Consider the following 115,343-nt stretch of genomic DNA (forward strand, 5'->3'; position numbering starts at 1 on the left):
GAGTGGGATTGGTTGTGCTCAGTTGGAGATTGGTCCGCTGTGAAACCGCTTTCGCGAGCAAGCCCGCTCCCACAATTGGATTGGGTGCAATCACTTAGAGATTGGTCGGCTGTCAGGCCGCCATCGCCAGCAGACTGGCTCCTACAGTGGGATTGGTTGTGCTCAGTTGGAGATTGGTCGGCTGTGAAACCGCTTTCGCGAGCAAGCCCGCTCCCACAATTGGATTGGGTGCAATCAGTTAGAGATTGGTCTGCTGTCAGGCCGCCATCGCCAGCAGGCTGGCTCCTATAGTGGGATTGGTTGTGCTCAGTTGGAGATTGGTTGGCTGTGAAACCGCTTTCGTGAGCAAGCCCGCTCCCACAATTGGATTGGGTGCAATCAGTTAGAGATTGGTCGGCTATCAGGCCGCCATCGCCAGCAGGCTGGCTCCTAGAGTGGGATTGGTTGTGCTCAGTTGGAGATTGGTCCGCTGTGAAACCGCTTTCGCGAGCAAGCCCGCTCCCACAATTGGATTGGGTGCAATCACTTAGAGATTGGTCGGCTGTCAGGCCGCCATCGCTGGCAAGCCAGCTCCCACAGTTTTGATTTGTGTGTGCCCCATGCGGCGCAGCCGCCCCACTCAAAACAATGAGCGCAAGCTCGAGTACCGCTCTTGATCTTGATCCACGGGCGACGTCGGAAGGCTGAGTGGAGGGATTGATCCGGGGGTGGGAGCGCAGCGACCGTTTGGCGCAGCCAAACACAGCGAGAGGAGGTGCAGCGAAGCAAACCGGAGGCGCTGCGCCCGGATCAATCCCGCAGCGAAGGAACCCCGAGCCCCAGCGAGCGGGCCGAACGTAGGAGCAAGCCTTTTGGGTTACCTTTTCGGCGTTTGGAAAAGGTGACTCGCCGTAAGGGCGAAACCCTAAGTAGCCGTTACCAAAAAAACGGATATGTACCCAAAAAACCAAGAACCTGGTCGGCCCAAAGGCCGCCAAGACAAACAGCCCCCAAAAGAAAGCCCCAAGGCCTACACCTCAGGGGCTCCAGACAACCCAGCTCAGCGCTTAATGATGCTCACGCGTCGCACGGAATTTCACATCCGGCCACCGCTCTTCCATCAACGCCAGGTTAACCCGCGTCGGCGCGAGGTAGGTCAGGTGCCCACCGCCATCCAGTGCCAGGTTCTCCACAGCCTTGTTGGAAAATTCCTCAAGCTTCTTCTTGTCGCTGCATTCAATCCAGCGCGCGGAATACACAGTGATCGGCTCATACGAGCACTCAACCTTGTATTCCTCCTTCAAACGACTGGCGACCACATCAAACTGCAGCACACCCACGGCGCCAAGAATGATGTCGTTGCTGCGCTCCGGGAAGAACACCTGAGTCGCGCCCTCTTCAGCCAACTGCTGCAGACCCTGACGCAATTGCTTGGACTTCAGCGGATCACGCAGACGCACACGACGGAACAGCTCCGGGGCGAAGTGCGGAATACCGGTGAAACCGAGGACTTCACCTTCGCTGAAGGTGTCGCCGATCTGGATCGTACCGTGGTTGTGCAGACCGATGATGTCGCCGGCGTACGCCTCTTCCAGCTGTTCACGCTCGGAGGAGAAAAACGTCAGGGCGTCGCCGATGCGCACGTCCTTGCCGGTACGCACGTGGCGCATCTTCATGCCTTTCTCGTACTTGCCGGAGCAAATACGCATGAAGGCGATGCGGTCGCGGTGCTTCGGGTCCATGTTCGCCTGGATCTTGAAGATGAAGCCCGAGAACTTCTCTTCCACCGGCTCCACGGTACGTTCGTTGGCGACACGGGCCAGCGGACGCGGGGCCCAGTCAACGACGGCGTCGAGCACGTGATCGACCCCGAAGTTGCCCAGTGCGGTACCGAAGAACACCGGGGTCAGTTGACCGTCGAGGAACTCCTGCTGGTTGAACTCGTGGCAGGCGCCCTGCACCAGTTCCAGCTGTTCGAGGAAGCGATCGTACTCGTCGCCCAGGTGCGCGCGCGCCTCGTCGGAATCGAGCTTCTCGATGATCTTGGTTTCAGTGCGTTCGTGACCGTGACCGGCGGTGTAGACAATGATGTAGTCATCGGCCAGGTGGTACACGCCCTTGAAGTCGCGATAGCAACCGATCGGCCAGGTGATCGGCGCTGCCTTGATCTTCAGAACAGCTTCGATTTCGTCGAGCAGTTCGATCGGGTCGCGGATGTCACGGTCGAGTTTGTTGATGAAGCTGACGATCGGCGTGTCACGCAGACGGCAGACATCAATCAGGGCGATGGTGCGTGGCTCGACACCTTTACCGCCGTCGAGAACCATCAATGCCGAGTCGACCGCCGTCAGGGTGCGGTAGGTGTCTTCGGAGAAGTCTTCGTGGCCCGGGGTGTCGAGCAGGTTGATCATGTGTTCGCGATACGGGAACTGCATGACCGACGTGGTAATGGAAATACCCCGCTGCTTCTCCATCTCCATCCAGTCGGATGTCGCATGGCGATCGGATTTACGGGATTTCACCGTACCGGCCACCGCAATCGCCTTGCCCATCAACAGGAGCTTTTCGGTGATCGTGGTTTTACCGGCATCGGGGTGGGAAATAATGGCGAAAGTGCGGCGTTTCGCGACTTCGGCGGCCTGGTTGGTCATGGGAAATCGCCTGGCGGTGATTCAAAAAAGGGCGGCGAGTATAGCTTAAAAAGTGATCGCCAGACCACCGTCCCTCGGCCCCGCAAAACCCTGTAGGAGCTGCCGCAGGCTGCGATCTTTTGATCTGGCTTTTAAAAACAAAATCAAAAGATCGCAGCCTTCGGCAGCTCCAACAGGTGGCCAAACAGTGTCTAACGTGGGAACCTTTTAAAGCACGGAGACGTCCATCCCCTGTTACGACATTTCGTCAGGGGCTGAAAAATCAGCAAGTTAGCCTGACGAGGCTGCGCTCATGGCTCGCTTTCAGACCGCTTTTTGCCGGTGCTGAGGGAGCTGCTTCTCGCGAACGTTTTTCCCGGCAGCCAAGGCTTGGCATGCCACACGGGAGAGCGTTCGCCGACTACAAGAAAAGGAGTCCGCCTGTGGCTATCCGCTATGGCAAAGGGCTGATGGGAGGTGCGGTGGTTATCGCGCTCCTGGCCCTGCTGGTTCACTGGATCGGCATCAACACGATCGAACACTACCGCGACGATTTGTTGTTTTACCTGCAAGCTCATCTGATTCTCGTCCTCGCTTCAATGCTGGCCGCCCTGGTCGTGGGCATCCCCGCCGGTATCTTTCTCAGTCGCCCGACCATGGTCGGCCGCGCTGAACGCTTCATGCAGATCTTCAATATCGGCAACACCGTGCCACCGCTGGCTGTACTGGCGATTGCCCTGGGGATTCTCGGCATCGGCAGTGGCCCGGCGATCTTCGCTTTGTTCCTCGCTTCCCTGTTGCCGATCGTGCGCAACACCTACGAAGGCCTGAAAAACGTCCAGGGTTCGTTGAAAGAAGCCGCCGTCGGCATCGGCATGACCCCGCGCCAGGTGCTGTGGAAAGTCGAATTGCCCAACGCCGTGCCGATCATCATCGGTGGCGTGCGCGTGGCACTGGCGATCAACGTCGGCACCGCGCCGCTGGCTTTCCTGATCGGCGCCAACAGCCTCGGCAGCCTGATCTTCCCTGGCATCGCCCTGAACAATCAGCCGCAACTGCTGCTCGGCGCCGCGTGCACCGCGCTGCTGGCCCTGCTGCTCGATGGCGTGGTCACCCTCGCCAGCCGTCTCTGGCTGGAACGCGGTTTGCGCCCGTCTTAAGGCTCTTGCGAAGGAATATTTATGAAACGATTTAGCTTGATCTTAGGCTGCATCATGCTGTTCGCAGGATTTGCCCAGGCGGCGGAAAAACCGCTCATTCGCCTCGGCGCCCGGGTGTTCACCGAGCAGACCCTGCTCGCGGAAATCACCGCGCAATACCTGCGCAGCAAAGGCTACGACGCGCAGATCACCGGCGGACTGGGCAGTAACCTCGCCCGTAGCGCTCACGAAAGCGGACAACTGGACATGCTCTGGGAATACACCGGCGTGTCGCTGGTGGCCTACAACCATGTCACCGAAAAACTCGACAGCGAACAGTCCTACGCCCGGGTCAAAGAACTCGACGCGAAAAAAGGCCTGGTCTGGCTGACCCCGTCGAAATTCAGCAACACCTACGCCCTCGCCCTGCCGAAAAAAGTCGCCGAGGAGTATCCACAGATCAACACCATCAGCGACCTGAACAAGGTGCTGCGCGATGAGGCCAAGACCAATCACCTGGTGGCGCTGGACACCGAGTTCGCCAACCGCTCCGACGGTCTGGACGGCATGGTCAAGCTCTACGACATGAACCTGACCCGCAAGAACATCCGCCAGATGGACGCGGGACTGGTCTACACCGCGCTGCGCAACGGCCAGGTGTTTGCCGGTCTGGTCTACACCACCGACGGCCGCCTGAATGCGTTCGGCCTGAAACTGCTGGAAGACGACAAACATTACTTCCCCGACTACACCGCCGCGCCGGTGGTGCGTCAGGCCTACCTCGATGCGCACCCGCAACTGGCCGAGCAACTCAAGCCGCTGGCGCAACTGTTCGACGACGAAACCATGCGCCAGCTCAACGCGCGGGTCGACGTCGATCACGAAAGCCCATCGAAAGTCGCCGCGGACTTCCTGCGCCAGCATCCACTCAACTAAGGAGGAAAAGTCATGGAATTTCTGAACGCCTTTTCCCACCTCGACTGGCAGCAGGTGATGCACCTGACCTGGCAGCACATCACTCTGGTCGGCATTGCGGTGACGCTGGCGATTTTCATCGGTGTGCCGCTGGGCATTCTGATGACGCGTTTTCCGAGCCTCGCAGGCCCCTTGCAGGCCAGCGCAACGGTGCTGCTGACGGTGCCGTCGATTGCGCTGTTCGGTTTGCTGCTGCCGTTCTACTCCAGGTTCGGCCAGGGCCTCGGGCCGATGCCGGCTATCACCGCGGTGTTCCTTTATTCACTGCTGCCGATCATGCGCAACACCTACCTCGCCCTGACCGGCGTCGAACCGGGTATCCGTGAAGCTGCACGCGGCATCGGCATGACCTTCGGCCAGCGCCTGCGCATGGTCGAGTTGCCGATTGCGGTGCCAGTGATCCTCGCCGGCGTGCGCACCGCCGTGGTGATGAACATCGGTGTGATGACCATCGCCGCGACCATCGGCGCCGGTGGCCTCGGTGTGCTGATCCTCGCCTCCATCAGCCGCAGCGACATGTCGATGCTGATCGTCGGCGCGCTGCTGGTCAGTCTTCTGGCGATCTTCGCCGACCTTCTCCTGCAGTGGCTGCAACGTACGCTGACTCCAAAAGGACTCCTCAAATGATCGAACTTCAAAACCTCAGCAAGACCTTCCAGAGCAACGGCAAAGATGTCAAAGCCGTGGACTCGGTGAGCCTGACCGTCAATGAAGGCGAAATCTGTGTGTTCCTCGGGCCATCGGGTTGCGGCAAAAGCACCACGCTGAAAATGATCAACCGCCTGATCAAGCCGACCTCGGGCAAGATCCTGATCAACGGCGAAGACACCACCGACCTCGACGAAGTGACACTGCGCCGCAACATCGGTTACGTGATTCAGCAGATCGGTCTGTTCCCGAACATGACCATCGAAGAGAACATCGTCGTGGTGCCGAAACTGCTCGGCTGGGACAAACAGAAATGCCACGACCGCGCTCGCGAGCTGATGAGCATGATCAAGCTTGAGCCCAAGCAGTATCTGCATCGCTATCCGCGTGAACTGTCCGGCGGCCAGCAGCAGCGCATCGGTGTGATCCGCGCACTGGCGGCGGATGCGCCGCTGTTGCTGATGGACGAGCCGTTTGGTGCGGTCGACCCGATCAACCGCGAGATGATCCAGAACGAGTTCTTCGAGATGCAGCGGGCGCTGAACAAGACCGTGATCATGGTCAGCCACGACATCGACGAAGCGATCAAGCTCGGTGACAAGATTGCGATCTTCCGCGCCGGCAAACTGCTGCAGATCGATCACCCGGACACCCTGCTCGCGCATCCGGCAGACGACTTTGTCAGCAACTTTGTCGGCCAGGACAGCACCCTCAAACGCCTGCTGCTGGTGAAGGCTGAAGACGCAGCGGACAACGCGCCCTCGGTCAGCCCCGAAACCTCGGTGGCTGATGCGCTGGAGTTGATGGACGAGCATGACCGCCGCTATGTGGTGGTCACGTGTGCCGAGAACAAGGCGCTGGGTTACGTGCGTCGTCGCGACCTGCATCGCCAGACCGGCACCTGCGGGCAGTATCTGCGCGAGTTCAACGCCACGGCGGCGTACGACGAACATTTGCGCATCCTGTTGTCGCGCATGTACGAGTTCAATCGTTCGTGGCTGCCGGTGATGGATGCCGAGCGGGTGTTCCTCGGTGAAGTAACGCAGGAGTCGATTGCGGCTTACTTGAGCTCGGGTCGTTCACGCGGGATGAAGACCAGTATCGTCTCGCCGGCTGAGGCTGTAATCGCGTAAAAACTACAAACCTGTGGGAGCGGGCTTGCTCGCGAATGCGTAATGGCCGTCGGCGGTGATGTCGGCTGTGAAAATGTCTTCGCGAGCAAGCCCGCTCCCACAGGATTTGTGCAATTTCCCGATGATTCGCAGGGCGGAAAAGAATCTCAACAGCTGCGTTCACAGAACCGCTACAAACACCCGCTCCCAAACGGCCAAAATCCCCCTCACACCCGCCTCTCGCCGCCAACGTCGCCGATGTTGCGCCGATCACACTTCCCCGCTAATTAGCCGATAAAAGCGGCGAACGTGCAGATATTTTTAACACATGAAAATTCCCGGGGAACATCTGTCCGTCATCTCGGTCGGCTACAAAGAGTGATATTCGCGACGCACGTCAGAAGCGTGCAAAAACGCGACATTTTTAGTTGATCTCAGGCCCCTCACGCCCTAAAGTTCGCGCCGAACGTCCATGCTGGAAACGATCCATCCGGCTCAAGTACTGACGACGAGACAGCAAGGCCAAGGGCAAAAACGCCCGTGGCCTTTTTGCTTTCGGCGACATGCCTTGGGAAGTAGGCGAACCAAAGTGGGGATACGGAGGGCGTTCATTTGCACCCATTGTTTTTACGAGTTTGCCCATAGGAGCTCCCAGCATGTCGATCCAGGTCGAAGACTATTTCGCGCGCGAAACCTTTCAGAAAATGAAGGCGTTCGCCGACAAACAGGAAACCCCGTTCGTGGTGATCGACACCGCGATGATCAGCCAGGCCTATGACGACCTGCGCGCCGGTTTCGAATTCGCCAAGGTCTACTACGCGGTCAAGGCCAACCCGGCTGTCGAGATCATCGACCTGCTCAAAGAGAAAGGTTCGAGCTTCGACATCGCCTCCATCTATGAGCTGGACAAAGTGCTGAGCCGTGGCGTCAGCCCGGATCAGATCAGCTACGGCAACACCATCAAGAAATCCAAGGACATCCGCTACTTCTACGAGAAGGGCGTGCGCCTGTTCGCCACCGACTCCGAAGCCGACCTGCGTAACATTGCCAAGGCCGCACCGGGTTCGAAAGTCTATGTGCGCATCCTGACTGAAGGCTCGACCACCGCTGACTGGCCGCTGTCGCGCAAGTTCGGTTGCCAGACCGACATGGCCATGGACCTGCTGATCCTCGCCCGCGACCTGGGCCTGGTGCCGTACGGCATCTCGTTCCACGTCGGCTCGCAACAGCGCGACATCAGCGTCTGGGACGCAGCGATCGCCAAGGTCAAAGTGATCTTCGAGCGTCTGAAAGAAGAAGACGGCATCCACTTGAAGCTGATCAACATGGGCGGCGGCTTCCCGGCCAACTACATCACCCGCACCAACAGCCTGGAAACCTACGCCGAAGAGATCATCCGCTTCCTGAAGGAAGACTTCGGTGATGACCTGCCGGAAATCATTCTGGAGCCGGGCCGTTCGTTGATCGCCAACGCCGGTATTCTGGTCAGCGAAGTGGTGCTGGTCGCGCGTAAATCCCGCACCGCCGTCGAGCGTTGGGTGTATACCGATGTGGGCAAGTTCTCCGGCCTGATCGAAACCATGGACGAAGCGATCAAGTTCCCGATCTGGACCGAGAAGAAAGGCGAGATGGAAGAAGTGGTCATCGCCGGCCCGACCTGCGACAGCGCCGACATCATGTACGAGAACTACAAGTACGGTCTGCCGCTGAACCTGGCGATTGGTGATCGTCTGTACTGGTTGTCGACCGGTGCGTACACCACCAGTTACAGCGCCGTCGAATTCAATGGCTTCCCGCCGCTGAAATCGTTTTACGTGTAAGCGCTGAAGCCATAATGCAAAAAGCCCATGACGTGTCATGGGCTTTTTTGTATGTCGATGCAATCCATTGTGGGAGCGGGCTTGCTCGCGAATGCGGTGGGCCAGTGCGGATGGTGATGACTGACACAACGCCTTCGCGAGCAAGCCCGCTCCCACTGGGGTTATGCAGTGCGGTTTAACTCATCGGCGCGAAGCTGATATCTGGATGCCATCCCCCGGATTCCGGGATCTGTCGCACTTAACAGTGCCTGACTCGCCACCCGCAGAAAATTCAGATTGCCGCCGGCCAAAGCTTTCTCAAGCCAATCGACCGCCTCATCAATCCGCCCCTCGTCCGCCAAAACTGCAGCAAAACTGAACTGCCCACGAAAATCCCCAGCCTCGGCCGAACGTCGATACCAATCGCGCGCTGCCACAGGATCCGCCGGGCACGCCTGCCCTTCTTCCAGATAGCGCCCCAGCAGATTCATCGATTTCGCATGGCCCAATTCAGCCGCGCGCCGATACAGCGCCAACGCCTGTTGATGATCCACCGCCACACCCCGCCCGGTGGCGAGCAGATTGGCGAGGTTGTACATCGCCCAATCCAGTCCGGCTTGCGCCGCGATCCGATAGTGCTGTGCGGCAATCGCCGCATCTGCCGAACACCCCCAGCCATGCTCATGACAACGCCCGAGCATGTTGCGCGCCATCAAATGCCCGCGCCCGGCGGCGATGCCGAACCAGCGCAGCGCCAGCGGCTGATCCTGCGCGATACCCTGTCCATCCAGAAGAATCTGTCCAAGCAACGCCTGCGCTTCAACTTCGCCCTCACCCGCCGCGAGCAAAATCGCTTGCGCGGCACGGGCCGGACTTTCGCCGAGCATGGCGCCAAGTTGTTCGCCGCTGAGGATTTCCTCGCGACGCAGCAGGAAACTCATACCTCGACCCAGCGCCGCAACAGGTTGTGATACGTACCGGTGAGGCGGATCAGCGAAGGATGATCAGGCATGTCTTGAGTCAGTTGCTGAATCGCCCCGTCCATCTCGAACAACAACGCGCGCTGACTGTCTTCGCGCACCAGACTTTGCGTCCAGAAGAACGACGCATAACGCGCCCCCCGCGTGACCGCGTTGACCTTGTGCAGGCTGGTTCCGGGATAGAGCACCATGTCGCCGGCGGGCAGTTTCACCCGTTGCGTGCCGAAGGTGTCCTGAATCTCCAACTCGCCGCCGTCGTAATCCTCGGGTTCGCTGAAAAACAGTGTGGCCGACAGATCGGTGCGCACCCGTTCAATGCTGCCTTTGGGCTGGCGCACGGCGTTGTCGATGTGAAAGTCGAAACTGCCGCCCGCCGTGTAGCAGTTGAGTAACGGCGGGAATACTTTGTGCGGCAGCGCGGCCGACATGAACAGCGGATTTTTCCACAGCCGTTCGAGCATCGCTGCGCCGATTTCCTTGGCCAGTGGGTGGCCTTCAGGCAATTGCAGATTGTGCTTGGCCTTGGCCGACTGGTAGCCGGCGGTGATCTTGCCATCAGCCCAATCCGCCTGCTCCAGCGCCTCGCGGATACGCTGCACTTCTTCTTTGGCGAACAGGCCGGGGATGTGCAGCAGCATGGTGATCGTACCTGATGGTAAAGGGGTGCCAATGGTATTGATTCTTATTGGCTGTGTAAAACCCGCACGACGGATGAATCGGCAAAAACCGTAAGGTTAAATTGTAAAGAATGTAAATTCGTCGCGAATAACAATGTTTCGCAATTGATACGAATACCTGTTTACCCTATATTCCGCGACCTCAAATCCTTGGGGAGGGGAATAAAAATGTCACGTCAACAGGTTCAATTGCCGGTCAGTTCACCACGTCTGCTCGCGTCGGCCATTGGTGTCGCCATCACCGCCGGCTCCGCTGGCCAGATGGTCTTCGCCGCGGAAAAGACCGATAGCAAAGCCTCTGGCAATGCCATCGCCCTGGATGCCACCGCCATCACCGGCGAAGCGCAGGACTCGACGTCCTACCAGGTCGAAAAAGCCTCCTCGCCCAAGTACACCGCGCCGCTGGTCGACACGCCGCGCTCGGTCACCGTCATCCCGCAACAAGTGCTCAAAGACACCGGCGCCCTGAACATGCAGGACGCGCTGCGCACCGTACCGGGCATCACCTTCGGTGCCGGTGAAGGTGGCAACCCGCAGGGCGATCGTCCGTTCATTCGTGGTTTCGACGCCCAAGGCGACACCTACCTCGACGGCGTGCGCGACACCGGTTCGCAGAGTCGCGAAATCTTTGCCGTGGAAAACATCGAAGTCAGCAAGGGCCCGAACTCGGCCATCGGCGGTCGTGGCGCGGCCGGCGGCAGCATCAACCTGGTGAGCAAGAAAGCGCACCTGGGCAACTCGTTCGACGGTGGTTTCACCTGGGGCTCCGACCAGACCCAGCGTTACACCCTGGACGGCAACTACCAGTTCAGCGACACCGCTGCCGGCCGCCTGAACCTGATGAGCCACGAGAGCAATGTCGCCGGTCGCGACAAGGTCGACTACGATCGCTGGGGTATCGCGCCATCCCTGGCGTTTGGCCTGGGCACCGACACCCGCGTCAACCTCGACTACTACCATCTGGAAAGTAACGACACCCCGGACTCGGGCATTCCTTACACCATTCCAAAGGCCGGTTCGGCGGCACGCACCAAGTCCAACCCGGACAAGCCGTACGCCGGTGGTGATCACAGCAACTTCTACGGTCTGGATCGCGACTTCCGCAAGGGCCGCACCGACACCGCGACCTTCGCCATCGAGCATGACCTGAGCGACTCGCTGACCATCAAGAACACCCTGCGCCACGGCACCAGCATGCAGGATTACATCCTGACTCAGCCGGACGACAGCAAGGGCAACGTCAACAATGGCAGCGTCTGGCGTCGTGCCAACACGCGGGTGAGCAACACCGAGACCACCACCAACCAGACAGACCTGTTCGGCAATTTCTACGTCGCCGGTTTCAAAAACAGCTTTTCCACCGGTGTCGAATACACCCGCGAGGAAGGCCAGAAGTCCTCGTACAACGTCAACACCGACACCACGCCGCGCACCACTAACGTGGCAGCAAGCAGCAACTGCACCCCGTCGATGATCGGCGCGTCCAGCGGCTACAACTGCACCTCGCTGTCGAACCCGACCCCGAACGATCCGTGGAACGGCGCGATCTCGCGCAACTACGCCGGCACCGACACCAAGGCCAATACCTACGCGCTGTATGCGTTCGACACCCTGGAGTTGTCCGAGCAGTGGCTGGTGAACATGGGCCTGCGTTACGACCACTTCGACACCGATTACAAGACCTACAACAACGCCGGCACCACCACCTCCAAGGGTGATGACACCAGCGAATTCGTCACCGGTCAGTTCGGCGTGGTCTACAAACCGGCACCGAACGGCAGCATCTACGCCTCCTACGCGACCTCCGCGACGCCACCTGGCAACACCCTCGGTGAAGGCCAGGAAGGCAACCCGCTGGGCGGCACCCCGGATCGCAATGGCAACCTGCTCAAGAGCGACATGGAGCCGGAAACCACCAAGAACTACGAAATCGGCACCAAGTGGGATCTGTTGAACGATCGCCTGTCGCTGACCGCTGACGTGTTCCGCACCGAGAAAGAAAACGCTCGCGTGCAAGTCGACACCACCTCCTACGAGAACGCCGGCAAGACCCGCGTGCAGGGTATCGAGCTGTCGGCCAGCGGCAAGATCACTGACAAGTGGCAAGTGTTCGCCGGCTACGCCTACATGGACAGCGAACAGGTGGACGGCGGTGACCTGCCAGCCAACAAAATCAACAACGGTAACGAGTTGCCCAACACGCCGAAAAACAGCGCCAGCCTGTGGACCACTTATCAGGTCACACCGAAGCTGACCCTCGGTGGCGGCGCGTTCTACGTCGACGACGTCTACGGCAGCGTAGCGAACACCACGATGGTCGATTCCTATGTACGTTACGACGCGATGGCCGCCTACAAGCTGAGCAAGAACGTCGACCTGCAACTCAACGTGCAGAACCTGACCAATGAAACCTACTACGACAAAGCCTTCTCGACCCACTTCGCCAACCAGGCGGCGGGCCGTACGGCACTGTTGAGCACCAACTTCCACTTCTGATTGATGCGGTAAATGTGGGAGCGGGCTTGCTCGCGAAGGCGATGTGTCAGTGAAATAGATATCGACTGACACGACGCATTCGCGAGCAAGCCCCCTCCCACAGTTAATGCAATCAGCAGATCCGGCCCCGTTCATTAGATTGAACGGGGCCTTTGTGCGTAATCAAAGAAGCTCTCGACAACCCACGGCATAATGCGCGCCGTGATGACAAATTTTCGAACGGACAAGGCGAGCGACGTGTTGAAGAAAACCCTTTTCCAGTTGCACTGGTTTTTCGGCATCACTGCCGGGCTGGTGCTGGCCCTGATGGGCATTACCGGTGCCGCCTATTCGTTCCAGGACGAAATCCTGCGGGCGCTGAACCCGTCGGTGTTGCAGGTGGAAAAACAGGTCGCTGGCGTCCTGCCTCCAGTCGAGCTGGTGGAACACATCGAAGCGACTTCCGGCAAGAAAGTCGCGATGCTCTGGGTCGAGACCGACAGCGGCAACGCCGCACGCGTCTACTTCACCCCGCCCAAAGGCGAACGTCGTGGCGAGATGCGCTACTTCGACCCGTACACCGGCGAGTTCATGGGCGACGCGGTTGGCCAGGACTTCTTCGGCCTGATGCTGCAACTGCACCGCTTTCTCGCCATGGGCGACACCGGGCGCAACATCACCGGCGCCTGCACCCTGATTCTGCTGTTCTTCTGCCTCTCCGGGCTGTACCTGCGCTGGCCGCGCCAGTGGAACAGCTGGCGCGTGTGGCTGACCCTCGACTGGAAGAAAAAGGGCCGCAGCTTCAACTGGGATCTGCACTCGGTGGCCGGCACCTGGTGCCTGCTGGTGTACCTGCTGCTGGCGTTGACCGGGTTGTCCTGGTCGTACGAGTGGTACAACAAAGGCCTGACCCGACTGCTTTCCGACGCGCCGCAAAACGAGCGCGTGCGCGGTGGTCGCGGGCCAGCGCCGGAGGGCCCGGCACCCACCGCCGACTACGCCGCGATGTGGAGCAGCATCTACAGCGCCGCCGGCCCGGGCCTGTCGGCCTACAACATCCGCATGCCGCCAGTGGCCGGGCAACCGGCGACCGTGTTCTATCTGCTCGACAGCTCGCCGCATGATCGCGCACTGAATCAGATCACCCTCGACCCGGTCACGGGCATCGTCAAACGTGTCGACCGCTACGCCGACAAGAGCTTCAAGGCGCAGCTGTTGACCAGCATTTACGCGCTGCACGTCGGCAGCTATTTCGGTCTGGTCGGACGAATCATTGTCACCCTCGCCGCCGTGTGCATGCCGCTGTTTTTCATCACCGGGTGGCTGCTGTATCTGGATCGCCGGCGCAAGAAAAAACAGATTCAGGACGCGCGCAAAGGTCTTCAGGCACCGGCCGCTGATGCACCGGCATGGCTGGTGGGTTTCGCCAGCCAAAGCGGTTTTGCCGAACAACTGGCGTGGCAGACCGCCGGACAATTGCAGGCCGCCGGGTTGCCGGTGAAGGTGCAGCCGCTGGCGAACGTCAGCGCGCAGGATCTGCGTGAGTCGAATAACGCGCTGTTCGTGGTCAGCACGTTCGGCGACGGCGAAGCACCGGACAGCGCCCGCGGTTTCGAGCGCAAAGTGCTGAGCAACGCCGCCAGCTTCGACGGCCTGAACTATGCGGTGCTGGGCCTCGGCGACCGCCAGTACCAGAATTTCTGCGGTTTCGCCCGACGCCTGCATCAGTGGCTCGGCGAGCACGGCGGCAAGACCCTGTTCGCCCCGGTCGAAGTCGACAGCGGCGACCCCTACGCCCTGCGTCACTGGCAAACCCAGCTCGGACAGTTGACCGGGCAGGCGCCGGTCGACACCTGGCAAGCGCCGAGCTACGACAACTGGACGCTGGTCAGCCGCGAACTGATGAACCCCGACAGCAGCGGCGCGCCGGTTTACCTGTTGGGCCTGAAGGCACCGAGCACCAGCAGCTGGCTGGCCGGCGACCTCGTGGAAGTGCTGCCGCGCAACTGCCCGTGGGCCATCGAACATTTCCTCGACGGCCTCGGCATTCGTGGCGAAACCACGGTGAAGGTCAACGGCCTCGAAGAGCCACTGGAAATCGCCCTCGCCAGCCGCCAGTTGCCCGAGCATCGCGCGCATCTGGTCGGCCTGCATGCACAAGCGCTGGTGGATGCGATGGTGCCGCTGGCCATGCGCGAATACTCGATCGCCTCGATTGCCGCCGACGGCGTGCTGGAACTGATCGTGCGTCAGGAACAACACAGCGACGGCAGCCTGGGCATCGGCTCCGGCTGGCTGACCGAGCATGCGCCCGTGGGCGGCAGCATCAGCCTGCGCGTGCGGCGCAACAGTGGCTTCCACTTGCCGAACGAAGCGGTGCCGATGATTCTGCTGGGCAACGGCACCGGCCTCGCCGGTCTGCGCAGTCTGCTCAAAGCACGCATCGCCGACGGTCAGCAGCGTCACTGGCTGCTGTTCGGTGAGCGCAATCGTCAGCACGACTTCCTTTGCCGTGCAGAGCTGGAAGAGTGGTTGATCAATGGCGATCTGGCGCGACTCGATCTGGCGTTTTCGCGGGATCAGGCGCAAAAGATTTACGTCCAGGATCGCCTGCGCGAATCTGCTGACGAGCTGAAAAAGTGGCTGGCTGACGGCGCAGTGATCTACATCTGCGGCAGCCTGCAGGGCATGGCCGCCGGCGTCGATCAGGCACTCAACGACATCCTCGGCACCGCCGAAGTCGAACGTCTGATCGAACAGGGCCGCTATCGCCGCGACGTGTACTGACACCCATCATTACCCGGTGGGAGCGGGCTTGTTCGCGAAGGCGCCGTGCCAGTCGATATCCAATTCGCTGACACACCCTCTTCGCGAGCAAGCCCGCTCCCACAGGTTCTGCAGCGTCTAGACGGGCTGCAATTTCTGCTCGAAAACCGCTACCCCATTCAAATCCCGCAACACCACGCTCATCTCCCCGCTCTGCCCTTCGATGTTCACCTCGCCAAAAAACTGAAACCCGGCAAACGGTGAAGCGTTCTGCGTCGGTGGGGCCTTCTGGAACACCACTTCCGGGCCGAAGGTCTTGTCCAGTGGATTAGGGCCGAAACTCCCGGCATTCAGCGGCCCGGCGACAAATTCCCAGAACGGTTCGAAATCCTGAAACGCCGCGCGATCCGGGTGGTAGTGATGCGCTGCGCAGTAATGCACGTCCGCCGTCAGGAACACGAAATTGCGTACCTGTTGCGCCCGCAGGAAACCCAGCAACTCGGCGACTTCCAGCTCACGTCCCTGCGCCGGGCCGGGATCACCGTTGGCCACGGCCTCCCAGCGCGCCACGCCCGGGCTGACTTCACCGTCGGGCACGCCGAGGCCGATCGGCATGTCGGCGGCGATCACCTTCCACTGTGCCTTGGAGTGCTTCAAGCCACGCTTGAGCCAGTCCAGTTGCTCACGCCCCAAAAACGGTTTGGCCGCGCCGAGGTTGTCGTCGTTGGCGCCGCGATAACTGCGCATGTCGAGCACGAACACATCGAGCATCGGCCCGTAACCGAGCTTGCGATAAATCCGTCCGCCGCCATCGGCCGCCTGCAGGCGCATCGGCGAATACTCCAGCCAGGCCTTGCGCGCGCGGCCGACCAGGGTGTGGATATCTTTTTCCTGATAACGTTCGTCGAGCTGCTTGCCCGGCGACCAGTTGTTGACCACTTCGTGGTCGTCCCACTGCCAGATCTGCGGTACTTCGGCGTTGAAGCGGCGGATGTTTTCGTCCATCAGGTTGTAGCGGTAGTTGCCGCGATAATCGTCAAGGGTCTGGGCGACTTTGCTCTTGGCTTCGGTGGTGAGGTTGCGCCAGATCCGCCCACCCTCGGTGGTCAGTTGCGCCGGCACCGGGCCGTCAGCGTAGATGGTGTCGCCGCTGTGGATAAAGAAGTCCGGCAGGCGCAGGCGCATGGATTCGTAGATGCGCATGCCGCCGATGTCCGGGTTGATGCCAAAGCCCTGGCCGACGGTGTCGCCGCTCCAGACGAAGCGGATGTTGCGCCGCGCTTTCGGAGTGCTGCGCAAATGGCCGAGCCACGGCTCGCTGGCGACGCCGGATTGTGCGTCCTTGAAATACACCCGATAGAAAATCGCCTGATCGGCGGGAAGCCCGGTGAGTTCGACCCGGGCGGTGAAGTCGGTGCGCGCATCGGCCAGTGGCGAGACTACACGGCGCGGGTGGCGAAACTGACTGCGGGTGTCCCACTCGACCACCATCCGCGCCGGACGGTCGCTGCGGCTCCAGATCATCGCGCGGTCACCTTGCAGGTCGCCGGACTGCACGCCGTCGGTGAGTTGCGGCCGATCCTTGACCGACGCGATCACCGCCGGCGCCAGCCCCGGCATCAGCAGCCCGGCACCGACAACCTGCATGACCCGTCGACGCCCCGGATTGAAATCGCTCATGCTGTTCTCCCTGGAAAAAGGAAAACTTAAGCACGGGATGATGAATCCGGCATGACAGCACATCCCCCCTGTGGGAGCGGGCTTGCTCGCGAAAGCGGTGTATCAGTTAAAGAAATATCGACTGACACGACGCCTTCGCGAGCAAGCCCGCTCCCACAGGGGTATTGCAGTGTCAGGCTTTGGCGGGTTCCAGCGCCAACTCAACAGCTTCCGGGCGCTTGACCGTCGCATAGACAACAGCAGTCAACAGACTCCCCGCGACAATCGCCAGCAGATACAGCAACGCATGATTGATCGCATTGGGGATCGCCAGCACAAACAAGCCACCGTGCGGCGCCATCAGTTTGCAGCCGAAGTACATCGACAACGCGCCGGTCAACGCACCACCGGCGATGCTCGCCGGAATCACCCGCAGCGGGTCTTTCGCGGCAAACGGAATCGCCCCTTCGGAGATGAAACACAGCCCCAGCACCAGCGCCGCTTTACCGGCCTCGCGCTCGGTCTGGGCGAACTTGCGGCGGGCGATGAACGTGGCGATGCCCAGCCCGATTGGCGGGACCATGCCGGCAGCCATGGTCGCGGCCATCGGTGCATAACTCTGCGAAGCCAGCAGCCCCACCGAGAAGGCATACGCGGCTTTGTTGATCGGCCCGCCGAGGTCGACGCACATCATGCCGCCGAGCAACACGCCGAGCAGAATCGCGTTGGTGGTGCCCATGCTGTCGAGAAAATGCGTCAGTGCCGCAAGCATCCCCGCGACCGGTTTACCGACCACGTAGATCATCACCAGACCGGTGATCAGGCTAGCGAACAACGGAATGATCAGAATCGGTTTCAGCGCTTCGAGGCTCTGCGGCAATGCCACATAACGACTGATGGCCTTGGCCGCATAACCGGCGATAAACCCGGCGACGATCCCGCCGATAAACCCTGCCCCCAGCGTGCTGGCGAGCAAGCCACCAATCATCCCCGGCGCCAGGCCCGGGCGGTCGGCGATCGAGTAGGCGATGTAACCGGCGAGCAGCGGCACCATCAGCTTGAACGCGGTTTCGCCGCCGATCTGCATCAGCGCTGCCGCCAGCGTGCCTTCTTCCTTGAACGCGGTGATGCCGAAGACGAACGACAGCGCGATCATCAGCCCACCGGCCACCACCATCGGCAGCATGAACGAAACACCGGTCAGCAGGTGTTTGTAGACCCCGGTTTTCTCTTGCTTGGCCGGCGCCTTGCCGTCGCTCGCAGCGCTCTCAACCTGAGCTTCGGCGAGGGCTTTTTTCAGTGTCGCTTCGGATTGCTTCAAGGCAATCCCGGTGCCGCAACGATAGATTTTCTTGCCGGCGAAACGCTCGGTGGCGACTTCGATGTCGGCCGCCAGCAACACCACGTCAGCCTCGGCAATCGCCGTTGCGCTGAGCGGGGTTTTCGCGCCGACCGAGCCTTGGGTTTCGACGTGCAGTTCATAGCCCAGGCGCTTGGCGGTTTGCTGCAACGCTTCGGCGGCCATGAAGGTGTGGGCGACGCCGGTCGGGCACGCGGTGATCGCGACGATGCGCGGCGCACGTTGCGCAGCGGCAACCGGGACGGCTTCGCTGGCGACGTAAATTTCGGCCTCTTCGGCACCGCGACGCAGCACCGCTTCGACATCCTGCAGCGCTTGCGCCGGGGCGATGCGGAACACGCGCTTGCCGACAAAACGCGTCATGTCGATGTCGCCGGTGACCACCAGCAACACCCACTCCGCCGCTTCAATGGTGGCGGCCGACAATTCGCGCTCCGGGTGCGCCGCATCGACCACTTCAACGCTGGTGCTCCAGCCCTGACGCTGAGCCGCCGCATCGAGCAGGCGGGCGCACAGCACACTGGTGACCATGCCGTTCGGGCAGGCCGTGACAATGGCTAGTTTCATGACAAACCCTCTTATTGTTCTGTCAGGGGACGCACGCGTACGCCCTGTTCGAGCTGCGCCAGTTGCGCCGAATCGTTGATGCCGAAACCGATCTGCGTCACCGCCATCGCAGCAATCGCCGTGGCCGTGCGCAGGGTCTGCTCGGGAGTATCGGCACTGAGCAAACCGTGGAGCATGCCGGCCAGCAGCGAATCGCCGGCCCCCACCGTACTGGCGACCGTGACCTTAGGCGGCGTGGCATGCAGCGCCGAGCCGACACTGAACCAGTTCACACCGTCAGCGCCGTGGGAAATCACCACGTGCTCGATACCCTTGGCGTGCAGGCACGCCGCTGCCTGCGCTTCGGCCGCGTGCGAAACCACATCGCAATCGAGCGCATCGGCGAGTTCTTCGGTGTTCGGCTTGATCAGCCACGGGCGCGCTTCAATGGCCGCGCGCAAGGCTTCGCCACTGCTGTCGAGGGCGACTTTCAGGCCGAGACCGTTCAGGCGTTCGATCAACTCGCGCAACCACTGCGCGCTGACGCCGCGCGGCAGACTGCCGGCGACCACCACCGCGTCATGCCCCGGGGCGATCTGCAGCAGACGCTCAAGCAGCGCCTGCTGCGCCGCCGCGTCGACCACCGGCCCTGGGCCGTTAATGTCGGTGATGCGCCCGTCGTGCTCGGCGACCTTGATGTTGCTGCGCGTCTCCCCCGGCACACGGAGGAACCCGTCGACAAAGCCGCGCTTGGCGAACAGGGTTTCGAAGGCTTGCAGATTGTCTTCGCCGAGAAAGCCGCTGACCGTCAGTTGATGCCCGAGGTCTGCGAGTACCTGGGCGACGTTCACGCCTTTGCCGGCGGCGTGGGTGTGCATCTCGTCGCTGCGGTTGACCTGACCGGCCTCCAGGCGTGACAGCTCGACCGTGAGGTCCAGCGCCGGGTTGAGGGTCAGGGTGAGAATCTTGGCCATTACAGGGCCTCCACTAATGCACGCACTTCGTTCGCGCTGCCCACGGTCAGGGCTTGTTGAGCAAGGGTTTGCGCCTGGGTCAGGCTGAGTTCGCGGATGCGCGCCTTGACCTCGGCGATGCTGCGACCGGACACGCTCAGCTCATCGACGCCAAGGCCGACCAGCACCGGCACCGCCAGCGGATCCGCCGCCAGTTCGCCGCAGACACCGACCCATTTGCCATGGGCATGCGCGGCACGCACGGTGATGTCGATCAGTTGCAGCACCGCCGGGTGCAGGCCGTCAGCCTGGGCCGAAAGCGTCGGATGACCACGGTCGATGGCCAGGGTGTATTGCGTCAGGTCGTTGGTACCGACGCTGAAGAAGTCGACTTCCTTGGCCAATACCGGCGCCAGCAAGGCCGCTGACGGTACTTCGATCATGATCCCCAGTTGCAGATCAGCGACCGGGATTTCCAGGCGCAGGCGTTCGGTCATGTCGCGGGCCTGACGCCACTCTTCAACGCTGCCGACCATCGGGAACATGATCCGCAGCGGACGGTTGTCCGCCGAACGCAGCAAGGCGCGCAATTGCGCTTCCATGATCTGCGGACGCTGCAAGGTCAGGCGAATGCCGCGCACACCGAGGAACGGGTTTTCCTCCTTGGCGATCGGCCAATACGGCAGCGGTTTGTCGCCGCCGACATCAAGGGTGCGCACCACCAGCGGCCGCCCGGCGAGGCCGTCGAGAACGCGCCGGTATTCGGCCTCTTGAGTGGCTTCGTCTGGCGCTTGCGGGTGGGCCATGAAAATCAGTTCGGTGCGCAGCAGACCGATGCCCTCGGCGCCCTGCTCGACCGCAGCGCTAACCCCGGCGCTTTCACCGATGTTGGCGAACACTTCCACGGCATGACCGTCAGTGGTGTGCGCCGGTTGATGACGTTGTTCGGCGGCGGCCTTGAGGCGCTGCTCGCGGGTGTCGCGTTCTTCGGCGGCACGTTGCAGGGTCGCGGCATCGGCGTCGACGTGCAGGCGACCGCGCTGGCCGTCGAGCAGCAACGGCGTGCCCGGTTCCAACAGCAACACCGCAGCGCCCGCCCCCACCAGCGCAGGAATTCCGAGAGCACGGGCGACGATTGCACTGTGCGCGGTGGCGCCGCCGCGAGCGGTGAGAATCCCCGCTACCCGCGCCGGATCGAGTCGCGCGACGTCCGACGGGCCGACTTCATCCATCACCAGAATGTACGGTTGTTCAGGCTCGTTCGGCGTCTGCACGCCACAGAGTTGCGCCAGCACCCGGCGGCCGATGTCCCGCAGATCAGCCGCCCGCTCAGCGAGCAACGCGTCCTGCAGCGATTCCTGTTGTTTGGCCGCCGCTTCGATCACCGCCATCCACGCTGCTTCGGCGCTTTCACCTTGCTTGAGGCGGGTGTCGACTTCGTCGGTCAGCTCCGGGTCGTCGAGCATTTCCTGGTGGGTGATAAAGATCTCGCGGATGGCCTTGGCCTTGCTGCGTTCGATCAGGCCCTGAATGTCACTGCGCACATCGCTCAGCGCTTGCTTGAGGCGCTCGCGTTCAATGCCGGCGGACTCGCCGCGCAACGGGTAATCGATCGCCTGCTGCACCTGAATGTGCGCCGGGCCGATAGCAATACCCGGCGCGGCAGGGATCGCCTGCAACTGCGCGCCGGACGCCGGGGCGACCAGCACTTCGGCGATATCAGCGATGACTTCGCGTTGCTGGCTCACGGCCGGCAGCGGTTCGACTTCTTCACCGAGGCCTTCTTCGATAGCGGCCAGCAATGCAGGCAAGGCGTCAGCGGCGATGCCCGGTTCGGCGATCAACTCCAGTACCTGACCGCGACGGGCGCCGAGGCTCAGCAGTTTGCTCAGGCTTTTTACCGACACGGCACTGTCCGCGCTGTCGACGATGCGCACGCGGATTTCGCCGTCAAAACTCTTCGCCAGTTGCGCAAGGATCTTCGCCGGACGTGCATGCAGACCGTGGGCGTTAGCCAGGGCAATGCGCGCGCTCGGCCAGTCGGCCGGCAGTTCGCCGCCGAGCACTTCGAGGACTTTGCGGCTGCTGGTGGCGCGGCCCAGTTCATGGCCACGGCCTTCGATGAGTAATGCGCACAGGCGCTCAAGCAGTGCCTGATGCGCCTCGCCGAGACTCGCCAGACAAAACAGACCGCTCAGTGGCTGGCCGAGGTAACGCATCGGTTTGTCCGGGGTGACGAAGGCCAGGCCCGGGCGCTTCACGGTTTGCTCGCTGTGCAGCCACCACAGGCCATCACCCAGCGGCAGCGCTTCGACTTGTTGCAGCACACCGGCAAAACCGTTGCTCACACAATCGGCCTGCCGCAGCAGTCGTGCGCCACGCCAGACCAGTTCTTCGAAATCGTCAGCCGACACGCCGAGGCCGATCATCTGCGCATCCAGCGCCAGTTCCTGTGGCGCGCCTTGCAGCAGTTTCAGCAGCGCTTCCGGCGAGCTGGCGCGGCGCAGGGCCTGGCCCAGATCGGTCTCGCCGAGGGCGCGGGTCAGCAGTTGCAGCAGGCGCAGGTGTTCGTCAGATTTGGCGGCGATGCCGATCGCCAGATAAACGATCTGACCATCGCCCCAATCCACGCCCTCGGGAAACTGCATTAGGCGCACGCCGGTGGCGAATACCTGATCGCGGGTCTCGGGCGTACCGTGGGGGATGGCGATACCTTGGCCGAGAAAGGTCGAGCCCTGGGCTTCCCGGGCCTGCAAGCCGGCGAGGTAGCCATCGGCGACCAGGCCATCGGCCACCAGATGATTGGCGAGTAATTGCAGGGCGGCGGGTTTATCCACAGCCGATTGGCCCATGGATATCTGCTCTATAGTGAGCTCGAGCATGCGATCTCCTTTTTGGCACATGGATGCGCCAGGATATTGTTTTGAATGGTCACAGCTTAGGCGCTGGTCAGCCTGCTTTTCAGCGGCAGTTTTGGCGGTTTCACGGCAGAACCGGCCAAAGGCGTCTAAAACGTAGAAAATACGCTTGCTGAAACGTTTAATCTAGATTGATCGGCACGTTACTCGATAATGTCTCATCCTTGAAGTCCAACTTGTCGGATGCGCTGCGACAATAGTCGTCTGCCCGAATCGGGTAGGATTGGCGAAAATGTGGCGGCAAGCTCGAAAAAACAAGGAAATCCCGGGTTGAAACTCAGTGATATCGCGCGGTTGGCCGGAGTGTCCGTGACCACCGCCAGCTACGTCATCAACGGCAAGGCCGAACAGCAACGCATCAGCAACGCCACGGTCGAGCGGGTGCGTGCGGTCGTCGAACAGCACGGCTTCACCCCCAATCCACAAGCGGCCGGGTTGCGCAGTCGGCACACCCGCACGTTGGGCTTTATTCTGCCGGATCTGGAAAACCCCAGTTACGCGCGGATCGCCAAACTGCTCGAGCAAGGCGCGCGGGCACGGGGTTATCAGTTACTGATTGCGAGTTCCGACGATGCGCCGGACAGCGAGCGCCAGTTGCTGCAACTGTTCAAGGCGCGCCGCTGCGATGCGCTGATCGTCGCCAGTTGCCTGCCGGCCGGTGACGACAGCTATCGCCAGTTGCAGGCCAAGGGTCTGCCGATCATCGCCATCGACCGGGTCATGGAACCCGAGCACTTCTGCTCGGTGATCAGTGACGACCGCGAAGCCAGCCTGCACCTGACCCAGAGCCTGCTCGACCCGCAGCCGAAACAGATCGTGCTGCTCGGCGCGCGTCCGGAGCTGAGCATCAGTCAGGAACGTGCTGCCGGCTTCAAGCAGGCACTGGTCGACTTCAAAGGCGAAGTGCTGATCGAGCACGCCGAGTCCTTCAGCCGCGAATGCGGCAAGCAACTGATGGAAGAACTCCTGCAGCGTCTGGGGCATTTGCCGGATGCGCTGGTGACCACGTCCTACGTGCTGCTGCAGGGCGTGTTCGATGCGCTGCATGACTTCCCGCTCAAATCCCGTCCGCTGCGCCTGGGCACCTTCGGTGACACGCAGTTGCTCGACTTCCTGCCGCTGCCGGTCAACGCCATGGCCCAGCAGCACCAGTTGATCGCCGACAAAGCGCTGGAACTGGCGCTGGCCGCCGTCGAGCAATCGCAATACAAGCCTGGCGTGCAGGCCATCGCGCGGACCTTCAAGCAGCGCATTCACCGGGACTGAGCCGTGGAGCTGATCGACAGCCACACCCATCTCGACTTCCCCGACTTCGACGCCGATCGCTCAGCGTTGCTCGCCGAAAGCCGCGCCCTCGGGGTGCGGCGGATGGTGGTGCTGGGGGTTTATCAGGGCAATTGGCAGCGGGTGTGGGATCTGGTGCAGAGCGATGCCGACTTGTACGCGGCATTCGGTCTGCATCCGGTGTACCTCGATCAGCATCAACCCGAAGATCTACACGCACTCGGCGACTGGCTGACGCGGCTGCGCGGCCATCGACAGTTGTGCGCAGTGGGCGAGATCGGTCTGGATTACTTCATCGAGACCCTCGACCGCGAACGCCAGCAGGCGCTGTTCGAGGCGCAGCTGCAACTGGCGGCAGATTTCGAACTGCCGGCGTTGATCCACGTCCGCCGCAGCCACGCGGCGGTGATCGCCACGCTCAAACGCTTCAAGCTCAAACGCGCCGGGATCATCCACGCCTTCGCCGGTAGCCGCGAAGAAGCACGCGAATACATCAAGCTCGGTTTCAAACTGGGGCTGGGTGGTGCGCCGACCTGGCCACAGGCGTTGCGCATGCATCGGGTGCTGGCAGAGTTGCCGCTGGACTCGATCGTGCTCGAAACCGATTCTCCGGACATGGCGCCGGCGATGTATCCAGGTGTGCGCAACACTCCCGCGCACCTGCCGGCGATTTGCGAGGCGTTGGCCCAGCTGATGAATATCAGCCCACAACAACTGGCTGCCGCCAGTACCGCCAACAGTTGTGAAATCTTCGGTTGGTAATCCATACCCCCTGTGGGAGCGGGCTTGCTCGCGAAAGCGGCGTGCCAGTCGGCATAGTCGTTGACTGATACACCGCTTTCGCGAGCAAGCCCGCTCCCACATTTCGATCTGCGGGTGTCAGACCCGGAACGCGCTGATCAGCTGCTTGAGTTCCACCACCTGCGCCGACAGTGCCCGGCTGGCGTCCTCGGTCTGGTGCGCCCCTTGGGCCGTGCGCTCGCCGGCGCGGTTGATCTCGACGATGTTCTGGTCGATGTCATGGGCCACGGCGGTCTGTTGCTCCACGGCAGCAGCGATCTGCTGGTTCTGATCAACGATCATGCCTACCGCGCCGAGGATGTTTTCCAGCGCCTGCTGGACCTTTTCCGACTGCCCGACCGTGCCGTTGGCCATCTGATGGCTGACACCCATGGCTTTCACCGCCGCGCCGACGCCGCCATGCAGTTTGGCGATCATCTGCTCGATTTCTTCGGTCGATTGTTGGGTGCGTTTGGCCAAGGTGCGCACTTCATCCGCCACCACCGCAAATCCTCGGCCCTGCTCGCCGGCGCGAGCCGCTTCGATGGCAGCGTTGAGCGCCAGCAGGTTGGTCTGCTCGGCAATGCTCTTGATCACTTCCAGCACGCGGCTGATCGACTGGCTGTCGCTGGCCAACTGGTTGATCACCAGCACCGATTGATCGATCTCGCTGGCCAGCGCGGTAATGCTGCCCTGCTGCGCCTCGACCAGCCCGCGACCGCTAATGGTCTCATCGTTGACGCTGTGCGCGCTGCTCACCGCTGCCGCCGCGCTGCGTGCAACTTCCAGCGAGGTCGCCGACATCTGGTTCATCGCCGTCGCCACTTGCTCTATCTGCGTGCGCTGCCCGGCCACTGCCTGATTGCTTTGCGCAGACACGGTTTCCACCTGCCCGGCCTGGCGCTCGACCTCAGCCACGGTCTGCCCGACCCGCTCGATCAGGTCGTGGATTTTCCTCACGGTGCCGTTGAACACCTCCCCCAGCTCACCCAATTCATCGCGGCTGTTGGCCTTGAAATTGACCGTCATATCGCCAGCCGCGACCTTGTCCATCATCGCGCCCAGGCGCTTGAGCGTGGTGCGGGTCGAGGCGTAGAAACCACCGTAGAGATAGAAAATCAGCACGAACACCACCGCCAGCGCCACCGCCTGCAACACCATGTGCGTGCGGTTTTGCGCCAGGCGCTGCTGCAATTGGGTATCGAGGAATTTCAGCGTCGCGTCGTTGAGTTGATAGGTCGTGTCCATCAGCGCGGTGACCTGGTCATAGAACGCCTGCCACGGGGTATCGAGGGTCTCGGCCATCACGACTTTCGCTTCAAACAGTTCACTGGTCTGTTTGAGCGAAGCCTTGCTGCTGTCGGCCGGCGCGCTGAGGCTGGCGCGCGCGGCTTTGCTGGAGTCGAGGGCGTCCTGCAATTTCAACGCGTATTCGGCCTGGAGCTTTTCGATCTGCGCCAGCAACTCGTCGAAACGGCTGCTCGACGAACTGTTGAGAAAGCCTTGCCCCAACGAATACGAACCGATGGCCCGACCCTCGCCCAAGGTCTGAGTCACGGCCGGGGTGATATGGGTGAGCAGCTCGCTGAGCTGGCGGATGTCGCTCTGGTTGTCGCGGCTAAGACCGGCCTGACTGGTGACGATCTGGCTGAAGATCTGCGCGTTGCCGAGCAGCTTGCCGATCATCGCGCTTTTGCTTTGCAGGGAGCTTTCCGCCTGCTGGGCCTTGAACGCGCTGATCATTTCATCGCGTTTGCCGTCGAACAGTTTGATCTGCTCGGGAGCGTCGGTCATCGCTTGCAGACCTTGCAGACGCGCCAGCACGGTTTGCTCCAGGCTGCTGATCTGCGCTTCGAGGTTGTCGGCTTTGCCGGACTGACCGAGGGTGACGTTGATCTGCACCAGATTGTTCAGCGTCTCCAGGTCCCGGCGCAGGCTCAGGCTGCTACCCAGCAGATCGAGGCTCTGCAATTCGATCCGGGTGCCCTGGAATTCGCGATAGGAATCGCGCACCAGATAGAAATTGGTCACCAGCATCGGCACCAGGAACAGCACGCTGATCAGGCTGAACTTCATGCCGAAGCTCAGACGGTTCATCAGCGAGACGGCGGGATAGAGCAAGCTCTTCACTGGAAGTCTCCCTTGGTTTTTCTTGTTTTTATTGGCAGGCGCAGGGCGACAGCAGATAGCCACTATCGGGCGCTGTCTCTGTATAGCTCAAATCGGCGGGAGGTTTTGTAACTTAAGGTTAACGGCTATCTGGGGCAGATCGCTCACCTTGTGGCGAGGGAGCTTGCTCCCGCTCGGCTGCGCAGCAGACGCAAATCGCTTGGACGCGTCGTTTATGATGAACAGCGAGGGCGGCTTCGCCACCCAGCGGGAGCAAGCTCCCTCGCCACAATGAATTTCACCGAGGGTTCAGTGGATCAGCACTGTCCACAAGGCAAACCCGGCATACCACAGCACCGCCGCGCGCAGCAGCAGTTCCCACAGGCAATCGAGGGTGTTGATGCCTTCAGGCCCGACCACCGGCGGCGGGATCTCAGCGGCTGCCAGCCCGACCTTGTTGATCAGTTGCGCGGCGCTGATGTTCCAGTTCAGCAGCTCATGCAACATCACCCGGCTGACCGCGACGAAGTTGCCGACCAGTGCAAGGCTGGCAGCCAGCAGGCGCACCGGCAACCAGTCAAAAGCGTGACGTAACTGGCCGGCACGTTCGGCGAGCGCCGGGTTCTGGCTGTTTTCTTCAGCCAATGCCAGCAAGCGATAAGCCAGCGCCGCCACTGGACCGAGCACGAAGTACCAGAAAATCACCGCGAAAAAGCTCTGATAGGCCTGCCACAACAGGTGACCCTGAACCCGGTCCAGCAACTGCTCGCCGCTGTCGGCGCAGATGTTCAGATCACGCTTGGCCACATGCGCTGCCGCTTGCAGGTCTTCACGACGCCAGGCGTCACGAAACGGCCCGAGGCCGCCGAGCAGATCACCGCGCCCCAAAGCGTAAATCACCACCAGCAAATGCACCGGCAAGGCCAGCAAACCGTACGCCACGGGCTCCAGCACCAGCAGCAACAGGCCGAGCAGTGCCACCGGCAGCAACACCAGAATCGTCAGCACCAGCCATGGTCGCTGGGCCAGGCGCGCGCTGGTTTCGAGTTTGTGCAGTTCGCGGATCCATCCGCCATCGCGTTGAACCCGATGGCGCAGGGCCGAGAACTTCTCGATCCACACCGCCAGCAGTAACACCAGAAAACTCATTGTCCTTCCTCTTGTACCAGGGCTGCGCGGTAACGCGCCCAGTCGAATGCCGGGCCAGGATCGGTCTTGCGCCCGGGTGCGATGTCGCTGTGCCCGCAGATGCGGGCGCCGGTGATGGCCGGAAATGCTGTTTGCAGCTGACGCGTCAGCGTGATCAACGCCTGATACTGCGCATCGGTAAAGGGCAGATCATCAGTGCCTTCGAGCTCGATGCCCACGGAAAAATCGTTACAGGTTTCCCGGCCTTCGAACATCGACACGCCCGCATGCCACGCCCGCTCAAGACAGGAGACAAACTGGGTGACCTTGCCGTCACGTTCGATCAGAAAATGCGCCGAGACGCGCAGGTCGGCGATCCCTGCAAAATAGGGATGCTCGGTGACATCCAGACGATTCTGGAAAAATTCCTGCACCTTGCCCGTGGCGAACTGCGCCGGCGGCAGGCTGATGTTGTGGATCACCAACAGGGAAATTTCGCCCGCCGGGCGTTCATTGAAGTTGGGCGATGGGCAGACCTGCACCCCGTGACACCACCCGCTAGCGGGATCCAACTGCATACCGATTCCTTCAACGCCGACTGTGTTGGCGCCCAGTATGCCGTGATCGGCCCCCGGCGCGCGATCACTTGCCGCGATTGAGTCGCCGCAGATTGCCGAGCACCGACTCCAGCGCCCGGTCGAACAGCAAGGTGTCATCCAGTGCCCGCACCGCGCCACGGCGGAACTCAAGGGCCAGGTCGACGCGGCTGCGCTCCAGCACTTTCATCCCGGTACGGTCGACAAACACGTATTTGCCGGTGGCTTCGATGATCGCTGCCAGCTTGCAGCGCAGGCTGTGCTCGTCGTCTTCCTGGAACGCGACCCAACTGCCCAGGCGCAGTTGCTCCAACTGACGCAGCCCCGGGTCGTCATGCGCCAGGCCGCTGGCATTCAGGCCGATCGCGCCCTCATCAGCGCTGCGCAGGGTAATGTGCTGCGACACCTCCACCAACGCCGGCGCATCGGCCGGCGGCTGCTCGGTTGAGGGTTCAAGCACCCGCACATGCAGCGCTTCCAGCTCGCTGAAAAATTCGCTGGTAGCGAACGGATCGAACGCCGAGCTGCTCAGGCCATCACGCAATGATTTGAGCAAACCGGGCACCAGCGCCAGCAACTGCAGACCGGCGTCCGCCTCGTCGTGACGCTGCACGCTCCAGATCAATTGCTCCATGGTCTGCACATCGGCCTGCCACTCAGCGCAGTGGTCGCCATGTTTGAGGCAGGTCAGCAGCAGCACTTTGCTCCACGCATCACGCACAAACGTCACCACCGACGGCGGCAGGACTTTACCCAGCAAGGCTTGATTCAGCACCTGCTCGACTCGTTGCCGCGCCAGTTCGGTTTTCGCCCGCCCTTCTTCGGCATCGCGCAAACGCTGCTCCAGCAATTCGCTGCGCCGCCGCTCGTCACTGGTGAACGCCAGGAAATCGGCGAGCAGCTCGGAGAAAATCGCCGGGTCGTCGACGAAGTCGCTCAACAGGCGCTGCACCACTTGTTCGATGCGCAGATACAGGCTGTCGCGCGCTTCGCCATTGCAGTCGCCCCAACCCATGGCGGCATCGGCGATTTCATTGAGCAGCCGCCGCGCCGGGTGGCTGCTGCGGCTGAAGAAACTCTTATCGAGCACCGCCACCTTGAGCATCGGGATCTGCAATCGAGCGATCAATGCCTTGAGCGAATCCGGCAGGTTACGGTCCTCGAGGATGCAGTCGAAGACCATGGCGATCAGGTTGATCACGTCTTCATCCGCGCCGTCGACAATGCGCGATTTGCCGCTTCTGACGCTGACCCGCGTCAGCAACTGCTCAAGCTGATTGCGCAGATCGAAATCGTCCTGCGCCGCCAGCGCCGGCACATACTGCTGCAAGTGTGAAAGCAGGCGCAGCAGATCGCGGGTGCTAATCGGTAGCGCCGCCGCACTCGGCTCCAGGGTCGGCGCGACGCTGCCGCGCACGTGCAGCAGCAGTTCCTGCAACGCGGCGAAGACTTCCTGCACGCCTTCGTCGGCGGGCGCGGTTTCTTCACTTTCTTCGCTGCTGATGCTTGCTGCCGCACGCTCGATTGCGCGGCGTGCAGGTGCCGGTTTCAACTCGGGCAACACGCCGGTGGCGACCAGCAATTGATTGGCTTCGGCATACAACTGCTCGGTATCGGCCAGCACATAGCGTTCGAACAGCTTGAGCAGGATCAGCTTGACCTTGATCTCCACGCCCAGGTTACGTCCGGCCTGCAGAAAGAACTCGCAGAGCATCGCCGGGCCGAGCGGGTTGTGCTGGTTATCGAAATCCTTGCCCAGCAACACGTTGAGTCGCGCGGTCAGCTGATCGAGAGCGAAGCCGTCGCGCTTGAGCACCCGGCCGACCATGGTTTCGACTGCCACACTGCGCTCCATGTCATCGGTACGCGGTGCCGAATCCTCGAATATCAGCGCGCCGGGCAATGTGGGAGGTACGGCGCCGTATTGAATCAGCGCGACAAAGGCTTCGAAGAATTGCTCGAGAAAACCCCGTTCGATGTTTTTGCGCTTGAGACGCAGATCGCGCATGGCTTCGAAAAAGATGTTCTGTTCGACATCGTTGCGCGCCCGGTCGGCCATTTCGAACAGGGTGTCGTCGGCGTTATCGAACAATTCCTGCAAGCCGTGGCGCAGTTGCTGGGCAGCCTTGTCGCGAACCTGAAGCAGAATCACAGGCAGGCGGGCGAGCGGCGAGTGATTCGCCTGATCGGTAGCGGCCTTGTGCAAAGGCACTACATTCCCGTCGTTGTGCATCCAAGCCTCCTGAAACGGTGATTCCACTGGGCAGTTAGCGCGCAATTTCCTGTGGGAGCGGGCTTGCTCGCGAAAGCGGTGTGTCGTTCGCCAAAACTGTCACTGACAAACCGCTTTCGCGAGCAAGCCCGATCCAACATCGGCGTCAAAGCCATGACGTCAAATGCAAGGCGGATTATCTTGCAAAACTTGTCCCCGGCGCTATAGCCGTCAGGGTTTCCCCTATGCCCGCGACACCTTCCAGTGACCACGAAAAACGGCGCTTTGCTCACAGAAAATCGACCAGTTGCAGTCAGGCACGCGCGTTCTCGCCTTGGGTTGGCTCCTGCCATGCCCCTATAATCGGCGCACTTAGTTTGTGGAGCCCGTTATGCCGAATCTACGTCTCGCCGATTTGACCGCCGAAATCGAAGCCAACGTGCGCCGTGCGTTGCTCGAAGACGTCGGCAGCGGCGACATCACCGCGCAACTGATCCCGGCCGAACGTCTGGCCAAAGCCACCATCATCACTCGCGACGACGCGGTTATCTGCGGCACGGCGTGGGTCGACACGGTGTTTCGCCAGCTCGATCCACGCGTCGCGGTGCACTGGCAGGTACGGGACGGCGAACGAGTCAAACCCAATCAGCCGTTGTTTCATCTGGAAGGCCCGGCCCGTTCGTTGCTGACTGGCGAACGCAGTGCGCTGAACTTCCTGCAACTGCTGTCCGGCGTGGCGACGCGCGCGCAGTACCTGGCGGACTTCGTGGCGCAGACCCAGGTCAAGCTGCTGGATACCCGCAAGACCCTGCCGGGCCTGCGTCTGGCGCAGAAATACGCGGTGACCTGCGGCGGTTGCCACAACCACCGCATCGGCCTCTACGACGCGTTCCTGATCAAGGAAAACCACATCGCCGCCAGCGGTGGCATCGCGCAGGCCATCGCCGCCGCGCACAAGATCGCGCCGGGCAAACCGGTGGAAGTCGAAGTGGAGAGCCTGGAAGAACTGAAGGAGGCGCTGACTGCCGGCGCCGACATCATCATGCTCGACGAACTGAGCCTGGATGACATGCGCGAAGCCGTGCGCCTGAATGGCGGCAAGGCCAAACTGGAGGCCAGCGGCGGTATCAACGAAAGCACGCTGCTGCCGATCGCCGAGACTGGAGTGGATTACATCTCGATCGGTGCGATGACCAAGGATGTGAAAGCGGTAGACCTGTCGATGCGCCTCAGCCTCTGAGGCCGTCACGCAATAAAAAACGCCAGCCCGATTGAGGCTGGCGTTTTTTTTCAGACCACCAGATTGTTCATCTCGCAGTACTCGTCCCACTCGACGCCCAACACTTCGGCCGCCTCTTTGTGCAGCTCCAGGCGCTTGGCCTCAAACTCTTCAGGGGTGCTGGTGTACTTGAGCGTCAGCTCCCACGGCTGCAAGCCCTGAGATTCGGCTTCGTCCTCGAATGCCCACTGGATCTGGTCTTTCTGATCATCAGGACTCAGGTCCTTGATCTCTTCTTTCAGGTCCGGGACGTCCTGAATGTATTTTTCCAGCGCTAGTGCGTGACGTTGCTCTTGAGTTAATTCGGTCATGGCGTTCTCGCTGATCGTAAGAATGGAGGATGGATCTGGATCATCAAGGATCTCTCTGACGCGGATTGTCCGGCCTTCGGAACCATTCGGGATCATCTGAAAACTGCTAAGCGATGCTCATGCAGGCACCGAATATAGGACGTTTGCATGACGAATTACACGGCTCTTTACATCTCTCGCACAAAAACTTTGACCTGGGAGACATAAATCGCGGGATTGCGCGAGGGGATGGTGCCCGAGACAGGAATCGAACCTGCGACCTTCGCGTTACGAGTGCGCTGCTCTACCGGCTGAGCTACACGGGCGGTGGGCTAAACCTAGCACCGGTCTCGGGCTGCGGCAAATTTGAGCGTGTTTCTGCTGATTATCACTTGTGGCGAGGGAGCTTGCTCCCGCTGGGTTGCGGAGCGACCCCAGGCTTTCTGAGGCTGATGTTTTTTTACGACTGCTGCGCAGCCGAGCGGGAGCAAGCTCCCTCGCCACAAATGCGTTTATGGCAGACAAAAAAATGCCCCGCCGTTTTCACGGCGGGGCATTTTTATTGCGCTAAGGCTGTGGGGTGATTAAACGCCCGAAGCCTTGGCCGCTGCCACGTCTTTGATGGACAGCTTGATACGGCCGCGGTTGTCCACGTCCAGTACCAGCACTTCCACTTCCTGGCCTTCTTTCAGGATGTCGGTGACTTTCTCTACGCGAGCGTCGCTCAGCATCGAGATGTGTACCAGACCGTCCTTGCCCGGCAGGATGTTGACGAATGCGCCGAAGTCGACGATGCGCTCAACCTTGCCGACGTAGATCTTGCCGATCTCGGCTTCTGCAGTGATGCTCAGAACGCGCTGACGAGCAGCTTCTGCGGCATCCTTGGTTTCGCCAAAGATCTTGATCGAACCGTCGTCTTCGATGTCGATCGAAGCCTTGGTTTCTTCGCAGATCGCACGGATGGTCGCGCCACCTTTACCGATAACGTCACGGATCTTGTCGGTGTCGATCTTCATCGCGATCATGGTCGGAGCGTTGGCCGACAGTTCGGTACGCGACTGGCCAATGATCTGGTTCATCTGGCCGAGGATGTTCAGGCGCGCTTCCAGGGCTTGGCCCAGAGCGATTTCCATGATCTCTTCGGTGATGCCCTTGATCTTGATGTCCATCTGCAGCGCAGTAACGCCTTTGGCGGTACCGGCTACTTTGAAGTCCATGTCGCCCAGGTGGTCTTCGTCACCGAGGATGTCGGTCAGGACGGCGAACTTCTCGCCTTCTTTAACCAGACCCATGGCGATACCGGCAACCGGTGCCTTCATTGGAACACCAGCGTCCATCAGGGCCAGGGAAGCGCCGCAAACGGAAGCCATCGAGCTCGAACCGTTGGATTCGGTGATTTCCGAAACCACACGGATGGTGTACGGGAACACGTCAGCGGCCGGCAGCATGGCCGAAACCGAACGACGGGCCAGACGGCCGTGACCGATTTCACGACGACCAGCGCCACCCATGCGACCACACTCGCCCACCGAGAACGGAGGGAAGTTGTAGTGCAGCATGAACGGGTCTTTTTTCTCGCCTTCCAGGGTGTCCAGCAGCTGTGCGTCGCGGGCAGTACCCAGGGTCGCAACGACCAGAGCCTGGGTTTCGCCACGGGTGAACAGCGCCGAACCGTGAGTCTTCGGCAGAACGCCGACTTCGATGTTCAGCGGACGTACGGTGCGGGTGTCGCGACCGTCGATACGTGGCTTGCCGTTAACGATGTTTTCGCGAACGGTGCGGTATTCGATTTCGCCGAAAGCGGCTTTGACGTCAGCAGCCGAAGGCTGGCCTTCTTCGCCGGACAGCTTGGCAACGACCTGGTCTTTCAGTTCGCCCAGACGTGCGTAGCGGTCAGCCTTGACAGTGATGGTGTAAGCCTGGGAGATCGCTTCGCCGAACTCGGCACGGATCGCGCCCAGCAGTTCGGTGGCTTCTGGAGCAGGAGCCCAGGTCCAGGTTGGCTTGGCAGCTTCAGCGGCCAGTTCTTTGACGGCGTTGATCACCACCTGGAACTCGTCGTGAGCAAACAGTACCGCGCCCAGCATCTGGTCTTCGGTCAGCTCTTTGGCTTCCGATTCAACCATCAGTACGGCGTCGGAAGTACCGGCAACGACCATGTCCAGGCTCGAAGCAGCTTGCTGCTCGTAGGTCGGGTTCAGCAGGTAGCCGGTGCTTTCGTGGAACGCTACACGGGCGGCGCCGATCGGGCCGTCGAAAGGAATGCCCGAGATGGCCAGGGCAGCCGAGGTACCGATCATCGCAGCGATGTCCGGATCGGTCTTCTTGCTGGTGGAAACGACGGTGCAGACAACCTGCACTTCGTTCATGAAACCTTCCGGGAACAGCGGACGGATCGGACGGTCGATCAGTCGGGAAGTCAGGGTTTCTTTCTCGGAAGGACGGCCTTCACGCTTGAAGAAACCGCCAGGGATCTTACCGGCAGCGTAAGTCTTTTCCTGGTAGTGAACGGACAGAGGGAAGAAGCCCTTGCCTGGATCGGCTTGCTTGGCACCGACTACGGTCACCAATACGCTGACGTCGTCGTCAACGGTGACCAATACTGCGCCGGAGGCCTGACGGGCGATACGGCCAGTCTCGAGGGTAACGGTCGACTGACCGAACTGGAATTTTTTGATTACCGGGTTCACGGTGTCCTACCTTCTTTGTGGCTCTTGGGGGAACTGGTTTCTTGCGAAATTCTTGGGCAATGTCGGGAATCGGCCCGCTGACTGTCCGGGTAAAACGGTAGTGCAGATAAAACTTGAGGCTGGGAGCCTGCCAGCCACCAGCGGAAAACCGCTGATGCCTGACAGACAACCAACCTCATAGCGCAATCGCTGATTAGCGACGCAGACCCAGGCGGCCGATCAGAGCGCTGTAACGGCTCAGATCTTTGCCTTTCAGGTAGTCCAGCAGCTTGCGACGCTGGTTTACCATGCGGATCAGACCACGACGGGAGTGGTGGTCTTTACCGTTGGCCTTGAAGTGACCTTGCAGTTTGTTGATGTTGGCGGTCAGCAGTGCAACTTGCACTTCTGGCGAACCAGTATCACCAACAGCTTGCTGGTAGTCGGCAACGATTTGAGCTTTTTCTTGAACGTCGAGAGCCATGAGGCAATCCTTTTATCAGGAAACTGTTTCAAAAACAGTTTCAACAGGCCAGGGACAAATCCCTGTATCTATAAATGAGTAGTGACCGTGCCTGTTGACAGCCACACTCGCCGGCCTGCTGTTACACAGACCGGTTTCCGGTCATTCTGACCGAATCAGTCGACGCGGCGCGATGCGCCCGTCTTCGCTCACTTCACCGATACCGATGAAGCGACCATTGTGATCCTGTACCCGTACCATGCCGAACTTCGGAGCATCCGGGGCGCGTACCGGCTGGCCGTTGAGCCAGTAGAACGCACTCGCTTCGGAGAAGTGCAGCAGCGGCCAATCCTGCAAACCGCTGTCCGATGGCATCAGGAAGCGGTCGACCGCTTCGTTGCCGCCTTCGGCATGTACCGCTTCCAGCTCTTCGAGGGTCACGGTCTGCGCCAGGGTGAAAGGCCCGGCCTGGGTACGACGCAGTTCCGCGACGTACGCACCACAACCGAGTTGCTCACCGATATCCTCCACCAAGGTGCGAATATAGGTGCCCTTGCTGCAATCCACCGCAAGACGCGCAGTATCGCCTTCGAAGGCCAGCAATTCCAAGCGCGCAATAGTAACAGAACGCGGTTCGCGCTCCACTACTTCGCCTGCACGGGCCAGCTTGTACAGCGGCTGACCGTCACGCTTGAGTGCCGAGTACATCGGCGGTATCTGACTGATTTGCCCACGAAATTTCGGCAGAACCGCCTCGACATCGGCGCGACCAACGGTCACCGGACGCTCCTGCAAAACCTCACCCTCGGCGTCCGCCGTGGTGGTGGTCTTGCCCAGTTGCGCGAGGGTTTCGTAACCCTTGTCGGAATCGAGCAGGTATTGCGAGAACTTCGTTGCCTCGCCAAAGCACAGCGGCAATACACCGGTGGCCAACGGGTCGAGACTGCCGGTGTGACCGGCTTTCTCGGCGTTGAGCAACCAGCGAACCTTCTGCAACGCGGCGTTGGAGGTGAACCCCAGCGGCTTGTCGAGCAGGATGATACCGCTGACGTTACGACGGATACGTTTGACCTGAGCCACCGAATTACTCCTTGGTGTCTTCAGGTGCAGCGGCCAGGTGCTGATTGTCCTCAGCCACGGCACGCTCGATCAGGGCCGACAGGTGCGCGCCACGCACGACGCTTTCGTCGTAGTGGAAATGCAATTGCGGCACGCTGCGCAGCTTCATTTCACGGGCCAGTTGCATGCGCAGGAAACCTGCGGCAGCGTTGAGCACCTTGATGCTTTGCGCGATGTCTTCGGCGTTGTCCTGCCCCATCACGGTGATGAAGATCTTCGCGTGACCAACGTCACGGCTGACTTCCACAGCAGTAATGGTGACCAGGCCGACGCGCGGGTCTTTGACTTCACGACGGATCAGTTGGGCCAGCTCACGCTGCATCTGATCGCCGATACGTTGGGTACGGCTGTATTCTTTTGCCATGATTTTGTTACCTGTTACTGCCCCACGGTGAAACCCGCAAGGTCTGAAAGCGGCAAACGCCCGGCCTGACAAAAGCCAGACCGGGCGTTGCGTTTAGAGTCCTGACGCCGTGGCGCGCATCTGCATGCGGCGGCCCGGCGTGGCCCTTGAAGTGCGCGAGTCAGAGGCTGCGAGCAACCTGAACCTTCTCGAAGACTTCGATCTTGTCACCGACTTTGACGTCGTTGTAGCTCTTCACGCCGATACCGCATTCCATGCCGGCACGTACTTCGGAAGCGTCATCCTTGAAGCGGCGCAGGGATTCCAGCTCGCCTTCGAAGATAACGATGTCTTCACGCAGTACACGGATCGGACGGTTACGGAACACAACACCTTCGATCACCATGCAACCGGCGATCGCGCCAAACTTCGGCGAACGGAACACGTCGCGCACTTCGGCCACGCCCAGGATGTTCTCGCGAACATCGCTGCCGAGCATGCCGGTCAGGGCTTTCTTGACGTCTTCGATGATGTCGTAGATCACGTTGTAGTAACGCATGTCCAGACCTTCCTGCTCGACGATCTTCCGTGCGCCAGCATCGGCACGCACGTTGAAGCCGAACAGTACAGCGTTGGAAGCCAGTGCCAGGTTAGCGTCGGATTCGGTGATACCACCGACACCGCCACCGACCACGCGCACTTGCACTTCGTCGTTGCCCAGGCCGTTCAGAGCGCCCTGCAAAGCTTCCAGCGAACCACGGACGTCGGATTTGAGGACGATGTTGAGCGTCTTCTTCTCTTCCTGGCCCATGTTTTCGAAGATGTTTTCCAGCTTGCCGGCGTGAGCGCGAGCCAGTTTGACTTCGCGGAACTTGCCTTGACGGAACAGAGCCACTTCACGGGCTTTCTTCTCGTCGGCAACCACGCTCATCTCGTCGCCAGCGTCCGGCGTACCGTCAAGACCCAGGATCTCGACCGGAATGGCCGGACCTGCTTCCTTGATCGGCTTGCCGTTCTCGTCGAGCATGGCGCGCACGCGGCCATAGTTCGAGCCGACCAGCACCATGTCGCCTTGACGCAGCGTACCGTCCTGAACCAGCACGGTGGCCACCGGGCCACGGCCCTTGTCCAGACGCGATTCAACGACAACACCACGGCCAGGAGCCGATGGAGTAGCAGTCAGTTCGAGCACTTCGGCCTGCAGCAGAACGGCTTCAAGCAGTTCGTCAACGCCGGTACCCATTTTCGCCGAAACCGGTACGAATGGAGTGTCGCCGCCCCACTCTTCGGAAGTCACGCCGTGAACCGACAGTTCGCTGCGGATGCGATCGAGGTCAGCACCTGGCTTGTCGATCTTGTTCACTGCAACCACCAGAGGAACGCCAGCCGCCTGAGCGTGCTGAACAGCCTCGATGGTTTGCGGCATCACGCCGTCGTCCGCCGCAACCACCAGGATCACGATGTCGGTCGCCTTGGCACCACGGGCACGCATTGCGGTAAACGCAGCGTGACCCGGGGTGTCGAGGAACGTCACCATGCCACGGTCGGTTTCAACGTGGTAGGCGCCGATGTGCTGGGTAATGCCGCCAGCTTCGCCCGCTGCCACCTTGGCACGACGGATGTAGTCGAGCAGGGAAGTCTTACCGTGGTCAACGTGGCCCATTACGGTCACGACTGGCGCACGGGAAACTGCCTCACCTTCAAACTTCAGGGACTCGGCCAGGGAATCTTCCAGGGCGGTGTCGCTGACCAGGGTCACTTTGTGGCCCAGTTCTTCAGCTACCAGTTGAGCAGTTTCCTGATCGAGTACCTGGTTGATGGTCGCTGGAGTGCCCAGTTTGAACATGAACTTGATGATTTCAGCAGCCTTGACCGACATCTGCTGAGCGAGATCGCCAACAGTGATGGTCTCGCCGATCTTCACTTCACGCACGACAGGACCGGTAGGGTTCTGGAAACCGTGAGCGTTGCGTTTTTTCAGCTTGGCCTTGCCGCGACCACCACGACGGAAGCCATCGCTTTCTTCGTCGGTAGTGCGTGGCGCCACACGTGGAGCCGGCGCTTTTTCTTTGACCGATGCGCGATGCGGAGCGTTTTTGCGCTCGCCATCGCCACCACCGCCGCGACGATTGTTATCGTCGGCACGTGGCTTGTCCGGACGGCGCTGTTCGTCACGCTTGCGAGTGTCGGCAGCTGGCGCAGCAGCAACCGGCGCGGCGTCGCGCACAGGTTCAGCGACTGGCGCAGGTGCTGCAACAGCTTCGGCAGGAGCGGACGGCGCAGCAGCAGGCTGGCGACGCGCTTCTTCTTCAGCGCGCTGCTTGGCTTCTTCTTCAGCCTTCTGACGGGCAGCATTTTCTACTGCGCGACGCTCTTCCAGTTCACGCTTGCGCTCGGCTTCGATTTCTTCCGGGCTACGCTGTACGAAAACTTTCTTTTTGCGAACTTCAACGCTGATGCTCTTGCTACCAGCCACACGCAGGGTGCTGGTGGTTTTACGCTGCAGCGTGATCTTGCGTGGTTCTTCCACTTTCGCCTTGTGGCTGCTCTTCAAGTGAGTCAGCAGGGATTGCTTCTCACTGTCAGTCACATTTTCTTCGGCGGCGGTGTGCGGCAGACCTGCCTCACGCATCTGCTGCAACAGGCGCTCTACCGGTGTTTTGACCTCATCGGCCAGTTGTTTCACCGTGACTTGCGTCATGCACTTCTCTCCTCAGGCCGCGCCTAATTACTCGAACCAGTGGGCTCGGGCGGCCATGATCAACTTGCCGGCACGATCATCGTCAATGCCGTCGATGTCGAGCAGGTCGTCAATAGACTGCTCGGCCAGGTCTTCGCGGGTAATTACGCCGCGCACCGCCAGTTCCATCGCCAAATCCTTGTCCATACCCTCAAGCGAGAGCAGGTCTTCGGCCGGATGGGCGTCTGCCAGCTTTTCCTCAGTAGCGATGGCTTTGGTCAACAAACGATCCTTGGCACGAGCGCGAAGCTCGTTGACGATATCTTCGTCAAAGCCGTCGATGTTGAGCATTTCTTCCAACGGTACGTAGGCAATCTCTTCCAGGCTGGTGAAGCCTTCATCTACCAGCACCTGAGCCAGTTCTTCGTCGACTTCCAGCTCGTCGATGAAGTTGCGCAGGATGTCGCCGGTTTCTGCTTGCTGCTTAGCCTGGATGTCCGATTCGGTCATCACGTTCAGGGTCCAGCCAGTCAACTGGCTCGCCAGACGCACGTTCTGACCACCTCGACCGATGGCCTGAGCCAGATTGTCTGCGCCAACGGCGATGTCCATTGCATGGGCATCTTCGTCAACGATAATGGCCGCCACTTCTGCCGGCGACATGGCATTGATCACGAACTGCGCCGGGTTATCGTCCCACAGGACGATATCGACACGCTCGCCACCCAACTCGCCCGACACGGCCTGGACGCGCGAACCGCGCATACCGATGCACGCGCCCTGCGGGTCGATGCGTTTGTCCTTGGAACGGACAGCGATCTTGGCACGCGAACCCGGATCACGGGACGCCGCCATGACTTCGATCAGGCCTTCAGCGATTTCCGGCACTTCGATACGGAACAGCTCGATCAGCATTTCCGGCGCGGTACGCGACAGGATCAGCTGCGGGCCGCGGTTCTCGGTGCGGATTTCCTTGAGCAGTGCACGCAGACGCACACCGACACGGAAGGTTTCGCGAGAAATAATGTCTTCACGGGCCAGCAACGCTTCAGCGTTGTTGCCCAGATCGACGATCACGTTGTCGCGGGTGACTTTCTTCACGGTGCCGGAGATGATTTCTCCCAGGCGCTCGCGATAGGCGTCGACCACTTGAGCGCGCTCGGCTTCACGCACTTTCTGCACAATGACCTGTTTGGCGGTCTGTGCAGCAATGCGGCCGAACTCGATGGATTCGATCTTTTCTTCGACGACGTCGCCGACCTTGGCACCCGGGTGCGTTTCGGCAACCTTGCTTGGCCAGGTTTCGATCGCAGGATCGTCGAGATCGTTCTCTTCGACGACTGTCCAGCGACGGAAAGTCTCATAGGAACCGGTGTGGCGGTTAATTTCCACACGCAGGTCAACTTCGTCTTCAAAACGCTTTTTGGTAGCAGTGGCCAGAGCCAGCTCCAGCGCTTCAAAAATCACGCTTGCCGGTACGCCCTTTTCATTGGATACCGACTCAACAACCAGCAGTACTTCTTTGCTCATCGTACGCCTCGCCTTTCGCAAGCCATTGGATCCGCGGGATCCGCGTCTCAGTCAAAACTGGGAATAATGTTGGCCTTGTCGATCATATCGATCGGCAACAGGAATTCATGGTCTTCTACCTGCACCACGACATCCTGTTCTTCTACACCGCGCAGAAGGCCCTGAAAGTTGCGTCGACCTTCAAAAGGCGAGCGCAGCTTGATCTTCACTTGTTCACCGGCAAATTTTGCAAACTGCTCAAGAGTGAACAGTGGGCGTTCCATGCCAGGCGAGGAAACTTCGAGGGTGTATTCAACGGAGATCGGATCTTCAACATCCAGGACACCGCTGATCTGACGGCTGACAATGGCGCAATCGTCCACCAGCACGCCACCCTCTTTATCGATATAAACACGCAACATCGAGTGACGACCTTGAGCCGAAAACTCGATACCCCAGCATTCATAGCCTAGGGCCACGACCACCGGGGCCAACAAGGCCTGCAACTCTTCTAGCTTGCTCGACACCTGAACCCCCTCGTGCATGTAAATGCATGCGCTGCAAAATAAAAAAATGGGCGAAACGCCCATCCTTGAAACGCCGTCGAACATCGGCGTAGAAAGTGTCCAGCTAACAAAAAGCCCCTGAAAAGGGGCTCCTTAAACTGGTTGCGGGGGCCGGATTTGAACCGACGACCTTCGGGTTATGAGCCCGACGAGCTACCAGACTGCTCCACCCCGCGACAAAGCTGGGGCGGAAGTATACGACCGATCCCTTATAGGGTCAATGTAACCTTCCACCTGCAAGAAAGCCCGCAACAGCGGGCTCTCCTGACTAATTGGTACCGAGAAGGGGACTCGAACCCCTACACCCTATGGGCACAACCACCTCAAGGTTGCGTGTCTACCAATTCCACCACCTCGGCAAAACTACGTTTGAAACCCTTCTTACTTCTGCTCTTGAGCTGGAGGTACGTCAGTCGCTGGAGTAGCCGACTTTTGCTCTTGAAGCACCGGGACATCATCAGAAGCCGGTTGTTGTTGCTTAGGCACTTCCAACACTGCTGGATCTGGCAAACCTGCTTGAGTCAGCTGATGAGCCTTCTCTTTAGCAAAGTAACCTAACCCCAAGCTGGTTATGAAGAAACCGGCGGCAAGTATAGCAGTAAACTTACTAAGAAAGGTAGAGGAACCTTGGCTTCCGAACACAGTATTTGAAGCACCTGCTCCGAAAGACGCGCCAGCGTCCGCACCTTTACCCTGCTGCAGCAAAACCAGAGCAACTACGCCCAATGCACCCAGCAGATGAAAAACGACTACGACTGTTTCCAGCATTTTTTCAGTTTCCCGCGGCGCGACAAATCGCACCGAACTCATCTGCATTCAGGGAAGCTCCACCAATGAGCCCCCCATCGATATCCGGCATGCCGAACAGTTCGGCCGCATTGGCCGCCTTCACGCTGCCGCCGTATAGAAGCCGCACACCTCGTGCGACTTCAGAATTCTCTGCCGCCAATTGCTCGCGGATGGCTTTGTGCACATCCTGAGCCTGTTGCGGCGTTGCAGTCAGCCCGGTACCAATGGCCCAGACAGGCTCGTAAGCAATGACTGCCTTGGCAAAGGCACCTACACCCAGCTCCTCGATGATGCTGCCCAGCTGACGCCCGACAACTTCAAGAGTTTTTCCGGCTTCGCGCTGCTCGAGGGTTTCCCCTACACACAACACCGGAATCAAGCCACATGCCTGTGCCGCTGCGAACTTGCGATTCAGCATCCCGTCTCGCTCGCCCATTATCTGGCGGCGTTCGGAGTGCCCGACAAGTACCAGGGAACAACCTGCATCCACCAACTGACTCGGTGCAATTTCACCGGTCAATGCACCTTGCATGGATTCCACCGCAGAATTCTGCGCACCGACCGAAATCGATTTACCTTTCAAGCCATCAATCACTTGATTGATATGCAAGCAAGGCGGGAATACCGCGACATCAACACCGCTTGGCAAGGCCAGATGACGAAGGCCGTTTATCAGCTCAGCGACGCTGGCGCGGGTACCGTGCATCTTCCAGTTACCAGCTACCATAGGGCGACGCATGCTGTACCTCGTCGGTCAAAGTGGGCGCAGATGTTACCCAACACAATCATGGCTGGCAAGCCGTATCAGGCAGAAACTTCACTTACCAGTTTTGCCAGTTCTTCGGCGTAGCTGCGAACCTGAGCTTCATCCTCGCCTTCGACCATCACACGCACCAACGGCTCTGTACCGGACTTGCGCAGAAGCACCCGACCACGACCGGCCATTGCCTGGGTTACACGCGCACTGGCTTCCTTGACAGCAGGATGCTCCAGCGGGCTTTCGCCACCGCCGAAACGCACGTTGATCAACACCTGAGGACACTTACGCAAAGCCTGACGCGTTTGCGCAAGACCTTCATTGCGCGCTCTCAATGCCATCAGCACCTGCAGCGCAGCAATGATCGCATCACCGGTGGTGGTGTGATTGAAGCAGACGATATGCCCCGAGTTTTCACCACCTACCAGCCAGTTGCGCTCCAGCAGCTCGGCGATCACATAACGGTCACCGACATTGGCACGAATGAATGGAATCGAGAGCTCTGCCAGAGCGAGCTCCAAACCGAGGTTGCTCATCAGGGTACCGACTACACCACCCTGCAACTTGCCACGCTCGTGCAGGTCGCGGGCAATAATGAACAGCAATTCGTCGCCATCGACGATGGCACCCGTGTGATCGACCATCAGCACCCGATCACCATCACCGTCAAAGGCGATACCCAGATCAGCGTGCTCCGCCAGAACAGCGGCCTGCAGCTGCCCCATATGAGTCGAACCGCAGTTGTCATTGATATTCAGACCATTAGGCTGGGCCGACAGGACAACCACTTCAGCACCCAACTCACGGAACACACTCGGAGCAACCTTGTAGGTCGCACCGTGTGCACAGTCGATCACGATCTTCATACCGGAAAAACTGGTACCGGTCGGCACACTGCTTTTGCAGAATTCGATGTAACGACCGGAAGCGTCGTTAATGCGCGAGACTTTGCCGATCTTGCTCGACTCAACCACTGTCATAGGGGCGTCGAGCAATTCTTCGATCATCAGCTCCAGCTCATCAGGCAGCTTGGTGCCCTTGCCGGAGAAGAACTTGATGCCGTTATCGTCGTGCGGGTTGTGCGAAGCACTGATCACGATCCCGGCCTCAGCCTGGAACGTGCGCGACAGATAGGCAATCGCCGGCGTTGGCATCGGACCGAGCAGCATCACGTCCGCACCAGCCGAGGTCAGGCCTGCTTCAAGCGCCGATTCGAACATGTAGCCAGAGATGCGCGTGTCCTTGCCGACCAGCACCTTGCAGGCGCCCATCTTGCGAAAGGCCATACCTGCCGCCCAGCCGAGCTTGAGCATGAAGTCCGGAGTGATCGGATATTCACCGACGCGACCACGAATACCGTCAGTACCAAAGTATTTCTTGCTCATAAGTGCTCCATCATTCTTATTCGGCTGATTCCACGGCTGCGAGCATACGCACCACATCTACCGTTTCCGCCACATCATGGACGCGCAATATACGCGCTCCGTTAATCGATGCCAGTGCCGCGAGAGCCAGACCGCCATGCAGACGCTCGCCCACGGGGCGGTTCAAAGCCTGGCCAATCATGCTTTTGCGCGAGACGCCGACCAACAGCGGACGCCCCAGCACATGCAGGGCTTGCATGTGCTTGAACAAACTCAAGTTGTGCTGCAGAGTTTTCGCGAAACCGAAACCGGGATCAAGAATGATCCGCTCGGCAGGAATACCCGCCGCCGCACATTGAGCCATGCGCTCTGCCAGAAACTCACCCACTTCCCGGGTAACGTCCTGATAATGCGGATTGTCCTGCATGTCACCCGGCTCGCCGAGCATGTGCATCAGGCAGACCGGCAACCCGGTGGCCGCAGCCGCATCCAGCGCGCCATCGCGGCGCAGCGAGCGCACATCATTGATCAACCCGGCACCCAGGCGCGCCGTTTCGCGCATCACCGCAGGTGTCGAAGTATCAACCGAGATGACCACATCCAGCTCGCGATTGATCAGCTCCACGACCGGAGCTACGCGCTCCAGCTCCTCCAGCGGCGAAACCGCTCGAGCGCCAGGCCGGGTCGATTCACCGCCGACATCGATCAGCGTCGCACCAGCAGCCACCATGGCTTCGGCGTGACGCAAGGCCACGTCGAGCTGGTTGTACCGGCCGCCGTCGGAAAAGGAATCGGGAGTGACATTGAGAATGCCCATGACGTGCGTCCGGGCCAAATCAAGAACCCGGTTGCCGCAAGGCAACCGGGTCAGGGACTGTACAGAAGTCATTTCAAACCTTAAACGTCAGCAGCCGGACCGCCGATCGGTGTTTCCGGACGCTCATCCTGGATCACCGGAGGCGGAGGCGTACCCGTGCCACCAGTCCAGTCACGCGGCTCACGAGGCGTTCGACCAGCCATGATGTCATCGATCTGCTCGGCATCGATGGTTTCGTACTTCATCAGAGCATCAGCCATGGCATCGAGCTTGTCACGGTTGTCCGTGAGGATCTGCTTGGCCGTGCCGTAGCACTGATCAATGATGCTGCGCACTTCGGAGTCGATCAGCTTGGCTGTCTCACCGGAGAAGCTTGCGGCCTGACCGCCACCACCGCGACCGAGGAACACTTCGCCCTCTTCTTCCGCGTACATCAGCGGACCGAGTTTTTCCGACAGGCCCCACTTGGTCACCATGTTCCGCGCAATCTGACTGGCACGCATGATGTCGTTGGACGCGCCGGTGGTCACACCATCGAAACCGAGGGTCATTTCTTCGGCGATACGGCCACCGTACAGCGAGCAGATCTGACTGATCAGCGCACGCTTGGACAGACTGTAGCGATCCTCTTCCGGCAGGAACATGGTCACACCCAGCGCACGACCACGCGGAATGATCGAGACCTTGTAGACTGGATCATGCTCAGGCACGACGCGACCGACGATGGCGTGGCCCGCTTCGTGATAAGCGGTGTTCTGCTTCTCTTTCTCGGACATGACCATGGATTTGCGCTCGGCGCCCATCATGATCTTGTCCTTGGCCAGTTCGAACTCTTTCATTTCAACGATGCGCTTGCCGCTACGTGCAGCGAACAGCGACGCTTCGTTGACAAGATTGGCCAAGTCGGCACCGGAGAAGCCCGGGGTACCACGTGCGATAACGGCCGGAGCAACGTCGTCACCCATTGGCACCTTGCGCATGTGAACCTTGAGGATCTGCTCGCGACCACGGATGTCCGGCAGGCCTACAACTACCTGACGGTCGAAACGGCCCGGACGCAACAGCGCAGGGTCGAGAACATCAGGGCGGTTGGTGGCAGCGATCACAATGATGCCGTCATTCATTTCAAAGCCGTCCATCTCCACCAGCAACTGGTTGAGAGTCTGCTCACGCTCGTCGTGACCGCCGCCCATGCCGGCGCCACGGTGGCGACCGACGGCGTCGATTTCGTCGATGAAGATGATGCACGGGGCGTGCTTCTTTGCCTGCTCGAACATGTCGCGAACGCGGCTTGCACCAACACCCACGAACATTTCAACGAAATCGGAGCCGGAGATGGTGAAGAACGGCACCTTCGCTTCGCCGGCAATCGCCTTGGCCAGCAAGGTTTTACCGGTACCCGGAGGACCGACCATTAATACGCCGCGAGGAATACGGCCACCCAGGCGCTGGAACTTGCCCGGATCACGCAGGAACTCAACCAGCTCGCCGACTTCTTCCTTGGCTTCGTCGCAACCGGCAACGTCAGCCAAAGTGGTTTTCACCTGATCTTCGGAGAGCAGGCGTGCCTTGCTCTTGCCGAAGCTCATTGGCCCGCCCTTGCCGCCGGCACCGCCCTGCATCTGGCGCATGAAGAACATGAACACCGCGATGATCACCAGGATCGGGAAGCTGGCCACCAGGAGCTGAGTCCAGATGCTTTGCTGTTCAGGCTGCTTGCCTTCAACCACAACGTGATTGTCGACCAGGTCGCCGATCAGGCCGTTGTCCTGGATCGCCGGGCGAATGGTCTTGAAGCTGTCGCCATCGTTGCGCTTGCCGGTAATCACATAGCCATCAACAGCTACGCGCTCGACCTTGCCATCCTTGACCTGCTGGATGAAGTCGGAATAGTTGAGGGTCTGCGGCTCGTTAGGGCTGGAGAAGTTGTTCATCACCGTCACGAGGACTGCCGCGATGATCAACCACAGGATCAGATTCTTTGCCATATCGTTCAATTAACTACCCTCTGAAGCAAGCTCCGCTACTGGCGCGCGCTTCGCATGATATTCACCGGCCTAACTTACTACATTACCTACAACTCTGGCAGGCGCCGTCTGTAACCCTTTGTGAAACACTTTCTACACAATATTCGCTTATGCACGCAGGGCAAAATACGAAAAACCTATCGCCCCGCCAAAAAACCTCGTTTTACTCGTTACCACCGCGGTAACCCCAGGCCAGCATATATTGCTCGCGGGAGCTGCCACGGGAAGAATCCGGCTTGATCATCTGGATCTTGTCGAATTTCTTGCGAGCATCCTTCAGGTAAACATCAAACCCTTCGCCCTGAAAAATCTTGATCACGAAATTGCCACCCGGTTTGAGTATCCGTTCCGCCAGATCAAGCGCCAGTTCGCATAGGAACATGGCTTTCGGCATATCCACTTCAGGCGTACCACTCATATTGGGGGCCATATCGGAAATCACAAGGTCCACCTGCGAATTACCCACAGCCTCAAGAATCCGCGCAAGCACTTCATCCTCGGTGAAGTCACCCTGGATGAATGTCACGTCCGGAATGCTGTCCATTTCCAGAATGTCCGAAGCGATCAGACGCCCCTGACCACCAATCAGCCGGCTAGTAACCTGCGACCACCCGCCGGGCGCCGCGCCCAGGTCGACAACGCTCATGCCGGAACGGATCAGCTTGTATTTCTCCTGGATCTCCAGAAGCTTGTAACTCGCACGCGAGCGGTAGCCATCCTTCTGCGCCTGCTTCACATAAGGATCGTTGACATGTCGTTTCAGCCAACCAAGGCTTGTCTTGGAACGCGCCATTGGGCACCTCGATGATTAGGGTCGTGATTAATTGGGCGGATCCACGAACCCTCGGGTAAAATGGCCGCCATTTTACAGAATCCAGACGAAAGGGTCAGATTATGCCGCTCACTCCAGAGCAGAAGAAACAGTACAAATCCATTGGCCACCACCTGAAACCGGTTTTGACGGTGGCGGACAACGGTCTGACTGAAGGTGTATTAGCCGAACTTGAACGCGCCCTGGCGGATCACGAGCTGATCAAGATCAAGCTCAACATCCTCGATCGCGAGTCGCGCCTGGCGCACATTGCAGAGCTGTGCAAGGTCGGCAAGGCTGACCTGGTTCAGGTCATCGGCAAGATGGCACTGGTTTATCGCAAGAACTTCAGCGTCAACAAGCAGCTGTCGAACGTTCATCGCTTCAAGTGATGAAAGGGGTCAGGGGTGTGCTTCGCGCACCCTGCCACTCCATCCCGGCAGCGGCTGCAACACCAGCACCACACCGGAGAAGCCCAACACCAGAAAACTGAATTCCTGCCAGCGCTGCGCTTGCGGCCAGCCGACACGCACTGCGACAAACATCGCACATGCATACAACGCCATCAGCAACACCTGCCCGCGAAAATCCCGCCATAAACTGCCAAGGCCATCGGCCTGTACCAGCACCAAAGCCTGAAAAATCACGCATGCCGCGGCAAAACCCGCCACCGGCACTTCGAATGCATCGGCAACTTCATCGATCAGCAACGGCGCCAGGCCAATCTTGCCCAACACCGGTCGCAAACCAAGATGAATCAACCAGAAGCCGCCGACCCACAACATCTGGGTCAGCTGCCAAAGCATGGCGCCCGCACGTAGCGGGCGCCTGCCTTCAGATGTGACGGACTTCGACAATCTCGTACTCGATAACGCCGCTTGGCGTTTTCACGGCAACCACATCACCCTCTTCCTTGCCGATCAAGGCACGGGCCAATGGTGAGCCGACCGAAATCTTGCCGAGTTTGAAGTCAGCCTCATCCTCACCCACGATGTGGTAAGTGACGCTCTCATCAGTCTCGACGTTGGCGATTTCGACGGTAGTACCGAAGATCACTTTGCCGGTGTGCGGGATGGTCGTGACGTCGATGATGACCTGATTCTGAATCCGGCCTTCGATGTCACGGATCCGCGCCTCGACCATGCCTTGCTGTTCGCGCGCGGCATGGTACTCAGCGTTTTCCTTCAGGTCACCCAACTCACGGGCCGTACCAATGTCCTGGCTGAGCTTCGGACGAACGACCTTGGTCAGATGAGCGTGTTCTTCTTCCAGGGCTTTCGCGCCCTGGACGGTCATTGGATATTTGATCATGCCTTCAATCCTGCGTGTAGATCCTGCAAGCGGCGCACGGTCTTCTCGGGACCGAACTTCAGCGCTTCACAGATAGCTTCGCCCGCAGCAATGGTGGTGGTGCAGTAGATCTTGTGCTGCAGGGCATTACGACGAATGGAGTAGGAATCAGCGATCGACTGACGGCCTTCGGTGGTGTTGATGATCAGGGTGACTTCGTCATTCTTGATCATGTCGACCACGTGCGGACGACCCTCGGTCACCTTGTTCACACGGCGCACTTTCAGGCCTGCGGCTTCGATCAGCTTGGCAGTACCGGCAGTGGCGACCACTTCGAAGCCCAAGTTGATCAGATCACGGGCCACGCCTGCAACCAGCGGCTTGTCATCGTCACGCACGCTGATGAACGCGGTACCGCCGGTCGGCAGCACTTCGCTGGCGCCCATCTGGGCCTTGGCGAATGCTTCACCGAAGGTGTCGCCGACGCCCATCACTTCACCGGTGGACTTCATCTCTGGGCCGAGGATCGGGTCAACGCCAGGGAATTTGGCGAACGGGAACACGGCCTCTTTCACGCTGTAGAAGTTCGGGATGATTTCCTTGGTGAAGCCGATTTCCTTCAGGGTCTTACCGGCCATCACGCGAGCAGCGATCATTGCCAGGGAAACACCGATGCACTTGGACACGAACGGTACGGTACGGGAAGCGCGCGGGTTGACTTCGATGACGTAGATGTCTTCGCCCTGCAGCGCCAGTTGCACGTTCATCAGACCTACAACGCCCAGCTCCAGAGCCATTTTCTTGACCTGTTCGCGCATCTCGTCCTGGATGTGCGCCGGCAGCGAGTACGGCGGCAGCGAGCATGCGGAGTCACCGGAGTGAACGCCCGCCTGTTCGATGTGCTGCATGATCGCGCCGATCACCACGTCTTTGCCGTCGCAGACCGCATCCACGTCCATCTCGATGGCGCAGTTGAGGAAGTGGTCGAGCAGCACCGGGCTGTCGTTGGACACTTGCACCGCATCACGCAGGTAGCGCTTGAGTTCGTCTTCCTTGTAAACGATTTCCATCGCGCGGCCGCCCAGTACGTAGGACGGGCGCACCACCAGCGGATAACCGATTTTCGCGGCAGCGCGAACAGCTTCGTCCTCGCTGCGCACGGTGGCGTTTGGCGGCTGACGCAGGTTCAGGCGCTCGACCATTTGCTGGAAGCGCTCACGGTCTTCGGCGCGGTCGATGGCGTCAGGGCTGGTACCGATGATTGGCACGCCAGCGGCTTCCAGGGCACGCGCCAGTTTCAGCGGAGTCTGCCCGCCGTATTGGACGATCACGCCTTTTGGCTTCTCGACGCGGCAGATTTCCAGTACGTCTTCCAGGGTTACCGGCTCAAAGTACAGACGGTCGGAAGTGTCGTAGTCGGTGGAAACGGTTTCCGGGTTGCAGTTGACCATGATGGTTTCGTAGCCGTCTTCGCGCAGTGCGAGGGCGGCGTGTACGCAGCAGTAGTCGAACTCGATGCCCTGGCCGATTCGGTTCGGACCGCCACCCAGAATCATGATCTTGTCGCGACCGGACGGTGCGGCTTCGCACTCTTCCTCGTATGTCGAGTACAGATAAGCAGTGTCGGTGGCGAACTCGGCAGCGCAGGTGTCAACACGCTTGTAAACCGGGAACACTTCCAGTTTTTGACGGTGAGTACGCAGGTTCTTCTCGGTCACACCCAGCAGCTTGGCCAAACGCTGATCAGAGAAGCCTTTGCGCTTGAGCTTGAACATCAGGTCGCGGTCGATGGCGGACAGACCGAGGGTCTTGACCTTCTCTTCTTCCTTGATCAGATCTTCGATCTGCACCAGGAACCACGGGTCGATCATGTTCATGCCGAAGATGTCTTCGACGGTCAGACCAGCACGGAACGCGTCCGCCACGTACCAGATACGCTCGGCGCCCGGCACGGTCAGTTCGCGCTTGAGGATGCTCATGCTTTCCGGGTTGCTCAGGTCGAGCTTCTCGTCCAGACCACAAACGCCGACTTCCAGACCGCGCAGGGCTTTCTGCAGGGATTCCTGGAAAGTACGGCCGATGGCCATGACTTCACCCACCGACTTCATCTGGGTGGTCAAGCGTGCGTCAGCCTTGGCGAATTTCTCGAAGGCGAAACGAGGCAGCTTGGTCACAACGTAGTCGATCGACGGCTCGAAGGACGCCGGAGTCTTGCCGCCAGTGATGTCGTTCGACAGTTCGTCGAGGGTGTAGCCCACAGCCAGCTTGGCCGCGACTTTGGCGATCGGGAAACCGGTGGCTTTCGAAGCCAGTGCCGAGGAACGCGATACACGCGGGTTCATCTCGATCACGACCATGCGGCCGGTGTCCGGGCAGATACCGAACTGCACGTTCGAACCGCCGGTCTCGACGCCGATCTCGCGCAGTACCGCCAGCGAGGCGTTACGCAGGATCTGGTATTCCTTGTCGGTCAGGGTCTGTGCCGGAGCAACGGTGATCGAGTCACCGGTGTGCACGCCCATCGGGTCGAAGTTCTCGATCGAGCAGACGATGATGCAGTTGTCCTTTTTGTCGCGGACAACTTCCATCTCATATTCTTTCCAGCCGATCAGCGATTCGTCGATCAGCAGCTCTTTGGTCGGCGACAGGTCCAGACCGCGGGCGCAGATTTCTTCGAACTCTTCACGGTTGTACGCGATACCGCCACCGGTGCCGCCCATGGTGAAGGACGGACGGATGATGCACGGGAAACCCAGACGCTCGAGGACGGCGTTGGCTTCTTCCATGCTGTGGGCGATACCGGAACGCGGGCATTCCAGACCGATGGATTTCATGGCCTTGTCGAAACGCGAGCGGTCTTCAGCCTTGTCGATGGTGTCGGCGTTGGCGCCGATCATTTCCACGCCGAACTTTTCCAGAACGCCTTCGCGCTCCAGATCCAGGGCGCAGTTCAGTGCAGTCTGGCCGCCCATGGTTGGCAGCACTGCATCCGGACGCTCTTTTTCGATGATCTTGGCCACGGTCTGCCATTTGATCGGCTCGATGTACGTGGCGTCAGCCATGTCCGGGTCGGTCATGATGGTGGCCGGGTTGGAGTTCACCAGGATGACGCGGTAACCCTCTTCGCGCAGGGCTTTGCAGGCCTGGGCGCCGGAGTAGTCGAATTCGCAGGCCTGGCCGATAACGATCGGGCCAGCGCCGAGAATCAGGATGCTTTTAATGTCTGTACGTTTTGGCATGGGTTTGTCACTCAAATCCGCAGGTCAGTCGGCAAGCCGTCTTGATCGATTTCTGAAGCCCTGAGGGGCGCCACCGGTGTCGGGGCCGCCCTCGAGGGCTTCTCGCTACAGTCTCAAGGCGAACGCTTAGCGTCGCTTGGCCATCTCGTTGATGAAGCGGTCGAACAGGGGCGCCACATCGTTCGGGCCCGGGCTCGCTTCAGGGTGGCCCTGGAAGCTGAACGCGCTCTTGTCGGTGCGCTCGATGCCTTGCAGGGTGCCGTCGAACAGCGATTTGTGGATCGCACGCACGTTGGCCGGCAGGGTCGCTTCGTCAACCGCGAAACCGTGGTTCTGGCTGGTGATCATTACGACGCCAGTGTCCAGATCCTGTACCGGGTGGTTGGCACCGTGGTGGCCGTGACCCATTTTCAGGGTCTTGGCGCCGGAGGCCAGAGCCAGCAGCTGGTGACCGAGGCAGATACCGAAGACCGGAATTTCGGTTTCCAGCACTTCCTTGATCGCCTTGATCGCGTAGTCGCAAGGCTCGGGGTCACCAGGGCCGTTGGACAGGAACACGCCGTCCGGCTTGAGTGCCAGCACGTCGGCAGCCGGGGTTTGCGCCGGCACCACGGTGACGCGGCAGCCGCGCTCGACCAGCATGCGCAGAATGTTCAGTTTGACGCCGTAGTCGTAGGCAACCACGTGATATGGCAGCTCGGACGCTTCGATGGTCGCGTGACTGTCGGTCTTCAAGTCCCAGACACTGGAGCGCCATTCGTACTTTTCCTTGGTGCTGACGACTTTCGCCAGATCCATGCCCTTCAGGCCCGGGAAGCCTTGCGCGGCAGCGATTGCAGCTTCTTCGGAGATGTTGTCGCCGGCCATGATGCAGCCGTTCTGTGCGCCTTTTTCACGCAGGATACGGGTCAGGCGACGGGTGTCGATACCAGCGATTGCCACAACGTTGTTGGCTTTCAGGTAGTCGGACAGGGACATCGTGTTACGCCAGTTGCTCGCTACCAGCGGCAGGTCACGGATGACCAGGCCAGCGGACCATACGCGGTCGGACTCGGCATCTTCCGGCGTGGTGCCGGTGTTGCCGATGTGCGGGTAAGTCAGGGTAACGATCTGTTGGGCGTAGGAAGGATCGGTAAGGATTTCCTGATAGCCGGTCATTGCGGTGTTGAACACCACCTCACCAACGGTTTGACCGTCGGCTCCAATGGCTTCGCCGCGAAAAATGCTGCCATCAGCAAGGGCGAGTATGGCTGGCTTAGTCAAGAAGACCTCCCGTAAATAACGCATGAAAGGGCAATCGCAGGTTGTAAAAAAGCGGAGTGACGTATGGACACGTCACCCCGCTTCTTCACTGAATTATTCTGCGCGCTTTTAGTGGACACACTAAAGCTGTAGCTTACAGAAAAAGGCTTTTTTGGTCCACCGCTAAAGAGCCTAAAAGGCCGGAGAATGCGACAGGGCGTCGCGCGGCGTAGAAAAACCAGCGCAAACCGGGCGTTTGCGCTGGGTAAAAGCAGTCAATCAATGCAGCTCGAGCACGTCCTGCATGTCATACAGACCCGGCTCGCGAGCATCCAGCCACAACGCCGCACGCACTGCGCCCTTGGCGAATGTCATGCGACTGGAAGCCTTATGCGTGATCTCCAGGCGCTCGCCCTCACAGGCGAACAGCACGGTGTGATCGCCGACCACATCACCACCACGCACGGTAGCGAAACCGATGGTTTCCCGCTCTCGCGCGCCGGTATGGCCTTCACGACCATAGACCGCAACCTTCTGCAGATCACGATCCAGCGCATCGGCGATCACTTCACCCATGCGCAGGGCAGTGCCCGAAGGCGCATCGATCTTGTGCCGGTGATGCGCTTCGATGATCTCGATGTCGGCATCATCGCCCAGCACCCGGGCAGTCATTTCGAGCAGCTTCAGCGACAGGTTGACCCCGACGCTGAAGTTGGCCGCGAACACGATCGGAATATCCTTGCCCGCCTCGGCCAGCAGTTGCTTCTGCGCAGCGTCGAGACCGGTGGTGCCGATGACCATGGCCTTGCCGGCCTTGCGGCAAAACGCGAGGTTTTTCAGCATGACTTCCGGCAGGGTGAAGTCGATCAGCACATCAAACTCTTCAGCTACCGACTCGAGGTTGCCGGACAACGGCACACCGATGCGACCCAGCGAAGCCAGCTCACCGGCGTCCACTCCGATCAGCGTACTGCCGGGACGAACGATCGCCGCGGTCAGACCGGTCAGCGGCGCGCGCTGTTGCACGGCCTCGACCAGAATCTTGCCCATGCGCCCAGCGGCGCCCATCACAGCTATACGTCGCATGCCGACTCCTTACAGATCGCCGAAGAAGCGCTTCACACCGTCGAACCAACCGGTGGTTTTCGGCGAGTGGCTGTTGTCGTCCGCAAGCGAGCTGCGGAATTCTTCGAGCAATTCGCGTTGACGACGATTCAGATTGACCGGGGTCTCGACCGCTACACGGCACATCAGATCGCCCGCACCACCGCCACGCACCGGCGCCACGCCTTTGCCGCGCACACGGAACTGCTTGCCGGTCTGGGTGCCCTCAGGGATTTTCAGTTTGACGCGACCGTCGAGGGTCGGGATTTCCAGCTCGCCGCCGAGCGCCGCATCAACGAAGCTGATCGGCACTTCGCAGAATAGATGTTTGCCATCGCGCTGGAAGATGTCGTGCTCGCGCACGTTGATCACCACGTACAGGTCGCCAGTCGGGCCGCCCTGGGTGCCCGCCTCGCCCTCGCCAGACAGACGAATGCGGTCGCCGGTATCAACGCCAGCCGGCACTTTGACCGACAGGGTTTTGTACTCTTCGACGCGACCGTCGCCGTGGCAGGAGTCGCACGGATCGGAAATGATCTTGCCTTGGCCATGGCAACGCGGGCAGGTCTGCTGCACCGAGAAGAAGCCCTGCTGCATGCGCACCTGACCGATGCCGCCGCAGGTCGGGCAGGTTGATGGCGACGAGCCCTTCTTCGCGCCGGAACCGTCGCATGGCTTGCAGTTGACCAGTGTCGGAACGCGGATATTCACGGTAGTGCCGCGCACCGCTTCTTCCAGATTCAGCTCCAAGGTGTAGCGCAGATCGCTGCCACGCTGGGCGCCGCCACGGGAACCGCCGCGACCGCCACCGAAGAAGTCACTGAAGACATCGCCAAAGATGTCGGAGAAATTCTGCCCACCGAAACCGGCGCCACCGCCACCCATGCTTGGGTCGACGCCAGCATGACCGTACTGGTCGTACGCCGCGCGCTTGCTCGAATCGGACAATACTTCGTAGGCCTCGTTGGCCTCTTTGAACAGTTCTTCCGACGCTTTGTCATCGGGATTACGGTCCGGGTGATGCTTCATCGCCAGACGACGATAGGCCTTCTTCAGGTCTGCATCGCTTGAACCACGCTCTACACCCAATACTTCGTAATAGTCACGCTTTGCCATAAGTCTTTTGCACTCTTGAGGACGTTCGGCAAACCCCTCCTGAGGATGGCCAAACTCGTTGAGCCCCAATACAGGCCCGGACCCAACTCACGTCAATTCAACGATCCTGGTCTTTGTTTCTTTTGGTACTTGCGGCACGAAAAGCAGGAGCATTCCCGGCCATACCAGCAGCAGGCGAACCTTGTCGCATGCTGTAAAAATTCGTGTATTCCAGATACGCCAACGCGGGAGCAAGCTCCCGCGCGGCGACATCCTACCAGTCACCGCCGCAAGGCAGTCAACCGGCCGACCAACAACTTACTTGTGGTCTTTGACTTCTTCGAACTCGGCATCGACAACATCGTCAGCCTTTTCAGCTTTCTCGTCGTGCGGCGCCGCGCCTTCAGCAGGCTGAGCCTGTTCGGCGTACATCTTCTGAGCAACCGGAGCCGAGACTTTCGACAGCTCTTCGATCTTCGCTTCGATGGCAGCCTTGTCGTCGCCTTTTACAGCGGCTTCCAGTGCAACCACGGCAGCTTCGATCGCGGTCTTCTCTTCAGCGCTGACCTTGTCGCCCGCTTCGGTAACCATTTTGCGAGTCGAGTGAACCAGTGCGTCACCCTTGTTACGGGATTCAGCCAGTTCAGCGAACTTGCGGTCTTCCTCGGCGTTCAGCTCGGCATCGCGAACCATCTTCTGAATTTCTTCATCCGACAGACCGGAGTTGGCCTTGATGGTGATCTTCTGCTCTTTACCGGTCGCCTTGTCTTTCGCGCCAACGTGCAGGATGCCGTTAGCGTCGATGTCGAAGGTCACTTCGATCTGCGGTACGCCACGTGGAGCTGGTGGAATGTCGGCCAGGTCGAACTTGCCCAGGGACTTGTTCTGTGCGGCTTGCTTACGCTCACCTTGCAGAACGTGAATGGTCACAGCGCCCTGGTTGTCGTCGGCAGTCGAGAACACTTGCGATTTCTTGGTAGGAATCGTGGTGTTTTTCTCGATCAGCGCAGTCATCACGCCACCCATGGTTTCGATACCCAGGGTCAGCGGGCTGACGTCGAGCAGCAGAACGTCTTTAACGTCACCGGCCAGAACGGCGCCCTGAATCGCAGCACCCATGGCAACCGCTTCGTCCGGGTTCACGTCCTTACGTGCTTCTTTACCGAAGAAATCGGTCACCAGCTTCTGTACCAGCGGCATACGGGTCTGACCGCCGACCAGAATCACGTCGTTGATCGCGCCAACGTCGATACCGGCGTCTTTCATGGCGATGCGGCAAGGTTCGATGGTGCGCTGAACCAGGTCTTCAACCAGTGCTTCGAGCTTGGCACGCGAGATCTTCACGTTCAGGTGCTTAGGACCGGTGGCATCTGCAGTGATGTACGGCAGATTGACGTCGGTCGACTGAGCGGACGACAGCTCGATCTTGGCTTTCTCAGCGGCTTCTTTCAGGCGCTGCATGGCCAGCGGGTCGCCTTTGAGGTTCATGCCGCTTTCTTTCTTGAATTCGTCGACGAGGTAGTCGATCAGACGAATGTCGAAGTCTTCACCGCCGAGGAAGGTGTCACCGTTGGTGGCCAACACTTCGAACTGGTGCTCGCCGTCAACTTCAGCGATCTCGATCACGGAAACGTCGAAAGTACCGCCACCCAGGTCGTAAACGATCACGGTGTGATCGCCCTTGGCCTTGTCCATACCGTAAGCCAGAGCAGCTGCGGTTGGTTCGTTGATGATACGTTTAACGTCCAGACCGGCGATGCGGCCGGCGTCTTTGGTCGCCTGACGCTGGCTGTCGTTGAAGTAGGCCGGAACGGTGATCACCGCTTCGGTCACAGGCTCGCCGAGGTAGTCTTCGGCGGTCTTCTTCATCTTCTTCAGAATTTCAGCCGAGATTTGTGGCGGCGCCATTTTCTGGCCGTTCACTTCAACCCAGGCGTCGCCGTTGTCAGCCTTGGCGATTTTGTACGGGACCATCTTGATGTCTTTCTGTACGACTTCTTCGTCGAACTTGCGACCGATCAGACGCTTCACCGCGTACAGAGTGTTGTGCGGGTTGGTTACTGCCTGACGCTTGGCCGACTGACCAACGAGGATTTCACCATCGTTGGCGTAAGCGATGATCGACGGCGTGGTACGCGCGCCTTCGGCGTTTTCGATAACTTTGGCTACGCCGTTTTCCAGCACGGAGACGCAGGAGTTGGTAGTCCCCAGGTCGATACCGATAATTTTGCCCATGTTCACTCTCCCGAAACTTTGGATTTTGTTGCCGCAGCAGTGGTGGCTAACTGCGGTAATACTTAAACGCTTGACTTCTAAATGGGGGCCTCGCGGCTAATTTCAAGCCTTCTCGTCAATCGAAGGCGAAATTGGCGCCGGCGCCTTGCTGACCACAACCATGGCCGGACGCAACAGGCGACCGTTGAGCTGGTAGCCCTTCTGGAACACCTTCAGAACGCTGTTCGGTTCTACGTCGGCGCTTTCCTGCATGGCCATCGCCTGATGGTGAACGGCGTTGAATGGTTCGCCATGCGGATCGATCGCTTCAAGCTGATAACGCTTGAGGGTGTCGTGGAACATTTTCAGGGTCAGTTCAATGCCTTCGCGCATCGGACGGATGCTTTCGTCGTCCGGGCTCGACAGCTCGAGGCCGCGCTCCAGGCTGTCGACGATAGGCAGCAGGTCACCGGCGAATTTTTCCAGCGCAAATTTGTGCGCCTTCTCGACATCCTGCTCGGCACGGCGGCGGACGTTCTGCAGATCGGCAGCTACGCGCAGCGACTGATCCTGCGCGGCGGCCAACTGCTCTTCGAGCACTTGTACACGGGTCGCCAGGTCGTCACCCGAAGTCTCGGGCGCCTGATTGGCTTCTGGATTTTGCGTATCTACTGTCTGTTCGTCAGCCATAGAATTCTCCTTTCAATTACGTCCGCGAGCTGTACTCGCGCTTCTGCCCCGATATATGGGGCCGCAAAATCAGGCTTCAAGGGCCTGCAATGATTAACCCTACAAAAAAGTGCTGCATTGTCATTCCCGCTCGGACTAAGCATTTGATCGGATCAAGCGAATCGAGCTAAGCGAGGGCATTGTCAGCCAGAAACAAAACACTGTATAAATAACCAGACCTAAAGCCTGGGAGCGGCCTTTATGCTGGTGCACCTGTCCGTACACAACTACGCCATCGTCGAACATCTCGATCTCGAACTCGATCGCGGGATGAGCGTGATCACAGGGGAAACCGGCGCCGGCAAGTCGATCATGCTCGACGCCCTGGGCCTGACCCTCGGCGATCGCGCCGACAGCGGCGTGGTCCGCCCGGGCGCCGACAAGGCCGATATCCTGGCCACCTTCGACCTGGTCGACATTCCTGAAGCCCATGCCTGGTTGGCCGAGCGCGATCTCGAAAATGACGGCCCGTGCATCCTGCGCCGAGTCATCACTGCCGAAGGCCGTTCGCGCGGCTACATCAATGGCACGCCCTGCCCGCTCGGCGATCTCAAGGCCCTCGGCGAACTGCTGATCGATATCCACAGTCAGCACGAACACCAGTCCCTGCTGAAAACCGATACCCACCGGCGCCTGCTCGATGAATACGCTGGCGCGACCGATCTGGCCCGTCAGGTTCAACTCGCCGCGCAGCGCTGGCGTCAAACTCGCCAGGAGCTGGAGCGCCTCTCCAATTCCGGCGATGAACAACGCGCGCGCCACCAGTTGCTCAGCTACCAGCTCGAAGAACTGGAAAACCTCGGCCTCGGCGAAAACGAGCTGGAACAGCTGGAGCAGGAACACAAGAACCTGACCAACGCCGAAACCCTGCTCGGCATTTGCCGACAAGTGGTCGAGCAGTGCAGCGAAAGCGATTCCGGCAACGTACTGAATGCACTGACCGCCAGCCTCAATCGCCTTTCGAGCGTAAACAACTCGGTTGGCGCACTGGGCGAAGCCAGCAGCCTGCTGACCAGCGCGCAGATCCAGGTCGAAGAAGCCGTGGGCGAACTCAATCGCTTCCTCGACAACTTCGATGCCGATCCGGCGCGCCTGCAATATCTGGAAGAACGCCTCGACGCGATTTACACCCTGGCCCGCAAGCACCGGATCCAGCCAACCGAAGTCGCCGAGATGCAGCAGAAACTGCTGGATGAGATCGAAACGCTCAATGCCAACGACGAATCCATCGAGCGCCTGGGTGAAGAACTGGCGTCCTACGCACGCCATTATCAAGAGAAGGCCCGCGAGCTGAGCGACTTGCGTCACCAGGCCGCCGGCAGCCTTGCCAGCGCCGTGGAGCAGGAAATCCAGCGCTTGGGCATGCCGGGCGGTCGTTTCACCATTGAATTGCGCGCCAACAGCAGCGACGAACTGCTGCCCAACGGCCTGGAACAGGTCGAACTGCTGGTCAGCGCCAACCCCGGCCAACCACTGAAGGCGCTGGCCAAAGTGGCCTCCGGTGGCGAGCTGTCGCGGATCAGCCTGGCGATTCAGGTGATCACCGCACAGACCTCACGGGTGCCAACCCTGGTATTCGACGAAGTGGACGTGGGCATCGGCGGGCCAACTGCTGAAATCGTCGGCCAGTTGTTGCGGCGTCTTGGCGATCGCGGGCAGGTGCTGACCGTGACGCACTTGCCGCAAGTGGCGGCGCAAGGGCATCAGCATTTGTTCGTGCACAAGGTGCGCGGCGAGCAGGCGACTCACACTGCCGTGTCCAAGCTGAGCAAGAACGACCGTATAGAAGAAGTGGCGCGGATGCTGGGCGGCATCGACCTGACCAAAGAATCCTTGGCTCACGCGAAAAAAATGGTGGTTACCGCAAAAGTTTAAGAGCAGCAGAAAGCACGAAGGCGACCCTTGGGTCGCCTTCGTTCGTTTCGCGAACCTGAAATTCGCGCGACATGCTTACTTTTTCTTGCGTACGTACAGCACCAGATTGTGATCTACCAGATCAACACCGTGCTCCTCGGCGATTGCCTTCTGGAGCTTTTCGATTTCCGGACTGACGAATTCGACGACTTCACCGGTTTCCACGTTGACCATATGGTCGTGGTGGCCACCGTCGGCCAGTTCGAATACCGCGTGGCCACCGTCGAAGTTGTGACGGACCACGAGGCCAGCGGCTTCGAACTGGGTCAGAACACGGTAAACCGTGGCCAGACCGACGTCCTCGCCCGCTTCCATCAACGCCTTGTAGACGTCTTCGGCACTCATGTGACGCTGCTCGGTAGAGTCGAGCATTTGCAGGATCTTGACCCGTGGCAGGGTCACTTTGAGGCCGGCTTTGCGTAGTTCGCTATTTTCAACCATGGTCAGCTTTCTCGCGATGCTGCTTCGCAGCTTCTCTTAATGCGGGTATGATCGGCGTTTACGTTGTCCCAGCCAAGATAGTGGAAGTCGCCCACCGATGCAAAACACCAAGCTCTTGCTAACCAGTTTCACCTTTGTGGGACTGCTCGCACTCGCCGGTTGTTCATTCCCCGGGGTTTACAAAATCGACATCCAGCAGGGCAATGTCGTCACGCAGGACATGATAGACCAGTTACGCCCGGGAATGACCCGTCGGCAAGTACGGTTTATCATGGGTAACCCTCTGCTGACCGACACGTTCCATGCCGATCGCTGGGATTATCTGTACAGCCTGCAACCTGGTGGCGGTGAACGCCAACAGGAACGCGTGAGTGTTAATTTCAACTCCAACGACCAGCTTGTCAGCCTGTCCGGTGACTTCATGCCGGGCGTAAGCCGTGACGAAGCCATTCTCGGCAAGGACAGTGGCACCAGCGTGACCGCCCCTGCTGAAAACGCCGAGAAGCCGAAACCGGAAGAACCTGCCAAACCAGGCTCCTTGCTGGATCAGATCCAGAAGGACGTGGACGGTGTTGAAACCGTTCCGGTTCCGACGCCTGAGCCGCTGGACACCTCGCCGCAGTAATGGGCGAGGCAATAAAAAACCCGGAATTTCCGGGTTTTTTATTGCCTGCGATTTGCTCAGCCTACTGATTTCGTGCCTTGGCTTCAGCAGCCTTGGCCGCCCGCAGGCGCCGAACCTCTTTCGGATCCGCCAGTAACGGGCGGTAAATCTCGATACGATCCCCCGCCTGAATCAAGCGAACCTGTGGATCAGCCACCACCTTGCCGAAGATTCCCAACGGACACTCGCTCAAATCCAGCTCAGGGAATTCTTCCCCGATACCTGACTTGAGCACCGCCTCACGCACTGTCGTCCCTTCTGGAACGCTCAACGCGCGCAGAACCTGACGATCCACGGCGGCATACGCCACTTCAATCTCGATCACCGGCTCAACCATGCATCTGCTTGGCACGCTGGCAGAACGCATCCACCAGCGTATTCGCCGCCTGATTGAACAGCGGGCCGAGTGTCGCGCGCACCAGCGGCCCGGCGTAATCGAACGACAGATCAAGACTGATCTTGCAGGCCTTCTCGTTCAAGGCCTTGAAGACCCAGACGCCATGCAGTTGGTTGAACGGCCCCTCTTCCAGGTTCATCTCGATCGACTGCCCCGGCACCAGCGTATTGCGCGTGACGAAGTGCTGACTCAGACCGCCCTTGGCCACGCCAACGCTGGCGCGCATGTGCTCGGGCGAGCTCTCCAGCACCTCGGCGGACGAGCACCACGGCAGGAATTCCGGGTAACGCGCGACGTCGTTGACCAGGTCGTAGAGGAATTGCGCCGGGTATGGCAGCAACGCCGATCGTTGAATATGTGTCGTCATGTAAGCGTTACTTCCAGAGCTGAGCGGCAAACACTACAAGAATGCCGATAGGCGCCACGTAGCGCATCAAGAACAAGGACAGGGCAAACAGCGCCGGGTTACGAATCGACAACTCGTCACGCACCGCCTCACGCCCCATCACCCAACCGGCAAACAGCACGAAGCACAGGCCACCGAGCGGCAACATGATCCGCGAGGTGATGAAATCGATCACGCCGAAGAAGTCCAGACCACCCGCTGCACCCCATTGGTAGAGGTGGAACAGCCCGCCATCGTTCACGAAAAATTTGGCTTCCTTCCAGATATTGAAGGAGAAAACCGTACCCAGACCGACGAACCAGCAGATAAATGCCAGCCAGAAAGTCACCCAGCCACGGCTGATTTTCGTGCGTTCAACCAGATAGGCAACCATCGGTTCGAGCAGGGAAATCGCCGAGCTCCAGGCGGCAACTGCCACCAGAACAAAGAACACCACGCCCATCAACTGGCCGAAAACCACGTTACCGAAGGCAAATGGCAGACTGACGAACATCAGGCCGGGGCCTTCGCTAGGGTTCAAACCGCCGGCGAACACAATCGGAAACAATGCCAGACCGGCCACCAGCGAAACAAAGGTGTCGAGCAATGCCACACCGACCACCGTGCCGGACAACGACGCTTCCTTGGTCATGTAAGCGCCGTAGATCATGATCGAGCCGACGCCCACGCTCAGGGAAAAGAACGCATGGCCCATGGCGGGCAGCAAGCCGTCGAGGACTTTTTCCGGGTGGAAATCGAACATGAAATGCACGCCCTCCATGAAATGCCCGGTGGTCATGCTGTAACCCAGCAACACCAGCACCATCACGAACAGCAGCGGCATCATGATCCGCAGACTGCGCTCAAGCCCGGCGACCACGCCTTTGGCGATCACCACGGCCGACAACAGCATGAAAACTGTGTGCCAAAGTGTCAGGCGCCAGGGATCGGAGATCACATTGCCGAAATAAGCGCCGACCTGCTCCGCCGTGGCGCCCTGGAAGTCGCCGCGCCCCATGTCGATGATGTAATCCAGCGACCAGCCGCCAACCACACTATAGAAAGACAGGATCAGCAACGCCGTGATCATCCCGGCAAATGCGCCCCACGACCACTTGCCCGAATGCCCGGCTTCCAGCGCAAGCACCTTCAGGGCGTTCGCCGGACTCTGTCGTGCGCGGCGGCCGATGAGGGTTTCAGCCAGCATGACCGGGATCCCGATCAGGGCGATACAGGCCAGAAACATCAGCACGAAGGCGCCGCCACCGTAGACCCCGACCATGTAGGGGAATTTCCAGATGCTGCCCAGTCCCACGGCCGAACCGGTCGCGGCGAATATGAAAACCCAGCGGCTAGCCCAACTGCCGTGGACAGAAACCTTGTCTGTCGACATTGAATATCACGCCCAAGCGTTAGAAAAAGAGGCCGCATTGTCCGGGATTCAATCAACCTGCTCAAGCACGCAGCATCACCGTAGCCGAGGACCGTTTATCTCCATATAATGCCGCCCCTATGGCTAAACAGAAGAAACACCCAACAGGGACCATCGCGCAGAACAAAAAGGCGCGACACGATTACTTCATCGAACATCGTTTCGAGGCTGGTCTGGTCCTGGCCGGCTGGGAAGTAAAAAGTCTGCGGGCAAGCAAGCTGCAACTGGTCGACAGTTACGTGCTGCTCAAGGATGGCGAAGCCTGGCTCCTCGGCAGTCACATCACGCCGTTGATGACCGCCAGCACCCACGTCATCGCCGATCCGACCCGCACCCGCAAACTGCTGTTGAACAAGCGCGAGCTGGAAAAACTCGCCGCTGCCGTGCAACAGAAAGGCTACGCCTGCGTGTGCCTGTCCTTCTACTGGAGCAAGCACATGGTCAAGTGCGAGATCGCTCTGGGCAAGGGCAAGAAGGAATACGACAAGCGTGACACCGAGCGCGAACGCGACGCCGGTCGTGAGTTGCAGCGCGCCGTGCGCAACAAGGGCAAAGAAGAATAATTTCTTCTGCCTGAAAAGATCGCAGCCTGCGGCAGCTTCTACAGGGAAAGACACATTCCTGTGTAGGAGCTGCCGAAGGCTGCGATCTTTTTGCTTCTAAAAGCTACATCCCCTTGCGCCGCTCCGCCCGAGCCATGCGCTGAACTTCCTGCCGCACCTCTTCCAGCACCTCCTGCACATACAGAATGTGCCGACTGGAAACCTCGCGCGCCTGCTCCGCACGCCCCTCGATAATCGCCAGATACAGCTCCCGGTGCTGAGAGATCAGCATGTCGCGGGTTTCCGTACGCTGCTTGTACATGCCGCCAATGTTGGTCACCACGTTGCGCTTGAGCAGATCGAACAGCCCGCGAATGGTGTGCAGCAGCACTGCATTGTGGCTGGCTTCGGCGATCGCCAGATGAAACTTCGCATCCGCCGCGCCCTCTTCCATCCGGCTCACTTCGTCATGCCGCGTATAGCAATCCTGCAGCTCGTTGAACGCTGCGGTCAGACGTTCACGATCCACGTCCGTAGCGCGCAATGCTGCGTAATAGGCGCACGATGCCTCCAGTGTGTGCCGAAACTCCAGCAAGTCGCGCTGCGCTTCGGGGTTGCTCTCCAGCAGCAATAGCAGAGGATCACTGAAGGTCGAGCCGAGCGTTTCCACCACATAGTTGCCGCCGCCCTGGCGACTGACTAGCAAGCCCTTGGCCGCCAGTTTCTGAATCGCTTCGCGCAACGACGGACGCGACACGCCGAACTGCTCGGCCAGGGCGCGCTCAGCCGGAAGCCGCTCGCCGGACTTCAGCGTGCCCTCGAGGATCATCCCCTCGAGTCGCTCGACAATATCGTCAGACAAACGGCGCTGACGAATCTGATCAAACCCCATAACTCAATTCTCCACGATCCCGACCGCTCGCCGGGCTCTCTATTCTGGCCTATCGGCGCCCCGCCGGCACCTGTCAGAGCACATTCGCCCGACCGGATCAGATGACCTCTGCACCGCTTATTCGACAAAAGTTTCAGGGCGACAAATTGACACACCGACATCAAGGCTTTTACCCTAGCCAACAGCGATTGTAAATTGGTATTACCAATTAACCAAGAACGCTGACAGTGCCTGACCAACAACAATTAGGGGCCACCCCATATGCAAACCTGGCAACAGCTCTATACCCCGCTCGGCAGTCTCGGCGTCTCCGCTCTTGCGGCCGTTATCCCCATCGTTTTCTTCTTTCTGGCTCTGGCGGTGTTCCGCCTCAAGGGTCACGTGGCCGGCAGCATCACGCTCGCCCTGTCGATTGCCGTGGCGATTTTCGCCTTCCACATGCCGGTCGACATGGCCTTCGCCGCGGCCGGATACGGCTTTGCCTACGGTCTGTGGCCGATTGCCTGGATCATTGTCGCGGCGGTGTTCCTCTACAAACTGACGGTCAAGAGTGGTCAGTTCGAGGTCATTCGCAGTTCGGTGCTGTCGATCACCGACGACCAGCGTCTGCAGGTGCTGCTGATCGGTTTCTGCTTCGGTGCGTTTCTGGAAGGTGCCGCCGGCTTCGGCGCGCCGGTAGCGATTACCGCCGCGCTGCTGGTCGGTCTCGGCTTCAACCCGCTGTATGCCGCCGGCCTGTGCCTGATTGCCAACACCGCACCCGTGGCGTTCGGCGCCCTGGGGATTCCGATCATCGTGGCCGGCCAGGTCACCGGCATCGACGCGTTCAAGATCGGCGCCATGACCGGTCGCCAATTGCCGCTACTGTCGCTGTTCGTGCCGTTCTGGCTGGTGTTCATGATGGACGGCCTGCGCGGCGTGCGTGAAACCTGGCCGGCAGCACTGGTCGCAGGCCTGAGTTTCGCCGTGACTCAATACTTCACTTCGAACTTCATCGGCCCGGAGCTGCCGGACATCACCTCGGCCCTGGCCAGCCTGATTTCCCTGACCCTGTTCCTCAAAGTCTGGCAGCCAAAACGCGCCGCCGGCCAACACATTGTCGGCGCCGTTTCGGCCTCGGTGGTAACCGCCAGCGCAGGAGGTTTCGGCCAGAAGCGCAGCACCGTGGCGTCGCCTTACAGCCTCTGGGAAATTTTCATCGCCTGGTCGCCATTCCTGATCCTCACCGTGCTGGTAACCATCTGGACCCTTAAGCCCTTCAAAGCGATGTTCGCCGCCGGCGGTTCGATGTACGCCTGGGTGTTCAACTTTGCCATCCCACACCTTGATCAATTGGTGATCAAGACTGCTCCGATCGTTGTCACTCCGACCGCAATTCCGGCGGTGTTCAAGCTCGACCCGATCTCGGCGACCGGCACCGCGATTTTCTTCTCCGCACTGATCTCGATGCTGGTATTGAAGATCAACTTCAAAACTGGTCTGACCACTTTGAAAGAGACCTTCTACGAACTGCGCTGGCCTATTCTGTCGATCGGCATGGTGCTGGCCTTCGCCTTCGTCACCAACTATTCCGGCATGTCTTCGACCATGGCGCTGGTGCTGGCCGGTACGGGTGCCGCGTTCCCGTTTTTCTCGCCGTTCCTCGGCTGGCTGGGCGTGTTCCTCACCGGCTCGGATACCTCGTCCAACGCCCTGTTCAGTTCGCTGCAGGCGACCACCGCACATCAGATCGGCGTCAATGACACCTTGTTGGTCGCCGCCAATACCAGCGGTGGCGTGACCGGCAAGATGATCTCGCCACAATCGATCGCCGTGGCCTGTGCTGCGACCGGTCTAGTGGGCAAGGAATCGGATCTGTTCCGCTTCACCCTCAAGCACAGCCTATTCTTTGCCACGATTGTCGGCCTGATCACTCTGGCCCAGGCCTACTGGTTCACCGGCATGCTGGTGCACTAAACCTATAAACAAAACGGAAATAACCGACGCCGGCTGGTGATTCCGGCGTCAGCAATTCACCACCCGGTCTGTAAGGCTGCTGAAAGCAAGGCTCTTTATATTCAGCAGCCGCCACAGACGGATAACCGGGCCCACCCGGAGACACGCCTGATGAGCGAGCTTTTTTACAACGCTGTGCCCAACGCCACTCGCGTTGCACCGCCACTGCCCGAACCTCGGCAATACCCCAGCGAGAAACCGTCGCAGGTCTACCTCTTCGGCACCTGCGTGGTCGACCTGTTCTACCCCGAAGCGGGGATGGACGCGATCCACTTGCTGGAGCGCGAAGGGATCAAGGTCGAGTACCCGCAAGGGCAGAGCTGCTGCGGACAACCGGCCTACACCTCGGGTTACACCGAGCAGGCGCGGACGGTGGCGCGTTCGCAACTGGCGCTGTTTGCCGGGGATTATCCGGTGGTGGTGCCGTCGGGTTCCTGCGCGGGCATGTTGCGCGAGCATTACGCCGACTTGTTCAAGGACGAGCCGCAAACGTTGAAACAGGTGCAGGCCCTCGCGGCCCGCACCTATGAACTGGCCGAGTTTCTGCTGTTCGTCTGCAAGGTGCAGCTCAAGGACAGCGGTGAGCCGGTGAAAGTCGCGCTGCACACCTCGTGTTCGGCACGCCGCGAAATGAACACCCACCTGCACGGCCGTGAGTTGTTGGCGCAGTTGAGCAACGTGGAACGGGTCAACCATGACCATGAAAGCGAATGCTGTGGCTTCGGCGGGACATTCAGCGTCCGTATGCCAGACATTTCCGGCGCGATGGTGGCTGACAAGACCAGAGCGTTGAAGGATTCCGGCGCGCACAAGGTGTTGAGCGCCGACTGTGGCTGTTTGATGAACATCAACGGCGCATTGGAGAAACAAAAGGAAGCGCTGCGCGGGCAACATCTCGCCAGCTTTCTGTGGCAACGAACCGGAGGTGCGCAATGAGCACCTCGACGATTATTCCTACGGTTGCCGTAGAAGAAGATTTCCGCACCCGGGCACACAACGCCCTGGGTGATCAGCAGCTACGGAACAACTTCCGCACTGCGATGGATTCACTGATGACCAAGCGGGCAGCGGCTTTCAGCGATGCCCACGAAAGAGAACACTTGCGCGCCCTGGGCAACTCGATCAGGGCGCGTGCGCTCTCCAAGTTGCCCGACCTGCTCGAGCAACTGGAACAGAACCTGACCCGCAACGGTGTGACAGTGCACTGGGCGGAAACGGTGGACGAAGCCAATGGCATCGTCCTTTCGATCATCCGCGCTCACGAGGCGCGGCAAGTGATCAAGGGCAAATCGATGGTCAGCGAAGAGATGGAGATGAACCATTTCCTCGAGGCTCAAGGTGTTGAATGCCTGGAGTCCGACATGGGGGAATACATCGTCCAGCTCGACCACGAGAAGCCTTCACACATCATTATGCCGGCGATCCACAAGAATGCCGGTCAGGTCGCGTCCTTGTTCCACGACAAACTTGGCGTGGAGTACACCAAGGACGTTGACCAACTCATTCAGATCGGTCGCAGAGTCCTGCGGCAGAAATTCTTCGAAGCGGACATCGGCGTTTCCGGCGTCAACTTCGCCGTCGCCGAAACCGGCACCCTGCTGCTGGTGGAAAACGAAGGCAACGGCCGCATGACCACCACCGTGCCGCCGGTGCACATCGCCGTCACCGGCATCGAAAAGGTTGTGGAAAACCTGCGCGACGTAGTGCCGCTGCTGTCGCTGCTGACCCGCTCGGCGCTGGGCATTCCGATCACCACTTACGTCAACATGATCTCCGGCCCGCGCAAGGCGCATGAACTCGACGGCCCGCAAGAAGTGCATCTGGTGCTGCTCGACAACGGTCGCAGCCAGGCCTTTGCCGACAGCGAACTGCGCCAGACCCTCAACTGCATCCGCTGCGGTGCCTGCATGAACCATTGCCCGGTCTACACCCGCGTCGGTGGTCACACCTATGGCGAGGTGTACCCGGGACCGATCGGCAAAATCATCACCCCGCACATGGTCGGTCTGGCGAAAGTCCCGGATCACCCGAGCGCTTCGTCGTTGTGCGGTGCCTGCGGTGAAGTGTGCCCGGTGAAAATTCCGATCCCGGCGATCCTGCGGCGCCTGCGCGAAGAAAACGTCAAAGCTCCGGACTCGCCCCATCAAGTGATGCGCGGCCAGGGCAGCAAGTATTCGCGCAAGGAACGCTTCATCTGGAACGCCTGGGCGAAACTCAACAGCTCGCCGACGCTGTATCGGTTGTTCGGTTTCTTCGCCACGCGCCTGCGCGCCCTGACCCCGAGCAATGTCGGCCCGTGGACGCAAAACCACAGCGCACCAAAACCCGCCGCCCGCTCACTGCACGACATGGCCCGCGAGCATCTGGCCAAACAGGGAGACCGCTGATGAGCGCCAAGCAAAATATCCTCGCCAAACTACGGAAAAGTCTGACCGGCGCCACACCGATTGCCGACGACTTCGATGTCGACCTGGTGACTCAGCCTTACACCTACAGCGCCGAGCAACGTATCCCGCAACTGCGCAAACTGATGGAAGCGGTGCACACCGAAATCCATCTGACTACCGGCGCAGACTGGCCGACGCTGCTCGCGCAATTACTGCGTGACCGCCAACTGCCAAGCCTGTTGATCGCACCGACTACACCTCACGGGCAGCGCATCACACAACATTGGGCGAACAATCCTGATCTGCCGGCACTGAAATCCTACGACCGGCCGATGGAAGAGTGGAAAGCCGAGCTGTTCAACGACACCCCGGCCAGCCTCACCGGTACCCTCGGCGCCATCGCCGCCACCGGCAGCCTGATCCTCTGGCCAACCCGCGAAGAGCCAAGGCTGATGAGTCTGGTACCGCCGGTGCATTTCGCCCTGCTCAAGGCCAGTGAAATCCGCGACAACTTCTATCAGGTGCAGCAGGAATTCGAATGGGCGCAAGGCATGCCGACCAATGCGCTGCTGGTGTCCGGCCCGTCGAAAACCGCCGACATCGAACAGGTGCTGGCCTACGGCGCTCATGGCCCGAAAGATCTGGTGGTCCTGATCCTGGAGGACCAATGACGCTTCCGGTGAATTTCCTGCGTGATGCGCAGCAACTGATTCCAGCAGATCGCCGTTTCGACGATCCGCTGTCGACCTTGGCCTTCGGCACCGACGCCAGTTTTTATCGGCTGATTCCCAAACTGGTCATCCGCGTCGAGTCCGAAGACGAAGTGGTGGCGCTGCTGAAACTGGCCCAGCGCGATCAAGTCCCGGTCACCTTCCGCGCCGCTGGCACCAGTTTGTCCGGGCAGGCAATCAGCGATTCGGTGCTGATTGTGCTGGGGGATAACTGGAACGCTCGCGAGATTCGCGGCCAAGGCATGCAAATCCGTCTGCAGCCCGGTGTGATCGGAGCGCAAGCGAACGCGTGGCTGGCCCCGTTCGGGCGCAAGATCGGCCCGGACCCGGCGTCGATCAACGCCTGCAAGATCGGCGGCATCGTCGCCAACAACGCCAGCGGCATGTGCTGCGGCACCGCGCAAAATACCTATCACACACTGGCCGGAATTCGCCTGGTACTCGCCGACGGCACCCGTCTCGACACCGAAGACGCCGCCAGTGTCGCCGCTTTCCGCATAAGCCACGGCGATCTGCTGGAGCGTCTGGCGACATTGGGCCGCGAGACCCGCGCCAACGCTGAACTGGCTGCGAGAATTCGCCACAAATACCGTCTGAAAAATACCACCGGCCTGTCACTCAACGCCCTGGTGGATTTCGACGATCCTGTGGATATCTTGAGCCACCTGCTCGTCGGATCCGAAGGTACCCTCGGCTTCATCAGCGCGGTGACCTATGACACGGTGATCGACCACCCGAACAAGGCCTCGGCGCTGATTGTGTTCCCGGATGTGGAAACCTGCTGCAACGCGGTCACCGTGCTGAAAAGCCAACCGGTGTCTGCCGTAGAGTTGCTCGATCGGCGCAGTCTGCGCTCGGTGCAGAACAAACCGGGCATGCCGGATTTCGTACAACATCTGTCGAATAATGCCTGCGCCCTGTTGATCGAATCCCGAGCCGCCTCTTCCACTTTGCTGCAGGAACAACTGGCGCAGATCATGGCTTCGCTGACCCGTTTCCCGGTGGAAAAACAGGTCAATTTCACTGAAGATCCGGCCGAGAACGCCAAGCTCTGGGCCATCCGCAAGGACACCTTTCCCGCCGTCGGCGCGGTGCGCAAAACCGGCACCACGGTGATCATCGAAGACGTGACCTTCCCGGTCGAACAACTGGCTATCGGCGTCAATCGCCTGATCGCGCTGTTCGACAAACATGCCTACGACGAAGCGATCCTTTTCGGACACGCACTGGAAGGTAATCTGCACTTCGTCTTCACCCAAGGCTTCAACAGTCCGGAAGAAGTCGCACGCTATCAAGCGTTCATGGACGACGTCGCGCAACTGGTGGCGGTGGAATTCGGCGGTTCGCTCAAGGCTGAACACGGCACCGGGCGCAACATGGCGCCGTTCGTTGAGCTGGAATGGGGCAGCGATGCCTATCAACTGATGTGGCAGCTCAAACGCCTGCTCGATCCCAACGGCATCCTCAACCCGGACGTGGTGCTCAGCGAAGATCCGCAGATCCACCTCAAGCACCTGAAGCCGCTGCCGGCGGCTGACGAGATTGTTGATAAATGCATCGAGTGCGGTTTCTGCGAGCCGGTCTGCCCGTCGAAAGGCCTGACCCTGAGTCCGCGCCAGCGCATCGTGATCTGGCGTGACATTCAGGCGAAGAAACGCGCCGGCGTTGACACCACCGAGCTGGAACAAGCCTACGAGTATCAAGGCATCGAAACCTGTGCGGCGACAGGTTTGTGCGCTCAGCGTTGCCCCGTCGGCATCAATACCGGCGAGCTGGTGAAAAAGCTCCGCGCCCGCAACGCCACGCATCAGAAAACCGCTGACTGGATCGAAGGAAATTTCGCCAAGACCCTGCAAGGCGCACGCTTCACCCTGCACGTGGCCAACGGCGCACGGATGCTGCTCGGCGCACCGCGTCTGGCGAAGCTGTCGGCGACGCTGACACGCTTGTCTAAAGGCCAGGTTCCGCTGTGGACCAACGCGATGCCGCAACCGGAAAAAGCCATTCGCTTCAGCCCGAGCGTGTCCGACGAACGCCCGCGTGTGGTGTATCTGGCGGCCTGCGTCTCACGGGTGATGGGCCCGGCAGCTGGCGACAAAGAGCAAATGTCGCTGTACGACAAGACCCGTGGTTTGCTGGAAAAGGCCGGTTACCAAGTGGTGTTCCCGGACAATCAGGACAACCTCTGCTGCGGTCAGCCTTTCGCTTCCAAAGGCTATGCCGAACAGGCCGAGCACAAGCGTCAGGAACTGATCAGCGCCCTCCTCCATGCCAGTCGTGACGGGCTCGATCCGATCTACTGCGACACCAGCCCCTGCACCTTGCGCCTGGTGCAGGACGTGGGAAATGTTCGCCTGGATCTGTACGACCCGGTGCGCTTCATCCGTACGCATCTTCTTGATCGACTGGAGTTCACCCCGCAAGAGGCACCGATTGCGGTTCACGTGACCTGCAGCACGCAGCATCTGGGCGAGAGCCAGGCGCTGATCGATCTGGCGCGCAAATGCAGCAAAACCGTGGTGATTCCGGAAGGCATTCATTGTTGCGGGTTTGCAGGCGACAAGGGCTTCACCACCCCGGAGCTGAACAGCCATTCGCTGCGCACGCTCAAGGACGCGGTGCAGCATTGCAGCGAGGGAATTTCCACCAGCCGCACCTGTGAGATCGGCCTGACGCAACACGGCGGCATCGACTATCACGGACTGGTCTATCTGGTGGATCGGGTGACCCGGGCCAAGGCCCGCTGAAGAAAAATAGAACCCTTGCGTGCGACCGTAGTCCACAGAACAGACCCCGAAAATCGGGGTTTTTCTTCCACTCGGTTGCCCGTCCTGACGGCCAGCGCAGTCTGGATCCCTCAGTTCAAGGAGATACACATGAAACGTTCTGTACTGTTAGGTCTGTTCGTTACTGCCTCGATGATGGCCTCCACCTCGTTCGCCGCCGACAAGCCTGCCGACCTGTGCGATGCCAATATCCAAGAGATCAACAATCTCAAGGCCCAACTGGCAGCGTCGCCGGAAAAGACCCAGATTGCTGAAACCAGTTTGAGCAAAGCCCAGGCGCTCAAAGCCCAAGGCAAAATCGACGACTGCGTTGCAGAAACCTCGAAAACCAAACTGGATCTGCAAAAAGCTAGCGGTACCAACAACTGATCAAAACCCCAAAGCCAACCTTCGGGTTGGCCTTGGGGTCTGATTGGCGTACACTGCGCAGGCTTGTTGCCTCACCTGATGTACGAGGCAATGAGTTCGGGGCCGATTAGGATTCGACGCCGGTGACGAAACTTTAGGTGCATGCCGACTTGGTAACAGAAGTCGTAAATCCACTGTTGCAACTTCTTATAGTTGCCAATGACGACCAATACGGTGCTGCTCTCGCTGCTTAATTGCAGCTGACATGCACTCCTGGTGCCTTCGGGCCCAGCAATCATCAGGGGATGTCTGTAAACCCGAAATGATTGTCATATAGAACAGAATCGCCGTGCAGTACGTTGTGGACGAAGCGGCTAAAACTTACACAACTCGCCCAAAGCACCCTGCCCGTCGGGTCGCTGAGGGTTAACTTAATAGACACGGCTACGCATGTAGTACCGACAGCGGAGCACTGGCGGACGGGGGTTCAAATCCCCCCGGCTCCACCAACTCTCAACGACAAAGCCCGCCTAGTGCGGGCTTTGTCGCATCTGGACATCAGCCAAACCGGGCACACAAACCCACAGCCTGCAGGCGATCAAACTCGATAACCCAGGCAATGCTCTGCCTACTCACAAAAAAGGACGACACGATGCCGTCCTTTTTCGTACCTGCATTCATCAAATCAATGAGCAGCGCCAAGCAGATCCGGACGGCTGGATTTGAGCATCGCCTCATTGACCTTGCCTTGAATCGAGCAGGTAAACATACCCTTGTTGTCAGCACTCAGCTCTTGCGGAGCAGGCTCGATCAGGAACACGCGCTCGGCACTGTCGACAACCAGCTTGCCCGCCGTTGCGGATGGGTCTTCCGGCTGCCAGTTGGATTTGCCGTGGGACCAGATTTCCGCGCGAGCGTAGAGTCCCTGCGACATGTCCATACGCGGCCCGCCCACTTTTTCCAACTGGGTGTGGAGTTCATTCGGCGTCTGTTTGGCGTAGAACCCCCAACTGATGATGCGAGTGCCCATCAGGTCTGTATCTTCGGCGTAGAAGCCGGTCAACGACATGCCGTCAATTTCGACCGGCTTGGCGAACATCCAGCGCTGCCCCATATCGCTCTTGGTGCCGCCGGACAATTTGATCTGGCCATTTTCTACAGTGTTCGGCACCAGATCCTTGAACAAAGGCGATTGCACGACTGCCAGGGAGTGATCGTCACAAGCGGCAAACGACGCCACCGGCGAAGGTGCAGCGGCAACACTGAAAGCAGAAAAAAGGGCCGCAATGGGCAACAACAGGAAAATTGGTTTCATGGAATGACTCGAATGAAAGACTGAAGAAATCGGCATAAACGATATCACAATGATATCACTCGACAGACTTCAGAGTTTCAATCAACGCCCATGTCGATGATGCACATCCGGAAAATGCGCATGCGCATGCGTATGCGTATGCCGTATCGGCGTATGCACATGCCGATGACTATGCGGCTCCACCTCATCCCACTCAAAACCATGCGTATGTTGATGATGCTCATCGTGTGTATGCCGATGATCATGCTCAAGCGGTTCGTGCTGATGCTCATGAACATGATTTTCCATCAGATGAATCCATACCCCCACGGCCATTAACGCTGAATACCGGCACCTATCACGGCAAAAATCAGGTGAGAATTATGTGAACAGCTGATTCGTGTCAGGGAACACCTCCTCTGGCACGTGCTCAAATCCAGCAACATTTAATCCGCGCAATCTCTGGGCGGTCGCTCGAAGCAGGCTCTATGCTGCGAACATCGAGATGTAATGGAGTTGAAGATGAAGAGCTGGATCGCCGTAGCGCTGGCCGCGCTGATTTCCTTGTCCGTCCATGCGGCCGGTGCCCCCACTGTGCGCGTCGAACCGATCGCGTTCACTGCCAGCGCTGACAGCGTCCAGCGCAAACAGTCGATCAAGGGTGACCAGACCGCGCAGTACACATTCAACGCCAAGGCCGGCCAGATACTGACCGTCGATTTCAAACCGTCCAACACCTCCGCTTACTTCAACATCTTCGCCAAGGGAGCCGATTACGCGCTGTTCAACGGCTCGATCATGGGTAATCACTTCCTCGGCACATTGCCCAGCGATGGCGAGTACACGGTTCAGGTCTACCTCATGCGCAACGCCGCACGGCGTAATGAAGTGGCCAACTACGAGCTGTCGCTGAGGCTGGTCGATGGCGATGCCATCAGCCGGCAGCAGCCATTCGACCAGACGCTGGAATTACACGGCATCGCTTTTCATGTCGGCACCGAGCAGGTCGATGGCAAACCGACGCTGCACATCGCTCCCAAGGGGCTGGAGATCGACAACACGGCCATCAGCCAGCCGCTCACGGGTGATGTGGTGCGCGCCGAAGTCGCCGACATTAATAACGACGGCTCCCCCGAACTCTACGTTTTCACCCGCTCGCCCGGGCGCGGCCTGCCGGGCGAATTGATCGCCTATTCAGCCAACAACAAGAAATCCCTGAGCGCAATCTACCTGCCTCCTGTCAGCGACAACCCGAAAACCACCGAGGGTTATCAAGGCGAGGACTCGTTTGCCGTGGTGGAAAACTCACTGGTGCAACGTTTCCCGGTGTATGACAGTGCCGACGCTGGCGCCGGGCGTACGGGGAAGATGCGTCAGGTTCAGTACAAGTTGGTGGCGGCTGAAGCCGGGTGGATTTTGCGCGAAGACAAGGTCGCGGAATTCTGAAATGACCTTGCTCGTCAGGTCGACCCGGAAGCCGATTTCGCTGCAGATCATCTGACGTGAGGCATTGCAGAGCGGTCGCTGCCGAGATGAATTTTTCTTCACTGCCCCCGTTCGATCAACACGGTACAGTCCGCTCGCTCATTCAAGAAACTACGGTTCGCCCGCGCTCTCCCGCGGGCTTTTTTTTGCCTGGCGTTTGCTGCCGAAGCGATACACCCAAGTGTCCTGCACGCCGCGCTGTGACGATTGCCGCGCCTGCGGGTGAACCCTGATCAGCGCAAACCCCGCCGCTTCAGCCAGACGCTGACTGCGGCTGTTGGCCGACGATGTGGTCAGGTAAAAGGTGAACTCAGGCAGGCGCCTGACAAGTTGCAGCAGCACTTCGCGCATGTAGCCCTTGCCGGCAAACGTGCTGTTGGCCCAATAACCGACGACATAGCGCTTGCGTCGACGCGGCACCAGGCCGATGCAGCCAACGACGGCTTGTCCGTCTTCAGTCACGATGAATAAGCGCCGCTCGCCGGTCTCGCTGGTGAAGTCATCCCGTGCTCGCAGCATGGACGACAGCGCCCGCTCCTCACTGGTGTGTTCAACCGCCCACTCGAGAAAAGGCGCATGCTCGCGGTAACTGGCGTTCAGCGCCTCGCGCACCGGAGCGACAAGCGCCAGGTCTGGCGCCCGAACACACAACGCCAGCCCATTCACCGTCAATGCAAATTCCATTGCTTGTTCCTCCAATCCCGGAAATGCCGCAGTCGATAACCCTGTGCACTCAACCAAAGAAATTTACAGGACGCCAGCGCAGTTTGTTTTTTTCCGCCCCGTGATCAATCCTGTCCCTCGACCCTGCCCGCCGGAGCACCCGATGTCACTGCTGAGCCTACCCTGCCAACGCCTGACGCTCGCCATCCTCGCCCCGGAACAGGCCGAGCTGGAAAGTGACTTCTATGCACGCAACCAGCGCCACCTCGCCCCTTGGTCACCCATTCGTACCACCGAATATTTTTCCAGCGAACAGATTCGTCGACGCCTTGAAATTCAGGCCAGTGCCTACGAGGCCGGGCTGGCGATGCATTTCGCCCTGCTGACGCCGGACGGCCAACAGATGATCGGCGCGTGCAATTTCAGCGGGATCATTCGCGGCGCATTTCAGGCCTGTTATCTGGGTTATCACATTGACCACGCGCATCAGGGCCAGGGTCTGATGCAGGAATGCCTGGAGGCCGGCATCGGCTATATGTTCGATACGCAGAACCTGCACCGGATCATGGCCAATTACATGCCCGGCAACGAGCGCAGTGCGCGCTTGCTGGAGCGCCTGGGTTTCGAGCGCGAAGGCTATGCCAAGGCGTACCTGAACATCGCCGGACGCTGGCAGGATCACGTGCTGACGGCGCTGGTCAATCCGTTGTTCGAAACGCCGGAGAAACGCTGGTCGCGACAACTGAAGTGAGTTTCACAATTTGTTAAGCATTGCCGAAGTATGCTCAAGGCTCCTGCTCTTTCCGGTTACCAGAAACCCATGCCGCGCGCTGCCACTTCGCTGTTTCTACTCGCCGCCCTGCTGTTTTTTTTCGCTTTGGGTAACCACCAGTTGCAAGGCTCCACCGAGGCCCGCGTTGCCGGAATCGCCATGGAGATGCATCTGGACGATGACTGGGTGACGCCACGACTGTTCGGCGAAGCGTTTCTGGAAAACCCCCCGCTGAGCCTGTGGCTGGACGCCGGTGCCATGCGCGTGTTCGGCGTTTCGCCGTGGGCGGTGCGGCTGGCGTCGGCGGTAGCTGGGTTGCTCAGCGTGATGCTGCTGTACGGCATGTTGCGCCGTTTCGGTCGGCCGAAAGCGGTCGCGTGGACGGCGGGGATTCTGCTGGCGACCATGGCCAGTTACTGGAGCAACGTGCGCGGCGTCGGCGAAGATGCACTGCTGGCGCTCGGCGTGACTACCGCGCTGCTGGCGTTCTTTCAGGCGCAACGCGTACCGAGCGCGGCTAACTCGCTGCTGTTTATCGTAGGGATCGCCATCGCCACCCTGAGCAAAGGCGTGCTCGGACTGGCGATGCCGGGGGTGGTGATCTTCGCCTACCTGCTGGCCGACAACCTGATCGACAAACGCCTGAAGCTCGGCGCCTGGCTGCGTCCCGGCCTGCTCACGGCAGTCGGTCTGATTCCGTTGCTGATCTGGCTCGCCGTGCTCTATCAGCGCGGGGGCTCGCACGCTGTCGCTGAAGTGCTGCTGACCAACAGCGTCGGCCGCTTCAGCGGCTCGTTCGTCGAGGCCGGGCATTACGAGCCGTTCTATTACTACCTCGCCAAACTGCCGGAAGCGTTCCTGCCGTGGAACATTCTGGTGTATCTGGGCTTGTGGCATTTCCGCAAAGAATTGAAGGCCAACCGCTATCTGCTGTTTTTCAGCCTGTGGATCGTCGCGCAGTTCATCATGTTGACCCTGGCCTCGAGCAAACGCACGGTGTACCTGATGTCGATGACCCCAGCGGCGGCGGTGATCGCCGCTGAGTACGCGCGCGTGTTGTTCGAGCGCTTGCAGGCGCGTGAAACCACCGACCGCTTCATCGGAAAAGTCGCCCGTCATCGTCAGGCGATTGCCGCAGGATTGCTCACGGCGGTGATCGCCAGCTACCTCGGCGCCGCGCAGTGGGCACTGCCCAACGCAGACAAGAAGTTGTCGTTCCTGCCGTTGACCCAACATATTCAGAGCCTGCAGGCCAACGGTCAGCAGGTCGCGCTGTTTCAGGCCAATGAACGGGTCGGCGGTGCCAGCGTGTTCTACACCCAAAGCGTGCTCAAGGGCCTGGACTCCGACGCACAACTGCACGATTTCCTCAGCGCCTCGCCCGCCAACGTCGCGGTGATCTCGGCAGACAGCGAACCCGCCGCACCACTCAAAGTACTCAAGACCATGATGGTCGGGCGTCAGGCGTACTACTTCGTCGGCTACTGACGACCCTCACGCCAGACAATAAAAAACCCGCCGTCACTGGCGGGTTTTGTTTCGGCTGACGGGAAGGCAACGTCAGTTCATCGGGTGGTCACTGAATGCCAGTCGGAGGCTTCGATGAAACCAAGCACCCGCGGATCCGCTTTGTTTGCGACAGACACAAACAGTGAGGAACCGTAGCCCGGGTCAGAAACCGGTGTATTCAAGTCCTTTTCCAGCTCCGCCATGCATTCGCTGTGGGTCACCAGGATCAGGTTGCGCCCCGGGAGCTTGTGCGCCAGCGCTTCCTGCAGGATGTGGCCCTTGCAACTGATCAGCCAGTCTTCGCTGGCCGCGCGGTTGAACATGTAACCGGCGGTCTGCACGGTGCGCAGCATCGGGCTGTTGTAGATATCGGCGTTGTTCAGGCCCAGATGCTCGAACTGTGCGCCGACACCGACCGCAACACTGCGCGAGCGGTCGGTGATGCCGTCGTCGCCACTCAGGCACGGTGCCGGCGAGTGATCGCAGCGCTCGACGTGACGCACCAGCACAATCATGTCGCCCTTGGCCCACCCGGTCGCCAGCGCGCGGTCGCCGGACACATTGCCATGGGCCAGATCCGGCACCGCCGCCGGGGCGAGCAGCCACAGTGTCAGCGGAATCACCAGCAGCGACGCGCCGAGCACCACCCAGCTGTCGCGATAGCGCGCCAGTCCGCTCAGGGAGATCGTGCGTTTGACGCCGAACAGACTCAATCTCAATTCCACATCGGGCCGCCTCGTCGGCATCCATCACAGTCAATTCGATGCGGCGAGGGTAGAGAGACGGGCGTAAGTGACGAGTGAAACGCATGTGAAAAAAGTCTTGAGGCGCTCTTGTTACAAATTCCGACGGACAAAAACCTTTCAGCTCTCGTATTTGCGGCCGATACAGACCTGCTAACACCCTTGCTGGCTCAAAAAAACAACAATCTTCCAGCCTGACCGACGATCAAGTAGCTCTACGTTCCTGGAGGAATTGTGATGAATAGCTGGTTCGGCAACATCAGCGTGAACATGAAATTGGGCCTGGGCTTCGGCCTGGTCCTGGCCCTGACCTGCGTACTGGCCCTGACGGGCTGGACCAGCCTCGGCGGCCTGATTGACCGCAGCAACTGGATGAGCGACATCACCCAGCTCAACGCCGGTCTGACCAAGCTGCGCGTAGTCCGTCTGCAGTACATGCTGACCAACGGCGACGAAACCGCCGCGCAGAATGTACAAACCACCCTCGAAAGCTTCGCCGCGCAACAACAGGCGCTGATCAACAAGTTCAAGAGCCCGGAAAACGTCAAGCTGCTCAAGCAGCAGGCCGCGACCATCGCCGAATACCAGACCTCGCTGAACAAGATGCGCAACGCCTACCGCACCGGCAACAGCGCCCGCGACGTGATGGGCACTAACGCCGACACCGCTTACAACCTGATCGAAACGATCAGCAAGCGCGTGCAGCAAATGGACATGAGCGAGCAGCGCTTCGAGCAGTTCCAGGCCATCAGCCAGGCCAAGGAAGCCTTCATCCTGGCGCGCTATGAAGTACGCGGCTACACCGCCACCACCAATGCCGAAACCGAGCAGAAAGCCGTCGGCCAACTGGACGCAGCGATCGCCAGCCTCAAGCAATTGAACGTGCATTTCGCCGCCACCCAGCAAGACGCCCTGCGTCAGCTGGAAACCGCTCTGACCAACTACCGCAGCGCGTTGCAGGCGTACAAGAACGCCAACAGCGAAGCGGTGCAGGCGCGTAAAGAGATGACCGATCAGGGTGCTGCCATCGTCACCACCAGCGAGCAGCTGTATCAGATCCAGCTCGACCGCCGCGATATCGAAAGCGCCCAGGCTCGTACCTTCCAACTGATCAGCACCCTGCTGGCGCTGTTGGTCGGTGTGATTGCCGCAGTGATCATCACCCGTCAGATCACCCGTCCGTTGCAGGAAACCCTGGCCGTGGTCGAGCGCATTGCCAGCGGCGACCTGACCCAGAACGTCACGGTCACCCGCCGCGACGAACTCGGCGTGCTGCAACAAGGCATCGCGCGCATGGGCGTGACCCTGCGTGACTTGATCAGCGGCATCCGCGACGGCGTCACCCAGATCGCCAGCGCCGCTGAAGAACTGTCCGCCGTGACCGAGCAGACCAGTGCTGGCGTGAACAGCCAGAAGGTCGAGACCGACCAGGTGGCCACCGCCATGCACGAGATGACCGCCACTGTGCAGGAAGTCGCGCGCAACGCCGAAGAAGCCTCGCAAGCCGCAGCCGCCGCTGACGGTGAAGCCCGTGAAGGCGACAAGGTAGTCAACGAAGCCATCGCCCAGATCGAGCGTCTGGCCAGTGAAGTGGTGCGCTCCACCGAAGCCATGAGCGTGCTGCAACAGGAAAGCGACAAGATCGGCAGCGTCATGGACGTGATCAAGGCCGTGGCCGAACAGACCAACCTGCTGGCGCTCAACGCCGCGATCGAAGCGGCGCGTGCCGGTGAAGCCGGGCGTGGGTTTGCCGTGGTCGCCGACGAAGTCCGTGGTCTGGCGCAGCGTACACAGAAATCCACCGAAGAGATCGAAGGCCTGGTCGCCGGTCTGCAGAACGGTACCCAGCAAGTGGCCGCCGTGATGAACAACAGCCGCGCCCTGACCGACAGCAGCGTGGCCCTGACCCGCAAGGCTGGCGACTCCCTGGAAAACATCACCCGCACGGTGTCGAACATCCAGTCGATGAACCAGCAGATCGCCGCCGCGGCCGAGCAGCAAAGCGCCGTGGCCGAAGAAATCAGCCGCAGCATCATCAACGTGCGCGACGTGTCGGAACAGACCGCCGCCGCCAGCGACGAAACCGCAGCGTCCAGCGTGGAACTGGCACGCCTGGGTGGCCAGTTGCAGCAGATGGTGAGCCACTTCCGCGTCTGATCTTCACCTCTGCGCTGAACGAAAGATCGATTCGCGAGCAGGCTCGCTCCCACAGGTAATGCGTTGAACACAGATCATGTGAACAACGCCAATCCCTTGTAGGAGTGAGCCTGCTCGCGATGGCGTCAGTCCAGTCAGCCCAAGCCCATACTCACTGCCCCAACGCTCACACCTCCCACGGATTAATCACCTCCACTCCCGAGAACCGAAAGTCCTTCACGTTACGCGTGGCGACTGCCGCGCCATGAGCCCGGCAGATTGCGGCTATCTGAGCATCAGCCATCGACACCGTCCGCCCCTTTGCTTCGCAATCTGCGACGAGTGCCGCGTACTCGACAGCGGCATGTGCATCGAACGGCAAAATGCGTCCCGCGAAGTCTTCCTCGAACATTGCCATCGCATGGGCTTGAAGATTCTGTTTGCGTTTGCCTGAGGGAAGTCGGGCGATGCCGTGGAGTATCTCAGCCACCGTTATCGCACTGATGGCCAGATCCATGGCGGGCTGCGCATCGACCCAGGCCAGCACTCTGGCTTCAGGTTCAATACGCATAAACTCTGAAAGCACGTTGGTATCGAGCACTATCATTCGGAGAAATCCACCCCGGTGGCTTTCTCTGAGCGCTCTGGCAATTCAAGTTCAACTCCGCCGTTTGCACTGAACCTGTTGCGTATCCGGCTTCCAAGTCCGCCGGCGCGATCAACTGTTGCCAAGGCTCGACCGAGAATCAGGCGCGCCTCTTCTTCCATGGAGTGTCCGTTGTGTGCTGCGGTGATACGCAACTGTTCCTTGAGCTTTTCGTCAAGGTTTCGAATGGTGATGCTGGCCATGACGCCTCCTGCAATCAATGAAATCATTGATTGCAGGCTAGCACATCCGTTCTGGCTCACACCGGGCAATCTTCCGAACGGCCATTCTCACTGCAGCAGATGGTCAGCCATTTCCGCGTCTGACCCTCACCTCTGCGCTGAACGAAAGATCGATTCGCGAGCAGGCTCGCCCCTACAGGGGTTGCGTTGGATCAGCAGGCCGGTGCGCGTGTTGCCTGACTCTAGCGAGTCCCGCGCTGGCGCAACGCCGACGGCATGAAATACGCGTCTTCCGGTACCGGTTGCGAGAAGTCAACGGTGGAGGCTTCTTCGTTGTCGAGGTTCTGCACGTAGTAACGGCGGGCCTGCAAGTCGTGGAACACGTCCAGTGCGCTCCAGGTGGTGGGCAGATCGTAGAAGTTTTTCAGGTAGGCCATCGACACCCGCCACAACTCCCCTCGCCCGTCGTATTGATCGACCAGCGCCGCGCCCCAACTGTCCTCGTCGAGGAACAGCACGCGTTTGGAATAGACATGCCGCGCGCCCGGTTTGAGGTTGCCTTCTACCACCCACACGCGGTGCAGCTCATAGCGGGTGAATTGCGGGTTGAGGTGGCCCGGGGTCAGCAGTTGCGCGTACTTCACGTCGGGGCTGCCGACCTTGTAGTTGTTGTAGGGGATGTAGATTTCCTGCTTGCCCTTGAGCTTCCAGTCGTAGCGGTCCGGCGCGCCGTTGAACAGGTCGGTGTCATCGGCGGTGCGCAGGCCATCGGACGAGGCGATCGGCGTGTCATACGCGAGGTTCGGCGCGCGGCGCACGCGGCGTTGGCCGGCGTCGTAGACCCAGGCCTGACGCGGATCCTTGAGTTGATCGAGCATCTCGTGCACCAGCGCCGCACCACCGGCCAGTCGCGCCGGACTTTTTACGAAAGCGAGGTAGTAGAACAGGATGTTTTTCAGGTCGGCGTACTGCCCGCCCGGGCGGTAGAAGTTGAACAGCGCTTCCTGCTGCGAGGTGACGAGTGCAAAGCTGCCGTTGCGCTGCACCGGGGCTTCGGAAGCACGACGCACCACGTAGATTCCGCGATAACGGGTGATGTGGTTCCACAGCACTTCGATGCCGTCCTTGGGCACCGGGAACGGTACACCGCCGTAGGCATCGGCGAATCCGCTGCCGCCCTCCAGCAATTTGGCCGAGGTCGCGTTCTTCAACGTGTTGTCGTACAGCCACTGCGGCGCCGAACCTGAACGACGCGACGGATAGACCGGCATCTGGAACGTGTCGGGATAGCTGTTGAACAGGGCGATCTGGCCCGGACTGAGGTGGGCCTTGTATTGGTCGAGATTGGCCTTGGTGATGGTGAACAGCGGCTTGTCCGAGGCGTATGGATCAGGGTGATGTTGGCCCGGTTTGTAGCCGGCTGGTGCCTGGGTGATGCCGCCAGTCCAGGCCGGAATGGTGCCGGCGGCGTTGCCGGCGCGCTCGGCGCCCAGGGGCGTGAGGGTGGTTTTCAGTTGTTCGGCTTGTTGCGGGGTGATGGCGGCGAGGGCGCTGCCGGCGGTGAGGCCCAGAACCAGCGCCAGCATGGTTTTGCTGAATCGTGATGGGTAAAACATGATCGATCTCCGTGTGAGGTCTGCAGGACACCGCAGTTTCCCTGTGGGAGCGGGCTTGCTCGCGAAGGCGGTGTGTCATTCAAAATAACGGTGACTGACACGGCGCATTCGCGAGCAAGCCCGCTCCCACAATGGATCTGCGTGTAGTCCTAAAGGAAATACTTGAGGTTGAACCCGACGTTGTCGCGGTCGCGGATGCCGTTGTTCTGCCCCCCGCCATAGAACTCGGTGTACTGCAGTTCGGCTTCGAGCTTGTTCTGATAATTGGCCTTGATCCCCAGGGTGTAGGCCTTGCGACCTTCGATGGTGTTGCCGGCCTGATAGCTGTTGCCCTTGAAGTCATCCTTGTAGACGACGTAAGGCGAGACGTTGACCCCGGCGTACACGTCGTTCCAGGTGCCGTTGAGCATCGCCGTATAGCTGTAGGAATCGCGGTTGACCTGATCGTCACGATCACCGCCCGAGACATAGGAATAGTTACCGGTGCCGGCGTAGTAACGGTTCGTCCCGTCATAAGCCGTGTATTGCAGACTGCTGCCGCGCAGATGTTCGGAGGCCAGTTCGAAGATGCCGAACAGCGAATCGAACGAAGCCGTAGGGCCGAAGTTGTAAATAGTGCCCAACGAGGTGTTGAACGCTTCCACGCGCTCGGCGTTGTTGATTTCGCTGTTGAGGTTGACCATCTGCCCGCCGACGTTGATCGACCGGCCCGTCACCGCGACAGCCGCACCGTTGGCCAAGTCGCCGATCAGATCGTTGGTGGCCGCGACGCCGATCGGCAGGTTCGGCCGATAAGCGATTTCACCGAACACCGAGGCCTCGCCCAGCGTGGTGTTGAAGCTGAAACCGTACATGCGAATGTCTTCGGCGTAGCGTCGATGCGCCTGGATGCTGCCCATCACATCCGCAGTGGCCAGACCATTGGCAAGCGCACCCGCCTGATCGCCGGCGACGCCGGCCAGCAGGTTGGTCAGTGCGCTCATGTCGATGCCTTTGTAGCCACCCAGATCCGCAGCAATGGTCGGCTCCTTGGCGTGGTAATTGACCAGGTACAAACCAAACTCGGTGCTGTTGAGCTGTTCGGCGATGTAGCGAAACGCAAAGCCAAACTGACCATCGTTGCGAGCGTTGTAGTCCTTGCCGACCGATGCCACTTTCAGCGTATTGCCGTAGGCCGGCGTCACGCCGTTGGCGTACAGGCCAGTGGTCTGCAAAACCGGACTGAGCAACGGGTTGTTGCCCAATGCGCTGTACAGGCCAATGACGTTGCCAAACCCCGGCACCGGCGTATCAAGCGCGGTGCCGCTGAAGTTGTTGTAACCGGTGTTGCCGCCATCGGCGAACAGGTCGGTCTGTGAGTAGAAAGTGCCGACCGGGTCGATGCGGGTTTCCTTCCAGTTGGTCTGGTAGAAGCTTTCCAGGGTCAGCGAATCGCTGAGGCCGATGTTGAAACTCAAGGCCTCCACCGGCATCAGCACTTCCTTGACCTCGGCCCCCGGCAAACGGTATTTGGCGGCGTCCACCGGGTTAGTGGTGTTGATGCCGCCGCGATAGAAAAGCCCCTCGCCCCAGTTGAACACCTGACGTCCGACCCGCGCGGTCACCGGCATCTGCGCCACGTCCCAGTTGCCGTAGACATAGGCGTCGAGCATCTCGATCCGGCTGCCGGCGATGTCGCGGGTCTGGCTGGTGAAGCGGTCGTCCTGCGGATAGCTCTGGCTCGGCTGCGCCGGGTTGTTGTTGCGGTAGTAATCGTTGCGCTTGTCCATCAACTGCGTGTCGTAGAACGCGGTGCCGCGCAGGAACATTCCGTAGTTCTGGTAGTTGGCCTCCAGCTCCGAAGTGATCTTGTACACCTCGGAAACCAGCCCGGTGTCGAAGTTGCGATTGCCGTCGTTGGTGTTGACGTCATCGTTGTTCTTGTCGCGGCCCTGTACCCGCCACAAACGACCATAGGACAGGGTCGTGTCGATCGAGCCGGTGACCTGATTGTCCAGCACGCTGAACTCGGCAGCCTGCACCGCATCCACCGCGCAGAGTTGCAGCAGCCCTGCCAGGCCGACACCGGGAAGTGCCACGCCGGTGAGGCGCAATCGAGTGTTGATCATGGGTTCCTCCTTGTTCTTATTGTTTTTTGCGTTGCCGCGATGGCTACGGTGCCAGTCCCGCACGGACATAAATCCGGCTGTGCGCGCCGAAATGGCCGAGCAGTTTGAACAGCTGCTGATTGAGTGCCGAATGCTCGAACGTCTCGCGCTGCAACTGATTGCCGCTGCTGAAATCGCTGGTCACCGGAGCCGTCTCCAGCCACTGGCCGATGGCTTCATCGAACGCTGTCGAGTCCTCGACCGACTCGGCGCTGACCACGTCGCGCAAGTAGTCCACCGAGTACGGCGGATACTGTTGGTCTTGAGCGACATCGGCGTAGGCCGCGAGCATCGGATGCGCCTGACCGGCACGTAGCACGCGGCGCAGCCAGGTCGATTGATACTTCTCGATTTCCATATGGCGGGTGGCGACGCGTTCGATCGAGGCCTGTTTGTCATCGGCAAAACCGGCCAGCGCCTTGCCTTCCAGCAGCAACAGACTGTGCAGTTCGACCCCGGGCAGCGGCTTGGCGTGATACGGCTGGGTCAGGTCCTGCACGTGGTGCACGCCCCAACCAAGGAACCGGTAACCCCAGTAAGGATGGCCGGAGGCGAACGCCAGACGCGCCAGCCCCAGGTACTGATAAGCGCGCCAGTCCGGCCAACTGCGCTGAAGAAATCCGGCAGCGGCATACACCACCGCGCTTTCATGGAAGAAGCCCATGTGGAACGGCGCCTGCGAGCTGTACTGAAAACGCGCATCGCCAAACGGCTGCGGGCCGAAGCCATACAGCGCGCCGACCTCGCCGGGGTTGTCGCTGAACAGGTTGATGTCGTGACCGTAATCCGGCTCGTCGGCGGCGCTTGCCAGTACCGCCAGCGGCGCGACTTTTTCGCCGTCCGCCACGCGAATGAAACGCTGACGATTCCACGGCGAAAGCGTCTGCTCGACCATCACCTGATCGGCGCTGAGATGTTCGCGCTCGGGCAGGTCTTGACCCGGCAACGGCTGAATGACCATCGCCAGATGAATGCGCGGATTGAGCCGTAACGCGGTGAGAAAGTCGTGGCGCAGATTGTCACCCGGCACCGCAGGCAGCTTCAGATGGTCGGGGCGCGGCGGGTACTGGGTGAAGTGTTCACGGGCGAAGCTTTCCTGTTGCTCCAGCAATGCGACCACGGCCGGGTATTGCTCGGCGAGAAAACGCTCCAGCGGCTCGACCTCGACCGGCGGCCCATCGCGCAGCGCCGGCAAATCCTGCAACGCCAGATAGCTGCCCACCGTGTGGTTCGACCAGCCCCACGCCGTCGGGGCCGTTGCACAAAGCAGCAACAGGAGAAAAGTCAGCTTCATTGCTTTTAATTCTTATTGGAGGTGCTGTGGGGGTTGAGCCTAACAACCACCTCCGGCGCTGACACTGTCCGATCTCACCAGAAAAAGTCTCCGATAGCGCCATGTGCACAATAGCGGGAGCATCACTGTTCCCCTGTGGGAGCGGGCTTGCTCGCGAAGGCGGTGTGTCAGTTTGCACATGCAGTGACTGATACACCGCCTTCGCGAGCAAGCCCGCTCCCACAGGAGATCACCACTGTACTTTCAAGCGGGGTAACCGGTGATTTTGCGGATGCTCTGGTACAACGGTTTGAGCTGGCGATACATGCGCAGGTACACCTCTTTGTACAAACGCTCATAGACCTGCTGTGCCTCGGGCTGCGGGGTGAATACCGTCCCGACGCGGGTCATCGCGGCGATTGCCGTGGGGAAATCCGCATGCAAGCCCAACCCCACCGCACAACAGATCGCGGCGCCCAGCCCGGACGCTTCGTACACATGCGGACGCTCCGCCGGTAGGCCAAAAATATTCGCCGTCAGCTGCATCGCCGCATCGCTCTGCGAACCGCCACCGGCCACCCGCAGACGCTTGACCGACACCTTCGAACGCCTCTCGATGTTCTCCAGGCCCTGGCGCAAGGCATACGCCAGCCCTTCCAGAATCGCCCGGTAAATATGCGCGCGGGTGTGCACGTCGCCGAAGCCGATCATCGCGCCTTTGGCCTCGACGCCCGGCTCGCGAATTCCCGGCGACCAGTACGGTTGCAGCATCAGCCCCATCGACCCCGGCGGTACCGCGTTCACCAGCGCATCGAACAGTTGCTCGGGTTCAATGCCCTGCTCTTGCGCCTGCTGCATCTCGCGCAGGCCGAACTCGTTCTTGAACCAGCTGACCATCCAGTAACCGCGATAAATCATCACTTCGCAGTTGTACTGATCCGGCACCGCCGAGGGGTACGGCGGGATCAGCGGGACGATTTCCAGATAGCGTGAACGGGTGCTGGTGATCGTCGCGGTAGTGCCGTAGGACAGGCACAAAGTGCTGGTATCGACCACGCCGGCACCGACCACTTCGCAGGCCTTGTCGGCGCCCGCGGCAATCAGCGGCAAGCCCTCGGGAATCCCCGTGTGACGGCTCGCTTCAGCGCTGATGTAGCCAAGGGTTTCGCCAGGTTTGTGCAAGGTCGGCAATTGCTCCGGACGCACCGCCAGCGCCTGCCATTTCCAGTCACTGGGCGCGGCCCATTTCAGGCGTTTGAAGTCGAACGGCAGATAGCCGACGCAACATCCGACAGAGTCGACAAAGCGTCCACACAGACGATGAGTGAGAAACCCCGAGAGCAGCAGAAACTTGTCGGTCGCCGCCCAGATTTCCGGTTGATGTCGGGCGATCCAGTTGGCCTCGGCCTGAGCGCGAAAATAATCCACGGTGGCCTGCGCGCCGACCAGTTTGAATAGCCAGCCCCACGGCCCCTTGATCCCGCCCTCGACTTCGCTCTGGCGCTGATCGAGCCACAGAATGGCCGGGCGCAGCGGCTTGCCCTGAGCATCGACGTTGATCACCGTGCCGCGCTGAGTGGTCAGTGAAACGCCGGCAATCTGCGAGCGATCAATCCCGGTTTGCGCCCATACCTGTTGGCAGGCCTCGCCGAGTTTCGCCCAGTAATATTCCGGGTCCTGCTCGGCCCAGCCCGGTTGCGTCGAGTAGTACGCCTGCAACTCGACCTTGCCTTTACCGAGCAGATTGCCCTGCAAATCGAAGAGCAATGCGCGCACGCTCTGGGTGCCGTTGTCGATCGCCAGCAGGTAGCGCTTGTTCGAGTGGTTATCCATGGCGCTCTCTTCAAGGGGCATCAAGGCGTGGCATCCGGCAGACCGTGATGGCGTTGCCACAACGCCCGGTAACGCTGCAGTTCTTGCTGCCAGTGTGCATCGTCCCAGCCCAGGCGTGGCTGGCAGAGTTGGCGGATGGCGGCGAAATGCGCTTCACCACCGCGCGCCAGCAACAGTCCCAGACGGGTACGACGCAGCAACAGATCATCGAGGTGCAGAACCATTTCCGCCTCACAGGCGAAGGCCAGTTCTGCCCACAAGGTGTCGGTGTTGCCGACCGTTTCGTGGCCCAACTCGGCGATCATCTGCGCCAGTCGCGGCAGGTCGCGACCGTGGCGTCCGGCCAGACGTCGCCATTGTTGCGGGCTGAGTCCGGGAATCGGCAGTGGCGCTACGGCGGCAAAAACGGCGGCGCCGTGATCTTCGAAACTGCGGCCAAGCATATCGGCACAAGCCTTGAGCACTTCGATGGCTTGCGGACGAAATGTCGTCAGCTTGCCGCCGGCTAACGTGACGCAACCCGGCTCCTGCCACAGCACATGTTCACGGGTTTCATTCGACGGTTTGCCTTGCTGTGCACCCGCCGCGCTGCCCACCACCGGACGCACGCCGGACCAGGTCGACAGCACATCGCTCGCCGTCACTTCGGCACCTGGAAATTGTTGCGTGCAAGCCGCCAGCAGATAGTCGAGTTCTTCGGCGCTGATGCTCGCGCTCTGGTCCAGATTCTCACGATGATCGAGGTCGGTGGTGCCAACCACCGTCGCGCCTTCCCACGGAAAAACAAACACCGGCCGACGGTCACGCTCATGCAAAAAAGTGAAGGCCTGCGCCACCGGCAAACGCCAGCCCGGCAGCAGCAGATGACTGCCGCGCAATGGCCGTAGTTGTCGCGGTGCCTCGGGCAAACGCAAACGCTCAGCCCACGCGCCCGTCGCCACCGCCAGCACGCCGCAACGCAGTTGCAACGACCCGCCCGCTTCGCAATCTTCGACCTGAACACCGCACACCCGGCCGTCTTCGCGCAGCAAATGTTCGACGCGCACCCCGTTAAGCACCACCGCGCCTTCGGCCCGCGCTTCGCGCAACACGCGCATCACCAGTCGTGCGTCATCGGTCAGCGCGTCGACAAAACAGGTGCCGCCGAGCAGGTGGTTTTCCTTCACCCCCGGCGCGAGAAAACGCAGTTGCTGCGCGTCATGAAAACGATGGCTGCGGCGTCCTGCCAACGCGTCGTAAACCGACAACAAGCCACCGAGCACACGCGGCCCGGGATAGCCGCCGCGATAGTGCGGCATCATGAAACTCATCGGCTCCACCAGCCCCGGCGCTTCGTCGAGCAGGCGCTGGCGCTCGCGCACCGAATCACGGGTCAAGCGCCACTGGCCCTTGGCGATATAACGCAAACCGCCGTGAACCATTTTCGATGATCGGCTGGAGGTGCCCCAGGCGAAATCCCGTTGCTCCAGCAGCAGACAGCGCCAGCCACGCCGCGCCGCTTCGCGCAGGATGCCGGCACCACTGATGCCGCCGCCGATGACGATCAGGTCCCAGCTTGCGTCGGCCAATGTCGGCAAGGTTTGCTGGCGCCACGCGGCGTTCCAGTCCGGGTGCATGATCGTCACTCCTGCAACAGCGTGCCGGGGTTGAGGCGCCCGGCCGGATCGAAGTGCTTGCTCAGCGCCTGCAAGGTATCCATCGCCAGCGCGCCTTTTTCGCGCGGCAGGTACGGCGCGTGATCCTTGCCGACCCCGTGCTGGTGGCTGATGGTGCCGTGGTTGTCGACGATAGTCTGGCTGGCCGCGTGCTTGAGTGCCTGCCAGCGCGCCAGCGTCGCCGGATAATCCGCCGCTGGGCGAAACACGTAAGTGGTGTAGATGCTCGAGCCTTCGCCGTAGACGTGGGACAGATGGGTGAACACGTGCACACGTTCACCCTGCGCTGCCAAGGCATCGCGCAAGCTGTTTTCGATCAGGTTGAGCAGATTGTCGACGTTGCTCCAGTCGGTGGCGGTTTCCAGGGTGTCGACCACGTAACCGGCGTTCCACAGGTTCTCGCGCAGGTAGGGAAAACGGAAACGGTTCTGCGCCCACCTCTTGCCGAGCAACGTACCGGTGAACACGCCACCGAAGGCTTTCAGATGCTGGCGCGCCTGGCTCAGCGACAGCGCGTTTTGCCGACGATTGCCGGTCACGCCGAAGGTCAGCAGGCACTTGCCTTCACCGGCGCCGCGCAGGTTCAGATACTTTTCCAGCCAGGCGATCTGCTGCGGATGCCCGGCCAGCGCCAGTTGGGTTTCGGTCTCCACCGCGTTCGACAGCCGCAGCATCGACAGCGGCACCCGCGCCTGGGCCAATTGGCGAATCGCTTGCAGCGCCTTGCTCCAACTGGGCAGGAACACCCCGTAAAAACGTTCATCAGCAGGCAGCGGACTGACTCGCACTTTGACCTCGGAAATGATCCCGAAACGGCCTTCGCAACCGAGCACCACTTCGCGCAGATCAGGCCCCGCCGCCGAGGCTGGGAAGGTCGGGATTTCCAACGGCCCGGCGAAGGTTTCCAGGGTGCCGCCGGCGAACAATTGCTCGATGCGCCCGTAGCGCAACGACTGCTGACCACTGGAGCGACTGGCCACCCAACCGCCCAGCGTCGACAACTCCCACGACTGCGGGAAATGCCCTAGCGTGTAGCCGCGAGCGCGCAGTTGGCTTTCCACCTGCGGGCCACTGGCGCCGGGGCCGAACGTCGCCAACTGGCTGGCCTCGTCGAGGTCGATCAGGCGATTCATCCGCGCCAGCGACACGGTCACCACCGGTCGCGTCGAATCCGGCGGGTTGATGTGCCCGGCCACCGAAGTGCCGCCGCCGTAGGGAATCAGGCACAGGTCCTGCTCATGGGCGAGCGCCAGCAATTGGCGGATCTGCTCCGCAGTTTCGGGAAACGCCACCGCATCGGGATAGTTGCCCAGCGCGCCTTCGCGCAACGCCAGCCAGTCCGGCAGGCTCTGGCCCCGGGCGTGCAGCAGTCGGTCGTGGGGGTCGACGCTGTACAAGGCGTGCGCCGCCAGCCGCGAAAGCGGCACCCGTGCCAATGCCGACTCCAGCGTGGCATCGGGCAACACGTGCCCGGCCCCCAGTCGTTCATGGAGAAAACTCGCGCCCTGGGCCGGCAGCTCGACCACCGTTGTTGCCTCTCCCCAGCCGTTCCAGCGTCGCATGCGTGTGTCCTTCTTATGCAGTCTGATCAGTGATGTGGCAGGCCTCCATACTAGTCAGCGGCCGCAAAGTGTCACGGTCGCATCCGGCCAGTTCGAGTAGCCAATTGAGTCAAACGTCGCGCAAGTGCCAGCCATTTACTTTAGTCGGGGTTTCAAATTACCTTTCAGGCATTCATTCGCTCACGCAGGCCTTGATCAAGGGATTCGGATCATGCAATCGCTCGGCTTCACCTCGGTTCCGCCGCTGCTCAAATACGTGCGCCATGCCGAGCAACTGGGCATGGCCATCGAGCCGGCGTTGGCGGCAGCCGGATTGCAGGCGCAGCAACTGAGCGACAACAGCCTGCGCCTGCCGGGCGAAACCCATGAGCGCCTGCTCGACTATTTTTGCGAGCACTCGGGCGACCCGCTGTTTGGTCTCAACGCGGCCAATTTCGTCCTGCCCAATTCCTGGAGCGTGCTCGGTTACATCACCATGAACTGCGCGACCCTGGGCGATGCGATGAGCCGGATCATGCCGTTCGAAAAACTGGTGGGCGACATGGGCGTCAGCCGTGCCGAAGTGCAGGACGGCCACGTGCACCTGATCTGGACTTGCCGCTACGAGCGTCCGCGAATCCGCCGGCATCTGGTGGAAAACGTTCTTGGCTCCTGGCTGCAATATGCGCGCTGGATCGCCGACACACAGATGTCGCCCGCCGCCGTGTGGTTGGAACATGCATGCCCGCCAGACGCCAGTCAGGCGCAATACGAAGCGTTTTTCGATTGCCCGGTGTTGTTTGAGCAGGCGAATTCGGCGCTGATCGTGCCGCTGGCGTATCTGCAATTACCGCTGCGTCAGGCCGATGCGCAATTGCTGCGCACCCTGGAAGAACACGCGATGGGTTTGATGGCGACGCTGGAGGATGCATCGCTGGAACAACGGGTCAAAAGCATCCTGCGCCAGTTGCTCAAGGAAGGCTTGCCGCGCAAGGAACAGGTGGCCGAGCAGCTCGCGGTGTCGGTGCGCACGTTACAACGCCAGTTGCATCAGGCGGGGACGTCGTATCAGCAGATTCTCGATGACTTGCGTCAGGAGCTGGCGGAGCATTATTTGCTCAACAGCACGTTGCCGATTCAAGACATTGCGCAGTATCTGGGGTTTACCGAGCCGAGGTCGTTTCATCGTACGTTCAAGAGCAGGCGCGGGATGCCGCCGGGGGAGTTTCGGCAGATGCATCGGGGGTGACGGGACTGGCCTCTTCGCGAGCAAGCCCGCTCCCACAGTGGATCTGCAGTGAATGCAGATTTCGTCTACGACAAAAATCCCCTGTGGGAGCGGGCTTGCTCGCGAAGGCGTCAGTTGCTCAAGGAAGGCTTGCCGCGCAAGGAACAGGTGGCCGAGCAGCTAGCGGTGTCGGTGCGCACGTTGCAGCGCCAGTTGCATCAGGCGGGGACGTCGTATCAGCAGATACTGGATGATTTGCGTCAGGAGCTGGCCGAGCATTATTTGCTCAACAGCACCTTGCCGATTCAAGACATTGCACAGTATCTGGGGTTTACCGAGCCGAGGTCGTTTCATCGTACGTTCAAGAGCCGGCGCGGGATGCCGCCGGGGGAGTTTCGGCAGATGCATCGGGGGTGACAGGACTGGCGCCATCGCGAGCAGGCTCACTCCTACAGTGAGTCGTGCGGAACACAAAATCTGCGTTCACTGAAGATCATTTGTAGGAGTGAGCCTGCTCGCGATGAGGCCAGCCGCCATAACGCAATAAACACTTTTAGCGCAGGTGTTTAAAGACACTCAGCGTTACGCGAAACCACCCACAAATCCTTGCGCCGCTGCCTACGGCTAAGCCAGAATCCGCCGGCTTGTGCGCCCTGGAGCCCGTCGGTAACTTGAGTCCGTCACTGATTTCCAGTGATCGGGTTTAGTAGCCCGAGGTAATTCGGTTGGTCGTACATTCATCACAGGTGCTGAGTACCTGAGCTTGATGGTGGCTGTACGTAGGGCGCTTCGGCGCGCCGGCTTAAGCTGAGTTCCCCGGTCTACTAACCTGCGTACAGCTGCCACCCTTTCGTTTAGTAGCAAAGGGGTTGGCGCTCAATGACGGGAACACAGCCTATGTTCAAAGTTACGCCAAACCCACCGGACACCGGTCCGGCCTCCCCCTACGAATCCCCCGAATCAAGGAAATTCCACGAAGCCGCCGAGCGCGCCCTCGACCACTATCTCGGCCCACCGAGGCCCGCGATCATGGCCACCCCGTACCAGCCCAATCGCCTTTACATGGCCAATCCGGCCAGCGGCACCGAACCGTTGCTGGCCGACGCCTGCGAATCCCTCGGCTCGGCCACCGTGATGCTCAACGACTTCGCCGGGCTGCTGGAAGGCTCGCACCGCAAGACCCTGCAAGGCATCGCGCAAGTAGTGATGGTGGCGGAAATCGCCGTCAACCGGGTGCTGGATCAGTTAGTGCCAACCGAGTAACGAAAAAGCCCGCGGCAAAACCTTAGTGGTTTGGCAGCGGGCTTTTTTGTATGGCGTGAATCTTTTTCCCTCACCCCAACCCTCTCCCGGAGGGAGAGGGGGCCGATCGAGGGATGCTCGCGAGACACACCGACCTGAAAATGCTGCTGTGAATGCACAATCGCAGCGGATCATTCAGGTCGATGTACAGCGCAAGACACCTCGGTCAGTCCCCTCTCCCTCTGGGAGAGGGTTAGGGTGAGGGGCTCTTCTCAGCTCAAACACTGATCGCGTTGGTAAACACCAGTCGATTACCAAACGGATCCGCAATCGTCATGTCCTGACTGCCCCACGGCATCGCCTGAATCTGCGGGTGCGAGAACTTGTATTCCTTGGCCATCAGTTGCTGCTGAAACGCCTCCAGCTCGTCGGTCTCGATGCGCAACGCCGAACCCGGCGTCGCGTCGCCATGATGCTCGGACAGGTGCAGCACGCACTCGCCACGCGACACCTGCAAATACAGCGGGAAGTTCGCTTCGAAGCGATGCTGCCAGTCGATCTTGAAGCCGAGGAAGTCGACGTAAAATTCCAACGCCTTGGCTTCATCGAAGATCCGCAGGATCGGGGTGGTTTTGCCGAAGCTCATGGGGTGCTCCCTGACTGGTTGGCCCAAGAGTTTAGCTGGGCTGGATGTCAGCAATTCGGCTTGGATTCGACATTCTTTAATCTCAGAGTGCCACTATGAGACGCAGATCAAAAGATCGCAGCCTTCGGCAGCTCCTACATTGGAATGCGATCTCCTGTAGGAGCTGCCGCAGGCTGCGATCTTTTGGCGCCATCACCATCAATGAAATCCTTCGCGCAGATCACCTTCGCGTGCCAGAAATCGCCCTTCCCTACGACCATTCGCCTGCCCGTCGCAATAACTCAACACACCATTGACCCACACCCCATCAATCCCCTGCGCCGCCCGCTGCGGATCAGTGAAATCTGCCACATCGCGCACCGTCAAAGGATCGAACAGCACCAGATCCGCCCAGTGCCCCTCGCGAATCTCGCCGCGCTCTTTCAAGCCAAATCGCGCCGCCGACAGACCGGTCATCTTGTGTACGGCGGTGTGCAGCGGAAACAGTCCGACATCACGACTGAAATGGCCGAGCACTCGTGGGAAAGCGCCCCACAGGCGCGGATGCGGGAACGGGTCTTCCGGCAGTCCGTCAGACCCGACCATCGACAATGGATGCGCGAGGATTTTTCGTACATCGGCCTCGTCCATGCCGTAGTACACCGCGCCCGCCGGTTGCAGGCGTTTGGCGGCTTCGAGCAGTGGCACCTTCCATTCGGCAGCGATGCCGATCAGGTCGCGACCGCTGACTTCGGGGTGCGGCGTCGACCAGGTGATGGTGATGCGATGGGCATCGGTGACTTGCTTCAGATCCAGCGTCGAAGAACTCGCCGCGTAGGGATAGCAGTCACAGCCCACATGCTGGGTTTTCGCCGCTGCTTCCAGCGATGCGAGCAACTGCGGACTACGCCCCCAGTTGCCGACACCGGCGCATTTGAGGTGGGAAATGATTACCGGGGACTGTGAGTGACGGCCGATGCTGAACGCTTCTTCCATCGCCTCCAGCACCGGTTCGAACTCACTGCGCAGGTGGGTGGTGTACACCGCGCCGAATGCCGTCAGTTCTTCGGTCAGTTGCTTTACTTCGTCAGTGGAGGCGTTGTAGGCACTGGCGTAGGCCAGGCCTGTGGATAAACCGAGCGCGCCGGCCTCAAGGCTTTCACGCAATTGCTCGCGCATGGCGGCGATTTCGTCAGGCGTGGCGGTGCGCAACAGGTCGTCGAGGTGATTGCTGCGCAGTGCGGTGTGGCCGACCAACGCGGCCACGTTCAACGTGGTGTTCGCCGCTTCGACGGCGGCGCGGTAATCGCTGAAACGTGGATAGACGAACGCCGCTGCGCTGCCGAGCAGGTTCATCGGGTCCGGCGGATTGCCTTTCAGCGTCACGGGCGAGGCGCTGATCCCACAGTTGCCGACAATCACCGTGGTCACGCCCTGGCTGAGCTTGGGCAGCATCTGCGGCTGGCGGATGACCACGGTGTCGTCGTGGGTGTGCACGTCGATAAAACCCGGGGCGAGCACGCGGCCCGCGGCGTCGATGTCTTCAGCGGCGCGGGCATCATGCAGGTCGCCGATACGCTCGATGCGCCCGTTGAGAATCGCCACATCGGCGCGGTAGCCGGGCGTGTTGCTGCCATCGATGACGGTAGCGTTGCGGATCAGCGTGTCGTACAGCATCTCAGTCTCCCAGCGGCAGGTGATCGTCGCCGCCACGGTATTCGTCGAGGGCGAGTTTGATCCGCCGCAGACGCTCTTGATTGTCTTCAGGATTGGCCAGCGCCAGCTCGGTCGCAAGCACATCGATGGCCAGCAGCATGCCGTAGCGCGCCGCCGTCGGTTTGTAGATGAACGAAGTTTCCGCGCCTTGCAGCGGCAGGACGATGTCGGCCAATTCGGCCAGCGGCGAGTCGGCGCGGGTGATGGCCAGAATGCGTGCGCCGTAGTTGCGCGCCAGTTCGACGGTTTCCAAAAGCTCCGGGGTGATGCCGGTCAGCGAGCAGACGATCAGCACTTGCTCGGCGTTCAGGCTGGCGGCGGTGACGCGCATCATCACCGCGTCGTGACACACCGCAATCGGGTAGCCGAGGCGCACCAGGCGCACCTGCAATTCGTCGCTGCACAGGGTCGAGCAACCGCCCATGCCGAATGCATGAATCATCCGCGCCTGACCGAGCATTTTTACCGCGTCGGCGAAGCGTGATTCGTCAAACCCGGCCAGATGCTGGCGCAGCGTGGTTTCGATATCGCCGACAATCTGCCCGTAGAACGCCGACTGTTCAGGTGTGCCCGCCGGGTCGAGAAAACGGCTGCCAACGCCGCTGGCCTGAGCCAGTTGCAGGCGCAGATCACGCAGGTCGCGGCAGCCCACCGTACGGGCGAAACGCGACAGCGTGGCGGTGCTGACCTCGGCGCGTTGCGCGAGGTCTTCGAGGCTGGCGCTCGCGGCAAAACCGACGTCGTCGAGCATCAGCCGGGCGATGCGGCCCTCGCCGGCGCTGAAGGAGTCCTGACGGGCGCGGATCTGATAAAGGATGTCCATGGCGACTGGCTCCGCTTACAGCAAATAAGAAAGGCCGACGGTCAGACCGAAAGCGACCAGCGAGATCAGGGTCTCAAGCACGGTCCAGGTCTTGAACGTCTGCGCGACCGTCATGTTGAAGTATTCCTTGATCAACCAGAAGCCGCCGTCGTTGACGTGGGAAAAGATCACCGAGCCGGCGCCGGTCGCCAGCACCAGCAATTCCGGGTGTGGATACCCCAGACCGATGGCTACCGGCGCAACCACACCGGACGCGGTGGTCATCGCGACGGTGGCCGAGCCGGTGGCCACCCGCATCAACGCGGCGAACAGCCAGCCCATGATCAGCGGCGACAGGTGAAATTCGTGGGCCAGACCGACGATCTGATCGGTGACCCCGGCGTCCACCAGAATCCGGTTCAGACCACCGCCGGCGCCGACCAGCAAGGTGATACTGGCGGTCGGTGCCAGGCACTCGTTGGTGAATTTGAGGATCGACTCACGATTGAAGCCCTGGGCGATGCCCAGCGTCCAGAAACTCAGCAAGGTCGCCAGCAACAGCGCAATCACCGAGTTGCCGATGAACAACAGGAACTGGTTGAAACCATTGCCCGGCGTGGAAATCAGGTTGGCCCAGCCACCGATCAGCATCAGCACCACCGGCAACAGAATAGTCGCCACGGTGATGCCGAAACCCGGCAGCTTGTCGCGCGGTTCGCGGTCGAGAAATTGTTTTTCCAGCGGGTTATCCGCCGGCAGTTGAATGCGCGGCACGATAAATTTGGCGTACAGCGGACCGGCGATGATTGCGGTGGGAATACCGACCGCAATCGCATACAGCAAGGTCTGCCCGACCGAGGCCTGATACGCCTGCACCGCGAGCATCGCCGCCGGATGCGGCGGCACCAGCGCATGCACCACCGACAGACCGGCGACCATCGGCAGGCCGACCATCAGAATCGACACGCCCACCCGCCGCGCCACGGTGAAGGCGATGGGTACCAGCAATACAAAACCGACTTCGAAGAACAGCGGCAGCCCCACCAGAAACGCGATGCAGACCATCGCCCAGTGCGCATTCTTCTCGCCGAACTTCTCGATCAGGGTGCGGGCCATCTGCTCCGCGCCGCCGGACTCGGCCATCATCTTGCCAAGCATCGTCCCCAGCGCCACCACCAGCGCAATATGCCCCAGCGTCTTGCCCACCCCGGCCTCATACGCCCCCACCACGCCCGACGGCGGCATCCCCGCCACCAGCGCCAGACCAATGGAAATCAGGGTGATGACAATGAACGGATTGAGCCGGTAACGCGCGATCAGCACGATCAAGGCGATGATGGCGACGGCGGCATACATCAGCAGCCAATAGCCGAAGGAAGGCGTCATGCGGTACTCCTCGAAAGGGTCACGTTCGAATGGGTTGTGAAACTCATAAATCATTTCGAGATCGAGTTTTCAAACCACATGAAAGTAATTTTCGTGGAGAGGTAAGGCGTGTCGCTGCTGGGTATGTCTTGTCGCGATTAATGAAAATCGCGGGGCGGGATTTACATGGCTCTCGCGCAAACCCAAAGCCCTGTAGGAGTGAGCCTGCTCGCGATAGTGGTGTGTCAAAACATGATTGTTTGACTGACACGCCGCTTTCGCGAGCAAGCCCGCTCCCACAGTTTGATTGCATTCTTTCAGCAAGAATGCGGTCAACCTGTGGGAGCGAGCTTGCTCGCGAATGGCTTCACGCGGTGCAACGTGAACTCACACCATTTCGTTACGAATCCAGTCCACCACCGACGTACGCTTCGGCGCCCAACCCAGCAATTCACGGGCGTGTTTGCCGCGTACCCGGCTGTTGGAACCGAGGCCGTAGTTGGCCATTTCGTAGCCCCACTCGGCTTCGGCATCTTGCAGCGGCCAGTCTTGTGGCTGGCCAAGATTCAGCGCTTCGGCCATGGCGGTGGTCATGTCGATGAACGAGGCTTCGCCGCTTTCGACGAAGTAGAAGGTACCCGGTACGTTTTTGGTCAGCGCCAGCAGATACAGGGCGACGACGTCGTCTATGTGCACGTTGGACCAGATGTTCTGGCCAGTGCCGACATGGCGCACCACACCGCTTTTGCGCGCTTGTTTGAGCAGACGCGGCAACTGCACGCTGTCGCGATTGACGCCCAGGCTGTGGCCGTAGATCAGCGTATTGCAGATCACTGCCGAGTTCACGCCGTCCTTCGCGGCGGCGAGGATCAGGTTATCGATGGCCACGCGGGCAGCCTTGTCGACGGTGGGTTCCGGCAGGTTGTCTTCGTAGTAGATGATGTCGCTGGACTTGCCGCCCGAGGCATCGCCGACGATGCTCGAACCGCTGGTGTGCAGGAACACTTTGTTCGATCCGCGCAGGGCATCGAGCAACGATTCGACCGCGCCGCGATGGTCGCTGCTGGCGGCGTTGATCACCGCATCGGCGGCGCGGGCCTGGTCGGCCAGCAATGTGCTGTCTTCGAGGGTGCCGATCACCGGGGTGATGCCCAAAGCTTTCAGCTCATCGGCCTGTTCGGCGCTGCGCACCAGACCCGTGACACGGTGCCCGGCCTGAACCAGGCCGGTGGCGATGGAGCCGCCGATAAAACCGGCAGCGCCGGTGATGAATACGTTCATGGAGAAACTCCCTGCGTGAATAAGTGATGCAGCGAGTATCGACCGGTCACCCCGATGGAAAAACCCGCCCTCGCCCAAATCACTGTTGCGCAGGGGTCACGAATCAGCCCCTGAAATCCGCACTGGCGTACGCCGCGAGTTTGCTCTGAATGAAATCGAGGAAGCACTGGATGCGCAGCGCCAGTTGCGAGTTACGGTAGTACACCGCGTTGATTGGCTGGCGATAACCGCTGTTGAACTCCGCCAGCAGCACCTTGAGGCGCCCGGCGCGAATGTCGTCGATGGTCATGAAGTGCGACAGGCAGGCAATGCCCTGGCCTTCCAGCGCCAGATGGCGCACGGTCTCGCCGCTGGAAGCGCTGATGGCTGGGGTGATCGGCCAACGGTCGCCATGCACGTAACGCAGCGGCCACTGATTGAGGCCTTCGTTGTGGGTGAAGCCAAGCAGGGTGTGTTCGCTCAAGTCGGCGACCTGCTGCGGCGCGCCGTGCTTTTCCAGATAGGCCGGACTGGCGACGATCATTAGCGGACTGCAACCCAGCGAGCGCGCATGCAATGTCGAGTCGGCAAGAGTGCCGATGCGGATGGCGACGTCGGTGCTTTGTTCCAGCAGGTCAATGATCAGGTCATTGCTGTTGAGTTCGAGCTGGATGTCCGGGTACAGGCCACGGAATTCGTCGATGTACGGCACGATGGCGTGCAGCATGAAGGGCGACGCGGCGTTGATTCGCAGGCGTCCGGACGGGGTCTGCTGGCGTGAGGACAGACGCTCTTCGAGCGCATCCATCTGATCGAGAATCAGCTTGGCCTGCTCGAAGAAATACTTGCCCTCCTCGGTCAGGTCCATGCGCCGCGTGGTGCGGTTGATCAGCGTGGTGTCGAGCTTTGCCTCCAACCGCGACAAGGTGCGGCTGACCGCCGAAGGGGTCTGGCCGACCTGCTCGGCGGCAGCGGAAATCGAACCGCACTCGATCACGCAGACGAAAATCTGCAACTCATCGGATCTGGCTTTCACGGAAACTCTCTAATCGAATGCGTACTCATTGTGGCGAGGGAGCTTGCTCCCGCTGGAGTGCGAAGCGCTGCCCTGCGGTTCAGGTAAAAGCGAGGGCCGCTGCGCAGCCCAGCGGGAGCAAGCTCCCTCGCCACAGGATCAGGCCAAGCCATTCGATAGTAGCCTGAAATCCATCAAGCCTTGAGGCCAAACACCTGTTTCAGATGCTGCTCGTACCGCGCCACATCATTCTCGATGTTCGGCCGCTTCATCACGTCCACACAGAGAAACGTCGGCAGCCCGCTCATGCCCAAGAACTCGTTGGCCTTGTGGAACGGGAAATACACCGCATCCACACCCTTGGCTTCAAAGAAATCGCTCGGGTCATCAAACGCCTGCTGCGGTGCGTTCCAGGTCAGCGACAGCATGTATTGCTTGCCCTGAATCAGGCCGCCGCTGCCGTACTTCTGCGACGCATCGGACCGGGTCCGACCATCGCTGGCATAGAGGCTGCCGTGGCCTTCGGTGAAGACTTCGTCGATGTACTTTTTCACCGTCCACGGCGCGCCCATCCACCAGCCCGGCATCTGATAAATGATCACGTCGGCCCAGAGGAATTTCGCCACTTCTTCAGCGACGTCGTAGCCCTCGTCGATGAACGTTGTTTTGACATCCAGACCACCGCGGTCCAGCACGCTCAGCGCGGTTTCGTGCAGGGTGGCGTTGTAACGACCGTCGGAGTGAGCGAATTTCTTGCCACCATTGAGCAACAACACTTTTTTCATCAGAACGCCTCGCACAGCCATTGGGCTGGAGAAAGATGGGAAAACGAATGGCGGCAGGTTAACCATCCATCTCGCGCGGAATAAGCCGCGTCGGCGCAAAATACATTTGATCAAAAAGCACGAATCGAATGCCGATTGTTGCAATAGCATTCCCAGCCATCAGTATTTGAGGAGTTGTTTTGATGAGTGAACGCCACGGTTTCATCCTGCACGCCAAGACCCGCCCTGAGAAAGCCGAGGCTTTCGAAGCGCTGTTTCGCGCCTATGTCGAACCGAGCCGCGCCGAGCCCGGCTGCATCGAGTACCACATGCTGCGCGACAAGGAAGATCCGACGCTGTTCATCTTTTACGAGATCTGGGAAAGCCAGGCGCAACTCGACGTGCATTCGAACCTGCCACACATGCGCGAATTTTTCGACAACCGCATGACGTATCTGGAGCGCGACTTCGATATCCGTCGGATAGACATGCTCAGCGCGTCGTCGGCTAGCCGCTGATCAGCAAATGGGCGCCGAGTGCGCCCAGTCCGATAAAGAACACCCGCTTGAACAGCACGGCACTGATGCGCTGCCGCAGCCATTGGCCGAACCCCATGCCCAGCAGCGCCGGGATCAGCACCAGCAGCGAGGCACTCAATTCGTCACTGCCCAGTGCGCCGCGCCAGAACAGGCCGCCGGCCAGCGCCAGGGTCGAAACGGTGAACGACAGGCCCAGCGCCTGCACCAGCTCATCGCGCTGCAAACCCAGCGCCTGCAGGTACGGCACCGCCGGAATCACAAATACGCCGGTGGCCGAAGTGATAACCCCGGTGATCAGCCCGCACAGCGGACCGAGCCACGGTTCATGCCGAGGATCGACCTGCAGCGTTGGCAGCAGCAACCCGCTCAACGCATACAGCAGCAGCGCCGCGCCCAGCCCACGCACCACCCAATGCCCGCCCGCCATGCCGACCGACAACGTGCCGACGGCGGTGCCGAGGAAGATCGTCAGCAGCAGCGGCCACAGGCGTTTGAGCAGCCCTTTCAAATGCCCGCCGAACGCCAGTTGCCAGACATTGGTCAGCGTCGCCGGAATGATCAGCAACGCGGCTGCCTGCGACGGCGCCATAGCCAGACCGAGCAGGCCCATGGCGACGGTGGGCAGGCCGAGGCCGATCACGCCTTTGACCAGTCCGGCCATGATGAAGGTGGCGATGACCAACAATGACAGGGCAAGGCCGAGGTTCTGGTAGAAGTCTGCGAGTGCGTTCATGGCGCTACTGTGCGCTATGGCGGGTGCGCTGAAAATCTGCCATATACTGAGGCTGCCTCTGCCAATGCAAGAGGCTGTTAATTGCTTTGCGGCTGACGGCCCTTTCGCGAGCAAGCCCGCTCCCACAGTGGACTAGTGGTGAATCCAAAACTGTGGGAGCGGGCTTGCTCGCGAAGAGGCCCGCCCAGACACCACAAAAACCACAGGCGGCCCCATGCACTTCGACCTCACCGACCTGCGCCTCTACCTGCACATCCTCGACACCGGCAACATCACCGCCGGTGCCGCCCGCAGTCATCTTTCGCTCGCCGCCGCCAGCGCGCGCATCCGTGCCATGGAAGCCTCGCTGGGCACCGAGTTCCTGCAGCGCGGGCGTCGTGGCGTGAGCCCGACGCCCGCCGGCAAGGCGCTGGCACAACATGCGCGGATCCTCCTGCAGCAGTCCGAACGCCTGCAGCAGGATCTGGCGGATTACGCCCAAGGCGTGAAGGGTCAGGTTCGACTGCTGTGCAACACCACCGCGATCACGGAATACCTGCCGGAGGTGCTGGCGGATTTTCTCTGCAGCCATCGCAATCTTGATATCGATCTGCAGGAACTGCCCAGCACGCGCATCACTCACGCCTTGCGCCAAGGGGCGGCGGACCTCGGGATTGTGTCCGACGCAGTAGATACCTCCGACCTGCAGACCCAGCCATTTCGAGCGGATCCGCTGGTGCTGATCCTGCCCTTCGGGCACCCATTGTCTGACGCTGCGCCAGTCCGTTTCAGCGACGCCCTGCAGCATGACTTTGTCGGACTGCGCAATGACAGTGCATTGGCGGTGTATCTGGAAGAACAGGCGCTGCACAGTGGCTCGCGCATGCAGATCCGCATTCGCGCCGACGGTTTCGATGGAGTAATGCGTATGGTCGCCCGAGGTGTCGGGCTGGCAATTGTGCCGCTGGCTGCGGTCGAGCGGTCTGCCTTGCGTTCATTCAAGTGGGTTGCGCTCGACGAAACGTGGGCACGGCGCACGCTCATGTTGTGCGCCAGGCACTTTACCGCGCTGCCGAATTACGCCCGCGCGTTGTTACACGCGCTCACCGATCCGCGCGTTTCTGAGCAGCTCGATGTCGAGCACAGACAACTGAACGGCGAGCAGGCGCTATAGGGTTCGACTTCAAATCCTTCTGCCCGGAGTTCCCATGACCGCGACCGCCCCCATCACCGTTCTGCGCGACACTCACCCGCTGCCGGTACTCGACGCCTGCAAATGGGAAAAACTCGAAGGTGACCCGCACACCGTCAACCTCAACGCCTACACCAGCGAAGACGGCAGCAAGATCATGGGCACCTGGATCTGCACCCCGGGCAAGTGGCGGGTCGATTATGTGAAGTGGGAGTACTGCCACTTCCAGGAAGGCTACTGCATCATCACCCCGGACGGCATGGCGCCGATCCACCTGCGTGCCGGCGACATCTTCGTGGTTGAACCGGGGATGAAAGGCACCTGGGAAGTGGTCGAGACCGTGCGCAAATATTTCGTCTTCGCCTGACAAGCAAAAGATCGCAGCCTTCGGCAGCTCCTACAGGGTGTACATTTCCCCCATGTAGGAGCTGCCGAAGATTGCGATCTTTTTTGCCTCACAAAAAAACCTGTGGCGAGGGAGCTCACCCCGCAATTTGATGCCTGTTTACTGAGGCTTGCGATAGCTGTTGATAATCGCCGAGAAGTCCTTGCCGCCCTCCCCGCGCTGGCTCATCGCCTGATACAACTGCTGCGCCACCGCGCCGAGCACCACCGGTTGGTGCGCCTGACGCGCCGCTTCGGTCGCCAGCCCAAGATCCTTGAGCATCAGTTCGGCACCAAACCCGCCGGTATAACCGCGCGAGGCCGGTGCCGTTTCGACGATGCCCGGCCACGGGTTGTACATTTCCGAACTCCAGCAACGCCCGGTCGAGCTGTTGATGATCCCGGCCAGCACCGAGGTGTCGATCCCCAGTGCATCGCCCAGCGCCATGGCTTCGCTGACACCGACCATCGAGATCGCCAGCAGCAGGTTGTTGCAGATCTTGGCGATCTGCCCGGTGCCGACTTCACCGCAATGCACGATATTGCGGCCCATCTGCGCCAGCACTGGTTGCAGGGTAGCGAACAGTTCCGGGGTGGCGCCGACCATGAAGGTCAGCGTGCCAGCAGTCGCGCCGCCAGTACCGCCGGAGACCGGTGCATCGGCCATGGCCACGCCTTGTTTGGCGGCAGCGGCCGCGACATCGCGGGCAGTTTGCGGATCGATGGTGCTGCAATCCACCGCCGGCACGCCTTTGCCGATGCCCGCCAGCACACCGTCCTCACCGAGCCAGACGCTGCGCACATGCACCGCCGCCGGGAGCATGGTGATCACCAGTTCGGCGTCTTCGGCTGCTTCACGGGCCGAGGCGCGAATGGTGCCGCCCAGTTGCTCCAGCTCCGCCAGCACCGTCTTGTTCAGGTCGACCAGATTCAGCGAATGGCCGGCCTTGATCAGGTTGCGCGCCATCGGCGCGCCCATGTTGCCCAGACCGATAAATGCGATTTTCATGGCCCGTCCTCAGCGCAGGTTGATGGTGGTGTTCACGCCGTCGTTGACGCTGTCGTCATCGAACCAGCGCGCCGTGACCGTTTTGGTCTGGGTGTAGAACTGCACCACTTGCTTGCCGTACGGGCCGAGGTCGCCGAGTTTCGAACCGCGCGAACCGGTGAAGCTGAAAAACGGCACCGGCACTGGAATCGGGATGTTGATACCGACCTGGCCGACGTCGATTTCACTCTGGAATTTGCGCGCCGCCGCACCGCTCTGGGTGAACAGGCCCGTGCCGTTGCCGAACGGGTTGGCGTTGACCAGCGCGATGGCCTGATCGAGGGTGTCGACTTCCAGCACCACCAGCACCGGGCCGAAGATTTCCTGGGTGTAGATCTGCATGTCAGTGGTCACGCCCGAGAACAGGGTCGGGCCGACGAAGTTGCCTTGCTCGTAGCCCGGCACCTTGATGTCGCGACCATCGAGCTCAAGCTTTGCGCCTTCCTTGATGCCGCTTTCGATCAGCTCGAGAATCCGCGCCTTGGCTTTCTTCGAGATCACCGGGCCGACATCGGTGCCCGCCTCGCTGCCGGCGTTGACCTTGAGTTTCTGCGCCAGCGCTTTCAGGTCCGGCAGCCACTGTTTCGCCGCACCGACCAGCACCACCACCGAAGTGGCCATGCAACGTTGCCCGGCTGCACCGAAACCGGCGCCGACCAAGGCATTCAACGCTTGCTCGCGATTGGCGTCCGGCAGCACCACGGCATGGTTCTTCGCGCCCATCATCGATTGCACGCGTTTGCCGTGCTTGCCGGCCAGGTCGTAAACGTGCGTACCGACGGCGGTCGAACCAACGAACGATACGGCTTTGATGTCCTTGTGGGTGCACAGGCCATCAACCACGTCCTTGCCACCGTGCACGACGTTGAGCACGCCCGCCGGAACGCCCGCCTCGATCGCCAGCTCCACCAGCAGCATGGTCGACAGCGGATCCTGTTCCGAAGGCTTGAGCACGAAGGTGTTGCCGCAGGCGATCGCCATCGGGAACATCCACAGCGGAATCATCGCCGGGAAGTTGAACGGGGTGATGCCGGCGCACACGCCGATCGGCTGGCGCAGGGTGTAGGTATCGACGCCGCCCGCCACGTTTTCGGCGAACTCGCCCATTTGCAGGGTGCCGATGGAACAGGCGTGTTCGACCACTTCCAGGCCACGGAAAATGTCGCCCTCGGCGTCGGCAATGGTTTTGCCCTGCTCGGCGCTCAGCACCACGGCGATGCGTTTGGAGTGCTCACGGATCAGCGCCTGCAGCTTGAGCATGATGCGCATGCGCGCGCCGATCGGGGTCAGTTTCCAGGTCTGGAACGCGCGGTGCGCGGCGCTGATGGCAGCATCGACTTCAGCGGCGGTGGCGAACGGCACCTTGGCCAGCACTTGCTGGGTCGCCGGGTTGACGATGTCGTGCCACTCGGTGGTCTGCGATTCGACCCACTCGCCGTTGATCAGCAGCTTGACCTTCTGGACCGTGGTTTCGTTGGGCGTAAGCGATGCGTTCATGCTGGTCTCCGAAATTTGTTTTTATCGTAGGAGCCAAGGCGAAAGGTTCGCCTTGAGATGAGGCGTGTGTCACGAATTGGTTGTCGGACTGTTTTTGGAGTATAGATGTGCAAACTTCTAATAAGAACGCACATATAAGCCCGTCCATCATGCAAAAAAACATCACCTCGTTAGGTTCGCTGAACTGGGACGACCTCAAGTTTTTCCTTGAAGTCGCCCGCACCCGCAAGGCCAGCACCGCCGCCAAACGGCTCGCTGTCGACTACACCACGGTGTCGCGGCGGATCAGTTCGCTGGAAGCGGCGCTGGGCACATTGCTGTTCGAAAAGTCGCGCACCAGCGGCTTCGTCTTGACCACCGAAGGCCAGCGCTTGCTGGGTTATGCCGAGTCGATCGAAAGCACGCTGCACATGGCTTGCGAGCAGGTGTCAGGTTCCGGCGTGGCGCTGTCCGGGCATGTGCGCATGGGCTGCACCGAAGGGTTCGGCAGTTTTTTCATCACGCCGCAACTGAGCCATTTCGTCGACGCCTACCCGGCGATCTCGGTCGACATCCTGCCACTGCCGCACTTCATCAGCCTGTCCAAGCGCGAAGCCGACATCGTCATTGCCCTGGAACGCCCGGAACACGGGCCATACGTGTGCTGCAAACTCTGCGACTACCGCTTGCAGCTGTACGCGACCCAGGACTATCTCGACAAGCACACACCGATCCGCCGCCCGGCGGATTTGAGCAAGCATCAATTCATCAGTTATGTGGATGACCTGGCGTTCAGCTCGGAGCTGCTGTACCTGGCGAACGTGCTGCCCGGCGCCAGCGCAAACCTGCGCAGCACCAGCGTGATCGCGCAATTCGTCGCAGCGCAGCAAGGGCGTTCACTGGCGATTCTGCCGTGCTTCCTCGCGGCGCAGGATCCGCGCCTGCTGCCAGTGCTGCCCGAAGAAATCGACATCACCCGGCAGTTTTGGATGTACTGCCGGGAGGATCTGCGCAAGTTGAAGCGGATCACCTTGTTGTGGGATTACATCCGCGGGGTGACCGAGCGCAATCAGGGTCTGCTGATGGGGCAGACCCGCGAGATGCGGTTCACCGATTAATCGGCGCTGACCACAATCGACACCCGGCGATTTTCGGTGCGTCCTGCCGGGGTATTGTTGGACGCCACCGGCTCGCTGCTGCCCAGTCCGCGCAACTGAATGTTCTCTTCCTTCATGCCGACGGTGGTCAGCACTTTGGCCACACTTTTGGCCCGACGCAGCGACAGTTGCTGGTTGTAGGTTTCTTTGCCCGAGGCATCGGTATGACCGTCGACCCGCACCCGCTCGATACCGACGCCGTGCAGCGCCTTGCCGATGCGTTCGACGATTTCCGTGCTCTGGTTGTTCAGGCTTTCGATATCGCTGCCAAACAGCACTTTGCCGGACAAGCCAAACTCCCAGCCCTCGTCGGTCGCCTCGAAGCCCTGTTGTTTGAGGACGGCGATCTGCGCCGGGGTCAGGCCTTTTTGCGGTGCGGTCTGGCACCCGGTCAGCGCCAGTACGGCGATCATCAGTAAGGCGGAAAACAATCGAGCGGGAAATGTGAACACGGAATCAGCTCCTGGTTTGCAGATTGACGACCGGGCTCTCCGACCCGGCAGTGAATTGAGCGCCACGCGACAGGCGCTTGGACTGGTACATCGCGGCGTCGGCGGCGTTGAGCAAGGCACCTGGCGTGGCGCCATGATCGGGGAAAACCGCAATGCCGATACTGAGCGACGTCACCACACTGGTGTCGCCCGGCAGCGCGATGGGCATGTCCATGCTGGCGAGAATCTGGTCGGCAATGCGCTCGGCGTCTTCGACCTTGTGCAGCGGCGCGAGCAGTACGGCGAACTCGTCGCCGCCGAGCCGCGCCACCAGATCGTCTTCACGCAGTTGCGCGCGGATCCGATTGGCGACCGCTACCAGCACCGCATCGCCAGCGGCGTGACCGAAGTTGTCATTGATGCCTTTGAAACGATCACTGTCGAGAAACATCACCGCGACCCGCTCATTGAGCTTGCCGGCGTTGCGCAATGCACGAACCAATCGGCCCTCGAAAAACGCCCGGTTGGGCAAACCGGTGAGGCTATCGTGGCTGGCCTGATGGGCGAGGGTTTCGTTCTCGCTTTGCAGATGGGTTTGCCAGGATTCGAGTTCGTCGAGCAGGGCATTGAAGTCGTTGCCGAGGTTGTCGAGCTCGGCGATCTGCGCCGGTGGTACCCGGCGATCCAGCGCACGCTCGCTGCGGGCGGCGTGGGCCACCGCCGCGAGGCTGCGAAGCGGGCCGGTAATGCTGCGCAACTGCCGGCGCGCCAGATACAGCGCGACCCAGGCACTGATCGCGGTGCAAAGAATGATCCCCGACAGACCGCTGAGCAAAAAGCGCATCAGGCTGCCGCCGTGACCGACCAGCAGGATACGCCCGATTTCACGGTCCTGATGCACGATCGGCAGGCTGATCGGCTTTTCCAGAATGGTCCGGGCAACCTGCATTTCCAGTTGGGAAAACAGACCGTTTTCGGGCCGCTGCCAACGCGCCAGCAACTGCCCCTGTGTGTCGAACACCTGGGCATCCGCCACCTCTTCGGTGGACGCGATCAAGGCCAGCGCTTCGGTGGCGGCGTCCTTGTCGTTGAACACCACCGCCGCTTCCACGGTGTAGCTGATCGAACGTGCAATCAGGTGCAGGTTGTGATCGGCGTACACCCGCAGTGCGAGAACGCCCAGCAGGGTCAGCGACACGCTGGCCATCGTCACGGCCACCAGCGCGACAATCAAATGGCCGCGGCCGATGACCGAGCCCAGTGTGGGGCGGCTCCTGGAACGAAACAGCTTCATGGTGCCGCCGGTTTGCGGCGCGACAACTGCAGTACGCTCGGGTGGATGCGTACACCGCTGCGGGCGACGGAGTCGAGATTGACCTCGAAGGATACTTGCTGATCGCCGACCCGCAAGCAGAACAGGCTACCGACCGTGCACTGATCGCCCCCTTCGCTGATGCTCAGCACCGGATGGCCGATCAATGAAGTGAACAGCCGACTGCGTTCATCTGCGGTGAGTTTGCCGATGTACACCGCATCGCACTCGCTGACGATCGCCGGGTTGTCGGCCAGCAGTCGGCGCACAGCGACCGGACGACCAGTGGCTTGCGTGGTGCCTTTGACCAGGTCATCGGTGTATTCGGTGGGGCCGACGATGCACAGATGCAATTGTGCGGGTTCCACCGGCCAGCGCGCGTAACTGAGGATGCCCAGCACAACCTGCGTCACCGACTGGGCACGCTGCTCGGCCATGCCCACGGGCGTTTGTGGCTGAGCCATGGCAACGCCTGTCAGCAAACAGAGCAGACCGACCAGCAATGCGTGCTTGCAGCGAACCACGCGCTCTGTCGCCCAGACAGCCACCTTCATGCAGGGATTCTCTTGGATCGTACCGAAATGATGCCGCAACGATAGCACAGCGCAGTAACACCAGCGAGACAGCAGCTGCTGACCAGTTGGTCAGTAATCGGTATCGAACATCGAGTTATTTCATTCCCGAGCCTCGCTACCTTCCTCCAGTTCCAGCATCAATCCGCTCAGGCGCTTGACCTTGCGCTGCACCGCCTCTTCAAACACGCCAGCCCGGGGCTCGATCAAAGTGAACCAGTGTTTGGCCCGGGTAATACCGGTATAGATCAATTCCTTGGTCAACACCGGATTCAAGGCATCCGGCAGGATCAGCGCGGTGTGGGCGAACTCCGAGCCCTGGGATTTGTGCACCGTCATCGCGTACACAGTTTCCACATCGTTTAGCCGGCTCGGCAGCACGAAACGCACACCGCCCTGCCCGTCGTTACGCGGAAAGGCAACGCGCAGCACCGGTTTACCGGCGTCCGGGCCTTCGCGCTCGGGCAACCTGAGGGCAATGCCAATATCGCCGTTCATCAGACCCAGACCGTAATCGTTGCGGGTCATCAGCACCGGCCGGCCTTCGTACCATTGCTGGTCATGCTCGATCAGGCGTGCCTTGACCAGCGTTTCGGTGATCCGCAGATTCAGCCCTTCAACGCCCCAAGGCCCCTTGCGCACGGCACACAACAACTGGAAGGTGTCGAATGCCTGCAACACCTCCCGCGCCCAGCTGATCCAGTCCGGATGCTCCAGCGGTCTTTCCGCTCGCGGCCGTTGTTGGCGCAGGACATTCAGATAGTGACGATAACCCTGTGGACCCTCCCCATGACCGTCGAGCAGCAGCCGCTCGAACATGTGATCGTTTTCGCCCTTGAGCGGCAGGGAAAACACGTCATCGTAGTGACCGGCCGTCAGCAACTGGCGCGCCTCCTCCGGCAACTGCTGATTGACCCGCCGCGCCAGCTGACCGATGCCGCTGCCTTCACCGAAGCGTCGGGAATGGCGCAGCATCACCAGTTGCTGAGCCAGCGGATGCGAGCCGTCGCGGTCCTCGTGCAAGCCACTGTCCTGCAAGGACTCTCCACTGACCGACTCCAGCCACTGCCGGGTCTGCGGGTTATACCAGCCTGCCTCGGCATCGCGGCACAGATCGCCGAGCACTGCACCGGCCTCCACCGAAGCGAGCTGATCCTTGTCGCCGAGCAATACCAGACGCGCATGTGATGGCAAGGCATCAAGCAGATTGGCCATCATCTCGAGGTCGATCATCGACGCTTCGTCGACCACCAGCACGTCCAGCGGCAAGCGGTTACCGGCATGGTGGCGGAAGTGGCGAGTACCGGGCCGGCTGCCAAGCAGGCGGTGCACGGTTGTCACGTCACAAGGGATTTTCTCGCGCACGGCTTCAGCGACTTTCAGCGACTGCACTTGCTGGCTGATGGACTCGGTCAACCGCGCAGCAGCCTTGCCCGTGGGCGCCGCCAGACGAATGCGCAACGGCTGACCAGCCTCGACCGCCGGCGCCTGGAGCAGCGCGAGCAGACGCACCACCGTGGTGGTTTTGCCGGTTCCCGGACCGCCCGTGATGATGCTGAAGGCTCCCCGAGTGGCAAGCGCGCAGGCGAGTTTCTGCCAGTCGATCACTGCTCCCGGCCTGGCGGCGCCGAACAATTCATCGAGACGCTGGGGCAGGTCATCGGGCGGCGTTTCGCCTTGGGCCAGACGTGTGCGTAACGCCGCATCGATACGCCGCTCATATGCCCAGTAGCGCCGCAGGTACAGACGCTTGCCGGACAGCACCAACGGTCGCTGATGCGCCGCTTCGCTATTGTCCGCAGCCAGGGCAACCAGAGCGCTGCTCGCCAATGACTTGCACCAATGGGCGCCATCCAGCGTTTCAAGCAACTGCGACGGCAGCAGCAAGACACCACTTTGCACATCACCTTCGGGAGGTAAAGACAGGGCGAAATCCGGGGCCTTGAGGGTTTCAAACAGGTCGAGGCAGACATGCCCGTGACCCAGTTGATGGCTGGTCAGTGCGGCAGCGAGCAACACCAGTGGGTCGGACTGGGGCGCGAGTTCGTACAGAAAACCGACAAAGGCCTTGTCCAGCGAACGAAGCCAGCCTCGCTCGACCCAGCGATCAAGCAAGATCAGCAGATCCGAGGCACTGGTCAGTGGCGCCAGGCTCGACGGGTTGTCGATAGTCGATGGCAGATCGGCGAAGGTACGGTTCATAGCAGGACTCCCTGTTCCCATGCGGGTTCGGCCTTGGGTTCAGGCTTGCCCTGGAAAAGGCGATCCAGGCGCTCGATCAGCTCGCGCGGCGGCCGCGCAAAATACACCCCGCGACTGTCTGCCCGGGTCCCGCGCAGGAACACATACAAAGCACCACCGACATGTCGATCGTAATCGTAGTCAGGCAACCGCGCCTTCAGTTGTCGATGCAAGGCCAGAAGATACAACACGTATTGCAGGTCATAACGGTTGTCGAGGATCGAGCGCTCCATGGCTTGCTCGGTATAGGCCGCATCGTCGACACCCAGCCAGTTGGATTTGTAGTCGGCCACGTAGTAGCGCCCCTCGTGCTCGAAGGTCAGGTCGATAAAGCCTTTGAACATGCCGTTGAGCTGTACTGGCTCGGCGGCCACTCGTGCCACGCCGTTGTGGGTGTACTGGCGCACCCACTCATCGAGTTTGAGAACATCGACCTTGTGGCTGGCGAACCAGAACTCCATCTCGACGCGGTACTGTCTGAGTTGCTCGAGAACCACCGGAGGCTGTCCGCCACCTGCTGGCAGCGGCGACTTGAGCAAGTGTTGCAGCCAGTCACTCAGGGTGGTGATCCACCCCTCCCAACCGCGCAGGTTGCAGCGCCGGCCAATCGCATCCTTGAGCGTTTCAAAACGAACGGCAAAACCTTCGTCTCCAGCCCATTCCAGCAGCCCATGGAGAAAGGTGCCCGGGTTCGGGCCGCGAGGAAAACGATGAATATCGCCGCCGCCGGCC

93 protein-coding genes, 3 tRNA genes, 1 other RNA gene and 4 pseudogenes (1 of these 101 running past the window's edge) are annotated in these 115,343 nt (G+C 60.3%); 33 read left to right on the plus strand and 68 right to left on the minus strand.

What is annotated here, in order from left to right; translation table 11 throughout:
• Positions 1-1,046 precede the first annotated feature (1,046 nt).
• Entirely contained in the window at positions 1,047-2,630 is a 1,584-nt protein-coding gene (locus tag CKW11_RS24875) for a peptide chain release factor 3 (protein ID WP_095139799.1), read from the minus strand.
• 449 nt (positions 2,631-3,079) lie between these two features.
• Here CKW11_RS24875 and CKW11_RS24880 point away from each other — a divergent pair, with 449 nt between their 5' ends.
• The 5 genes from CKW11_RS24880 (at position 3,080) to CKW11_RS24905 (ending at position 8,303) form a co-directional block, all read left to right on the plus strand.
• Positions 3,080-3,769 (plus strand): ABC transporter permease, encoded by a 690-nt coding sequence (locus CKW11_RS24880; protein WP_177327464.1) that lies wholly within the window; start codon positions 3,080-3,082, stop codon positions 3,767-3,769.
• 21 nt (positions 3,770-3,790) lie between these two features.
• Positions 3,791-4,684, plus strand: coding sequence for a glycine betaine ABC transporter substrate-binding protein (locus tag CKW11_RS24885; protein ID WP_095139800.1), 894 nt, complete (start codon positions 3,791-3,793; stop codon positions 4,682-4,684).
• 12 nt (positions 4,685-4,696) lie between these two features.
• Complete coding sequence (locus CKW11_RS24890) at positions 4,697-5,350, plus strand: ABC transporter permease (protein WP_095139801.1); 654 nt, start codon at positions 4,697-4,699, stop codon at positions 5,348-5,350.
• Positions 5,347-6,504 (plus strand): betaine/proline/choline family ABC transporter ATP-binding protein, encoded by a 1,158-nt coding sequence (locus CKW11_RS24895; protein ID WP_095139802.1) that lies wholly within the window; start codon positions 5,347-5,349, stop codon positions 6,502-6,504. Before CKW11_RS24890 ends, CKW11_RS24895 begins: the two co-directional genes overlap by 4 nt.
• 635 nt (positions 6,505-7,139) lie before the next feature.
• Positions 7,140-8,303, plus strand: a complete 1,164-nt coding sequence (locus tag CKW11_RS24905) for a type III PLP-dependent enzyme (protein ID WP_095139804.1) — start codon at positions 7,140-7,142, stop codon at positions 8,301-8,303.
• A 161-nt stretch (positions 8,304-8,464) separates the two neighbouring features.
• Here CKW11_RS24905 and CKW11_RS24910 read toward each other — a convergent pair whose 3' ends face one another.
• Together CKW11_RS24910 and CKW11_RS24915 are read right to left on the minus strand one after the other, a co-directional pair.
• A complete protein-coding gene (locus CKW11_RS24910; RefSeq protein WP_095139805.1) occupies positions 8,465-9,223 on the minus strand; it encodes a tetratricopeptide repeat protein in 759 nt (252 codons plus the stop codon).
• Positions 9,220-9,900, minus strand: coding sequence for a Fe2+-dependent dioxygenase (locus CKW11_RS24915; RefSeq protein ID WP_095139806.1), 681 nt, complete (start codon positions 9,898-9,900; stop codon positions 9,220-9,222). Before CKW11_RS24915 ends, CKW11_RS24910 begins: the two co-directional genes overlap by 4 nt.
• Positions 9,901-10,107: 207 nt before the next feature.
• Here CKW11_RS24915 and CKW11_RS24920 point away from each other — a divergent pair, with 207 nt between their 5' ends.
• Positions 10,108-12,435, plus strand: coding sequence for a TonB-dependent siderophore receptor (locus CKW11_RS24920; protein ID WP_095139807.1), 2,328 nt, complete (start codon positions 10,108-10,110; stop codon positions 12,433-12,435).
• A 237-nt stretch (positions 12,436-12,672) separates the two neighbouring features.
• On the plus strand, positions 12,673-15,201 hold the full coding sequence (locus CKW11_RS24925; RefSeq protein WP_095139870.1) for a sulfite reductase flavoprotein subunit alpha: 2,529 nt from the start codon (positions 12,673-12,675) through the stop codon (positions 15,199-15,201).
• Positions 15,202-15,318: 117 nt separating this feature from the next.
• Here the strand turns inward: CKW11_RS24925 and CKW11_RS24930 are convergent, their stop codons facing one another.
• From CKW11_RS24930 to ptsP, 4 genes are all read right to left on the minus strand, one after another.
• Positions 15,319-16,860: an alkaline phosphatase gene (locus CKW11_RS24930; RefSeq protein ID WP_095139808.1), complete on the minus strand. Its 1,542-nt coding sequence runs from the start codon at positions 16,858-16,860 to the stop codon at positions 15,319-15,321.
• 172 nt (positions 16,861-17,032) lie between these two features.
• Entirely contained in the window at positions 17,033-18,766 is a 1,734-nt protein-coding gene (locus CKW11_RS24935; RefSeq protein WP_095139809.1) for a PTS fructose-like transporter subunit IIB, read from the minus strand.
• Between the two features lie 11 nt (positions 18,767-18,777).
• Entirely contained in the window at positions 18,778-19,719 is a 942-nt protein-coding gene (gene pfkB / locus CKW11_RS24940; protein ID WP_095139810.1) for a 1-phosphofructokinase, read from the minus strand.
• Entirely contained in the window at positions 19,719-22,580 is a 2,862-nt protein-coding gene (gene ptsP / locus CKW11_RS24945; protein WP_095139811.1) for a phosphoenolpyruvate--protein phosphotransferase, read from the minus strand. Before ptsP ends, pfkB begins: the two co-directional genes overlap by 1 nt.
• Before the next feature lie 306 nt (positions 22,581-22,886).
• Here ptsP and cra point away from each other — a divergent pair, with 306 nt between their 5' ends.
• The gene (gene cra, locus CKW11_RS24950) at positions 22,887-23,882 is read left to right on the plus strand and encodes a catabolite repressor/activator (RefSeq protein ID WP_095139812.1); all 996 of its coding nucleotides are present in this window, start codon (positions 22,887-22,889) and stop codon (positions 23,880-23,882) included.
• A 3-nt stretch (positions 23,883-23,885) separates the two neighbouring features.
• Positions 23,886-24,662, plus strand: a complete 777-nt coding sequence (locus tag CKW11_RS24955; RefSeq protein WP_095139813.1) for a TatD family hydrolase — start codon at positions 23,886-23,888, stop codon at positions 24,660-24,662.
• Positions 24,663-24,779: 117 nt separating this feature from the next.
• Here CKW11_RS24955 and CKW11_RS24960 read toward each other — a convergent pair whose 3' ends face one another.
• From CKW11_RS24960 to CKW11_RS24975, 4 genes are all read right to left on the minus strand, one after another.
• Positions 24,780-26,810: a methyl-accepting chemotaxis protein gene (locus CKW11_RS24960; RefSeq protein WP_095139814.1), complete on the minus strand. Its 2,031-nt coding sequence runs from the start codon at positions 26,808-26,810 to the stop codon at positions 24,780-24,782.
• A gap of 288 nt (positions 26,811-27,098) precedes the next feature.
• Entirely contained in the window at positions 27,099-27,938 is an 840-nt protein-coding gene (gene ampE / locus CKW11_RS24965; RefSeq protein WP_095139815.1) for a regulatory signaling modulator protein AmpE, read from the minus strand.
• A complete protein-coding gene (ampD, locus tag CKW11_RS24970; protein ID WP_095139816.1) occupies positions 27,935-28,495 on the minus strand; it encodes a 1,6-anhydro-N-acetylmuramyl-L-alanine amidase AmpD in 561 nt (186 codons plus the stop codon). Before ampD ends, ampE begins: the two co-directional genes overlap by 4 nt.
• 64 nt (positions 28,496-28,559) lie before the next feature.
• The gene (locus tag CKW11_RS24975) at positions 28,560-30,746 is read right to left on the minus strand and encodes a DUF1631 domain-containing protein (protein ID WP_095139817.1); all 2,187 of its coding nucleotides are present in this window, start codon (positions 30,744-30,746) and stop codon (positions 28,560-28,562) included.
• Positions 30,747-31,116: 370 nt separating this feature from the next.
• On the opposite strand from CKW11_RS24975, the gene nadC reads away from it, so the two are divergent.
• Positions 31,117-31,965 (plus strand): carboxylating nicotinate-nucleotide diphosphorylase, encoded by an 849-nt coding sequence (gene nadC / locus CKW11_RS24980; RefSeq protein ID WP_095139818.1) that lies wholly within the window; start codon positions 31,117-31,119, stop codon positions 31,963-31,965.
• A gap of 50 nt (positions 31,966-32,015) precedes the next feature.
• Here nadC and CKW11_RS24985 read toward each other — a convergent pair whose 3' ends face one another.
• From CKW11_RS24985 to rlmE, 17 genes are all read right to left on the minus strand, one after another.
• Complete coding sequence (locus CKW11_RS24985; protein WP_095139819.1) at positions 32,016-32,315, minus strand: DUF6388 family protein; 300 nt, start codon at positions 32,313-32,315, stop codon at positions 32,016-32,018.
• Positions 32,316-32,544: 229 nt separating this feature from the next.
• Positions 32,545-32,620, minus strand: a tRNA-Thr gene (locus tag CKW11_RS24990).
• A gap of 258 nt (positions 32,621-32,878) precedes the next feature.
• Positions 32,879-34,984, minus strand: a complete 2,106-nt coding sequence (gene pnp, locus CKW11_RS24995; RefSeq protein ID WP_007961443.1) for a polyribonucleotide nucleotidyltransferase — start codon at positions 34,982-34,984, stop codon at positions 32,879-32,881.
• A gap of 193 nt (positions 34,985-35,177) precedes the next feature.
• Positions 35,178-35,447: a 30S ribosomal protein S15 gene (rpsO, locus tag CKW11_RS25000; RefSeq protein WP_003221553.1), complete on the minus strand. Its 270-nt coding sequence runs from the start codon at positions 35,445-35,447 to the stop codon at positions 35,178-35,180.
• Between the two features lie 141 nt (positions 35,448-35,588).
• The gene (gene truB, locus CKW11_RS25005) at positions 35,589-36,506 is read right to left on the minus strand and encodes a tRNA pseudouridine(55) synthase TruB (protein WP_024011571.1); all 918 of its coding nucleotides are present in this window, start codon (positions 36,504-36,506) and stop codon (positions 35,589-35,591) included.
• A 4-nt stretch (positions 36,507-36,510) separates the two neighbouring features.
• Complete coding sequence (rbfA, locus tag CKW11_RS25010) at positions 36,511-36,909, minus strand: 30S ribosome-binding factor RbfA (RefSeq protein ID WP_003221549.1); 399 nt, start codon at positions 36,907-36,909, stop codon at positions 36,511-36,513.
• A 160-nt stretch (positions 36,910-37,069) separates the two neighbouring features.
• On the minus strand, positions 37,070-39,589 hold the full coding sequence (gene infB / locus CKW11_RS25015) for a translation initiation factor IF-2 (RefSeq protein ID WP_095139820.1): 2,520 nt from the start codon (positions 39,587-39,589) through the stop codon (positions 37,070-37,072).
• 27 nt (positions 39,590-39,616) lie between these two features.
• Entirely contained in the window at positions 39,617-41,098 is a 1,482-nt protein-coding gene (nusA, locus tag CKW11_RS25020) for a transcription termination factor NusA (RefSeq protein WP_003221546.1), read from the minus strand.
• A 47-nt stretch (positions 41,099-41,145) separates the two neighbouring features.
• Positions 41,146-41,604 carry a ribosome maturation factor RimP gene (rimP, locus tag CKW11_RS25025; RefSeq protein ID WP_007973115.1) on the minus strand — a complete coding sequence of 153 codons (459 nt, stop codon included), beginning with the start codon at positions 41,602-41,604 and terminating at the stop codon, positions 41,146-41,148.
• A gap of 138 nt (positions 41,605-41,742) precedes the next feature.
• A tRNA-Met gene (locus tag CKW11_RS25030) sits at positions 41,743-41,819 on the minus strand.
• 97 nt (positions 41,820-41,916) lie between these two features.
• Positions 41,917-42,002, minus strand: a tRNA-Leu gene (locus tag CKW11_RS25035).
• A gap of 22 nt (positions 42,003-42,024) precedes the next feature.
• A complete protein-coding gene (gene secG / locus CKW11_RS25040) occupies positions 42,025-42,411 on the minus strand; it encodes a preprotein translocase subunit SecG (RefSeq protein WP_027610782.1) in 387 nt (128 codons plus the stop codon).
• Positions 42,412-42,415: 4 nt separating this feature from the next.
• Positions 42,416-43,171, minus strand: coding sequence for a triose-phosphate isomerase (gene tpiA / locus CKW11_RS25045; protein WP_095139821.1), 756 nt, complete (start codon positions 43,169-43,171; stop codon positions 42,416-42,418).
• 65 nt (positions 43,172-43,236) lie between these two features.
• Positions 43,237-44,574: a phosphoglucosamine mutase gene (gene glmM / locus CKW11_RS25050; protein ID WP_095139822.1), complete on the minus strand. Its 1,338-nt coding sequence runs from the start codon at positions 44,572-44,574 to the stop codon at positions 43,237-43,239.
• Between the two features lie 16 nt (positions 44,575-44,590).
• On the minus strand, positions 44,591-45,442 hold the full coding sequence (gene folP, locus CKW11_RS25055; RefSeq protein ID WP_095139823.1) for a dihydropteroate synthase: 852 nt from the start codon (positions 45,440-45,442) through the stop codon (positions 44,591-44,593).
• A gap of 8 nt (positions 45,443-45,450) precedes the next feature.
• Positions 45,451-47,358 carry an ATP-dependent zinc metalloprotease FtsH gene (gene ftsH / locus CKW11_RS25060; protein ID WP_045122149.1) on the minus strand — a complete coding sequence of 636 codons (1,908 nt, stop codon included), beginning with the start codon at positions 47,356-47,358 and terminating at the stop codon, positions 45,451-45,453.
• 202 nt (positions 47,359-47,560) lie between these two features.
• Positions 47,561-48,190 carry a 23S rRNA (uridine(2552)-2'-O)-methyltransferase RlmE gene (rlmE, locus tag CKW11_RS25065; protein WP_003221536.1) on the minus strand — a complete coding sequence of 210 codons (630 nt, stop codon included), beginning with the start codon at positions 48,188-48,190 and terminating at the stop codon, positions 47,561-47,563.
• 101 nt (positions 48,191-48,291) lie between these two features.
• On the opposite strand from rlmE, the gene CKW11_RS25070 reads away from it, so the two are divergent.
• Positions 48,292-48,600 carry a YhbY family RNA-binding protein gene (locus CKW11_RS25070; RefSeq protein ID WP_003221534.1) on the plus strand — a complete coding sequence of 103 codons (309 nt, stop codon included), beginning with the start codon at positions 48,292-48,294 and terminating at the stop codon, positions 48,598-48,600.
• Between the two features lie 9 nt (positions 48,601-48,609).
• On the opposite strand, the gene CKW11_RS25075 is transcribed toward CKW11_RS25070, so the two are convergent.
• From CKW11_RS25075 to grpE, 8 genes are all read right to left on the minus strand, one after another.
• The gene (locus CKW11_RS25075) at positions 48,610-49,014 is read right to left on the minus strand and encodes an MFS transporter (protein ID WP_095139824.1); all 405 of its coding nucleotides are present in this window, start codon (positions 49,012-49,014) and stop codon (positions 48,610-48,612) included.
• Positions 49,015-49,042: 28 nt separating this feature from the next.
• The gene (gene greA / locus CKW11_RS25080; RefSeq protein ID WP_003221530.1) at positions 49,043-49,519 is read right to left on the minus strand and encodes a transcription elongation factor GreA; all 477 of its coding nucleotides are present in this window, start codon (positions 49,517-49,519) and stop codon (positions 49,043-49,045) included.
• On the minus strand, positions 49,516-52,737 hold the full coding sequence (gene carB / locus CKW11_RS25085) for a carbamoyl-phosphate synthase large subunit (protein ID WP_086793704.1): 3,222 nt from the start codon (positions 52,735-52,737) through the stop codon (positions 49,516-49,518). Before carB ends, greA begins: the two co-directional genes overlap by 4 nt.
• Positions 52,738-52,863: 126 nt before the next feature.
• A complete protein-coding gene (gene carA, locus CKW11_RS25090) occupies positions 52,864-54,000 on the minus strand; it encodes a glutamine-hydrolyzing carbamoyl-phosphate synthase small subunit (RefSeq protein WP_095139825.1) in 1,137 nt (378 codons plus the stop codon).
• A gap of 258 nt (positions 54,001-54,258) precedes the next feature.
• Positions 54,259-55,065: a 4-hydroxy-tetrahydrodipicolinate reductase gene (gene dapB / locus CKW11_RS25095; protein ID WP_095139826.1), complete on the minus strand. Its 807-nt coding sequence runs from the start codon at positions 55,063-55,065 to the stop codon at positions 54,259-54,261.
• Between the two features lie 9 nt (positions 55,066-55,074).
• Positions 55,075-56,199 carry a molecular chaperone DnaJ gene (gene dnaJ / locus CKW11_RS25100; protein ID WP_003221522.1) on the minus strand — a complete coding sequence of 375 codons (1,125 nt, stop codon included), beginning with the start codon at positions 56,197-56,199 and terminating at the stop codon, positions 55,075-55,077.
• 297 nt (positions 56,200-56,496) lie between these two features.
• A complete protein-coding gene (gene dnaK, locus CKW11_RS25105; RefSeq protein ID WP_003221521.1) occupies positions 56,497-58,413 on the minus strand; it encodes a molecular chaperone DnaK in 1,917 nt (638 codons plus the stop codon).
• 102 nt (positions 58,414-58,515) lie between these two features.
• A complete protein-coding gene (gene grpE / locus CKW11_RS25110; RefSeq protein ID WP_007961425.1) occupies positions 58,516-59,082 on the minus strand; it encodes a nucleotide exchange factor GrpE in 567 nt (188 codons plus the stop codon).
• 240 nt (positions 59,083-59,322) lie between these two features.
• Between grpE and recN the strand changes: the two genes are divergently transcribed.
• Positions 59,323-60,996 (plus strand): DNA repair protein RecN, encoded by a 1,674-nt coding sequence (gene recN, locus CKW11_RS25115; protein ID WP_095139827.1) that lies wholly within the window; start codon positions 59,323-59,325, stop codon positions 60,994-60,996.
• A gap of 75 nt (positions 60,997-61,071) precedes the next feature.
• Here recN and fur read toward each other — a convergent pair whose 3' ends face one another.
• Positions 61,072-61,476 (minus strand): ferric iron uptake transcriptional regulator, encoded by a 405-nt coding sequence (gene fur / locus CKW11_RS25120; protein WP_003221515.1) that lies wholly within the window; start codon positions 61,474-61,476, stop codon positions 61,072-61,074.
• A 97-nt stretch (positions 61,477-61,573) separates the two neighbouring features.
• On the opposite strand from fur, the gene CKW11_RS25125 reads away from it, so the two are divergent.
• Positions 61,574-62,101 (plus strand): outer membrane protein assembly factor BamE, encoded by a 528-nt coding sequence (locus CKW11_RS25125; RefSeq protein ID WP_095139828.1) that lies wholly within the window; start codon positions 61,574-61,576, stop codon positions 62,099-62,101.
• A 61-nt stretch (positions 62,102-62,162) separates the two neighbouring features.
• On the opposite strand, the gene CKW11_RS25130 is transcribed toward CKW11_RS25125, so the two are convergent.
• The 3 genes from CKW11_RS25130 to CKW11_RS25140 are packed head-to-tail and all read right to left on the minus strand — an operon-like array spanning position 62,163 to position 64,315.
• Complete coding sequence (locus tag CKW11_RS25130; protein ID WP_095139829.1) at positions 62,163-62,477, minus strand: RnfH family protein; 315 nt, start codon at positions 62,475-62,477, stop codon at positions 62,163-62,165.
• Positions 62,470-62,904 carry a type II toxin-antitoxin system RatA family toxin gene (locus tag CKW11_RS25135; protein ID WP_003221509.1) on the minus strand — a complete coding sequence of 145 codons (435 nt, stop codon included), beginning with the start codon at positions 62,902-62,904 and terminating at the stop codon, positions 62,470-62,472. The genes CKW11_RS25130 and CKW11_RS25135 overlap by 8 nt, the downstream gene beginning before the upstream one ends.
• A 7-nt stretch (positions 62,905-62,911) precedes the next feature.
• Positions 62,912-64,315: a sodium-dependent transporter gene (locus CKW11_RS25140; RefSeq protein ID WP_095139830.1), complete on the minus strand. Its 1,404-nt coding sequence runs from the start codon at positions 64,313-64,315 to the stop codon at positions 62,912-62,914.
• Positions 64,316-64,434: 119 nt separating this feature from the next.
• Between CKW11_RS25140 and smpB the strand changes: the two genes are divergently transcribed.
• A complete protein-coding gene (smpB, locus tag CKW11_RS25145; RefSeq protein ID WP_003221505.1) occupies positions 64,435-64,917 on the plus strand; it encodes an SsrA-binding protein SmpB in 483 nt (160 codons plus the stop codon).
• Positions 64,918-65,020: 103 nt separating this feature from the next.
• Here smpB and CKW11_RS25150 read toward each other — a convergent pair whose 3' ends face one another.
• On the minus strand, positions 65,021-65,788 hold the full coding sequence (locus tag CKW11_RS25150) for a GntR family transcriptional regulator (protein WP_095139831.1): 768 nt from the start codon (positions 65,786-65,788) through the stop codon (positions 65,021-65,023).
• A 261-nt stretch (positions 65,789-66,049) separates the two neighbouring features.
• Between CKW11_RS25150 and CKW11_RS25155 the strand changes: the two genes are divergently transcribed.
• The 7 genes from CKW11_RS25155 (at position 66,050) to ssrA (ending at position 74,544) form a co-directional block, all read left to right on the plus strand.
• Positions 66,050-67,744 carry a lactate permease LctP family transporter gene (locus CKW11_RS25155; protein ID WP_095139832.1) on the plus strand — a complete coding sequence of 565 codons (1,695 nt, stop codon included), beginning with the start codon at positions 66,050-66,052 and terminating at the stop codon, positions 67,742-67,744.
• A 150-nt stretch (positions 67,745-67,894) separates the two neighbouring features.
• Positions 67,895-68,719 (plus strand): (Fe-S)-binding protein, encoded by an 825-nt coding sequence (locus CKW11_RS25160; RefSeq protein WP_095139833.1) that lies wholly within the window; start codon positions 67,895-67,897, stop codon positions 68,717-68,719.
• Complete coding sequence (locus CKW11_RS25165; protein ID WP_095139834.1) at positions 68,716-70,170, plus strand: LutB/LldF family L-lactate oxidation iron-sulfur protein; 1,455 nt, start codon at positions 68,716-68,718, stop codon at positions 70,168-70,170. The genes CKW11_RS25160 and CKW11_RS25165 overlap by 4 nt, the downstream gene beginning before the upstream one ends.
• The gene (locus CKW11_RS25170) at positions 70,170-70,841 is read left to right on the plus strand and encodes a lactate utilization protein (RefSeq protein WP_095139835.1); all 672 of its coding nucleotides are present in this window, start codon (positions 70,170-70,172) and stop codon (positions 70,839-70,841) included. Before CKW11_RS25165 ends, CKW11_RS25170 begins: the two co-directional genes overlap by 1 nt.
• Entirely contained in the window at positions 70,838-73,648 is a 2,811-nt protein-coding gene (locus tag CKW11_RS25175; RefSeq protein ID WP_095139836.1) for an FAD-binding and (Fe-S)-binding domain-containing protein, read from the plus strand. The genes CKW11_RS25170 and CKW11_RS25175 overlap by 4 nt, the downstream gene beginning before the upstream one ends.
• Positions 73,649-73,777: 129 nt before the next feature.
• A complete protein-coding gene (locus CKW11_RS25180) occupies positions 73,778-74,056 on the plus strand; it encodes a hypothetical protein (protein ID WP_095139837.1) in 279 nt (92 codons plus the stop codon).
• Positions 74,057-74,154: 98 nt separating this feature from the next.
• Positions 74,155-74,544: a transfer-messenger RNA gene (gene ssrA, locus CKW11_RS25185) on the plus strand.
• Between the two features lie 176 nt (positions 74,545-74,720).
• Here ssrA and CKW11_RS25190 read toward each other — a convergent pair.
• Positions 74,721-75,386, minus strand: a complete 666-nt coding sequence (locus CKW11_RS25190; RefSeq protein ID WP_256582142.1) for a hypothetical protein — start codon at positions 75,384-75,386, stop codon at positions 74,721-74,723.
• A 45-nt stretch (positions 75,387-75,431) separates the two neighbouring features.
• Positions 75,432-75,674 (minus strand): annotated as a pseudogene (locus CKW11_RS28950) (EamA/RhaT family transporter); the annotation flags it as partial.
• 177 nt (positions 75,675-75,851) lie between these two features.
• Between CKW11_RS28950 and CKW11_RS25200 the strand changes: the two are divergent.
• The gene (locus CKW11_RS25200) at positions 75,852-76,775 is read left to right on the plus strand and encodes a hypothetical protein (RefSeq protein WP_095139839.1); all 924 of its coding nucleotides are present in this window, start codon (positions 75,852-75,854) and stop codon (positions 76,773-76,775) included.
• Positions 76,776-76,925: 150 nt separating this feature from the next.
• Here CKW11_RS25200 and CKW11_RS25205 read toward each other — a convergent pair whose 3' ends face one another.
• Positions 76,926-77,498: a GNAT family N-acetyltransferase gene (locus CKW11_RS25205; protein ID WP_143500110.1), complete on the minus strand. Its 573-nt coding sequence runs from the start codon at positions 77,496-77,498 to the stop codon at positions 76,926-76,928.
• A 142-nt stretch (positions 77,499-77,640) separates the two neighbouring features.
• On the opposite strand from CKW11_RS25205, the gene rimJ reads away from it, so the two are divergent.
• Together rimJ and CKW11_RS25215 are read left to right on the plus strand one after the other, a co-directional pair.
• Positions 77,641-78,228, plus strand: coding sequence for a ribosomal protein S5-alanine N-acetyltransferase (gene rimJ / locus CKW11_RS25210; RefSeq protein WP_095139840.1), 588 nt, complete (start codon positions 77,641-77,643; stop codon positions 78,226-78,228).
• A 69-nt stretch (positions 78,229-78,297) separates the two neighbouring features.
• A complete protein-coding gene (locus CKW11_RS25215) occupies positions 78,298-79,737 on the plus strand; it encodes a glycosyltransferase family 39 protein (protein ID WP_256582143.1) in 1,440 nt (479 codons plus the stop codon).
• A 77-nt stretch (positions 79,738-79,814) separates the two neighbouring features.
• Here the strand turns inward: CKW11_RS25215 and CKW11_RS25220 are convergent, their stop codons facing one another.
• A complete protein-coding gene (locus CKW11_RS25220) occupies positions 79,815-80,483 on the minus strand; it encodes a histidine phosphatase family protein (protein ID WP_095139842.1) in 669 nt (222 codons plus the stop codon).
• Between the two features lie 288 nt (positions 80,484-80,771).
• On the opposite strand from CKW11_RS25220, the pseudogene CKW11_RS29185 reads away from it, so the two are divergent.
• Positions 80,772-81,752 (plus strand): annotated as a pseudogene (locus tag CKW11_RS29185) (methyl-accepting chemotaxis protein); the annotation flags it as partial.
• A 309-nt stretch (positions 81,753-82,061) separates the two neighbouring features.
• A pseudogene (locus tag CKW11_RS29190) lies at positions 82,062-82,658 on the plus strand (methyl-accepting chemotaxis protein); the annotation flags it as partial.
• 166 nt (positions 82,659-82,824) lie between these two features.
• Here CKW11_RS29190 and CKW11_RS25230 read toward each other — a convergent pair.
• The 8 genes from CKW11_RS25230 to CKW11_RS25265 all read right to left on the minus strand — a co-directional run bounded on the left by CKW11_RS25230 (position 82,825) and on the right by CKW11_RS25265 (position 93,551).
• Positions 82,825-83,244, minus strand: a complete 420-nt coding sequence (locus CKW11_RS25230; protein ID WP_095139844.1) for a type II toxin-antitoxin system VapC family toxin — start codon at positions 83,242-83,244, stop codon at positions 82,825-82,827.
• Positions 83,241-83,486 (minus strand): plasmid stabilization protein, encoded by a 246-nt coding sequence (locus tag CKW11_RS25235; RefSeq protein ID WP_095139845.1) that lies wholly within the window; start codon positions 83,484-83,486, stop codon positions 83,241-83,243. Before CKW11_RS25235 ends, CKW11_RS25230 begins: the two co-directional genes overlap by 4 nt.
• A gap of 221 nt (positions 83,487-83,707) precedes the next feature.
• A complete protein-coding gene (locus CKW11_RS25240) occupies positions 83,708-85,081 on the minus strand; it encodes a DUF1329 domain-containing protein (protein ID WP_095139846.1) in 1,374 nt (457 codons plus the stop codon).
• A gap of 149 nt (positions 85,082-85,230) precedes the next feature.
• Positions 85,231-87,189, minus strand: coding sequence for a DUF1302 domain-containing protein (locus CKW11_RS25245; protein WP_095139847.1), 1,959 nt, complete (start codon positions 87,187-87,189; stop codon positions 85,231-85,233).
• A 43-nt stretch (positions 87,190-87,232) separates the two neighbouring features.
• On the minus strand, positions 87,233-88,522 hold the full coding sequence (locus CKW11_RS25250; RefSeq protein ID WP_095139848.1) for a phospholipase: 1,290 nt from the start codon (positions 88,520-88,522) through the stop codon (positions 87,233-87,235).
• 243 nt (positions 88,523-88,765) lie between these two features.
• Positions 88,766-90,334: an FGGY-family carbohydrate kinase gene (locus CKW11_RS25255; protein WP_095139849.1), complete on the minus strand. Its 1,569-nt coding sequence runs from the start codon at positions 90,332-90,334 to the stop codon at positions 88,766-88,768.
• A 20-nt stretch (positions 90,335-90,354) separates the two neighbouring features.
• Complete coding sequence (locus tag CKW11_RS25260) at positions 90,355-91,950, minus strand: glycerol-3-phosphate dehydrogenase/oxidase (RefSeq protein ID WP_095139850.1); 1,596 nt, start codon at positions 91,948-91,950, stop codon at positions 90,355-90,357.
• A gap of 5 nt (positions 91,951-91,955) precedes the next feature.
• Complete coding sequence (locus CKW11_RS25265) at positions 91,956-93,551, minus strand: FAD-binding oxidoreductase (protein WP_095139851.1); 1,596 nt, start codon at positions 93,549-93,551, stop codon at positions 91,956-91,958.
• Between the two features lie 211 nt (positions 93,552-93,762).
• On the opposite strand from CKW11_RS25265, the gene CKW11_RS25270 reads away from it, so the two are divergent.
• The 3 genes and pseudogenes from CKW11_RS25270 to CKW11_RS25280 all read left to right on the plus strand — a co-directional run bounded on the left by CKW11_RS25270 (position 93,763) and on the right by CKW11_RS25280 (position 96,021).
• Positions 93,763-94,779, plus strand: a complete 1,017-nt coding sequence (locus tag CKW11_RS25270; protein WP_095139852.1) for an AraC family transcriptional regulator — start codon at positions 93,763-93,765, stop codon at positions 94,777-94,779.
• 99 nt (positions 94,780-94,878) lie between these two features.
• Positions 94,879-95,175, plus strand: a pseudogene (locus tag CKW11_RS25275) (helix-turn-helix transcriptional regulator); the annotation flags it as partial.
• 480 nt (positions 95,176-95,655) lie between these two features.
• Positions 95,656-96,021: a DUF6124 family protein gene (locus tag CKW11_RS25280; protein ID WP_095139853.1), complete on the plus strand. Its 366-nt coding sequence runs from the start codon at positions 95,656-95,658 to the stop codon at positions 96,019-96,021.
• Between the two features lie 256 nt (positions 96,022-96,277).
• On the opposite strand, the gene CKW11_RS25285 is transcribed toward CKW11_RS25280, so the two are convergent.
• The 7 genes from CKW11_RS25285 to CKW11_RS25315 form a co-directional block, all read right to left on the minus strand.
• Positions 96,278-96,646, minus strand: a complete 369-nt coding sequence (locus tag CKW11_RS25285; RefSeq protein ID WP_095139854.1) for a glyoxalase superfamily protein — start codon at positions 96,644-96,646, stop codon at positions 96,278-96,280.
• A gap of 198 nt (positions 96,647-96,844) precedes the next feature.
• On the minus strand, positions 96,845-98,302 hold the full coding sequence (locus tag CKW11_RS25290) for an amidohydrolase family protein (protein WP_095139855.1): 1,458 nt from the start codon (positions 98,300-98,302) through the stop codon (positions 96,845-96,847).
• A gap of 1 nt (position 98,303) precedes the next feature.
• Positions 98,304-99,164 (minus strand): MurR/RpiR family transcriptional regulator, encoded by an 861-nt coding sequence (locus CKW11_RS25295; protein ID WP_093442302.1) that lies wholly within the window; start codon positions 99,162-99,164, stop codon positions 98,304-98,306.
• A 15-nt stretch (positions 99,165-99,179) separates the two neighbouring features.
• Positions 99,180-100,529: a GntP family permease gene (locus CKW11_RS25300; protein ID WP_095139871.1), complete on the minus strand. Its 1,350-nt coding sequence runs from the start codon at positions 100,527-100,529 to the stop codon at positions 99,180-99,182.
• Between the two features lie 366 nt (positions 100,530-100,895).
• Positions 100,896-101,789, minus strand: coding sequence for an NAD-dependent epimerase/dehydratase family protein (locus CKW11_RS25305; protein ID WP_095139856.1), 894 nt, complete (start codon positions 101,787-101,789; stop codon positions 100,896-100,898).
• A gap of 103 nt (positions 101,790-101,892) precedes the next feature.
• Positions 101,893-102,804, minus strand: coding sequence for a LysR family transcriptional regulator (locus CKW11_RS25310; RefSeq protein WP_095139857.1), 912 nt, complete (start codon positions 102,802-102,804; stop codon positions 101,893-101,895).
• Between the two features lie 173 nt (positions 102,805-102,977).
• Positions 102,978-103,568, minus strand: coding sequence for an NAD(P)H-dependent oxidoreductase (locus CKW11_RS25315; protein ID WP_095139858.1), 591 nt, complete (start codon positions 103,566-103,568; stop codon positions 102,978-102,980).
• A 182-nt stretch (positions 103,569-103,750) separates the two neighbouring features.
• Here CKW11_RS25315 and CKW11_RS25320 point away from each other — a divergent pair, with 182 nt between their 5' ends.
• On the plus strand, positions 103,751-104,065 hold the full coding sequence (locus CKW11_RS25320; protein WP_095139859.1) for a putative quinol monooxygenase: 315 nt from the start codon (positions 103,751-103,753) through the stop codon (positions 104,063-104,065).
• Here CKW11_RS25320 and CKW11_RS25325 read toward each other — a convergent pair.
• Complete coding sequence (locus tag CKW11_RS25325; RefSeq protein WP_095139860.1) at positions 104,055-104,819, minus strand: sulfite exporter TauE/SafE family protein; 765 nt, start codon at positions 104,817-104,819, stop codon at positions 104,055-104,057. The two genes, CKW11_RS25320 and CKW11_RS25325, sit on opposite strands and share 11 nt — an antisense overlap.
• Before the next feature lie 214 nt (positions 104,820-105,033).
• Here CKW11_RS25325 and CKW11_RS25330 point away from each other — a divergent pair, with 214 nt between their 5' ends.
• Positions 105,034-105,972: a LysR family transcriptional regulator gene (locus tag CKW11_RS25330; protein WP_095139861.1), complete on the plus strand. Its 939-nt coding sequence runs from the start codon at positions 105,034-105,036 to the stop codon at positions 105,970-105,972.
• Positions 105,973-106,006: 34 nt separating this feature from the next.
• Positions 106,007-106,357, plus strand: a complete 351-nt coding sequence (locus CKW11_RS25335; protein ID WP_003221437.1) for a cupin domain-containing protein — start codon at positions 106,007-106,009, stop codon at positions 106,355-106,357.
• Positions 106,358-106,495: 138 nt separating this feature from the next.
• Here CKW11_RS25335 and mmsB read toward each other — a convergent pair whose 3' ends face one another.
• On the minus strand, positions 106,496-107,383 hold the full coding sequence (mmsB, locus tag CKW11_RS25340; RefSeq protein ID WP_007962098.1) for a 3-hydroxyisobutyrate dehydrogenase: 888 nt from the start codon (positions 107,381-107,383) through the stop codon (positions 106,496-106,498).
• A 9-nt stretch (positions 107,384-107,392) separates the two neighbouring features.
• Positions 107,393-108,919: a CoA-acylating methylmalonate-semialdehyde dehydrogenase gene (locus tag CKW11_RS25345; RefSeq protein WP_095139862.1), complete on the minus strand. Its 1,527-nt coding sequence runs from the start codon at positions 108,917-108,919 to the stop codon at positions 107,393-107,395.
• A 149-nt stretch (positions 108,920-109,068) separates the two neighbouring features.
• Here CKW11_RS25345 and CKW11_RS25350 point away from each other — a divergent pair, with 149 nt between their 5' ends.
• Complete coding sequence (locus CKW11_RS25350; RefSeq protein ID WP_095139863.1) at positions 109,069-110,016, plus strand: LysR family transcriptional regulator; 948 nt, start codon at positions 109,069-109,071, stop codon at positions 110,014-110,016.
• Here the strand turns inward: CKW11_RS25350 and CKW11_RS25355 are convergent.
• The 5 genes from CKW11_RS25355 to recB form a co-directional block, all read right to left on the minus strand.
• Complete coding sequence (locus CKW11_RS25355) at positions 110,013-110,468, minus strand: OmpA family protein (RefSeq protein WP_177440039.1); 456 nt, start codon at positions 110,466-110,468, stop codon at positions 110,013-110,015. The two genes, CKW11_RS25350 and CKW11_RS25355, sit on opposite strands and share 4 nt — an antisense overlap.
• A gap of 43 nt (positions 110,469-110,511) precedes the next feature.
• Entirely contained in the window at positions 110,512-111,780 is a 1,269-nt protein-coding gene (locus CKW11_RS25360) for a diguanylate cyclase domain-containing protein (protein ID WP_095139865.1), read from the minus strand.
• Positions 111,777-112,352 carry a YfiR family protein gene (locus CKW11_RS25365; protein WP_095139866.1) on the minus strand — a complete coding sequence of 192 codons (576 nt, stop codon included), beginning with the start codon at positions 112,350-112,352 and terminating at the stop codon, positions 111,777-111,779. Before CKW11_RS25365 ends, CKW11_RS25360 begins: the two co-directional genes overlap by 4 nt.
• Positions 112,353-112,472: 120 nt before the next feature.
• Entirely contained in the window at positions 112,473-114,572 is a 2,100-nt protein-coding gene (gene recD / locus CKW11_RS25370) for an exodeoxyribonuclease V subunit alpha (RefSeq protein WP_095139867.1), read from the minus strand.
• Positions 114,569-115,343, minus strand: partial view of an exodeoxyribonuclease V subunit beta gene (gene recB, locus CKW11_RS25375; protein ID WP_095139868.1) — the final stretch only. Its footprint extends 2,915 nt past the window's final position; the window shows 775 of its 3,690 coding nt (coding positions 2,916-3,690); its start codon lies off the right edge, out of view — the gene reads right to left on this strand; it ends in the stop codon at positions 114,569-114,571. The genes recD and recB overlap by 4 nt, the downstream gene beginning before the upstream one ends.

Origin of the sequence: Pseudomonas sp. Irchel s3a10, from assembly GCF_900187525.1 — a bacterium.
In the GTDB taxonomy this organism is placed as follows: domain Bacteria; phylum Pseudomonadota; class Gammaproteobacteria; order Pseudomonadales; family Pseudomonadaceae; genus Aquipseudomonas; species Aquipseudomonas koreensis_G.

Coding starts and splice junctions, on each gene's coding strand:
- dnaK (WP_003221521.1), bottom strand. CDS start 58,413: ATGGGCAAAATTATCGGTATCGACCTGGGGACTACCAACTCCTGCGTC.
- CKW11_RS24975 (WP_095139817.1), bottom strand. CDS start 30,746: ATGCACAACGACGGGAATGTAGTGCCTTTGCACAAGGCCGCTACCGAT.
- smpB (WP_003221505.1), top strand. CDS start 64,435: ATGGCTAAACAGAAGAAACACCCAACAGGGACCATCGCGCAGAACAAA.
- CKW11_RS25270 (WP_095139852.1), top strand. CDS start 93,763: ATGCAATCGCTCGGCTTCACCTCGGTTCCGCCGCTGCTCAAATACGTG.
- CKW11_RS25280 (WP_095139853.1), top strand. CDS start 95,656: ATGTTCAAAGTTACGCCAAACCCACCGGACACCGGTCCGGCCTCCCCC.
- pfkB (WP_095139810.1), bottom strand. CDS start 19,719: ATGGCCAAGATTCTCACCCTGACCCTCAACCCGGCGCTGGACCTCACG.
- CKW11_RS25235 (WP_095139845.1), bottom strand. CDS start 83,486: ATGGCCAGCATCACCATTCGAAACCTTGACGAAAAGCTCAAGGAACAG.
- CKW11_RS25070 (WP_003221534.1), top strand. CDS start 48,292: ATGCCGCTCACTCCAGAGCAGAAGAAACAGTACAAATCCATTGGCCAC.
- CKW11_RS24985 (WP_095139819.1), bottom strand. CDS start 32,315: ATGACCGAATTAACTCAAGAGCAACGTCACGCACTAGCGCTGGAAAAA.
- nadC (WP_095139818.1), top strand. CDS start 31,117: ATGCCGAATCTACGTCTCGCCGATTTGACCGCCGAAATCGAAGCCAAC.
- ftsH (WP_045122149.1), bottom strand. CDS start 47,358: ATGGCAAAGAATCTGATCCTGTGGTTGATCATCGCGGCAGTCCTCGTG.
- CKW11_RS25295 (WP_093442302.1), bottom strand. CDS start 99,164: ATGGACATCCTTTATCAGATCCGCGCCCGTCAGGACTCCTTCAGCGCC.
- CKW11_RS25255 (WP_095139849.1), bottom strand. CDS start 90,334: ATGGATAACCACTCGAACAAGCGCTACCTGCTGGCGATCGACAACGGC.
- CKW11_RS25305 (WP_095139856.1), bottom strand. CDS start 101,789: ATGAACGTATTCATCACCGGCGCTGCCGGTTTTATCGGCGGCTCCATC.
- CKW11_RS25360 (WP_095139865.1), bottom strand. CDS start 111,780: ATGAAGCTGTTTCGTTCCAGGAGCCGCCCCACACTGGGCTCGGTCATC.
- CKW11_RS24885 (WP_095139800.1), top strand. CDS start 3,791: ATGAAACGATTTAGCTTGATCTTAGGCTGCATCATGCTGTTCGCAGGA.
- CKW11_RS25325 (WP_095139860.1), bottom strand. CDS start 104,819: ATGAACGCACTCGCAGACTTCTACCAGAACCTCGGCCTTGCCCTGTCA.
- carB (WP_086793704.1), bottom strand. CDS start 52,737: ATGCCAAAACGTACAGACATTAAAAGCATCCTGATTCTCGGCGCTGGC.
- rlmE (WP_003221536.1), bottom strand. CDS start 48,190: ATGGCGCGTTCCAAGACAAGCCTTGGTTGGCTGAAACGACATGTCAAC.
- rimJ (WP_095139840.1), top strand. CDS start 77,641: ATGTCACTGCTGAGCCTACCCTGCCAACGCCTGACGCTCGCCATCCTC.
- CKW11_RS25330 (WP_095139861.1), top strand. CDS start 105,034: ATGCACTTCGACCTCACCGACCTGCGCCTCTACCTGCACATCCTCGAC.
- nusA (WP_003221546.1), bottom strand. CDS start 41,098: ATGAGCAAAGAAGTACTGCTGGTTGTTGAGTCGGTATCCAATGAAAAG.
- ampE (WP_095139815.1), bottom strand. CDS start 27,938: ATGAGTTTTCTGGTGTTACTGCTGGCGGTGTGGATCGAGAAGTTCTCG.
- CKW11_RS25265 (WP_095139851.1), bottom strand. CDS start 93,551: ATGCGACGCTGGAACGGCTGGGGAGAGGCAACAACGGTGGTCGAGCTG.
- CKW11_RS25190 (WP_256582142.1), bottom strand. CDS start 75,386: ATGCCGATTTCTTCAGTCTTTCATTCGAGTCATTCCATGAAACCAATT.
- CKW11_RS24880 (WP_177327464.1), top strand. CDS start 3,080: ATGGGAGGTGCGGTGGTTATCGCGCTCCTGGCCCTGCTGGTTCACTGG.
- CKW11_RS25335 (WP_003221437.1), top strand. CDS start 106,007: ATGACCGCGACCGCCCCCATCACCGTTCTGCGCGACACTCACCCGCTG.
- CKW11_RS25250 (WP_095139848.1), bottom strand. CDS start 88,522: ATGAAGCTGACTTTTCTCCTGTTGCTGCTTTGTGCAACGGCCCCGACG.
- mmsB (WP_007962098.1), bottom strand. CDS start 107,383: ATGAAAATCGCATTTATCGGTCTGGGCAACATGGGCGCGCCGATGGCG.
- tpiA (WP_095139821.1), bottom strand. CDS start 43,171: ATGCGTCGCCCTATGGTAGCTGGTAACTGGAAGATGCACGGTACCCGC.
- CKW11_RS25290 (WP_095139855.1), bottom strand. CDS start 98,302: ATGCTGTACGACACGCTGATCCGCAACGCTACCGTCATCGATGGCAGC.
- CKW11_RS25205 (WP_143500110.1), bottom strand. CDS start 77,498: ATGGAATTTGCATTGACGGTGAATGGGCTGGCGTTGTGTGTTCGGGCG.
- CKW11_RS24930 (WP_095139808.1), bottom strand. CDS start 16,860: ATGAGCGATTTCAATCCGGGGCGTCGACGGGTCATGCAGGTTGTCGGT.
- CKW11_RS25175 (WP_095139836.1), top strand. CDS start 70,838: ATGACGCTTCCGGTGAATTTCCTGCGTGATGCGCAGCAACTGATTCCA.
- CKW11_RS25365 (WP_095139866.1), bottom strand. CDS start 112,352: ATGAAGGTGGCTGTCTGGGCGACAGAGCGCGTGGTTCGCTGCAAGCAC.
- CKW11_RS25315 (WP_095139858.1), bottom strand. CDS start 103,568: ATGAAAAAAGTGTTGTTGCTCAATGGTGGCAAGAAATTCGCTCACTCC.
- CKW11_RS25165 (WP_095139834.1), top strand. CDS start 68,716: ATGAGCACCTCGACGATTATTCCTACGGTTGCCGTAGAAGAAGATTTC.
- CKW11_RS24920 (WP_095139807.1), top strand. CDS start 10,108: ATGTCACGTCAACAGGTTCAATTGCCGGTCAGTTCACCACGTCTGCTC.
- infB (WP_095139820.1), bottom strand. CDS start 39,589: ATGACGCAAGTCACGGTGAAACAACTGGCCGATGAGGTCAAAACACCG.
- CKW11_RS25160 (WP_095139833.1), top strand. CDS start 67,895: ATGAGCGAGCTTTTTTACAACGCTGTGCCCAACGCCACTCGCGTTGCA.
- CKW11_RS25140 (WP_095139830.1), bottom strand. CDS start 64,315: ATGTCGACAGACAAGGTTTCTGTCCACGGCAGTTGGGCTAGCCGCTGG.
- CKW11_RS25285 (WP_095139854.1), bottom strand. CDS start 96,646: ATGAGCTTCGGCAAAACCACCCCGATCCTGCGGATCTTCGATGAAGCC.
- recD (WP_095139867.1), bottom strand. CDS start 114,572: ATGAACCGTACCTTCGCCGATCTGCCATCGACTATCGACAACCCGTCG.
- CKW11_RS25300 (WP_095139871.1), bottom strand. CDS start 100,529: ATGACGCCTTCCTTCGGCTATTGGCTGCTGATGTATGCCGCCGTCGCC.
- CKW11_RS24895 (WP_095139802.1), top strand. CDS start 5,347: ATGATCGAACTTCAAAACCTCAGCAAGACCTTCCAGAGCAACGGCAAA.
- CKW11_RS25240 (WP_095139846.1), bottom strand. CDS start 85,081: ATGTTTTACCCATCACGATTCAGCAAAACCATGCTGGCGCTGGTTCTG.
- CKW11_RS25170 (WP_095139835.1), top strand. CDS start 70,170: ATGAGCGCCAAGCAAAATATCCTCGCCAAACTACGGAAAAGTCTGACC.
- rpsO (WP_003221553.1), bottom strand. CDS start 35,447: ATGGCTCTCGACGTTCAAGAAAAAGCTCAAATCGTTGCCGACTACCAG.
- CKW11_RS25215 (WP_256582143.1), top strand. CDS start 78,298: ATGCCGCGCGCTGCCACTTCGCTGTTTCTACTCGCCGCCCTGCTGTTT.
- CKW11_RS25200 (WP_095139839.1), top strand. CDS start 75,852: ATGAAGAGCTGGATCGCCGTAGCGCTGGCCGCGCTGATTTCCTTGTCC.
- CKW11_RS25230 (WP_095139844.1), bottom strand. CDS start 83,244: ATGATAGTGCTCGATACCAACGTGCTTTCAGAGTTTATGCGTATTGAA.
- CKW11_RS25150 (WP_095139831.1), bottom strand. CDS start 65,788: ATGGGGTTTGATCAGATTCGTCAGCGCCGTTTGTCTGACGATATTGTC.
- CKW11_RS25320 (WP_095139859.1), top strand. CDS start 103,751: ATGAGTGAACGCCACGGTTTCATCCTGCACGCCAAGACCCGCCCTGAG.
- folP (WP_095139823.1), bottom strand. CDS start 45,442: ATGACTTCTGTACAGTCCCTGACCCGGTTGCCTTGCGGCAACCGGGTT.
- rbfA (WP_003221549.1), bottom strand. CDS start 36,909: ATGGCAAAAGAATACAGCCGTACCCAACGTATCGGCGATCAGATGCAG.
- dnaJ (WP_003221522.1), bottom strand. CDS start 56,199: ATGGCAAAGCGTGACTATTACGAAGTATTGGGTGTAGAGCGTGGTTCA.
- ampD (WP_095139816.1), bottom strand. CDS start 28,495: ATGCAGTTGGATCCCGCTAGCGGGTGGTGTCACGGGGTGCAGGTCTGC.
- CKW11_RS25345 (WP_095139862.1), bottom strand. CDS start 108,919: ATGAACGCATCGCTTACGCCCAACGAAACCACGGTCCAGAAGGTCAAG.
- CKW11_RS24890 (WP_095139801.1), top strand. CDS start 4,697: ATGGAATTTCTGAACGCCTTTTCCCACCTCGACTGGCAGCAGGTGATG.
- CKW11_RS24910 (WP_095139805.1), bottom strand. CDS start 9,223: ATGAGTTTCCTGCTGCGTCGCGAGGAAATCCTCAGCGGCGAACAACTT.
- ptsP (WP_095139811.1), bottom strand. CDS start 22,580: ATGCTCGAGCTCACTATAGAGCAGATATCCATGGGCCAATCGGCTGTG.
- CKW11_RS24875 (WP_095139799.1), bottom strand. CDS start 2,630: ATGACCAACCAGGCCGCCGAAGTCGCGAAACGCCGCACTTTCGCCATT.
- CKW11_RS25350 (WP_095139863.1), top strand. CDS start 109,069: ATGCAAAAAAACATCACCTCGTTAGGTTCGCTGAACTGGGACGACCTC.
- glmM (WP_095139822.1), bottom strand. CDS start 44,574: ATGAGCAAGAAATACTTTGGTACTGACGGTATTCGTGGTCGCGTCGGT.
- grpE (WP_007961425.1), bottom strand. CDS start 59,082: ATGGCTGACGAACAGACAGTAGATACGCAAAATCCAGAAGCCAATCAG.
- secG (WP_027610782.1), bottom strand. CDS start 42,411: ATGCTGGAAACAGTCGTAGTCGTTTTTCATCTGCTGGGTGCATTGGGC.
- CKW11_RS24935 (WP_095139809.1), bottom strand. CDS start 18,766: ATGAAACTAGCCATTGTCACGGCCTGCCCGAACGGCATGGTCACCAGT.
- CKW11_RS25075 (WP_095139824.1), bottom strand. CDS start 49,014: ATGCTTTGGCAGCTGACCCAGATGTTGTGGGTCGGCGGCTTCTGGTTG.
- CKW11_RS25155 (WP_095139832.1), top strand. CDS start 66,050: ATGCAAACCTGGCAACAGCTCTATACCCCGCTCGGCAGTCTCGGCGTC.
- greA (WP_003221530.1), bottom strand. CDS start 49,519: ATGATCAAATATCCAATGACCGTCCAGGGCGCGAAAGCCCTGGAAGAA.
- CKW11_RS25135 (WP_003221509.1), bottom strand. CDS start 62,904: ATGACGACACATATTCAACGATCGGCGTTGCTGCCATACCCGGCGCAA.
- CKW11_RS25245 (WP_095139847.1), bottom strand. CDS start 87,189: ATGATCAACACTCGATTGCGCCTCACCGGCGTGGCACTTCCCGGTGTC.
- CKW11_RS25180 (WP_095139837.1), top strand. CDS start 73,778: ATGAAACGTTCTGTACTGTTAGGTCTGTTCGTTACTGCCTCGATGATG.
- CKW11_RS25260 (WP_095139850.1), bottom strand. CDS start 91,950: ATGCACCCGGACTGGAACGCCGCGTGGCGCCAGCAAACCTTGCCGACA.
- recN (WP_095139827.1), top strand. CDS start 59,323: ATGCTGGTGCACCTGTCCGTACACAACTACGCCATCGTCGAACATCTC.
- fur (WP_003221515.1), bottom strand. CDS start 61,476: ATGGTTGAAAATAGCGAACTACGCAAAGCCGGCCTCAAAGTGACCCTG.
- CKW11_RS25355 (WP_177440039.1), bottom strand. CDS start 110,468: ATGATCGCCGTACTGGCGCTGACCGGGTGCCAGACCGCACCGCAAAAA.
- dapB (WP_095139826.1), bottom strand. CDS start 55,065: ATGCGACGTATAGCTGTGATGGGCGCCGCTGGGCGCATGGGCAAGATT.
- CKW11_RS25125 (WP_095139828.1), top strand. CDS start 61,574: ATGCAAAACACCAAGCTCTTGCTAACCAGTTTCACCTTTGTGGGACTG.
- CKW11_RS24915 (WP_095139806.1), bottom strand. CDS start 9,900: ATGCTGCTGCACATCCCCGGCCTGTTCGCCAAAGAAGAAGTGCAGCGT.
- CKW11_RS25130 (WP_095139829.1), bottom strand. CDS start 62,477: ATGGTTGAGCCGGTGATCGAGATTGAAGTGGCGTATGCCGCCGTGGAT.
- CKW11_RS24905 (WP_095139804.1), top strand. CDS start 7,140: ATGTCGATCCAGGTCGAAGACTATTTCGCGCGCGAAACCTTTCAGAAA.